Annotated in this window: 95 protein-coding genes and 3 pseudogenes (1 of these 98 running past the window's edge); 45 read left to right on the plus strand and 53 right to left on the minus strand. The window is 70.3% G+C overall.

Going from position 1 to position 115343, the window contains the following annotated elements:
- Window positions 1-122 precede the first annotated feature (122 nt).
- From LRX76_RS04800 to LRX76_RS04840, 9 genes are all read right to left on the minus strand, one after another.
- Window positions 123-3263: a CusA/CzcA family heavy metal efflux RND transporter gene (locus tag LRX76_RS04800; protein ID WP_231802675.1), complete on the minus strand. Its 3141-nt coding sequence runs from the start codon at window positions 3261-3263 to the stop codon at window positions 123-125.
- Window positions 3260-4651 (minus strand): efflux RND transporter periplasmic adaptor subunit, encoded by a 1392-nt coding sequence (locus LRX76_RS04805; RefSeq protein ID WP_231802677.1) that lies wholly within the window; start codon window positions 4649-4651, stop codon window positions 3260-3262. Before LRX76_RS04805 ends, LRX76_RS04800 begins: the two co-directional genes overlap by 4 nt.
- The gene (locus tag LRX76_RS04810) at window positions 4648-5961 is read right to left on the minus strand and encodes a TolC family protein (protein ID WP_231802679.1); all 1314 of its coding nucleotides are present in this window, start codon (window positions 5959-5961) and stop codon (window positions 4648-4650) included. The genes LRX76_RS04805 and LRX76_RS04810 overlap by 4 nt, the downstream gene beginning before the upstream one ends.
- 71 nt (window positions 5962-6032) lie before the next feature.
- Window positions 6033-6413 (minus strand): hypothetical protein, encoded by a 381-nt coding sequence (locus LRX76_RS04815; RefSeq protein WP_231802681.1) that lies wholly within the window; start codon window positions 6411-6413, stop codon window positions 6033-6035.
- A 122-nt stretch (window positions 6414-6535) separates the two neighbouring features.
- Entirely contained in the window at window positions 6536-7315 is a 780-nt protein-coding gene (locus tag LRX76_RS04820) for an HAD family hydrolase (RefSeq protein WP_231802683.1), read from the minus strand.
- Between the two features lie 182 nt (window positions 7316-7497).
- A complete protein-coding gene (locus LRX76_RS04825; protein ID WP_231802685.1) occupies window positions 7498-7833 on the minus strand; it encodes an EF-hand domain-containing protein in 336 nt (111 codons plus the stop codon).
- Window positions 7834-8054: 221 nt separating this feature from the next.
- Window positions 8055-8435, minus strand: a complete 381-nt coding sequence (locus LRX76_RS04830; RefSeq protein WP_231802687.1) for a hypothetical protein — start codon at window positions 8433-8435, stop codon at window positions 8055-8057.
- Between the two features lie 61 nt (window positions 8436-8496).
- Window positions 8497-8694 carry a CPXCG motif-containing cysteine-rich protein gene (locus LRX76_RS04835; RefSeq protein ID WP_231802689.1) on the minus strand — a complete coding sequence of 66 codons (198 nt, stop codon included), beginning with the start codon at window positions 8692-8694 and terminating at the stop codon, window positions 8497-8499.
- Window positions 8695-8698: 4 nt separating this feature from the next.
- On the minus strand, window positions 8699-9418 hold the full coding sequence (locus LRX76_RS04840; protein ID WP_231802691.1) for a M15 family metallopeptidase: 720 nt from the start codon (window positions 9416-9418) through the stop codon (window positions 8699-8701).
- 180 nt (window positions 9419-9598) lie between these two features.
- Between LRX76_RS04840 and LRX76_RS04845 the strand changes: the two genes are divergently transcribed.
- Complete coding sequence (locus LRX76_RS04845) at window positions 9599-10096, plus strand: hypothetical protein (protein ID WP_231802693.1); 498 nt, start codon at window positions 9599-9601, stop codon at window positions 10094-10096.
- A 93-nt stretch (window positions 10097-10189) separates the two neighbouring features.
- On the opposite strand, the gene LRX76_RS04850 is transcribed toward LRX76_RS04845, so the two are convergent.
- From LRX76_RS04850 to LRX76_RS04870, 5 genes are all read right to left on the minus strand, one after another.
- On the minus strand, window positions 10190-10972 hold the full coding sequence (locus LRX76_RS04850) for an N-acetylmuramoyl-L-alanine amidase (RefSeq protein ID WP_231802695.1): 783 nt from the start codon (window positions 10970-10972) through the stop codon (window positions 10190-10192).
- Window positions 10973-11113: 141 nt separating this feature from the next.
- On the minus strand, window positions 11114-12739 hold the full coding sequence (locus tag LRX76_RS04855; protein WP_231802697.1) for a serine hydrolase domain-containing protein: 1626 nt from the start codon (window positions 12737-12739) through the stop codon (window positions 11114-11116).
- A gap of 59 nt (window positions 12740-12798) precedes the next feature.
- Window positions 12799-15501: a TonB-dependent receptor gene (locus LRX76_RS04860; protein WP_231803340.1), complete on the minus strand. Its 2703-nt coding sequence runs from the start codon at window positions 15499-15501 to the stop codon at window positions 12799-12801.
- A 170-nt stretch (window positions 15502-15671) separates the two neighbouring features.
- A complete protein-coding gene (locus LRX76_RS04865) occupies window positions 15672-18668 on the minus strand; it encodes a TonB-dependent receptor (RefSeq protein WP_231802699.1) in 2997 nt (998 codons plus the stop codon).
- Between the two features lie 48 nt (window positions 18669-18716).
- Entirely contained in the window at window positions 18717-20144 is a 1428-nt protein-coding gene (locus LRX76_RS04870; RefSeq protein ID WP_231803342.1) for a transglutaminase domain-containing protein, read from the minus strand.
- Window positions 20145-20369: 225 nt separating this feature from the next.
- Here LRX76_RS04870 and LRX76_RS04875 point away from each other — a divergent pair, with 225 nt between their 5' ends.
- From LRX76_RS04875 to LRX76_RS04895, 5 genes are all read left to right on the plus strand, one after another.
- The gene (locus LRX76_RS04875) at window positions 20370-21791 is read left to right on the plus strand and encodes an SH3 domain-containing protein (RefSeq protein ID WP_231802701.1); all 1422 of its coding nucleotides are present in this window, start codon (window positions 20370-20372) and stop codon (window positions 21789-21791) included.
- 10 nt (window positions 21792-21801) lie between these two features.
- Complete coding sequence (locus tag LRX76_RS04880; RefSeq protein WP_231802703.1) at window positions 21802-22899, plus strand: dipeptide epimerase; 1098 nt, start codon at window positions 21802-21804, stop codon at window positions 22897-22899.
- A 571-nt stretch (window positions 22900-23470) separates the two neighbouring features.
- The gene (locus LRX76_RS04885) at window positions 23471-24322 is read left to right on the plus strand and encodes a MurR/RpiR family transcriptional regulator (RefSeq protein WP_231802705.1); all 852 of its coding nucleotides are present in this window, start codon (window positions 23471-23473) and stop codon (window positions 24320-24322) included.
- A gap of 73 nt (window positions 24323-24395) precedes the next feature.
- The gene (locus LRX76_RS04890; protein WP_231803344.1) at window positions 24396-25193 is read left to right on the plus strand and encodes a L,D-transpeptidase family protein; all 798 of its coding nucleotides are present in this window, start codon (window positions 24396-24398) and stop codon (window positions 25191-25193) included.
- On the plus strand, window positions 25190-26491 hold the full coding sequence (locus tag LRX76_RS04895; protein ID WP_231802707.1) for an APC family permease: 1302 nt from the start codon (window positions 25190-25192) through the stop codon (window positions 26489-26491). The genes LRX76_RS04890 and LRX76_RS04895 overlap by 4 nt, the downstream gene beginning before the upstream one ends.
- A 74-nt stretch (window positions 26492-26565) precedes the next feature.
- Here the strand turns inward: LRX76_RS04895 and LRX76_RS04900 are convergent, their stop codons facing one another.
- Complete coding sequence (locus tag LRX76_RS04900) at window positions 26566-27516, minus strand: LysR family transcriptional regulator (protein WP_231802709.1); 951 nt, start codon at window positions 27514-27516, stop codon at window positions 26566-26568.
- A gap of 172 nt (window positions 27517-27688) precedes the next feature.
- Between LRX76_RS04900 and LRX76_RS04905 the strand changes: the two genes are divergently transcribed.
- The 5 genes from LRX76_RS04905 (at window position 27689) to LRX76_RS04925 (ending at window position 33334) form a co-directional block, all read left to right on the plus strand.
- On the plus strand, window positions 27689-28849 hold the full coding sequence (locus LRX76_RS04905) for an iron-containing alcohol dehydrogenase (protein ID WP_231802711.1): 1161 nt from the start codon (window positions 27689-27691) through the stop codon (window positions 28847-28849).
- 1 nt (window position 28850) lies between these two features.
- Complete coding sequence (locus LRX76_RS04910) at window positions 28851-30491, plus strand: acetolactate synthase large subunit (RefSeq protein ID WP_231803347.1); 1641 nt, start codon at window positions 28851-28853, stop codon at window positions 30489-30491.
- 367 nt (window positions 30492-30858) lie between these two features.
- Window positions 30859-31353, plus strand: coding sequence for a transposase (locus LRX76_RS04915; RefSeq protein ID WP_231802713.1), 495 nt, complete (start codon window positions 30859-30861; stop codon window positions 31351-31353).
- Window positions 31354-31772: 419 nt separating this feature from the next.
- Window positions 31773-32108: a hypothetical protein gene (locus LRX76_RS04920; protein WP_231802715.1), complete on the plus strand. Its 336-nt coding sequence runs from the start codon at window positions 31773-31775 to the stop codon at window positions 32106-32108.
- Window positions 32109-32182: 74 nt separating this feature from the next.
- Window positions 32183-33334, plus strand: coding sequence for a PQQ-dependent sugar dehydrogenase (locus LRX76_RS04925; RefSeq protein ID WP_231802717.1), 1152 nt, complete (start codon window positions 32183-32185; stop codon window positions 33332-33334).
- Window positions 33335-33400: 66 nt separating this feature from the next.
- On the opposite strand, the gene LRX76_RS04930 is transcribed toward LRX76_RS04925, so the two are convergent.
- The 6 genes from LRX76_RS04930 to tsaD all read right to left on the minus strand — a co-directional run bounded on the left by LRX76_RS04930 (window position 33401) and on the right by tsaD (window position 41970).
- A complete protein-coding gene (locus tag LRX76_RS04930; protein WP_231802719.1) occupies window positions 33401-35602 on the minus strand; it encodes a glycoside hydrolase family 3 N-terminal domain-containing protein in 2202 nt (733 codons plus the stop codon).
- Window positions 35603-36132: 530 nt separating this feature from the next.
- Window positions 36133-37074 (minus strand): alpha-E domain-containing protein, encoded by a 942-nt coding sequence (locus LRX76_RS04935; protein WP_231802721.1) that lies wholly within the window; start codon window positions 37072-37074, stop codon window positions 36133-36135.
- A gap of 228 nt (window positions 37075-37302) precedes the next feature.
- Window positions 37303-38748 (minus strand): circularly permuted type 2 ATP-grasp protein, encoded by a 1446-nt coding sequence (locus LRX76_RS04940; RefSeq protein WP_231802723.1) that lies wholly within the window; start codon window positions 38746-38748, stop codon window positions 37303-37305.
- A gap of 104 nt (window positions 38749-38852) precedes the next feature.
- Window positions 38853-40145 (minus strand): mechanosensitive ion channel domain-containing protein, encoded by a 1293-nt coding sequence (locus LRX76_RS04945; RefSeq protein WP_231803349.1) that lies wholly within the window; start codon window positions 40143-40145, stop codon window positions 38853-38855.
- A 32-nt stretch (window positions 40146-40177) separates the two neighbouring features.
- Window positions 40178-40534 carry a dihydroneopterin aldolase gene (folB, locus tag LRX76_RS04950; RefSeq protein ID WP_231802725.1) on the minus strand — a complete coding sequence of 119 codons (357 nt, stop codon included), beginning with the start codon at window positions 40532-40534 and terminating at the stop codon, window positions 40178-40180.
- Window positions 40535-40941: 407 nt separating this feature from the next.
- Complete coding sequence (tsaD, locus tag LRX76_RS04955) at window positions 40942-41970, minus strand: tRNA (adenosine(37)-N6)-threonylcarbamoyltransferase complex transferase subunit TsaD (protein WP_231802727.1); 1029 nt, start codon at window positions 41968-41970, stop codon at window positions 40942-40944.
- Window positions 41971-42151: 181 nt separating this feature from the next.
- Between tsaD and rpsU the strand changes: the two genes are divergently transcribed.
- The 5 genes and pseudogenes from rpsU to LRX76_RS04980 all read left to right on the plus strand — a co-directional run bounded on the left by rpsU (window position 42152) and on the right by LRX76_RS04980 (window position 47254).
- Window positions 42152-42367, plus strand: a complete 216-nt coding sequence (gene rpsU, locus LRX76_RS04960; protein ID WP_002808376.1) for a 30S ribosomal protein S21 — start codon at window positions 42152-42154, stop codon at window positions 42365-42367.
- A gap of 189 nt (window positions 42368-42556) precedes the next feature.
- Window positions 42557-43003 (plus strand): GatB/YqeY domain-containing protein, encoded by a 447-nt coding sequence (locus LRX76_RS04965; RefSeq protein ID WP_231802729.1) that lies wholly within the window; start codon window positions 42557-42559, stop codon window positions 43001-43003.
- A 175-nt stretch (window positions 43004-43178) separates the two neighbouring features.
- A pseudogene (locus LRX76_RS04970) lies at window positions 43179-44015 on the plus strand (YihY/virulence factor BrkB family protein); the annotation flags it as partial.
- A 379-nt stretch (window positions 44016-44394) separates the two neighbouring features.
- On the plus strand, window positions 44395-46122 hold the full coding sequence (gene dnaG, locus LRX76_RS04975; protein WP_231802731.1) for a DNA primase: 1728 nt from the start codon (window positions 44395-44397) through the stop codon (window positions 46120-46122).
- Window positions 46123-46282: 160 nt separating this feature from the next.
- Window positions 46283-47254, plus strand: coding sequence for a bile acid:sodium symporter family protein (locus tag LRX76_RS04980; protein ID WP_231802733.1), 972 nt, complete (start codon window positions 46283-46285; stop codon window positions 47252-47254).
- 52 nt (window positions 47255-47306) lie between these two features.
- Here the strand turns inward: LRX76_RS04980 and cyoE are convergent, their stop codons facing one another.
- From cyoE to LRX76_RS05000, 4 genes are read right to left on the minus strand one after another with little or no spacing between them, the layout of a single operon-like run.
- Window positions 47307-48191: a heme o synthase gene (gene cyoE / locus LRX76_RS04985; RefSeq protein WP_231802735.1), complete on the minus strand. Its 885-nt coding sequence runs from the start codon at window positions 48189-48191 to the stop codon at window positions 47307-47309.
- On the minus strand, window positions 48188-49357 hold the full coding sequence (locus tag LRX76_RS04990) for a COX15/CtaA family protein (RefSeq protein ID WP_231802737.1): 1170 nt from the start codon (window positions 49355-49357) through the stop codon (window positions 48188-48190). The genes cyoE and LRX76_RS04990 overlap by 4 nt, the downstream gene beginning before the upstream one ends.
- A gap of 10 nt (window positions 49358-49367) precedes the next feature.
- Window positions 49368-49943, minus strand: a complete 576-nt coding sequence (locus LRX76_RS04995; protein ID WP_231802739.1) for a hypothetical protein — start codon at window positions 49941-49943, stop codon at window positions 49368-49370.
- A gap of 56 nt (window positions 49944-49999) precedes the next feature.
- The gene (locus LRX76_RS05000) at window positions 50000-50722 is read right to left on the minus strand and encodes an SURF1 family protein (protein ID WP_231802740.1); all 723 of its coding nucleotides are present in this window, start codon (window positions 50720-50722) and stop codon (window positions 50000-50002) included.
- 59 nt (window positions 50723-50781) lie between these two features.
- On the opposite strand from LRX76_RS05000, the gene LRX76_RS05005 reads away from it, so the two are divergent.
- On the plus strand, window positions 50782-50994 hold the full coding sequence (locus LRX76_RS05005) for a twin transmembrane helix small protein (RefSeq protein ID WP_231803351.1): 213 nt from the start codon (window positions 50782-50784) through the stop codon (window positions 50992-50994).
- Window positions 50995-51062: 68 nt separating this feature from the next.
- Here LRX76_RS05005 and LRX76_RS05010 read toward each other — a convergent pair whose 3' ends face one another.
- From LRX76_RS05010 to LRX76_RS05035, 7 genes are all read right to left on the minus strand, one after another.
- On the minus strand, window positions 51063-51938 hold the full coding sequence (locus LRX76_RS05010; protein WP_231802742.1) for a cytochrome c oxidase subunit 3: 876 nt from the start codon (window positions 51936-51938) through the stop codon (window positions 51063-51065).
- 96 nt (window positions 51939-52034) lie between these two features.
- Window positions 52035-52643 carry a cytochrome c oxidase assembly protein gene (locus tag LRX76_RS05015; protein ID WP_231802744.1) on the minus strand — a complete coding sequence of 203 codons (609 nt, stop codon included), beginning with the start codon at window positions 52641-52643 and terminating at the stop codon, window positions 52035-52037.
- A complete protein-coding gene (locus LRX76_RS18745; RefSeq protein WP_269450731.1) occupies window positions 52640-52774 on the minus strand; it encodes a hypothetical protein in 135 nt (44 codons plus the stop codon). The genes LRX76_RS05015 and LRX76_RS18745 overlap by 4 nt, the downstream gene beginning before the upstream one ends.
- A gap of 2 nt (window positions 52775-52776) precedes the next feature.
- Entirely contained in the window at window positions 52777-54387 is a 1611-nt protein-coding gene (ctaD, locus tag LRX76_RS05020) for a cytochrome c oxidase subunit I (RefSeq protein WP_231802746.1), read from the minus strand.
- A gap of 56 nt (window positions 54388-54443) precedes the next feature.
- Complete coding sequence (gene coxB / locus LRX76_RS05025; protein ID WP_231802748.1) at window positions 54444-55364, minus strand: cytochrome c oxidase subunit II; 921 nt, start codon at window positions 55362-55364, stop codon at window positions 54444-54446.
- A gap of 3 nt (window positions 55365-55367) precedes the next feature.
- Window positions 55368-55856 (minus strand): DUF2244 domain-containing protein, encoded by a 489-nt coding sequence (locus LRX76_RS05030; RefSeq protein ID WP_231802750.1) that lies wholly within the window; start codon window positions 55854-55856, stop codon window positions 55368-55370.
- 242 nt (window positions 55857-56098) lie between these two features.
- The gene (locus LRX76_RS05035; protein WP_231802752.1) at window positions 56099-57457 is read right to left on the minus strand and encodes an outer membrane protein transport protein; all 1359 of its coding nucleotides are present in this window, start codon (window positions 57455-57457) and stop codon (window positions 56099-56101) included.
- Between the two features lie 231 nt (window positions 57458-57688).
- On the opposite strand from LRX76_RS05035, the gene LRX76_RS05040 reads away from it, so the two are divergent.
- Genes LRX76_RS05040 through LRX76_RS05050 form a run of 3 tightly spaced genes read left to right on the plus strand, consistent with a single transcriptional unit; the run spans window position 57689 to window position 59742 of the window.
- Window positions 57689-58381 carry a rhomboid family intramembrane serine protease gene (locus tag LRX76_RS05040; protein ID WP_231802754.1) on the plus strand — a complete coding sequence of 231 codons (693 nt, stop codon included), beginning with the start codon at window positions 57689-57691 and terminating at the stop codon, window positions 58379-58381.
- Between the two features lie 47 nt (window positions 58382-58428).
- Complete coding sequence (locus LRX76_RS05045; RefSeq protein ID WP_231802756.1) at window positions 58429-58749, plus strand: DUF1820 family protein; 321 nt, start codon at window positions 58429-58431, stop codon at window positions 58747-58749.
- Window positions 58750-58755: 6 nt separating this feature from the next.
- Window positions 58756-59742: a D-2-hydroxyacid dehydrogenase family protein gene (locus LRX76_RS05050; protein ID WP_231802758.1), complete on the plus strand. Its 987-nt coding sequence runs from the start codon at window positions 58756-58758 to the stop codon at window positions 59740-59742.
- Window positions 59743-60143: 401 nt separating this feature from the next.
- On the opposite strand, the pseudogene LRX76_RS05055 reads toward LRX76_RS05050, so the two are convergent.
- Window positions 60144-61466 (minus strand): annotated as a pseudogene (locus LRX76_RS05055) (S41 family peptidase); the annotation flags it as partial.
- A 123-nt stretch (window positions 61467-61589) separates the two neighbouring features.
- The gene (locus tag LRX76_RS05060; RefSeq protein WP_231803353.1) at window positions 61590-62813 is read right to left on the minus strand and encodes a peptidoglycan DD-metalloendopeptidase family protein; all 1224 of its coding nucleotides are present in this window, start codon (window positions 62811-62813) and stop codon (window positions 61590-61592) included.
- A 192-nt stretch (window positions 62814-63005) separates the two neighbouring features.
- Between LRX76_RS05060 and LRX76_RS05065 the strand changes: the two genes are divergently transcribed.
- A complete protein-coding gene (locus LRX76_RS05065; RefSeq protein ID WP_231802760.1) occupies window positions 63006-63665 on the plus strand; it encodes a hypothetical protein in 660 nt (219 codons plus the stop codon).
- Between the two features lie 267 nt (window positions 63666-63932).
- A complete protein-coding gene (locus LRX76_RS05070; RefSeq protein ID WP_231802762.1) occupies window positions 63933-65657 on the plus strand; it encodes a M28 family metallopeptidase in 1725 nt (574 codons plus the stop codon).
- 184 nt (window positions 65658-65841) lie between these two features.
- On the opposite strand, the gene LRX76_RS05075 is transcribed toward LRX76_RS05070, so the two are convergent.
- A complete protein-coding gene (locus tag LRX76_RS05075; RefSeq protein WP_231802764.1) occupies window positions 65842-66363 on the minus strand; it encodes an FUSC family protein in 522 nt (173 codons plus the stop codon).
- 152 nt (window positions 66364-66515) lie between these two features.
- Here LRX76_RS05075 and LRX76_RS05080 point away from each other — a divergent pair, with 152 nt between their 5' ends.
- Window positions 66516-66977, plus strand: a complete 462-nt coding sequence (locus LRX76_RS05080; protein ID WP_231802766.1) for a hypothetical protein — start codon at window positions 66516-66518, stop codon at window positions 66975-66977.
- A 248-nt stretch (window positions 66978-67225) separates the two neighbouring features.
- On the opposite strand, the gene LRX76_RS05085 is transcribed toward LRX76_RS05080, so the two are convergent.
- The 3 genes from LRX76_RS05085 to LRX76_RS05095 all read right to left on the minus strand — a co-directional run bounded on the left by LRX76_RS05085 (window position 67226) and on the right by LRX76_RS05095 (window position 69573).
- Window positions 67226-67729, minus strand: coding sequence for a DUF6496 domain-containing protein (locus LRX76_RS05085; protein WP_231802768.1), 504 nt, complete (start codon window positions 67727-67729; stop codon window positions 67226-67228).
- Window positions 67730-67831: 102 nt separating this feature from the next.
- Window positions 67832-68743, minus strand: a complete 912-nt coding sequence (locus LRX76_RS05090) for a CorA family divalent cation transporter (RefSeq protein WP_231802770.1) — start codon at window positions 68741-68743, stop codon at window positions 67832-67834.
- A 275-nt stretch (window positions 68744-69018) separates the two neighbouring features.
- Entirely contained in the window at window positions 69019-69573 is a 555-nt protein-coding gene (locus LRX76_RS05095) for a DNA starvation/stationary phase protection protein (RefSeq protein WP_231802772.1), read from the minus strand.
- A gap of 158 nt (window positions 69574-69731) precedes the next feature.
- Here LRX76_RS05095 and LRX76_RS05100 point away from each other — a divergent pair, with 158 nt between their 5' ends.
- Window positions 69732-70031 (plus strand): hypothetical protein, encoded by a 300-nt coding sequence (locus LRX76_RS05100; protein WP_231802774.1) that lies wholly within the window; start codon window positions 69732-69734, stop codon window positions 70029-70031.
- A gap of 79 nt (window positions 70032-70110) precedes the next feature.
- Here the strand turns inward: LRX76_RS05100 and LRX76_RS05105 are convergent, their stop codons facing one another.
- Window positions 70111-71028, minus strand: a complete 918-nt coding sequence (locus tag LRX76_RS05105) for a hypothetical protein (protein ID WP_231802776.1) — start codon at window positions 71026-71028, stop codon at window positions 70111-70113.
- 451 nt (window positions 71029-71479) lie between these two features.
- Between LRX76_RS05105 and LRX76_RS05110 the strand changes: the two genes are divergently transcribed.
- From LRX76_RS05110 to LRX76_RS05130, 5 genes are all read left to right on the plus strand, one after another.
- Window positions 71480-72148, plus strand: coding sequence for a protein N-lysine methyltransferase family protein (locus tag LRX76_RS05110; protein WP_231802778.1), 669 nt, complete (start codon window positions 71480-71482; stop codon window positions 72146-72148).
- Window positions 72149-72402: 254 nt separating this feature from the next.
- Window positions 72403-73245, plus strand: a complete 843-nt coding sequence (locus tag LRX76_RS05115; protein ID WP_231802780.1) for an SAM-dependent methyltransferase — start codon at window positions 72403-72405, stop codon at window positions 73243-73245.
- Between the two features lie 190 nt (window positions 73246-73435).
- Window positions 73436-74890: a glycoside hydrolase family 5 protein gene (locus tag LRX76_RS05120; RefSeq protein ID WP_231802782.1), complete on the plus strand. Its 1455-nt coding sequence runs from the start codon at window positions 73436-73438 to the stop codon at window positions 74888-74890.
- Window positions 74891-74955: 65 nt separating this feature from the next.
- Window positions 74956-75774, plus strand: a complete 819-nt coding sequence (locus tag LRX76_RS05125; protein ID WP_231802784.1) for a DUF4349 domain-containing protein — start codon at window positions 74956-74958, stop codon at window positions 75772-75774.
- Between the two features lie 124 nt (window positions 75775-75898).
- Complete coding sequence (locus tag LRX76_RS05130; protein ID WP_231802785.1) at window positions 75899-76843, plus strand: DUF3829 domain-containing protein; 945 nt, start codon at window positions 75899-75901, stop codon at window positions 76841-76843.
- Window positions 76844-77062: 219 nt separating this feature from the next.
- Here the strand turns inward: LRX76_RS05130 and LRX76_RS05135 are convergent, their stop codons facing one another.
- On the minus strand, window positions 77063-79312 hold the full coding sequence (locus tag LRX76_RS05135; RefSeq protein ID WP_231802786.1) for a TonB-dependent receptor: 2250 nt from the start codon (window positions 79310-79312) through the stop codon (window positions 77063-77065).
- Between the two features lie 784 nt (window positions 79313-80096).
- Window positions 80097-80342, minus strand: coding sequence for a helix-turn-helix transcriptional regulator (locus tag LRX76_RS05140; protein WP_231802788.1), 246 nt, complete (start codon window positions 80340-80342; stop codon window positions 80097-80099).
- A 213-nt stretch (window positions 80343-80555) separates the two neighbouring features.
- On the opposite strand from LRX76_RS05140, the gene LRX76_RS05145 reads away from it, so the two are divergent.
- The 8 genes from LRX76_RS05145 (at window position 80556) to LRX76_RS05180 (ending at window position 92725) form a co-directional block, all read left to right on the plus strand.
- On the plus strand, window positions 80556-81017 hold the full coding sequence (locus LRX76_RS05145; protein ID WP_231802790.1) for a hypothetical protein: 462 nt from the start codon (window positions 80556-80558) through the stop codon (window positions 81015-81017).
- A gap of 252 nt (window positions 81018-81269) precedes the next feature.
- Complete coding sequence (locus LRX76_RS05150) at window positions 81270-82277, plus strand: alpha/beta hydrolase (protein WP_231802792.1); 1008 nt, start codon at window positions 81270-81272, stop codon at window positions 82275-82277.
- Between the two features lie 228 nt (window positions 82278-82505).
- On the plus strand, window positions 82506-84680 hold the full coding sequence (locus tag LRX76_RS05155; protein WP_231802794.1) for a TonB-dependent siderophore receptor: 2175 nt from the start codon (window positions 82506-82508) through the stop codon (window positions 84678-84680).
- Window positions 84681-85050: 370 nt separating this feature from the next.
- A complete protein-coding gene (locus tag LRX76_RS05160; protein WP_231802796.1) occupies window positions 85051-86598 on the plus strand; it encodes an EAL domain-containing protein in 1548 nt (515 codons plus the stop codon).
- A gap of 298 nt (window positions 86599-86896) precedes the next feature.
- Window positions 86897-87919 (plus strand): LLM class flavin-dependent oxidoreductase, encoded by a 1023-nt coding sequence (locus tag LRX76_RS05165; RefSeq protein ID WP_231802798.1) that lies wholly within the window; start codon window positions 86897-86899, stop codon window positions 87917-87919.
- 1518 nt (window positions 87920-89437) lie between these two features.
- A complete protein-coding gene (locus tag LRX76_RS05170; RefSeq protein WP_231802800.1) occupies window positions 89438-89848 on the plus strand; it encodes a DUF2231 domain-containing protein in 411 nt (136 codons plus the stop codon).
- Window positions 89841-91160 (plus strand): sorbosone dehydrogenase family protein, encoded by a 1320-nt coding sequence (locus LRX76_RS05175; RefSeq protein ID WP_231802802.1) that lies wholly within the window; start codon window positions 89841-89843, stop codon window positions 91158-91160. Before LRX76_RS05170 ends, LRX76_RS05175 begins: the two co-directional genes overlap by 8 nt.
- A gap of 272 nt (window positions 91161-91432) precedes the next feature.
- Complete coding sequence (locus LRX76_RS05180; RefSeq protein WP_231802804.1) at window positions 91433-92725, plus strand: MFS transporter; 1293 nt, start codon at window positions 91433-91435, stop codon at window positions 92723-92725.
- Between the two features lie 309 nt (window positions 92726-93034).
- Here the strand turns inward: LRX76_RS05180 and LRX76_RS05185 are convergent, their stop codons facing one another.
- Entirely contained in the window at window positions 93035-94135 is a 1101-nt protein-coding gene (locus tag LRX76_RS05185) for a crosslink repair DNA glycosylase YcaQ family protein (protein ID WP_231802806.1), read from the minus strand.
- Window positions 94136-94408: 273 nt separating this feature from the next.
- On the opposite strand from LRX76_RS05185, the gene LRX76_RS05190 reads away from it, so the two are divergent.
- Both LRX76_RS05190 and dapA read left to right on the plus strand, forming a co-directional pair.
- Window positions 94409-94996: a porin family protein gene (locus LRX76_RS05190; protein WP_231802808.1), complete on the plus strand. Its 588-nt coding sequence runs from the start codon at window positions 94409-94411 to the stop codon at window positions 94994-94996.
- 416 nt (window positions 94997-95412) lie between these two features.
- Window positions 95413-96297, plus strand: coding sequence for a 4-hydroxy-tetrahydrodipicolinate synthase (gene dapA / locus LRX76_RS05195; RefSeq protein ID WP_331716758.1), 885 nt, complete (start codon window positions 95413-95415; stop codon window positions 96295-96297).
- Between the two features lie 176 nt (window positions 96298-96473).
- Here dapA and LRX76_RS05200 read toward each other — a convergent pair whose 3' ends face one another.
- Entirely contained in the window at window positions 96474-96932 is a 459-nt protein-coding gene (locus LRX76_RS05200) for a hypothetical protein (RefSeq protein ID WP_231802812.1), read from the minus strand.
- Between the two features lie 25 nt (window positions 96933-96957).
- Window positions 96958-97425, minus strand: a complete 468-nt coding sequence (locus LRX76_RS05205) for a hypothetical protein (RefSeq protein WP_231802814.1) — start codon at window positions 97423-97425, stop codon at window positions 96958-96960.
- Between the two features lie 469 nt (window positions 97426-97894).
- Between LRX76_RS05205 and LRX76_RS05210 the strand changes: the two genes are divergently transcribed.
- The gene (locus tag LRX76_RS05210) at window positions 97895-98110 is read left to right on the plus strand and encodes a hypothetical protein (protein ID WP_231802816.1); all 216 of its coding nucleotides are present in this window, start codon (window positions 97895-97897) and stop codon (window positions 98108-98110) included.
- Between the two features lie 560 nt (window positions 98111-98670).
- The gene (locus LRX76_RS05215; protein ID WP_231802818.1) at window positions 98671-99051 is read left to right on the plus strand and encodes a hypothetical protein; all 381 of its coding nucleotides are present in this window, start codon (window positions 98671-98673) and stop codon (window positions 99049-99051) included.
- Window positions 99052-99263: 212 nt separating this feature from the next.
- Here LRX76_RS05215 and LRX76_RS05220 read toward each other — a convergent pair.
- The 3 genes and pseudogenes from LRX76_RS05220 to LRX76_RS05230 all read right to left on the minus strand — a co-directional run.
- A pseudogene (locus LRX76_RS05220) lies at window positions 99264-100040 on the minus strand (TIGR03915 family putative DNA repair protein); the annotation flags it as partial.
- Window positions 100037-101293 carry a putative DNA modification/repair radical SAM protein gene (locus LRX76_RS05225; protein ID WP_231802820.1) on the minus strand — a complete coding sequence of 419 codons (1257 nt, stop codon included), beginning with the start codon at window positions 101291-101293 and terminating at the stop codon, window positions 100037-100039. The gene LRX76_RS05225 and the pseudogene LRX76_RS05220, both read right to left, overlap by 4 nt.
- Window positions 101294-101800: 507 nt before the next feature.
- A complete protein-coding gene (locus LRX76_RS05230) occupies window positions 101801-102361 on the minus strand; it encodes a peroxiredoxin (protein WP_231802822.1) in 561 nt (186 codons plus the stop codon).
- A 331-nt stretch (window positions 102362-102692) separates the two neighbouring features.
- Here LRX76_RS05230 and LRX76_RS05235 point away from each other — a divergent pair, with 331 nt between their 5' ends.
- Together LRX76_RS05235 and LRX76_RS05240 are read left to right on the plus strand one after the other, a co-directional pair.
- Entirely contained in the window at window positions 102693-102926 is a 234-nt protein-coding gene (locus tag LRX76_RS05235; RefSeq protein ID WP_231802824.1) for a hypothetical protein, read from the plus strand.
- 163 nt (window positions 102927-103089) lie between these two features.
- Window positions 103090-104109 carry an alpha/beta fold hydrolase gene (locus LRX76_RS05240; protein ID WP_231802826.1) on the plus strand — a complete coding sequence of 340 codons (1020 nt, stop codon included), beginning with the start codon at window positions 103090-103092 and terminating at the stop codon, window positions 104107-104109.
- 615 nt (window positions 104110-104724) lie between these two features.
- Here the strand turns inward: LRX76_RS05240 and LRX76_RS05245 are convergent.
- Window positions 104725-105369 carry a TetR/AcrR family transcriptional regulator gene (locus LRX76_RS05245; protein ID WP_231802828.1) on the minus strand — a complete coding sequence of 215 codons (645 nt, stop codon included), beginning with the start codon at window positions 105367-105369 and terminating at the stop codon, window positions 104725-104727.
- Between the two features lie 127 nt (window positions 105370-105496).
- Here LRX76_RS05245 and LRX76_RS05250 point away from each other — a divergent pair, with 127 nt between their 5' ends.
- Together LRX76_RS05250 and LRX76_RS05255 are read left to right on the plus strand one after the other, a co-directional pair.
- A complete protein-coding gene (locus tag LRX76_RS05250) occupies window positions 105497-107770 on the plus strand; it encodes a TonB-dependent receptor (RefSeq protein WP_231802830.1) in 2274 nt (757 codons plus the stop codon).
- Window positions 107771-107786: 16 nt separating this feature from the next.
- A complete protein-coding gene (locus tag LRX76_RS05255) occupies window positions 107787-108692 on the plus strand; it encodes a tyrosine-protein phosphatase (RefSeq protein ID WP_231802832.1) in 906 nt (301 codons plus the stop codon).
- Between the two features lie 84 nt (window positions 108693-108776).
- On the opposite strand, the gene LRX76_RS05260 is transcribed toward LRX76_RS05255, so the two are convergent.
- From LRX76_RS05260 to LRX76_RS05280, 5 genes are all read right to left on the minus strand, one after another.
- Complete coding sequence (locus tag LRX76_RS05260; RefSeq protein WP_231802834.1) at window positions 108777-110858, minus strand: Atxe2 family lasso peptide isopeptidase; 2082 nt, start codon at window positions 110856-110858, stop codon at window positions 108777-108779.
- A gap of 63 nt (window positions 110859-110921) precedes the next feature.
- Window positions 110922-113534 carry a TonB-dependent receptor gene (locus LRX76_RS05265; protein ID WP_231802836.1) on the minus strand — a complete coding sequence of 871 codons (2613 nt, stop codon included), beginning with the start codon at window positions 113532-113534 and terminating at the stop codon, window positions 110922-110924.
- 123 nt (window positions 113535-113657) lie between these two features.
- Window positions 113658-113987: an STN domain-containing protein gene (locus LRX76_RS05270; RefSeq protein WP_231802838.1), complete on the minus strand. Its 330-nt coding sequence runs from the start codon at window positions 113985-113987 to the stop codon at window positions 113658-113660.
- 131 nt (window positions 113988-114118) lie between these two features.
- The gene (locus tag LRX76_RS05275; protein ID WP_231802840.1) at window positions 114119-115189 is read right to left on the minus strand and encodes a FecR domain-containing protein; all 1071 of its coding nucleotides are present in this window, start codon (window positions 115187-115189) and stop codon (window positions 114119-114121) included.
- Window positions 115186-115343: the 3' end of an RNA polymerase sigma factor gene (locus LRX76_RS05280; protein WP_231802842.1), read on the minus strand. 427 nt of this gene lie beyond the right edge of the window; 158 of the gene's 585 nt are visible here — the last part of the coding sequence; the start codon falls outside the window, past its right edge; the stop codon is at window positions 115186-115188. Before LRX76_RS05280 ends, LRX76_RS05275 begins: the two co-directional genes overlap by 4 nt.

The raw sequence follows: 115343 nt of genomic DNA on the forward strand, positions 1-115343 counted from the left end.
TCTCCTGTAGGAGCGATGTAGGAGCGACTTCAGTCGCGATGGGGCGTTACCGGTAAAGCCCCATCGCGACTGAAGTCGCTCCTACGTCGCTCCGGGCCATCCAACTTGCCGCGGGCCGGCCTTCAGCCCCGCTGCCGGCGCCGCAAAGATCGGCCGCGCAGCAGCTTGTACGCTGCCGGGATCACCAGCATCGACAGCAGCGGCGCGCTGAGCATGCCGCCGACAATCGGCGCGGCGATGCGCTGCATCACCTCGGCGCCGGCGCCATCGCCGACCAGCATCGGCAGCAGGCCTGCCAGGATCGTCGCCACGGTCATCGCCTTGGGCCGCACGCGCTGCACCGCGCCTTCGCGGATGGCCGCATCCAGCGCGTCCTCGCCGGCACCCGGATCGGCCGCCAGCCGCGCATCCCAGGCATGGCGCAGGTACAGCAGCATGATCACGCCGAACTCGGCCGCCACTCCGGCCAGGGCGATGAAGCCGATCAGCGTGGCCACCGACACCGCGTGCCCCAGCAGCCACACCAGCCACAGCCCGCCCAGCAGCGACAGCGGCACGCTGAGCATGATCAGCCCCGCCTCCGAGGCACGCCGGAACACCACCCAGATCAGCGCGAAGATGATCGCCAGGGTCAGCGGCACCACCAGGCGCAGGCGCTCGCCGGCGCGCTGCAGGTACTCGTACTGGCCCGACCAGCCCAGGCTGTAGCCGGCCGGCAGCCGCATCTGCCGCGCCACCGCCGCCTGCAGGTCCGCCACCACCGAGCCCAGGTCGCGCCCGTCCACGTCGACGTAGACGTAGTTGCCGAGCTGGGCGTCGTCGCTGCGCAGCATCGGCGGGCCCTCGCTGTAGGCGATGTCGGCCACCTGCCCCAGGGTCAGCAGCGCCCCGTCCGGCGCCACCAGCGGCAGCGACCGCAGCGCCTGCGCCGAGTCGCGCTGCGCGCGCGGGTAGCGCAGCACCACCGGGTAGCGCTCGCGGCCCTCGATGGTCTGGGCGATCGGGGTGCCGCCGACTACGGTGTCGATCAGCTGCTGCAGCCCGGCCTGGGTGAGGCCGTAGCGGGCGGCGGCCCGCGGGTGGATGCGCACGTCCAGGTAGCGGCCGCCGGCGATGCGCTCGGCCACCGCCGAACTCACCCCCGGCACGCCGCGCGCCACCCGCTCGACCTGCTCGCCCAGGCGCGCCAGTTCGGCGACGTCCGGCCCGGAGACCTTGATGCCGATCGGGCTCTTGATGCCGGTGGCGAGCATGTCGATGCGGTTGCGGATCGGCGGCACCCACAGGTTGGTCAGGCCCGGCACCTGCACCGCGCGGTCCAGCTCCTGGCGCAGCCTGCGCGGGGTCATGCCCGGGCGCCACTGCGCGCGCGGCTTGAAGGTCACGGTGGTCTCGAACATCTCCAGCGGCGCCGGGTCGGTGGCGGTCTCGGCGCGCCCGGCCTTGCCGAACACGTGCGCCACCTCCGGCACGCTCATGATCATGCGGTCGGTCTGCTGCAGCAGCTGCGCCGCCTTGCCTGCCGACAGCCCCGGCAGCGCCGTGGGCATGTACAGCAGCGTGCCCTCGTCCATCGCCGGCATGAACTCGCTGCCCAGCCGCGACAGCGGGATCGCGCCGAGCAGCAGCGCCGCGGCCGCCGCCAGCAGCGTGCCGCGCGGATGCCGCAGCACCCATTCCAGCAGCGGCCGGTAGGCGGCGATCAGCAGGCGGTTGAGCGGGTTGTCGTGCTCGGGGCGGATGCGGCCGCGGATCAGGTAGCCCATCAGCACCGGCACCAGGGTGATCGACAGGATCGCCGCGGCCGCCATCGCGTAGGTCTTGGTGAAGGCCAGCGGCGCGAACAGCCGCCCTTCCTGCTCCTGCAGCGCGAACACCGGCACGAACGACAGCGCGATCACCAGCAGGCTGACGAACAGCGCCGGCCCGACCTCGGTGGCGGCGTCGGACATCAGCCGCCAGCGCCGCGCGCCCTGCGCATCGGCGCCATGGCGCTCGCGGTAGTGCTCCAGGTGCTTGTGCGCGTTCTCGATCAGCACCACCGCCGCATCCACCATCGCGCCGATGGCGATGGCGATGCCGCCCAGCGACAGCAGGTTGGCGCTGATGCCCTGCAGGTGCATGACGATGAACGCGGCCAGCACGCCGAGCGGCAGCGTGACCACCGCCACCAGCGCCGAGCGCACGTGCCACAGGAACAGCGCGCACACCAGCATCACCACCACGAACTCCTCGACCAGCTTGCCGGACAGGTGCCGCACCGCCTCGCGGATCAGCCCGGAGCGGTCGTACACCGGGACGATCTCGACCCCGTCCGGCAGGCTGGCGCGCAGCTCGGCCAGCCGCGCCTTGAGCGCATCGATGGTCGCCAGCGCGTTCTTGCCCGAGCGCAGCACCACCACGCCGCCGGCCACCTCGCCCTGGCCGTCGAGCTCGGCGATGCCGCGCCGCATCGCCGGCCCGCGCCGCACCGTGGCGACATCGCGCAGCAGCACCGGCACGCCGTCCGCGCCGCTGGCCACCGGCACCTGCTCGAAGTCCTCGCGCGTGCGCAGGTAGCCCTCGCTGCGCACCATCACCTCGGCCTCGCCCTGCTCGATCACCGAGCCGCCGGTGGCGCCGTTGGCGTCGCGGATCGCGTCGGCCAGCCGCTCCACGGTGATGCCGCGCGCGGCCAGCGCCTGCGGATCGGCCTCCACCTGCCAGGCCGCGACCATGCCGCCGATGCTGGCGACCTCGGCCACGTCCGGCACGGTCTTGAGCGCGTAGCGCAGGAACCAGGCCTGCAGCGCGCGCAGCTGCCCCAGGTCGTGGCGGCCGCTGCGGTCCACCAGCGCGTATTCGTAGATCCAGCCCAGCCCGGTGGCGTCCGGCCCCAGCGAGGGATTGACCTGCTCCGGCAGGCGCTCGCGCACCTGGCCCAGGTACTCGAGCACGCGCGAGCGCGCCCAGTACAGGTCGGTTTCGTCGTCGAACAGGACGTAGACGAACGAGTCGCCGAAGAACGAATAGCCGCGCACCGCCTTCACCCCGGGCACCGACAGCATGGTGGTGGTGAGCGGATAGGTGACCTGGTCCTCGACGATGCGCGGGGTCTGCCCGGGCCACTCGGTGCGGATGATCACCTGGGTGTCGGACAGGTCCGGCAGTGCGTCCAGCGGGGTGCGCAGCAGCGACCAGACGCCGGCAACGGCCAGCACCAGTGCCGCCAGCAGCACCCAGCGGCGATGGCCGATGCAGGCGCGGATGATGGCGGCGATCATGGCTGCGGCTCCGCGCTGGCGGCATCGGCCGCGTGCGCATGCGCGGCATGCTCGTGTCCGGCCGGCACCGGCTCGGCTGCGGGCGCGTGCCCGCGGTCGTGCCGATGCGGTTGCGCTTGCGGCATGTCCTCCGCGATGCCGGCACCGCCCGTGCCGCCCGCACTCGCGCCGTCCGCGACCACGTCGTCCCCCACCGAACCCAGCCGCTCCAGCGCGCCGGACAGGCTCGCCTCCGAGTCGATCAGGAACTGGCCCGAGGCCACCACCTGTTCGCCTTCGCGCAGGCCGGCGAGGATCTCGGTCATGCCGCCGCCGCTGCGCCCGGCGCGCACCGCGACCGGCCGGAACCGCCCCTCGCCATCGGCTACGATCACCCGCGCCGGCCCCTGCCCCTCGATCAGCGCCTCCGACGGCACCAGCAGCTGCGCCGCGGCAGGCGTCGCCTCCAGCTCGACCTCGGCGAACATGCCCGCCGCCAGCCGGCCGTCGGCGTTGTCGAGGACGATGCGCGCGCGCCGGCTGCGGGTGGCCGCGTCCACCTGCGGCAGCAGCGCCTGCACGCGACCGTCGAACACCTCGCCCGGCCACGCGTCCACGCGCACGCGGGCAACGCTGCCGGGGCCGATGCCGGCGCTGTCGGCCTGCGGCAGCGCGGCCTCCAGCCAGACGCCGGCGTTGCCGTTGATGCGGAACATAAGGGTGCCGGCCGCGGCCAGCTCGCCCTCGCGCACGCCGATCTCGGTGAGCACGCCATCGGCCGGCGCGGCGATGGCGATGCGCCCGCCCCGCACCCGCGCGCCCGGCGGCAGGCCCAGCGCCGCCAGCCGGCGCTGCGCGGCCGCACGCAGCTCCCGCGCCGGCGCCGAGTCGGCCGCCGCCAGCGCCTGCGCCTCGGCCAGCGCGCCGCTCCATTCCGGCGCCAGCAGGCTCGCCAGCGGCTGCCCGGCACGGACCTTGGCGAACGGCGTCCTGGCGTACAGGCGCTCGACCACGGCATCGGTGCGCACGCTGACCACCTGCTCGCGCGTCGGGTCCCAGGCAAGCGTGCCCGGCACCTGCAGCCGCCGCGCCAGCGCACCGCGCCGGACCGCCACGGTGCGCACGCCCAGCGATTGCGACAGCGCCGGCGAGATCCGCACCGCATCGTCGGCGGCGCTCGCCTCGTCGGCGTAGCGCGGCACCAGCTGCATGTCCATGAACGGGGATTTGCCCGGCTTGTCGAAGTGCTGCGCCGGCATCATCGGGTCGTACCAGTACAGCACTTCGCGCTGCGCGCCCGCGGCATCCTTGGCGGGCGCCGGCACGGGATGGTGGCGGCCGAGCAGGAAGCCGGCAGCCAGCGCGGTTAGCACCGCCAGCACGGCGGCGGCGATCGTGGAGGTCTTCATGGGATGCTCTCCGGCAGCAGGTAGGCGAGCGCGGCCCAGGCGCGCCCGAGATCGCCGAGGGTGCGCACCTGCGCCATCTCGGCATCGAGTTCGTCGCGACGTGCGTCCAGCCACGGCTGCAGCGGCGCGCCGGCGCGGTAGCCGGCCAGCGCCGCGGCGCTGCGGTCGCGCGCCAGCGGCAGCAATGCCGACCGGTAGCGCTCGACCTGCCGCTGCAACCCGTGCCAGCGGGCGAGGTCGGCCTGCAGCTGCGCCCGCTGCTGGCGGCGCAGGTCCTCGCGCGCGGCCAGGGTGGCGCGGTAGTCGGCCTCGCGCGCGGCGATGCCGTGGTCCTGGCGGGAACGTGCGAACAGCGGCAGGCCGATGCCGACCTCCAGCGACAGCATGTCGCTGCGCCGACCCTGGCGCAGACCGTAGGCCACGCCGACGTTCCAGTCCGGGCGCTTGTCCGCGCGCGCGGCGTCGATCGCGGCGGCCGCCGCCTCCACCTGCGCCGACGCCGGCAGCAGCGCGCCGCTGCGGTCGATGCCGTCCACCAGCGCGGCTTCCGCCAGCGGCAGGCGGGCGAAATCCACCGCCTCGGCGCTGGCGACCGGCGCGGCATCCCCCAGCCAGCGCGCCAGCCCGGCCTGCGCCGCCTGCTCGCCGGCACGCGCCGCTTCCAGGCGCTCGTCCAGTTCCAGCACCGCCGCCGCAGCCGCCAGCGCCTCGGCCACGCTGCCGGCGCCGCTGGCGGCGCGGGCCCTGGCCAGCCGCTGCGCCAGCCCGGCCTGCTCGCGCTGGGCCTGCAGCGCGAGGTATTCGCGCTGCGCCGCCCACAGCTCGATCCAGGCCTCGGCGCTGGCCCGGCGCACCGCCAGCAGCTCGGCGCTGGACATCGCCTCGGCCAGTTCGGTCTCGCGCGCGGCCAGCGCGGTCTGCGCGCGCCGCTTGGCGGCCGACGGGATCTGCTGCGACAGCGAGATCCGGCGCATGGTCATGTCCTCGGCGCTGCCGTCGAAGGCATCGCCGCCGCTTGCCGGCAGGTTGTCGATGCCGACGCCGAGCATCGGATCGGGCAGCGCGCCGGCGCGCGCGGCTTCCTCGCGCGCGGCCAGCAGCGCGTGCCGGCGGGCCTCGAGCATCGGCGCGCGGGCGCCGGCCAGCGCGACCGCCTGCGACAGCGATACCGGTGCGGAAGCATCGGCCGCGGCCTGCGCCGGCGCGAGCGGGGGAATCAGGGCGAGCAGCAACAGCACCCACGATGGGGGCCTTCCGGCGCCACGCGCCGGCGTCCGCTCGACGGAACGGAAACGGGAAAACGGGAACATGGTTTCTCCAGCCAGGGCAGGAAACGGGCGCGGCGACTACGCCGCGACGGCCAGCAGGAAGGAGAACGGGGCTAGATCAGCAGGGTGCAGTAGCGCAGCCGCGGCGGCGGATCGGCATGCAGCGGCATCGCCGCCGCGAGCGGGGAGGCCGCCGGCGCGGCGGCCTGCAATGCCAGCGGGAACAACGGCGGCGGCAGCGCCTGCATCGGCACCGCCGGCGGCGCGTGGTCGCCCAGCACCGCCTGTCCGGCGGCATCGTGGGTCTGGCACGGCGCCTGCGGGTCGGCATCGCGGTGCATGGCGATGCCGGCCTCGGCGCAGTGCTCGGACATCGCCGGCGCAGGCAGTGGCGGCATCGCGCACGCCGCGGCCATCGCCAGCTGCTGGCACAGCAGGCACAGGATCGCCAGCAGGGCGATCCTCGAACGGCGATGGCGGACCGGGTTCTTCACAGCGCCATGCTAAACCGGCCCCTGCGCGCGGACGCGCCGGAAGGCAGCGCTGCGGCTATCGGTCGCAGTGGCTGGGCGTGGATGCGTGAGATTGGGGTTCCAAAAAAGCCCTGCTTCTGCTTTTACCGAATCCCCAATCCCGAATCCCCAATCCCCGCCTCACCCCCACACGCGACCCGTGCGATCTCGGCCACCGCCTGCGGCCAGCCAGCGGCCTGGTCGACCTCGTAGACGCGGCTGTCGCCGGCCTGCACGCCGTGCTCGGTCTCGTGCGCCCAGGTGACCGCGTACGGGGTATGGATGCCCCAGCCGCCCAGCGTGAGCACCGGCTCGATGTCCGAACGCAGCGAGTTGCCGACCATGACGAAGCGCGCCGGCGGCAGGTCGAACTCGGACAGCACGCGGGCATAGGTCTGCGGATCCTTCTCCGAGACCACCTCGATGCGCGGGAACAGGTCGGACAGGCCGGACTGCTCGATCTTCTGCTCCTGGTGGAACAGATCGCCCTTGGTGATCAGCACGACCTCGAAGTCGCGCGCGATCTGCGCCACCGCCTCGCGCACGCCGTCGATCAGCTCGACCGGATGCTGCAGCGTGCGCCGGCCGATCTCCACGATCGCGCGGATGTCGTGCGCGTCGATGGCCGCGTCGGTCAGTTCCACCGCCGCCTCGATCATCGACAGCGTCATGCCCTTGGCGCCGTAGCCGAACACGCCGAGGTTGCGGCGTTCCACCTCCAGCAGGTGGCGCGCGGTCCCCGCGTCCTGCAGGTCGATGTAGCGGCCGAGGATCTGCTCGAACTCCTCCTCGGCCCTGCGGTAGTAGTCCTCGCTTTTCCAGAGTGTGTCGTCGCCGTCGAAACCGACCAGGGCGATGCCGTCGCGATCGAAAGGTGCAGTCATTTTCATGGCGGCAAGCATATCAGCCGCCGATCAGTTCCCCGGCGGCGGCCGTCTTCCGGCGCGGCTGCGATCATGCGCACGGCCGGATGCCGGAACGGCGAACGGGGTGGCCAGGGCCACCCCGTCGATACCGCGCGATAGGTGTCATGCGACCGCCGCCAAAGGCGGCGGGAAAGCTAGCCTCAGGGCTGCGTCGACCCGGCCTGCTGGCTGGCGACGAAGGCCTTGTACTCGTCGGTGGTCAGCTTGCCGTTCTTGTCGCTGTCTGCCTGGTCGAAGATCTGCGTCAGCCCGGCGTTGACCTGTGCCTCCTGCTTGCTGATGGTGCCGTCGCCGTCGGTGTCCACGCTTTCCCAGGTCTGCCCGCCGCCCGAGGCCGCCGACTGCGGCTGTGCGGCAGCCGGATTGGTGGCGGCCGCATCCTGCTGCGCACTCTGCGCCATTGCCGGCAACGCCACCGCGGCGGCCAGCGCGGCACCCAGGGCAATCAGCTTGGAAGTGTTCTTGCGAGTGTTCATGGGGTCTCCTGTTCGGTGAAGAATGCACGGCCGATCCCGCACGTCGCCCACCCTAACCCGCGCAAATGAACGTGGTTTACTGCTCGGCCGCCCGGCAAACGGGCTTTTAACCACAGGCGTCCGATAGCGCGTTACCGCCGTGGTTAGCATCCTGTGACCTCGACGTAAGGCTTGCATTGGATGCCGCGATTTATGCGACCGATGCCCGCTTTCGGCCGTGCTCAGGCGCCGTCCTCGCTGGCGGCGGAAGCCATACGCGAACTGAACACCCAGAACGAAAGCGCCACGCCCGCCACCGCGGCGACCGCCTCGACCACCACGCGCGCGCCGAGCTGGTCCGGATCGTGGATCGACTGCAGCGCGATGCGCGCGTACAGCGGCGACTCCAGCCGTACGATGCTGGTGTAGAACAGGTTCCAGGCATCCACGCCGGCGCCGATGGCGACGGCGATGACACAGGCCCAGCCCAGCGTCACCCCGCTGGACCAGCCCAGCCACGATGCCAGCCGCGACCACAGCAGGTAGACCAGGAAGCCGATCGCCAACGCGATCAGGCCAGCCTCCAGCGTCCCCAGCAGGCCGAAATGCAGCGACAGGTTCATCGGCGACCCTCGATCAAAGGCGCCAGTCTACGCGAGCGCCGGTACCGTTTCCGCGGCCGGATCAGCCTTCGTTCTCGGCACGGACCGAGACCTCGGCCTGGTCCTGCGCGTCCACCGCCACGATGACCAGCATCGGCCGGCAGCAGACCTGGCAGTCTTCCACGTACTGCTGTGCGCCGGCCGAGGCGTCCACGGCCAGATCGATCCACTCCCCGCAGTACGGGCAGGCGACCTGCTGGAACTGAAGCATCGAGGACATGGAGTCAGCGTACCGGGAAATCGTAGGCGGTGTCCGGCGCGGGCTCCGGGCGCAGGGTGTAGTGCCACCACTCCATCGGGTAGTTGCCGAAGCCGCCGGCCGCCATCGCCTGCAGCAGGCGCCGGCGGTTGCCGGCCTGCGCCGCGCTCAGGCCGGGCGCATCGGTATGCGCGCGCGGATCGAAGTAGTCGAAGCCGGTGCCCATGTCCAGCGGCACGCAGGCGCCGGCGCGGCAGTCGAGCAGCGTGAGGTCGACGGTGGCCCCGCGGCTGTGGCCGGAGGTCCCGGCGATGTAGCCGTCCAGCAGCGCACGCTTGTCCACGTTCGGGTAATGGGCGGCCTTGGCACGCGGATCGTCGGCGGCGGCGACCCAGTCGACGAAGGCCTTCACCGACTGCGCCGGGCGGTAGCAGTCGAACACCTGCAGCGAGTAGCCCTCGCGGCGCAGCGCCGCCTGCACCCGGGCCAGGGCCACCGCGGCCGGCTCCAGCAGGTAGCACTTGGCGGCGTCGTAGCCGGGCACCGGGCGGCCGGTGAAGTTGTCGCTGCCGGCGTAGCGGATGTCCAGCGCGATGTCCGGCGCCAGCTCGCGGATCTCGCGCATGCCGGCCTGGGCCGGCGTGGCTGCGGCCGACACGTCCGGCTCGGCCGCGAGCGCCCCCCACCACGGCAGCGCCAGCACGGCGACGCAGAGACGGACGGTGTGGCGGCGTGGCAAGGACATCGGCGAACTCCCTGAAGCGGCTGCGCACAGCACAAGGCAACCGCGCATCCACTGTCAAGCGCGACGACGCCGCGGCATCGGCGCTCAGGCATCGGTCGCGAGCGCCAGGAGGTGGCTCCGGCCGGCACCATCCCCTACAATCCGCGCCCCTCGATCCTTCCCAAATGGAATGCACCACGCATGGAAACCACGCTCAACATCATCGGCGCGCTGTTCTTCTTGTACGTCATGGCGGCGATACTCATGTTCCTCTCGTACGTCGTGTTCAAGAGGCCACGCCTGAAGACCTCGCTGGTGCATCTGGCGATTTCGCTCGCCCTGTTCTGTTCGGTCGTGGCGATCGAGATGATCCGCGGCGGCCTGCTCAACGCCAAGGCGGACGAAGCCCACGAGGCCAGGGTGGCCGCCGTGGACACCGCCCAGGTCACCCCGCAGATGGCGGACGACCTGGCCCGCCGAGAGCCCGAGGCGGTCGCGCCCGAGCAGGTCAGGCAGATCGCCGAGCTTGCCTCGCGGCCGCTGGACGATGCCGCCAAGCAGTACCTGCCGGCGATCAAGCGCTACTACATCTACTACCACTCCAAGCTCGCCGAGGAGAAGAAGCCCGAGTTCATCCTGGGAACGGAGTTCGAGGCATTGCGCCGCAGCGCCGACCGGGAGCAGCAAACCGGCAATTGACGTCGGTCGCCACGCTACCGGCGTCGTGGGCGGCGCCGGGAGCGTGGCGTGAGTGCGAGCGGCCGGCAATCGCGCCGCAACGGCCTCCATCGCTCATTCCGCGGCCGCGCCCGCGGATGCGTCCGCCGCCGGCCACGCCAGCGCATGCAGGATGCGCAGGTCCTCGGCATCGAGCGCATCGCCTTCCATGCCGCGGAAATGGTTGCGGAACGCGCGCACGGTGGCGGCGCGATCGTCCAGCGGATAGCCGATCAGGCGCAGCGCCAGCCACGGATCGAAGCCGGGCGGCGGCGGCGGTGCGTCGTCCGCCGGCCAGAGGCCGAAGCCGGCCTCGGCCAGCCGCTTCCACGGGAACAGCGGGCCCGGGTCGATCTTGCGCCCGGGGGCGAAGTCCTGGTGGCCGACGATCTGCGTGCGCGGGATGCGCAGCCGCGTGCAAAGGTCCTCCAGCAGCACCAGCAGGCTGTCGATCTGCTCGGGCGGGAACGGCGAACTGCCGTCGTTGTCCAGCTCGATGCCGATGGAGGCGGAGTTGATGTCGGTGATCGTGCCCCAGCGGCCGGGGCCGCCATGCCAGGCGCGGCGCTCGTCGCTGACCAGCTGGTAGCGCGAGCCGTCGCGGCCGACGAGGTAGTGCGCGCTCACCGGGCCGCCGCTGTTGCGGGTGCGCAGCGTGTCCAGGCTCTCCTGCACCGAATCCTGGTCGGTGTAGTGCAGCACGATCAGGATCGGACGGCGCTCGTCCTGGTTGGTCGACGGCACCCAATGCGCCAGCGGGTTGCGCTGGGGAACGTGGCCACAGGCCGACAGCAGGGCCGCGGCGAGCAGCAGCATCGCCAGGCGGGGACGGAGACGGCGCGGGAAGGAATCGTTCATGGCATGTCGGGGCAATGGAGGAAGGGAAGAATGGGGGTGCCTGCGGCAGGCGTAGGAGCGACTTCAGTCGCGATCTGGCTCTACCGGCAAGGCCGCGATCGCGACTGAAGTCGCTCCTACGGTCGATCCGGGAGATCGCGCCTACGAGGGTGGGCAGGGGCCGGTCCAGGCGAAGTCGAGGTCGGGATAGTCGTAGCTGAAGTCGGCATCCGGGTCGACGTGTTCCAGCCGCAGCCGGCGCTGCGCGCCCTGGCCGGAGAACAGCAGCCAGGGCTCGGCATCGACGCTGGCCTCGGCCCAGTCCACCAGCAAGCGCCCGCCCACGCGCATCACCCGGCCATGCAGCATCGGCGAGCGGATGGCGCGGAACTCGACGCTGCCGGCCTGCGGGCACAGCCGGACCTCGCCGAACCACGGATCGCGCCAGGTGCCCTCCCACGCTTTCAGCTCGGCGCTGGCGACGGCGCGCCGCGACGAGGTGTCCGGCTTGCGCGCCGCCGTGGCGGAGGACTGCCGCTCCTGCGCGGCGATCAGCCCGGCGTAGTGGTCCACGTCGAGCCCGGGCCGGTCCGGCCGGGTGAAGCGCTTGGTCAATGCCTCGCCCAGGGTTGTGCGTGCCTGCTCGCCCTCGCCGTTGATCAGGATGATGAAGCCGCTGCGGCGGTCCGGCAGCAGCACCAGCGAGGAATACATGCCCATCAGCGTGCCGGTGTGCGCCACCTTCCACTCACCATCGACGTCGGAGATGCGCCAGCCGTAGCCATAGCCGTACATGCGGGTGCCGTCCCAGTCGCGCATGCGCCGGGAGACCGGCATCGGCGTCTGCAGCGTCCACACCGCCCGCCGCTGCTCGTCCGACAGCCACGGCCTGGCCGGATCGGGCTGCAGCCAGGCCTGCATCCAGGCAAGCATGTCGCTGACGCTGCAGCGGATGCCGCCGGCCGCCATCGACGGCGAATCGGGGATCACCGCGCCGTCCTCGCGCACCGGCACGTTGCGGCCGTCCTGGCGCATGTGCGGCTGGGCGACGTTGCCGACCGCGGCGCGCGACCAGCCGCCGACCTGGCAGCGATCCATCCCCAGCGGCGCGAACACCTGTTCGCGCACCAGTTGCTCGTAGGGCTTGCCGCCCGCGGCCGCGGCGACCTCGCCGGCGACCACGTACAGCAGGTTGTCGTAGGCGTAGTGCGAGCGGAAGCTGTGGGTGGGCCTGAGATGGGCCAGGCCGGCGATGATGTCGGCGCGGGTGAAGTCGTTGGGCTCGGGCCACAGCATCAGGTCGCCGGCGCCCAGCCCCAGGCCGCTGTTGTGGATCAGCAGGTCGCGCACCTGGATGTTGGCGGTGACCCAGGGGTCGTGCATGCGGAACTGCGGCAGGTACTTCGTGACCGGGTCGTCCCAGCGCAGCCTGCCGGCATCGACCAGCCGCGCCAGCACTGCGGTGGTCATCGCCTTGCTGTTGGAGGCGATCTTGAACAGGGTGTCGGCATCGACCGCCTCGCCGCTCCCGGCCGCGAGTTCGCCGGCGGTGCGCACGTAGGCGACCTGGCCGTCCTCGATCACGCCCACCGCCAGGCCCGGGAGCCGGTAGCGGGCCATGGCCTGGTCGAACAGGCGGTCCAGCGCCGGCTGCGCCACCGGGACGGCGGCCGGCGCCGCCCCTCCCGCCTGGGAAGCGGTCGCAAGCGCCAGGAGCAGGCCGGCCGCCATTGCGCGTACGGCGGCCGGGATGTGCGGTCGCAGCGGAGCCTGGGCATCGTGGGTCATGTCATCGCCGTCCTTCCGTGCCGCGCCGCCAGCCGGCCGCCACGGCCGTCGTGGCCAGATCAGAAATCGTAGGTGAAGTTGGCATACACCTGCCGCCCGATCGCGCTGTACACGCGCGGGAAGTACGGCCACGCCGTGTAGCTGTCGTCCTTCGGGTGCAGCTTGTCGAACACGTTGAGCACGCTCAACCCGATCGTCGCCTTGTCGGTGATCCTCTTGGAGATGTCCGCGTTCCAGATCACGTACGGTGCCACCCGGCCGGTCTCGGCGTAGTTCGGGCGCGAGCCGTAGCGATAGCCGTACAGGCTGGTCGACCAGTCGCCGATGTTCCAGTTCACCCGCCAGTTGCTGCGGGTGCGGAACGCCAGGTAGTCGACGTCGTTCATCACGTCCACCGGCTCGGCGTCGGCGAACTGCGCCACCTCCATCTTCAGCACGCGGGTGTACCCGGCCTGCAGGCCGAAGGAGCCCCAGCGGCCGGCATCGAAGCTGTAGCGCAGGTTCGCGTCGATGCCGTCGGTGCGCATCAGCGACTGGTTGATCGGGAAGGTCTCGAACGCGGTGATCTGGCCCTCGGCGGTCAGCTCGGTGCCGGGGCTGCGGGTGACCGAGTCGATGTAGAACCGGCACGCCGCCGAGGCGGTATCGACCGCATTGCCGGCACGGTCGCTGCCGAGCAGGCAGCTGGCGTTGTTCTCCAGCAGGGTCTCGCTGGAGATCGACTCCACCCGGCCCTCCAGCTCGATGCGGTAGTAGTCCGCGCTCAGCGACAGCGCCGGCAGGATGTCCCAGACGAAGCCGAGCGTGGTCGACTTGCCCTTCTCCTCCTCCAGCAGCGGATTGGACGACTGCGTGGAGAAGGTCTGGTACTCGTAGGCGGCCGAGCAGGCGTCGGACAGCGGGTCCAGCCCGGCGCGCCGGCACAGGTACTCGTCGGTGACGGTGGGGTTGTTGGCGCTGGTGCCGGCATAGATCCACAGCAGGTCCGGCGCGCGGAAGCTGGTGGCGTGGCTGCCGCGCAGCAGCAGGTTGTCGAACGGACGCCATTCCAGCCCGGCCTGCCAGGTGGTGGCGGCATCGACCGAGGTGATGTCGTCGTACTTGTCGTAGCGGCCGGCCAGCGTGGCATTGAGGCGGCTGAAGATCGGCACTCGCAGTTCCAGCCCGGCGGCGTAGCGGTCGCGCGAGCCGCCGCCCGGGGTCTGGGTCAGGTTGTAGATGCGCTCGCTGCCGGTGTAGTCCACGGTGGTGCGCGGATCCGGGTCGAGGTCGTACTTCTGCCGCGCCGCCTCCAGCACGGCGGCGACCTGCACCATGCCCGCCGGCAGCTCGAACAGGTCGCCGCTGAACACGAACTGGGCCTGGTCGGTGCTGGATTCGCCGCGGCTGACCACGTCGGTGGTGAGCTGGTCGTACAGCGCCGCGCTGCCGGGCGCGAACAGCCGGTCGGTACGGAACTGGCGGATCTCGACGCCGTCGGCGGTATAGCCCTGGATCGGCCCCAGGTAGTAGTCGCGCACCGCGTTGGTGAGGAAGCGCGGGCGATGCGTGGTGATGTCGTAGCGCGACATCGACACGCTCGCATCCCAGTCGAAGCGGCCGTCGAACAGCTTGCCGCGCACGCCGGCGTTCACGTTCCACGACTTCTCGTCGTACTCGATGTTCTTGATGCCGCCCACTTCCGACGGCAGGAAGATGCGCTGCGCGGTCACCAGCCCCAGGTCGGGGTCGTAGGCGGTGAAGGCGCCTTCGCCGATGTAGTAGTGGGTCTGGCTGGAGCTCTTGTCCCTGGAGCGGTTGCCCAGCAGCTGCGCGTAGCCCTGCACGTCGGCGGTGAAGTCGAAGGTACCGGACAGGTAGGCGGAGGTCTTGCCGTAGCCGTTCTGCACCGAGCGGCCCTCGTAGTAGCCGAACGCGCCGCAGCGGTTGGGCGCGGCCAGGCTGTCGCTGGTCTTGTACGGGGTGAAGCCTGGGTTGGTCGCCGCGCAGGCCTCGGCCAGCGCATCGGCCGAGGTGGACAGCCCGCCGGCGCTCGGCCACAGGTAGGTGCTGCCCTGGCGCAGGTAGACGCCGGAGATCGAGGCGTTGGGGCTGGACGGATCGGCGCGGTTGTCCGGATGGTCGTAGTACGAGTCCATGAAGTCGCGCTGGGTGGCGACGATGGGTTCGCGGTCCAGGCGCTCGAACGCGTAGGTCAGGCTCCAGCGGTCGCCGGTGCGGCCGCCGCTCCATTGCAGCTGGCCGGTGTCGCCGCCGCCACGGGTGGTGGTGCCGCCGCGCAGGCGCACCGTGTCGCCGTTGTAGTCGGTCCTGGTGATGATGTTGACCACGCCGGCCACCGCGTCGGAACCGTAGATCGCCGACGCGCCGCCGCTCATCACCTCGATGCGCTCCACCGCCGCCGCCGGGATGCTGCCCAGGCTGACCGCGGTGCCGTTGGCGCCGTAGGACTGCGGATAGTCGGCGATGCGCTTGCCGTTGAGCAGGATCAGCTGGTAGCCCGGCCCCAGCCCGCGCAGGTTGAGGTACTGCCCGTTGGGCGAGCTGCCGGTCTGGTCGCTCTCGTTGAACGCGCTGCCGCTGAACTGGGTCAGCGTGCCCAGCGACTCCCACACGGTGCTGAAGCCCTGCTTCTGGATTTCCTGCGCGGTGATGACGGTGACCGGCGCCGGCCCCTCCACCTCCGCGCGCGCGATGCGCGAGCCGGTCACCGTGACCTGGTCCAGGTCCTTGGTCTCCTGCGCGGACGCGGCCGACGCCATCGTCCCCAGGCAGGCGCCCAGCGCGACGCACAGCGCCGCCCGTCTCAAACTCTTGCCGTTCATCCTGCTCTCTCCTTCAGGGGAAGTGGTGGTGGCCGATTGTCGGACGTGGCGTCCCGTCCCGGTAGTGATCACGGAGCGCGGCATTGGCCAGCCGGACCGCGCCCGCATCAGAAGTTCCAGGTGACCACCAGGTTGGTGTAGCGCGGTGGCTGCCAGACCGTACCCTCTCCGAAGTAGGGGAGCTTGGTTCCCGGCTGTCCTTCATAGCGGGAATGGACGTTGACGACCGTCTGCCTGTTGAGCAGGTTGTATACGGACAGGCGTGCCTTCAGGTCGATGCCCTCCACCGGCAGCGTCCAGGTCACGCTGGCGCCCAGGTCGACGACCCATGGCATCCGGCCGAAGGCGCCACGCTCGGAATAGACCAGCTCGCGGCTCGCCCAGTCGGAACAGTTGGCCACGCACAGCCAGCCCGATCCGCCGCCGCTGAACTCGCCGGGGCCGCCCGCAGTGCGGCTGTCGTCGGGCCAGACCACGCCGAAGGCGGTGATCGGCCCACCCGAGCGTGCGGAAAGCGTGCTGCCGAACGACCACTGTTCGTTGAGCTTGTAGCTGCCGCGCAGCTTGAACTGGTGGCGGAAGTCGTTGAACAGCACGCCGTAGCGCTCGTTGACCGCCGGATGGTCGTAGTACTGCACCAGGTTGGTGTCGGCGTAGCCCGTATCCGAGTTCACCGGCCCCTCGATGTTGCCCTCGCTCCTGGACCAGATGTAGCTGGCGTTGAAGGCCCACTTGTCGTCCCACGCGCGGTCGAGCTGGACCTCGATCGCCTTGTAGGTGCGCTTGGGCTTCTTGTAGCCCATCACGATGCCGCTGCCGGAGGCCTGGTAGCCGTCCTTGGAGGAATCGAACTCGACCCAGCCATCCGTATCCGGGCACCACAACGTCGCCTTCTCGCCGGGGTTGATGATGGGCCAGTCGCCGGAGTACCAGGGGCATCCTTCCACGTGGTTGATGCGCGCGTCTTCCACGGCGCGGGTCATCCTGCGGTAGGTGGCATTGACGCCGTACGACCACTCCTGGTTGATGGCCTGCTGGAAGCCGACGATGAACTCGTCCTGGAACACCTGCTTCAGGTCGCGGGCGACCGCGGTGCGCACGTCCGTCGGCGCCGGGGCATTGCCCTCGGTGTTGACCGCGCCGATCTGCGCACCGAGGTCCGGCGCGAGATAGGGGGCGCCGGTAAGCGGGTTCTGCCTCTCGGTCCAGCCGTTGAGCACGTAATAGGTATGCTCGTCCGTGGTTCCACCACCGAAATAGTCGGCGAGCTTGTTGGTCAGCGGCAGGTAGTAGCGGCCCGCGTTGCCGAACACCTTGGTCGTGCCATCGCCCTTCACGTCCCAGCTGAAGCCCAGGCGCGGGGAGATCATGTCGTTGAACTTGGTCTTGGCGAAGGTCGCGCCCGATGCGAGCTTGTTGTGGAACTGGTCGAAGCGCACGCCGAGGTTCAACAGCAGGTTGGGCGTGACGCTCCAGTTGTCTTCCAGGTAGAACGCCTGCGCCTTGGTACTGACCGGCGAGCCGGTGACGTAGCGGCGCGCGTCGATGATGCGGGTGACGCCGTCCGGGATCAGCGCGCCGTTCGGCAGCACCCCGCCCGGCGTGGCGGCCTGGGCCTGGTAGCTGACACCGTCGCCCGGGTACACCACCGAGCTGTCCGAATCCATCACTTCCTGGTCGAGGCCGAAGCGCAGCAGGTGGTCGCCGAGCGTCCACTCGAAGTCCAGGCGCGCCGCCTCGCGCTTGTCGTAGCGGCTGCTGATGCTGCCGTTGGTCGGATGGCAGCCTTCGTTGGACCTGGGGCCGTAGATCTGGGTGTAGCTGCTGGCCAGGGTGACGATGCTGCAGGCGCCGTCCAGCGGGCTGCCGCTGGTGGCGCTGCGCTTGTTCACGCCATACATCGCCTTGGCGACGAAGTTGTCGGCGAGATGGCCGGTATAGGTGAGCGACCAGTTGTCGCCGCCCGAGCCCGTGCTGCTTTCGCCCGAGCGCGCGCCGAACTCGCCGGTGTCCCAGTCGTAGTCGTCATAGCTGGTGGTGACAGAATCGGCCTTGTCGGAGAAGGCCAGCAGTTCCAGCAGGTGGTCGTCGGTGATGCGCCAATCGAGCTTTCCGCCCCAGAAGTCGTTGTCGCTCCTGGTTTTCCAGGCCTGGCTGGTGTCGATGTCCCTGGAGTCGTTGTCGCGGTCCTCGTACATGGCGAAGAAGAACAGCCGGTCCTTCACTATGGGACCGGACGCCCATACGTTGGTCTTGAACAGCGGGTTGCGGTCGCGGCTGGTGCGATCGCGCTCGTCGATGGTGCCGTCGCGGTGGAAGTGGTCCTTCTTCGCCGAGGCCCAGGCCGAGGGCTCCAGGGTGACTTCCACGCCGCCCTGGAACTCGTTGCCGCCCGAGCGGGTGATGGCATTGATGACACCGCCGGTGCTGCGGCCGAACTCGGCCGAATAGCCGCCGGTCTTGACCTGGAACTCCTGGTAGAAGTTGAACGGCACCGTCGAGAAGCCCTGGCGGCGATACGGGTCGGTCACGTTGAGGCCATTGATGTAGTAGGCGTTCTCCGCCACCGACGAACCGCCGAAGGTCAGGCCGCCGAAGGTGGCCCCCGAGGCGACCACGCCCGGTGCCAGCAGGGCCACGGACTCGACGCTCTGGTCCACCGGCATGCGCGCCAGTTCCTCGCGGCCGACGTTGAACGAGGTCTCGGTGGAATGCACGTCCACGCGGTTGACGATCCTCGACCCGACCACCTGCACCGAATCCAGTGTCACCGCGTTGCCGCTGCCGCCCAGGTTGACGGTGGTGGTACCGCCCAGCGACACGCTCACGCCCAGCGGCTCCCTGTCGGTTTCTCCATCGCGCCTGACCTGCAGGCTGTAGTTGCCTACCGGCAGCTGCCCCAGGCGGTACGTGCCGTCACTGCCCACGGTGACCGTGCGGGTCAGCCCGGTACTGGGATTGGTGATGGTGATCTGGTCGCCGGCGTTGGCGCGACCGGCGATGGCGCCGGTTGCGCTCTGCGCCATCGCCATCGGCGCCATCGCCCCCAGGCAGGCGCCCAGCGCGGCGCACAGCGCCGCCCTTCTCAAACTCTTGCCGTTCATCCTGCTCTCTCCTTCAGGTGAATGTGGTGGTTGCGTGGCGTCCCGGCCTCAGTGACGGTCCCCTGGCGGCAGCATCCGCCAGTCGAAGTCGTAGTCCCATTGATCGAAGTACAGGTTGCCGCCGCGCCATTCGGCCTCGCCGCGCTGCGAATCCACCGTCTCGGAGCGGAAGAAGCGCTTGGCCGGCACCAGCGGTTGCGTCCAGTCGTCGTTGAAGGCGATGCGGTACGCGTCCAGCCCGCCGAAGTAGAAGTCGCGCAGTGCCGGATCGTCGCTGTCGAGCGCGCCGGTGGTCACGTCCATCGGCACCCAGCCGTACGGCGCCAGGTACATCCAGCCCCAGTCGTGCATGTTGTCGTAGCCGACGGCGTCGTCGGAGAAGGTCCAGCCGGACTGCCAGCGCGCGGGGATGCCGTTCATGCGCAGCAGCGCGATCAGCAGCAGCGTCTGCTGGCCGCAGTCGGCGTGGCCGGCGTGCAGCGCGTAGTCGCTGATGTTGGACAGGGTCGAGTACTCGCGCGCGCCGGCCCAGGGAATGCGGTCGACCGCGGCGAACAGCTTGCGGGCGATGCGGTAGGGATTGGTCTCATCGCCCACCACCTGCCTGGAGAACTCGCGCAGCGCCGGGGTGAACACCACGTGCGGCGGCCGCGGCTGCAGGTACGGCGCCAGTCCGGCGCTGGCCGGTGCCGGCACCACCTTGTCCGGGTCGATGTCGAAGTGGCGCGCGTAGACGGTCAGCTCGTAGCTGATGGAGAACTTCGTCGGCCGGCCTGCCACTGCCGGCGCCTGCAGGTACGCGGTGCGCTGCAGCGCGTCCTCGGCCGCGGGCTCGCCGCCGGCCGGCACGCTGCCGACCCAGCGGATGTCTTCCTGCTGGCCGGGGATGGCGCGCGGATAGGGAATCCAGGCGCGCACGGTCTCGCCGGCCGGCACCGCGTCGGCATGCACGGTGAGCGACTGGGTCACGCGCAGGCGGCGCGGCGCCAGGCTGGTGGAGGCGCTGTCGCGCGCGGCCTCGATCACCTCGCGGTGATGCGGGTTCAAGGTCTCGTAGGGGCCACTGCGCAAGGGCCGCACCGGCGGCGCACGGCGCGCGGCGGCGGCGGGGCTCAGCCGGAACAGGTTGGACGGCGCGCGGTTGAAGTAGCGGCGCTGGCCGTCGATGTCCAGGTGCTCGATCAGGCCGGCCGCGTCCCAGGCGGCGAACTCGTCCTCGCGCAGGTCCGGGATCGCGTTGCGGATCCTGGCCTTGGCCTGCTCGGCGTCCAGCCCGAAATCCAGGCGGATGCGGCGCATGCGCTCGCGCTCGAACTCGAGCCGCTCGCGCTGCGCCTGCGGCAGCCGCCGATCCGCCAGCGCCTGCGCGATGGCGGCCTCGGCCTGCGCGAACTGCCCGCGGTCCACCTGCGCGACCACCTGCTGCAAAGTCGCAACGGCCTGCGCGGCCGCCGCCGGGATCGCCGCCGCCAGCACCGCGGCGAGCAGCGATCGCACGAACCACTGGCGCCGGGCGGCGAGGGCTGCAATAACAGGGGGACGACAGCGGCTTGCCACGGCGGCACTTCCCGGGGGGTCGGGTGGAAGCGGGGGGTGATCGTTGTGTAGCACGCGGCCCAACCACCGTCAATAATTTATTCTTGCAATCGAACATCAAAGGAATAACTATTCAATGACCTCGTACCCGGAGACAGCGCGGCCATGAAAAGCCTGCTTCGTTCCCTCGCGCCGCTGCCGCGCCGCATCGTCGCGGCGGTGTTGCTGCTGGCGTTGCTGGCGCCGGGCGCCAGCGCCCGCCAGCCGCTGGCGGTCGATGCGGACACCGGGGTCGTCGCGCTGTCGCGGCAGCAGCTCACGCCGCAGCACTGGATCGACCTGCAGCCCGATCCGGACAGGCCGATCCTCGACCGCGCCGCGATCGATGCGCAGAACGCACGCATGCGTGCGCTGGATCCGGCGATCCACGACCTGCGCGCGTTGCCGCAGCCGATGCCGGCGGCCTGGGTGCGCGAACGGATCGGCGAGCTGTCGTCCCCGCCCAGCCGCCCGCTCTACGACGCGGCCGGCCAGCGGATCGACGCCGCCACCCTGGCGCGGCTGCAGGCCAACCTGGTGCTGGACGCGATCCCGGCCACGCAGCCGCTGCGGTACGGACTGGTCGTCCATCGCGCCGCGCTGCGCGCATTCCCGACCTCGTTGCGGGTGTTCAGCCGCATCGGCGACACCGACATCGACCGTTTCCAGGAATCGGCGCTGTTCCCCGGCGATGCGGTGGTCGTGCTGCACGAAAGCGGCGACGGCCAATGGGTGTTCGTCGCCAGCGAGCGCTACTACGCCTGGATGGAGAAGGCCTTCGTCGCCACCGGCAGCGCCGAACAGGTGTTCGGCTATGCGCGCAAGACGCCCTACCGCATCGTCACGGGTCCCACCGCCTTCACCGCGTACACGCCCGAGCAGCCGCAGGTCTCGCGGCTGCAGCTGGACATGGGCGTGCGCGTGCCGGTGCTGGCCGACTGGCCGCCGGACGCGCCGGTCAACGGCCAGCAGGCCTACACCTCGTACGTGATCGAACTTCCCATCCGCGACGCCGACGGCCGCCTGCAGCTGGTTCCCGCGCTGCTGCCGCGCACCGCCGACAGCGCCGCCGACTACCTGCCGCTGACCCCGCGCAACCTCATCGCACAGGCCTTCAAGTTCCTCGGCGAGCGCTACGGCTGGGGCCACGACTACGGCACCCGCGACTGCAGCGGCTTCGTCTCGGAGATCTACCGCAGCTTCGGCGTGCTGGTTCCGCGCAACACCAGCGCGCAGGCGGTCAGCCCGGCGCTGGACCGCATCGCCTTCGACACTACCGACGGCAGCGCCAAGCGCATGGCCGCGGTCGAGGCGCTGCAGGTCGGCGACCTGGTCTACATCCCCGGCCACGTGATGGTCACGCTCGGCCACGACCAGGGCCTGACCTACATGATCCACGACACCGCCGGCGGCGGCTGGCGCGGGCCCGACGGCAAGCGCGTGTCCGCACACCTGAACGGGGTGTCAGTGACGCCGCTGGAGCCGATGCTGGCCAGCGACACCGCCAGCTACGTCGACCTCATCACCAACATCCAGCGCATCCGCTGAAAGACCATCAATGAAGATCACCGACATACAGCTCGGCATGCTGCGGGTGCCGCTGAAGACCCCGTTCAAGACCGCGCTGCGCACCGTGGAGACGGTCGAGGACGTGGTGGTGCTGATCCGCACCGACAGCGGCCACACCGGCTACGGCGAGGCGCCGGCCACCGCACCGATCACCGGCGACACCCACGGCTCGATCATCGAGGCCATCGACACGTTCATCAAGCCGCGGCTGATCGGCCAGGAGATCGCCAACCTCAACCACATCGTCGGGCTGATCCAGACGACGATGGAGCGCAACACCAGCGCCAAGGCGGCGGTGGAGATCGCCGTGTACGACCTGTGGGCGCAGCTGTACGGCGCGCCGCTGTACAAGCTGCTCGGCGGCGGCGATCCGGTGATCACCACCGACATCACCATCAGCGTGGACTACATCGACAAGATGGTGGCCGACTCGCTGTCGGCGATCGAGCGCGGCTTCGAGTCGCTGAAGATCAAGGTAGGCAAGGACATCGGCCTGGACATCGAGCGGGTCAAGGCGATCCACGCCGCTGTCGAGGGCCGCGCGCTGCTGCGCCTGGACGCCAACCAGGGCTGGACCGCCAAGCAGGCGGTGCATGCGATGAACACGCTGGAGGAAGCCGGCGTGGTGCTGGAACTGCTGGAGCAGCCGGTCAAGGCGGCCGACATCGACGGGCTCAAGTACGTCACCGAGCGCGTGCACACGCCGGTGATGGCCGACGAGAGCGTGTTCGCCCCGACCCAGGTGTTCGACCTGATCGAGCGCCGCGCCGCGGACATCATCAACATCAAGCTGATGAAGACCGGCGGCATCTCCAACGCGATCCGCATCGCCGACATCGCCTCGCTGTACGGCATGCAATGCATGATCGGCTGCATGATCGAGTCGAGCATCAGCGTGGCCGCGGCGGTGCACGTGGCGGTGGCCAAGTCGGACGTGATCACCAAGGTGGACCTGGACGGCCCGTCGCTGGGCCTGTTCAACCCGGTCGAGGGCGGGGTGAACTTCAACGAGTCGGAGATCACCATCAGCGATGCGCCGGGGCTGGGCATCCGCGAGATCCACGGGCTGGAGATGCTGAAGCCATGATGCCTTCGAGCGCCCCTGCCCTGGTGATGCCGCAGATCGCCGACGTGCTCCCACGCTGCATGCCGACCAGCGGAATTACAGGCAGGAACGCTGCTGTTGCTGTTGCCCTGCTCCCTCCCTTGCGCGAAGCGCAGGGGAGGGCCGGGGAGGGGTGCTCTTGCTTTTGACTTACCGGGTTCCCTTCCGTAGCGGCGGAGCCAGCGGGTAAAACCCCGCAGGGGCGACGTGCATGGATGCACGTCGTTCGCGGCAGGGGCAGGATGCCCCTTCCGCGAATTCCCGCTGGCGGAGCGGACCTGGAGCGCGCAGCGCGGAAGGCGCGCAGGCTGGTCAAGCACGCCCTGTCTGCGCGCCTCCGCGCTCACGCGCTCCGGGTTCGCGGATCCGGCAGGAATTTTCGGAAGGGAACCTGTAAGTCAAAAAACCAAAGCAAGAGCAAGAGCACCCCTCCCCAGCCCTCCCCTGCGCTTCGCGCAAGGGAGGGAGCAGGGCAACAGCAACAGCAACAGCAACAGCAACAGCAACGCAAGGATGATTGCCTGCCATGCCCCGCGGAGACCATGATCGCGCCATGCCACCCCTGGTAAAAATCCGCTCCGAACGCGACAGCATGTCGGCCATCGAACGCCGCATCGCCGACTTCATCCTCGACAACGCCCACCTGCTGCGCGACTACTCCTCCCAGCAACTGGCCAGCGCCCTGGGCATCAGCCAATCCAGCGTGGTCAAGTTCAGCCAGAAACTCGGCTTCCGCGGCTACCCCGACCTCAAATACTCCGTCGGCGAAGCCGTCGCCCGCGCCGGCAACGGCCATTCCGAGCAGGCGGCGCCCACCGATGCGCCGGGCGATGCCTACACCCGCCTGGACGAGAACCTGCGCCAGAGCAAGGCCGCCGCCGAGGAGGAAACCCGCCTGCTCAACCCGCGCCAGACCATCGAGGCCATCGTCGCCCTGCTCGACGGCGCGCCCAAGGTGTTCGTCTGCGGCCTCGGCGACGATGGCCTGTTCGCGCGCGAGTTCGCCATGCGCCTGTCGCTGCTGGGCATGCTCACCGTGCACCACTCCGACCCGATCCTGATGATGTCCAACCTGTCGGCCGCGCGCAGCGGCGACGTGCTGCTGATGTTCTCAGAGTTCGGCAAGCTGGCGCCGATCAGCCAGCTGTCGCGGCAGTTCCAGGCCTGCGGCGGCAAGGTGGTCTCGATCACCCGCCATACCGCCAACCCGCTGCGCGCGCTGGCCGACGCCTCGCTGGCGATCTCGGCCCACGACGACGCCCCGCACGTGGAACAACTGCTGTACCGTTCCTCGCTGCAGTACCTGCTCGATTTCCTGTTCGTCCTGCTGTGCCAGGCCAATCCCGAACGGGATCGCCAGCTGGCGATGAACCTGGAACGCGTCGGCCAGTTGCTCGATGCCTGATCCCTCTGCCACCGGAGCCCCCATGCCCTCCATTGCGCATTCCCTGCCGCCCCGCGTCGCCGCCCCCCGGGCGATGTCGGCGATCCACCGACTGCGCAGCTACGGCGCGGCGCTGCTGGCACTGGTGTCGATGCAGGCCGCGGCCGCGACCACGGCACCGGTGGTCGCGCCGCTGGCGCAGGCGCGGCAACTGGTGGTGGTGACCAGCCCCGACTGGAACGCCACGCACGGGCAGCTGCGGGCCTTCGAGCGCGACGCCTCCGGCCGCTGGCAGGCGCTCGGCGAGGGCTTCGCGGTGGCGCTGGGGCGCAGCGGCAGCGCCTGGGGCGAGGGCCTGCATCCGCAGCCCGCCGACACCGACGCGGGCCCGCGCAAGCGCGAGGGCGACGGCCGCAGCCCGGCCGGGGTCTTCGCCATCGGCGAGGCGTTCGGCTATGCCGAGCGGATCGACAGCTCCCTGCCCTACCGGCCGATGCGCCAGAGCAGCTACTGCATCGACGTGGCGGACTCGCCGCTGTACAACCGCATCGTCGACGCCGAGCAGGTCGGCGCCGAGGCCGTGGCCGGCTCCACCGAGCCGATGCGGCTGGACCTGCACAACGACGGCGACCGCCGCTATCGCGAGGGCTTCGTGATCGAGCACAACCCGCGTGCGCAGCCGGGCCTGGGCAGCTGCATCTTCGCCCACCTGTGGCGCCGCCCCGGCGAGGCCACCGCCGGCTGCACCGCGATGGAACCGGCCAACATGCACCGGCTGCTGGCCTGGCTCAAGCCCGAGGCACGGCCGTTGTTCGTATTGCTGCCGCAGGACGAGTACCGGCGCCTGCAGGCGCCATGGGGCCTGCCCGACATCGCCGGGGCCGCGCCGTGAGCGCGACCGGGAACGACGATCCGCGCCTGGTCCGCGCGGTCAGCCGCTGGCAGATCGTCGGGCTGTCGATCAACGACGTCATCGGCAGCGGCATCTACCTGCTGCCGGCCGCGGCGGCGGCGCTGCTGGGGCCGATGAGCCTGTGGGCGGTGCTGCTGGCGGGGCTGGCGGTGGCGCTGCTGGTGCTGTGCTACGCGCAGGCGGCCAGCTACTTCGACCAGCCCGGCGGCAGCTATCTGTACGCACGCGAGGCGTTCGGCCGCTTCGCCGGCTTCGAGATCGGCTGGATGATCTGGCTGACCCGCATCAGCTCGGCCGCGGCGCTGAGCAACGGCCTGGCCGACGCGGTGGCGCGCTTCTGGCCGGCGGCCGGTGGCGATGGCGCGGCGCGGCTGTTCGTGGTCGCCGGATCGCTGGCGTTCCTGACCGGGATCAACGTGATCGGGGTGAAGTCGGCCGCGCGTACCGGCGTGGCGCTGGTGATCGGCAAGCTGGTGCCGCTGGTGCTGTTCGTCGGCATCGGCATCTTCTATGTCGACTGGTCGTGGGCGTTCTCCGGACAGGCGCCGGACCCGCGCAACCTGCGCAACCTCGGCGAGGCCGCGTTGCTGCTGCTGTTCGCCTACGCCGGCTTCGAGAACATCCCCGCCGCCGCCGGCGAGTACAGGAACCCGCGCCGCGACGTGCCGTTCGCGCTGATCACCATGATCGTCACGGTGACGCTGATCTACGCCGCGGTGCAGGTGGTGGCGCAGGGCACGCTGCCCGGCATCGCCAGCTCGGCCACGCCGCTGGCCGATGCCGCCGCGCGCTTCAGCGGCGAGGGGCTGGCGCTGATCCTCACCGTCGGCGCCACCATCTCGATCCTGGGCACCACCAGCAACACGGTGATGCTGGGCCCGCGCTTCCTGTTCGCGCTGGCCAAGGACGGCTTCGGCCCGGCGTTCCTGGCGCGGGTGCACCCGCGCTTCCACACCCCCGCCGCGGCGATCGTCGTGCAGGGCGTGGTATCGCTGGCGCTGGCGCTGTCGGGCACCTTCGTGCAGCTGGCGCTGCTGTCGATGGTGACGCGGCTGTTCGCCTACATCGGCACCGCCGCGGCGGTGATCGTGCTGGCGCGCAGGTACGGCGGCCGTCCCGGCGCGCTGCGGCTGCCGGGCGGGCCGGCGATCCCGGTCGCCGCGCTGCTGCTGTCGCTGGCGCTGCTGGCCAGCGCCAGCTGGCAGAACCTGGCCGCCGCGGGCGTCGCGCTGCTGGTGGGCGCGGTGATCTACCGCTTTCCGCGCAAGGCCGGCTAGGCAGCACTGTAGGAGCGAGATCGGGCTTTACCGGTAGAGCCTCATCGCGACTGAAGTCGCTCCTACGGTCGCTCCTACACCGGACCTCGAACGGGCTGCGCGCGCGTGACGGTCGCCAGGGCCGGCGACGGCGCCTCCCGCCCGGCGCCTGGGCCGCCCTCGCCGTCGCGCGGGCGGCCCAGGACCTCCAGCAGCGAATCCAGGCTCGGCAGCCGCAGTCCCTTGCGCCAGACCAGGTGGATGGTGACCTGGCGGTACCTGTCCTCCACCTCGTGCGACATGACATCGTGCCTGTGCGGCAGGCACTCGAGCATGCTCCGGGGCAGCAGCGCCAGGCCCGCGCCCGCCGCCACGCAGGCCACCATGCCGTTGTACGACTCCAGCTCGATCAGCTTGCCCCAGGTGGCATCGTCCTGGCGGAACCAGTCCTCGAAACGACGCCGATAGGCGCAGTTGGGGCGGAACGCGTAGATGTTGAAGCCGTTTATGTCCCGGGCCCTGGCGATCGGTTTCAGTCCCAGCGCGGAGATGACCACCAGCTCCTCCTCGTAGAGGGCGACGGCATCGAGCAGCGGATGCGTCACCGGCCCGTCCACGAACGCGGCGGCGAGGCGGCCGTCCAGCACACCGTCGATCAGGTCGCCCGACGGCCCGGTGCTGAGGTCGAGCAGCACGTTCGGGAAGCGCCGGTGGTACTCGGCCAGCACCGGCGAGATCCGGACCGCGACCGTGCTCACCAGCGCCCCGAGCGACAGCACGCCCTTGGGCATGATCCCGGAGACCGAGGATCTGGCCTCGTCGGCCAGGCTCAGCAGCCGGTTCGCGTAGTCGAGGAAGTTGCGCCCCGACGCCGACAGGCGCAGGCGCTGCTTCTCGCGGATGAACAGCTCCGCGCCCAGTTCGTCCTCCAGCTGGCGGATGCGCGTGGTGAGGTTGGACGGCACCCGGTGCAGGCGCCGGGCGGCGGCGTTGATGCTGCCCTCCCGTGCCACCGCGACGAACATGGCCAACTGCGGGAAATCCACGGCATTCTCTTTTCGTGACTGACTTGCTTAGTTTTATTCAGTTTAAAGAAACATGGCAAGGGAGTAACGTCCTTCGCCGTCAAGCGCGACTGGCGCGATGCCGCCTCCCCGATCGATCCCCGGTCCGGAACAGGCGCACACCGGCGCCAAGCCAGATGCAGAGGCCAGGACCATGACACCATTCCAATTCCATACCGTCCCCCACCTGGTGGTGGAGACCGGGGCGGCAGCCAGGCTGGACGCCATCCTGGGCGAGTACTTCCAGCCCTGCCGCGCCTGCATCGTCACCACCCCGCCGCTGCCCGACAACGGCACCCTGGAACCGATAATCCACAGCCTGGCCGCCGCCGGCTGGAGCGTGGACGTCGTCAGCGACGTGCAGTCCGATCCGCCGGAAGCGGTGGTGCTGGACATCGCCGCGCGCGCCCGCACGCTGGGCAGCGAGCTGGTCATCGGCGTCGGCGGCGGATCGGCGATGGACGTGGCCAAGCTGGTCGCGGTCCTGCTCGGCAGCGAGCAGCCGCTGCCGCAGATGTACGGCATCGACAAGGTGCGCGGGACGCGGCTGCCGCTGGTGCAGATCCCCACCACCGCCGGCACCGGCTCGGAAGTGACGCCGATCGCCGTGGTCACCACCGGCGAGACGACCAAGAGCGGCATCGTCGCCAGGCAGCTCTATGCCGACCTGGTCGTGCTCGATGCCGGGCTGACGCTGGGGCTGCCACCGGCGGTCACCGCCGCGACCGGCATCGATGCGATGGTCCACGCGATCGAATCGTTCACCAGCCGCCGCCTCAAGAACCCCATTTCCGACAGCCTGGCGATCAAGGCGCTGAAGCTGCTCGACCGCAGCCTGCTCGCCGCCTGCCGCGACGGGCGGGACCTGGCGGCCCGCGAGGACATGCTGCTCGGCGCCCTGCTCGCCGGCCAGGCCTTCGCCAACGCCCCGGTCGGGGCGGTGCACGCCCTAGCCTATCCGGTCGGCGGGATCTTCCACGTCGCGCACGGCGTGTCCAACGCGCTGGTGCTGCCGCACGTGCTGCGCCACAACTGCAGCCGCGCCGGCGAGGCGTACGCGCAGCTGGCCGACGCCATCCTGCCGCCCGCGCAGGCCAGGGGCAGCATCGCCGAACGCGCCGAGGCCTTCATCGGCCACATGCAGCGGCTGGTCGAGCAGGCCGCCGTCCCCACCCGGCTGCGCGATGTCGGCATCGGCCGGCAGGACATTCCCGCACTGGCGGCGGCGGCCATGCTGCAGACGCGGCTGCTCGCCAACAATCCCTGCGACGTCGATCTCGAAGACGCGACGTCGATCTACGAAAAGGCATGGTGACATCATGAACGCGGCAGAATTACTCGTTGCAGCACTCGAACAGGAAGGCGTGAAGCAGATCTTCGGCGTTCCCGGAGAGGAGAACCTCGACGTCGTCGATGCGCTGCGCCACTCGTCCATCGAGCTGGTGCTGACCCGGCACGAACAGGCGGCCGCCTTCATGGCCGCCACCCATGGCCGCCTCACCGGCCGGCCCGGCGTGTGCCTGGCGACGCTGGGACCGGGCGCGCTCAACCTGACCACGGGGGCGGCCTACGCCCAGCTCGGCGCCATGCCGATGATCATGATCACCGGCCAGAAGGGCGTGCTGCATCGCCGCCAGGCGCGCTTCCAGGTCGTGGACATCGTCTCCACGATGAAGCCGCTGACCAAGATGGCGCACCAGATCGTCAGCGCCGAGACCATCCCGTCGCTGGTGCGCGAGGCCTTCCGCGTCGCCTGCGAGGAACGCCCCGGCCCGGTGCACCTGGAGCTGCCCGAGGACGTCGCCGCCTCGCCGGCCCCCGACATCGCGCTGATCCCGCCGCACGCCATCCGCCTGCCGGTAGCCTGCCCGCAGGCGCTGGACTGCGCCGCCGAGCTGATCCAGCAGGCCGAGCGCCCGCTGCTGATGCTGGGCGCGGCGGCCAGCCGCCCGCACCTGGCCGATGCCCTGTCAGAGTTCGTGCGCCGGGTGAAGATACCGTTCTTCAACACGCAGATGGGCAAGGGCTCGGTCGCCGGCGGCTCCGGCCGCTACATGGGCACCGCCGCGCTGTCCGAGCGCGACTACGTCCACCAGGCGATCGACCGCGCCGACCTGATCGTCTCCATCGGACACGACACGGTCGAGAAGCCGCCGTTCCTGATGGGACGCGGCGGCCCCAAGGTGCTGCACGTGGGCTACATCCCGGCCACGGTCGAGGAGGTCTACTTCCCCGATGCCGAGCTGATCGGCGACGTCGGGCCGACGCTGGCGCTGCTGGCCGACCGCATCGAGGGCAGGCTGCCGAACGCCGAGGCCCTGCTGCCGCTGCGCGAGCAGATCCTCGCCCACATCGGCGAACGCGCCGAGGAACACCGCTTCCCGCTGCCCCCGCAGAGCATCGTCCACGACGTGCGCCAGGTGATCCCCGAGGACGGCATCGTCTGCCTGGACAACGGCATCTACAAGATCTGGTTCGCGCGCAACTACCGCACCCGGGTGGCCAACACGCTGCTGCTCGACAACGCCCTGGCCACGATGGGCGCCGGCCTGCCCTCGGCGATGATGGCCTCGATGCTGTACCCGCGGCGGCGGGTGATGGCCGTCTGCGGCGACGGCGGCTTCATGATGAACTCGCACGAGCTGGAAACCGCGGTACGCCTGCGGCTCGACCTGGTGGTGCTGATCCTGCAGGACAACGCCTACGGCATGATCCGCTGGAAGCAGGAAGCCAAGGGCCTGGCCGACTTCGGCATGACCTTCGGCAATCCCGACTTCGTCGCCTACGCCGCCTCCTTCGGTGCCAAGGGCAGCCGGGTGGAGACGGCCGACGGCCTGGTGCCGGCACTGGAAGCCGCCTTCGCCGAGGGCGGCGTGCATGTCGTCGTCGCCCCGGTCGACTACTCGGAGAACAAGCGCGTGCTGATCGACGAGCTGCGCGACAAGGCGCTGGGCTGAACCCCGGCCCAAGGAATTGACGCAGCAGCGACCTGTAGGAGCGACTTGTAGGAGCGACTTCAGTCGCGATGAGGCTTTACCGGTACGCAGGCCCTTCTGCACGAACCCGCACGCCCCTGTGCAGGGATTCAAATGGGAAGGCCCATCGCGACTGAAGTCGCTCCTACGGCCATTCCAGCAGCCATTCCAGCAGCCGATCCAACAGCCATTCCACCAGCCGCTCCGGCAGGCCGCATTCCTGCCGGATGCATCCAGGCTCGCGGGCAATCTCGGCGGAGCATTCCCACCCGACGACGTGCCTCCTTCTGGCACCACCTCGCGCTGAATTCCTACGGACCGTGCCCGTCCTGCGAATCATCCTGTGGGCATGTCCAGTCCACACCCGCCCTGCGCCCGTCACCACGCCCTGCGCCGCCACCGGCGCGACGAGGATGGCCGTACCTACCTTCTGACCGCCGTCACCCAGGAGCGTCAGCCGCTGTTCGCCGATTGGCGCTGCGCCTGGGCGGCGGCCGCCACGCTGGCGCAACCGGCGAGCTGGCCGGACGCGCAACTGCTGTGCTGGGTGCTGATGCCCGATCACTGGCATGGACTGCTCAGGCTTCGGTCTCGCGGCACGCTGGCGGCAGCCATGCGCCACGCCAAGGGGCGTTCGGCGCATGCAGTCAACCGTGCACGCGGCCGCAGCGGACAGGTATGGGCACCCGCCTACCACGGCCACGCCCTGCGCCGCGACGATGACGTGCTGCACAGCGCCCGCTACATCGTCGCCAACCCGCTTCGCGCCGGACTGGCCCGGCGACTGGGCGATTATCCGTACTGGGACGCGATCTGGCTGGACGCCGGAACGGCCATGCCGTAACCGCCATTCGACGAGCGTACGTATTTCGTAGAAGCAGCTGTAAGAGCGGCCGTAGGAGCGACTTCAGTCGCGATGGGCCTTCCCATTCGAATCCCCGCACAGGGATGTGCGGGCTTTTGCAGAAGGACCTGCATACCGGTAAAGCCCCATCGCGACTGAAGTCGCTCCTACAGTCATGCAGCGATTGGGACACGCGGCGACCGCAGCTTGCTCGTCCATGGCCGCGGCCTGAACAGGTGCCATGAACCGCTGCGGGCGGCCGTGACCGGCTTCGGCCGCTACGCCTTGACTCACGTCCGCACGGCGCGCCCTTCATCCCGCCTACCGGCAGGATTTGACGTTCGCCTCACGTCGCACCGCAGCCGGGTTAACGGCCATCGCGCTAACGTCCGGAATCTCGACCATCGAGGAGCCCGAGCATGAGCGTTCCCTATCAGATTCCCGGCCGCGTGCCGAACGACGACGACGCCACCCAGGCCTCGGTCTACTGGCGCCGGCACTTCGACGGCAAGCCCTACTACGACGAAGGCGAACTGTTCGAGGACTACGAGCCGGCCTATCGCGCCGGCCACAACGCGCGCCTGCGCGAATTCGGCCGTGCCTACGAGGAAGTGGAAAGCGAACTGCAGCGCGAGTGGGAGACCGCCCATCCCCAGGGGCGCTCGCGCACGACGTGGGAGAAGGCCCGCCACGCCGTGCGCAGCGCCTGGGAACTGGCCGCGCGTCCGGGCAAGGACGAGCCGCACGGGACCTGACCCCGCCCCCGCGCGCGCAACGGCCGCTCCATCCTGATATGGTCGGAGGCGCCCGCCCATCCCGGAGAGTCCGCATGAGCCCGCGCCTGCCTTCCCTGCTTGCCTGCGCCCTGGCCTGCCTGGCCGTCAGTTCCTGTGCACTGGCCGACGGCCCGGCCGCCGGCACCGCCGCGGTCGAGCGCGGCCAATGGCCTTTCGCCGCCACCGAGGCCGGACGCTTCGACGAACCGTGGGCGATGAGCTTCCTGCCGGACGGAACGCTGCTGGTCACCGAGAAGCGCGGCCGCCTGCTGCGCTACGACGCGGACAGCCGTCGCAAGAGCGAGATCGCCGGCGTACCCGACGTGGCCTACGGCGGCCAGGGCGGGTTCGGCGACGTGCTGCCGCACCCGCGTTTTGCCGACAACCGCCTGCTCTACCTGAGCTATGCGGAGCCCGGCACCGGCGGTACCCGCGGCGCGGCGGTGGCACGGGCCACGCTGGCCCTCGACGCCGACGGCGGCGGACGGCTGGACGGGCTCGAGGTGATCTGGCGCCAGGAACCCAAGGTCAGCGGACAGGGCCACTACGGACACCGGCTGGCGTTCGGCCCCGACGGCAAGCTGTGGATCACCTCCAGCGAGCGGCAGAAGTTCGACCCGGCGCAGGACATGCAGTCCAACCTGGGCAAGATCGTGCGCCTGAACGACGACGGCAGCGTGCCGGCCGACAACCCGTTCGCCGCCCAGGGCGGCGTGGCCGCGCAGGTGTGGTCGCTCGGCCATCGCAACGCCCTGGGCATCGCCTTCGACGCGCAGGGCCGGCTGTGGGTGCACGAGATGGGCCCGAAGGGCGGCGACGAGCTGAACCTGATCCAGCGCGGCGGCAACTACGGCTACCCGATCGTCTCCAACGGCGACCACTACGACGGCCGCCCGATCCCCGACCACGACACCCGCCCGGAGTTCGTCGCGCCCAAGGTGACCTGGACCCCGGTGATCTCGCCGGCCGGCTTCATCATCTACGACGGCACGCTGTTCCCGCAGTGGCGCGGCAACGGCTTCATCGGCGGCCTGTCGTCCAAGGCGCTGGTGCGGGTGGAACTGGACGGCGAGGACGCGCGCGAGGCCGGCCGCTACGACATGGGCCAGCGCATCCGCGAGATCGAGCAGGGCCCGGACGGCGCGATCTGGCTGCTGGAGGACGGCAGCGATGGACGGCTGCTGAGGCTCACGCCTGCGGCGTGAGCCCGGGATTGGGGATTCGGGATTGGGGATTGGTAAAGGCGGGGACCACGGAGGATCGGGCTCTTACTAATCCCGAATCCCCAATCCCGAATCCCCGCTTCCCAGCAACTCGAACTGCACCGCCTCGCCCGCCAGCGCATCGGCGCACACCCACAGGTCGAACAGGCCCGGCTCGGCGCCGTACTCGCCGCGCGGGTTGGTGAAGGCAAGCGCATGGCGATCGAGGGTGAACGCCACCTGCGCGCTCTCGCCCGGCTGCAGCGCGATCTTGCGGAACGCCTTGAGCTCGCGCACCGGCCGCACCCGGCTGGCGACGCGGTCGTGCACGTACAGCTGCACCACTTCCTCGCCGGCCACGGCACCGGTGTTGGTCACCGTGGTGGTCACGGTCAGGGTCTCGTCCCAGCCCAGCCGCCCGGTGCTCGGCGACGGCACGCCGTACTCGAACGTGGTGTAGCCCAGGCCGTGGCCGAACGGGTACAGCGGCGCGTCCGGGATCTCGCGCCAGCGTGCCTTGAACTCCTTCATCTCCGGCAGTTCCGGCCGTCCGGTGCGCGGGTGGTTGTAGAACAACGGCTGCTGCCCGGAGGCCAGCGGAAAGCTCACCGGCAACCGCGCCGACGGGCTGTAGTCGCCGAACAGCACGTCGGCCACGCCGTGGCCGGTCTGGGTGCCGAGGAACCAGGTCACCGCGATCGCCTGCGCATCGCGCACCGCGCCGTGCAGCGCCAGCGCGCGGCCGTTGCGCAGCAGCACCACCAGCGGCGTGTCGGTGGCCGCCACCGCCTCGGCCAGCGCCTGCTGCGCGGCAGGCAGCACGATCTCGGTGCGCGATTGCGCCTCGCCGCTGTAGCGCTGCGGCTCGCCCAGCGCCAGCACCACCACGTCGGCGGCGCGCGCGGCGGCCACCGCGGCGTCGATGCCGCCGTCCAGCGGCTCCTCCAGGCCGCAGCCCGGCTCGACCGCCAGCAGCGCCTCGTCGGCCAGCGCCGCGCGCAGCCCGGCTTCCAGCGTCACGTAGCGCGACTTGTCGCCGAACAGCGTCCAGCAACCCTCGATGTTCTCGCGGTCGCGCGCGAACGGGCCGACCAGCGCGATCCGCTGCCCGGCCTTGCGCAGCGGCAGCACCGCGCCCTCGTTCTTCAGCAGCACGATCGAGCGCCGCGCCGCATCGCGCGCCAGCGCGTCGTGGGCGGGCAGGTACGAGGCATCGGCCTCGCGCGCCGGGTCGAGCGAACGGTAGGGGTCGTCGAACAGGCCGATGGCTTCCTTCAGCTCCAGCACCCGCCGCACCGCCGCGTCCAGCGCTTCCACCGGCACCTCGCCGTCTTCCACCAGCGCCGGCAGGTGGTCGGCGAAGAAGCCGCTCTGCATGCTCATGTCCATGCCGGCCAGGAACGCCTTCCTGGTCGCGTCGCGCGCATCGCTGGCGTAGCCGTGGGCGATCAGCTCCATGTCGGCGGTGTAGTCGGAGATCACCACGCCGGGGAAGTTCCACTCGCCGCGCAGGATCTCGGTCAGCAGTTCGCGGTTGGCGCTGGCCGGCACCCCGTTGATGTCGTTGAACGATGTCATCACCGACAGCGCGCCGGCGGCGAAGGCGGCCTGGAACGGCGGCAGGTGCACGTCGCGCAGCGTCTGCGGGGCGATGTCCACGGTGTTGTATTCCATGCCGGCGGCCACCGCGCCGTAGGCGGCGAAATGCTTGGGCGTGGCCAGCAGCGCGTCGGCCGCGCGCAGGTCCCCGCCCTGGAAGCCGCGCACGCGCGCGGCGGCGAACGCGCAGCCCAGCACCACGTCCTCGCCGGCGCCCTCGGCGCCGCGGCCCCAGCGCTGGTCGCGGGCGATGTCCACCGCCGGCGCGTAGGTCCAGTGGATGCCGGCGGCGGTGGCCTCGACCGCGGTGGCGCGGGCGGTACGCTCGGCCAGTTCCGGCTCGAAGCTGGCGGCCTCGCCGAGCGGGATCGGGAACACCGTGCGCATGCCGTGGATCACGTCGGCGGCGAGGATCACCGGGATGCCGAGCCGGCTCTCCTCCACCGCGACGCGCTGGATCTGCCGCCCCAGCTCGGCGCCGACGCCGTTGAACAGCGAGCCGACGCGGCCTTCGCGCACCTGCTGCAGCACCTGCTCGGCGTTGCTCACGTTGGCTTCCGGGTTCACCTCGGGCGCGAACGGCCGGACCATGTCGGCGAACACGCCGAGCTGGCCGACCTTTTCCTCCACGGTCATGCGGGCGAGCAGGGATTCGATGCGGGAGGAGGCCATGGAGAGAGTCCGGGAAAACGTTTACATGAACCCGCCATTCTAGCGGTCCGGACGCCCGGCGACACGCACCGGCATGTTCAGCGATGTGCAGTGGCAGCGGCCGCACGGCCTGCGCCGGGAACCCGCGGCCTGCCCACGATCTAGGGCGCGATGCCACGTGGTCCTCCGGGCCATCGGTTGCGCCGGCTTTCAGGCGTGGATGTTCAGGCCCTCTCCGATCGGGAAAGGGGGCTGGGATGAGAGTACCGGCGAAGCCTCCTGCAGCCCGGTATCGCGCGGCTTCGCCGGTGCCCTCATCCGCCCCTTCGGGGCACCTTCCCCGGAAGGAGAAGGGAGGAAGCCGAAGCCGGGTGCCAGCCGGGTCGCGGGAAAGCCTGGTCGCGACCGACGGCCCGGAGGCCACGGCGAGTCGCTTTCATGGGTACCGCTCCTGCGCAACGGCGACCGACCGGCATGTGCGAGCCGGGACCGGGGACACCGCATCTCCCGGTGCACGCGCGGCGGCACGGGATCGCCTGCCGGCCACGATCCTAGGGGTCGAAGTACGCCTCGAAGATCCGTCCATGCAGTTCGCCCAGCGCGACCTGGATCTCGTCCATGAAGCCGGCGGCGTCGTGGGCGGCCAGCCAGGCCGGGTCGGCCTGCCGCACCAGCCCGACCGCGCGCATCATCGCCCGCTCGACCCGCGGCCGCGGCGGCATCGCCGGCAGGATCTGCTGCGCCCGGGTCAGGCAGAACAGCACGCTGCGCGGGAACCCGCCGTTCTGCAGCAGGAAGCGCAGCGCGTGCTCGCCGGTCACGCGCTGGCGCACGTGGCGGCGATACATCTGGAACGCGGCCAGCGAGCGCAGCACGCTCATCCACTGCAGGTTGCTGTAGGCCTCCAGGTCGTCGGCCTGGCGCGGCGTGACCAGGCCGGAGGCGCCGGCGTCGATGATCCGCGTGGTCATGTCGGCCTGCTCGATCGCCGTGCCCAGGCGCAGGAACTGGAAGCCGATGTCGCGGCTGACGTTGGCGATGAGCAGCCCGGACACCTTCAGGCATGCATCGGTGATGCGGCCCACGAAGTCCTGGCGGTAGCGGCGGCCGATGCCGCGTTCGCCCTCGGCGCCGATGTGCAGGTGCAGGTCGTTGACCGCTTCCCACACGTCCTGCGGCAGGGTATCGCGGATGCTGCGCAGGATCTCGCGTGCCTGCTCGACCGAGGAGCGCAGCGAGGACGGGTTGCGTTCGTCCAGCAGCAGGAAGCGCACCACCTCGGTGTCGGCGACGTCGCGCCCGGCCTCGGGGAACAGTTCGTTGAAGATCTCGCCGGTGCCGACGGTATCGACCATCGGCCGCCAGGTGAAGCGCACCGAGCGCGGCAGGTCCAGTTGCAGCAGGCTGCCGGCGCCGACCAGGCGCGCGGTGTTCTCGGCCCGGCGCAGGTAGCGGCTGAACCAGTAGAGGTTGTTGGCGACGCGGGAAAGCATCAGGGCTTGCCGCCGTTGCCGGGGCAGACCACGTTGCCATGTCCGGCCGCCAGGCGGCCGGACACGGCAACCCGCAGAGCCTGCCCCGTACTTGATACGGGGGCCGCGCTCGGGTGCGTGCGGTAGCGTGTCCTCGTTCGATCGATTGTCGGCATAAATCTCCTCGTTGTTCCTCGCCCCACACGCACTCGAGCGCGGCGTGGCCGGTTCCGGCAGCGGCGGCGAGCCCTAAGGCTCCTCGTCCAGGTCCACCACCCAGGTGTCCTTGGCACCGCCGCCCTGGGAGGAATTGACCACCAGCGAGCCCTCCTGCATCGCCACCCGGGTCAGTCCGCCGGTGGTGACGTAGGTGTCCTCGCGCGAGAGGATGAACGGGCGCAGGTCCAGGTGCCGCGGCGACGGGCCGTCCTCGGTGACGATCGGCGCGGTGGACAGGTTCAGCGTCGGCTGCGCCATGTAGTTGCGCGGGTCGGCCTGGATCAGCGCGCGGAACTTCTCGCGCTCGGCGGCGGTGGAGCGCGGGCCGATCATCATGCCGTAGCCGCCGGACTCGTTGGCCGGCTTGACCACCAGTTCCTCCAGGTGCTCGAGCACGTACTGCCGCTCCTTGTCGTCGTGGCACAGGTAGCTGGGCACGTTGGGCAGGATCGGCTCCTCGTCCAGGTAGTAGCGGATCATCTTCGGCACGTAGGCGAACACGACCTTGTCGTCGGCCACGCCGGCGCCGGGCGCGTTGGCCAGCGCCACCTTGCCGGCGCGCCAGCTGCGGATCAGCCCCGGCACGCCCAGCATCGAGTCCGGCAGGAACGTCTCCGGGTCGATGAACAGGTCGTCGATGCGGCGGTAGATCACGTCCACCCGGCGCGGGCCGTAGACGGTGCGCATGTAGGTGCAGTCGTCGTCGGCCACGAACAGGTCGCCGCCCTCCACCAGCTCGATGCCCATCGCCTGCGCCAGGTAGGCGTGCTCGAAGTAGGCGCTGTTGTACACGCCCGGGGTCAGCAGCGCGATCACCGGCTGCTCGCCCGGGCGCGGGGTCAGCGCGGCCAGGGTGTCGTACAGCTGCGAGGGATACTCGTCCACCGGCAGGATCGCGCTGGTGTCGAACAGCTCGGGGAACACGCGCTTGGCGACCATGCGGTTCTCCAGCATGTACGACACCCCGGAGGGAATGCGCAGGTTGTCCTCAAGCGCGTAGAGCGTGCCGTCGGCGTCGCGCACCAGGTCCGAGCCGCACACGTGCGCCCACACCCCCAGCGGCGGCACGATGCCCACGCACTGCGGGCGGAAGTTCACCGAGTCGGCCAGCAGCATCGCCGGGAACACCTTGTCCTTGACGATCTGCTGGCGGCCGTACAGGTCGCCGATGAACAGGTTGAGCGCGCGCATGCGCTGGCGCAGGCCGGCCTCGGTGCGCTGCCACTCCTTGAGCGGGATGACCCGCGGGATCAGGTCGAACGGCAGCGTGCGGTCGACGTTGCGGCCGTCGGAGTACACGGTGAAGGTGATGCCCATGACCCGCGCGGCGAGGTCGGCGGCGAGCTGGCGCTCGCCGAGTTCGCGCGAGGAAAGGCTGGAGAGGTATTCGATGACCCGGCGTGCGGCCGGACGCGGCGCGCCGTCGGCCTGGATCAGTTCGTCGTAGGTGGCGGTGTGGTACCTGCTCCAGTCCATCTTGCCCCTTGTTGCCTGCCACCCGGCAGCAAAGGCCCGCCGGCATGTTTTCCAGCAACATGCATCGGCACGTGAACCGCGTCAAGTTCCGCGTGCGAACTGCGTCAGCCGGCGATCGCCGCCAGGATGCGGTTGCGCGGCGGCTGCCTGGCCTCGGCGTCGCGCATCAGCATCGCGTCGCTCGACACCTGGAACACGTGCAGGTCGAAGGACGGCAGCAGCGCCAGCAGGTGGTCGATCACGTCGGCCTGGATCTGCTCGTAGCCGACGATGCCGGTCTGGTCGGCGAAGCACCAGATCTCCAGCGGCAGGCCGTTGGCGTCGGGCTGCAGCTGGCGCACCATCAGCAGCATGTCCTGGCGTATGTGCGGGTCGAGCCTGAGGTAGCGCTCGACGTAGGCCCGGAACGCGCCCAGGTTGGTCGGCCGCAGCTCGCTGGCCGGCTTGATGCCGCGCTTGGCCATGTCGCTGTTCCAGGCCGCGATCTCCTTGTCCTTGCCGTCCAGGTAGTCGGCCAGGGTGGTGAACTGGCGCAGGTGCGCGATCTCCTCGTCGCTGAGGAAGCGCACGCTGTGCTGGTCCAGCAGGATCGAGCGCTTGATGCGGCGGCCGCCGGAGGCGTACATGCCGCGCCAGTTCTTGAACGACTCGCTGATCAGCTTCTTGGTCGGGATGGTGGTGATGGTCATGTCCCAGTTCTGCACCGTCACCGTGTGCAGCGCGATGTCGGTGACCGTGCCGTCGGCGTTCTGGCTGGGCATCTCGATCCAGTCGCCGATGCGCACGCGCCCGTCGGTGCTGATCTGCACGCTGGCCACCAGCGACAGCAGGGTGTCCTGGAACACCAGGATCAGCACCGCCATGATCGCGCCCAGGCCGGTGACGATGTGGCCGAACGACACCCCCGACAGCGTGGCCACCATCGACAGCCCGGCCAGCACGAAGATGATGATCTTGATGACCTGCAGGAAGCCCTTGATCGGCCGGTTGCGCGCGTCCGGGCGGCGCTCGTAGATCTCGTTGGCGAGGTTGAGCGCATGCGAGATCGCCAGCGCCACGGTCAGCACGATGAACACCTGGCAGCCCGCCTGCACCACCGCCACCAGCTTCGCCGGCAGGTCCGGCACCCAGGCCAGGCCGAGCTGGATCACCAGCGCCGGCACCACGTTGGCCAGGCGCCGGATCACCGACATCCGCAGCGGCTTGCCGTCGCCGTCCTGGCGCGCCCACGGCGCCCTGTCCAGGACCTTCTGCAGCACCCGCAGCAGGATCCGCTTGGTCACCCAGTTCGCCAGCCACGCCACCACCAGCAGCAGCCCGACCGCCGCCAGGTCGTAGGCGCCCGGATACGGCGCCAGCACCTTCTGCAGCGCATTGAGCTGCTGGTCCAGCAGCACCTGGTCGGCGTGCACGTCGGCCTTGAGGTCGGTCACCGGGCCGCCTCCCGCTCGATGATCACGCCCACCGCGACCGCGCCGCGCACCGCGCCGGGCTTGCTCAGCTTCAGCCGCAGCCAGCGCACGCCGAACTCGTCGAGCACGATGCGCGCGCACTGCTCGGCCAGCGTCTCCACCAGGCCGTAGTCCGACTGCGAGACGAACTCGACCAGGCGCTTGCTGACGGCCTTGTAGTTGAGCGTGTCGGCGATGTCGTCGCTGGCGGCCGGGCGGCGGTTGTCGAAGGCCATCTCCAGGTCGAAGCGCAGGGTCTGGCGGATGCGCCGCTCCCAGTCGTAGATGCCGATCAGGGCGTCGATTTCCAGCCCCTCGATGAAAACCTTGTCCATTGCGCTGCCGCCTGGCCTTGCCGAATGCGCGACATGTTAGCCGCCGCCGGCGCAATGCCGCGAGAAACGACGCCAGGCCTGGCGGTCGCTACGCGGCGCTGCCGCGGTGGCATCTGAAGAGAGGCCAGCACGATTTCGCCTGTGCCGTACCCCATCGGGAGCGCGATCCCCAGCGAGAGAGACGAGACCCGCTTCTCCCCTTCTCCCGCTTGCGGGGGAAGGTGGCGCGCAGCGCCGGATGGGGGCGCTTTTGCTGTTGCTTTCCCATGCTCCAGACAGCCCCCATCCGCCCTTCGGGCACCTTCCCCCGCAAGCGGGAGAAGGGAACTTGCCCAATTCACATCTTGCGGTGGAGAGACAGATGCGGAACGCGGCCACCCAGCCGGGCATCGCACCAGCCCTCCCGCCTACACCAGTGCCGGCAGCGTCGCCATGTCCCAGCGCGGGGTCACGCTGACCGCCTCGCCGCTGCGCTGGCCGGCCTGCAGCCGCAGCGCGCCGGCGAAGGCGATCATCGCGCCGTTGTCGGTGCACAGCGCCGGCGGCGGGAAGCAGGCGCGGCCGCCGCGCGCGGCCGCCATCGCCTGCAGCCGCGCGCGCAGGCGGCGGTTGGCGCCGACCCCGCCGGCGACCACCAGGGTGTCGCAGCCGGCCGCGTCCAGCGCGCGCTCGCACTTGATGGCCAGGGTATCGACCACCGCATCCTCGAAGCCGCGGGCGATGTCGGCGCGGGTGCCCTCGGCCTTGTCGCTGCCCTGCCAGGCCAGCAGCACCTGGGTCTTGAGCCCGGAGAAGCTGAAGTCCAGCCCGGGACGGTCGGTCATCGGCCGGGCGAAGCGGAAACGCCCCGGGGTGCCCCGCTCGGCCAGCGCCGCCAGCTGCGGACCGCCCGGGTACGGCAGCCCCATCAGCTTGGCGGTCTTGTCGAAGGCCTCGCCGGCGGCGTCGTCCAGGGTCTCGCCGAGCAGCCGGTAGCGGCCGATCGCCTCCACCGCCACCAGCTGGGTATGCCCGCCGGACACCAGCAGCGCCACGAACGGCGGCCGCGGCGGATCGTCGCCCATCAGCGGCGCCAGCAGGTGGCCTTCCATGTGGTGCACCCCCACCGCCGGCACCTCCAGCGCCCAGGCCAGCGCCCGCGCCACCCCGGCCCCGACCAGCAGCGCGCCGACCAGGCCGGGGCCGGCGGTATAGGCCACCCCGTCGATATCGCGCACCGACAGCCCGGCCTCGGCCAGGGTCTGGCGGATCAGCGGCAGCGCCTTGCGCACGTGGTCGCGGCTGGCCAGTTCCGGCACCACGCCGCCGTATTCGGCGTGCAGCGCGATCTGGCTGTAGATCGCATGGGCGCGCAGCGCCGCAGCGCCGGACAAGGCGGTGTCGTAGACCGCCACGCCGGTTTCGTCGCAGGAAGATTCGATGCCGAGGACTCGCATGGCATCATTGTGGACCCGAATCGGGCCGGCACAAGCCCGCGGCGTGTCCCGGCCGCTTGCAGCCGCCGTTCGAGTCGCTATAATACGCGGCTCACCGGGCCCGGCCCGGCATCCTGTTATGCGAGTCCCTTCGCACCAGCCTGGCCACCCGTGGCCCGACTGCCAAATTCCCGGAGATTCCATGCCCAGCGTCAAAGTCCGCGAAAACGAGCCCTTCGAGTTTGCGCTCCGTCGTTTCAAGCGCACCTGCGAAAAGGCCGGCGTGCTGGCCGAAACCCGCAAGCGCGAGTTCTACGAGAAGCCGACCCAGGAGCGCAAGCGCAAGGCCGCCGCCGCGGTGAAGCGCCAGCTGCGCCGCAGCTCGCGCGACGTCACCAAGCGCCAGCGCCTGTACTGATTCATCCGCGGGTTTCCCGCCGGCAGCCGCCCCGCGGCGCCGGCCGGACGCTTACGAAAGGCCGGCACGCGCAAGCGTTGCCGGCTTTTTGCGTTGGCCGCCGACAGGGTGCGGCGCGCCCGCGCATCCCCCTCTCCCCCGGAATCCGGCCCCGGCCGGTCCCTCCGACAAGCCATGAAAGGTGAAGCCATGAGCCTCAAGCAGCAGCTGACCGACGACATGAAGGCCGCGATGAAGGGCGGCGACAAGCACAGCCTGGGCGTGATCCGGCTGATCAACGCGGCGATCAAGCAGAAGGAAGTGGACGAGCGCATCGAGCTGGACGACGCGGCGGTGATCGCGGTGCTCGACAAGATGGTCAAGCAGCGCAAGGACTCGGTGACCCAGTACGAGGCCGCCAGCCGCGAGGACCTGGCCTCGGTCGAGCGCGAGGAGATCGTGGTGATCGAGCGCTACCTGCCGGCCAAGATGGGCGAGGCCGAGATCGCGGCCGCGGTCCAGGCCGCCATCGCCCAGACCGGCGCCAGCGGCCCGGCCGACATGGGCAAGCTGATGGGCGCCCTGAAGCCCAAGCTGGCCGGCAAGGCCGACATGGGCCAGGTCTCGGCGCTGGTGAAGAAGGCGCTGGCGGGCTGAAGGGGGGGGGCGGGATTCGGGATTGGGGATTCGGGATTGGCAGAAGCCTTGCTCCTCCGCTTTTCCCGAATCCCGAATCCCCAATCCCGAATCCAGCGCCATCAGCGGCCTTTCATGCGGTCTTCGGACGATTCCTGCTAGAACACCCCCTGGCTTCCGACACTTCCGGCTCCGCATGGCCCCACGCCTGTCACCCCGCATGCAGCATCTCAGCGAGCGTATCCAGCGCAGCCTGCCGGTGGCGCTGGTGCAGCGCTTCGTCGAGATCGACCTGATGACCCAGGCGGCCTCGCTGGCGTTCTACGCGCTGCTGTCGATGGCGCCGCTGCTGGTGCTGCTGCTGTGGCTCACCGCCTCGCTGTACCCGCCGGCGCAGCAGTCGCTGATCGACCAGATCGGGCAGATGGCCGGCGAGAACGCCGCGGCGGTGGCCGATACCGTGATCCGCAACGCCACCGACCAGCCCAGCGTCGGTTCGCTGGCCGGGCTGTGGAGCACGCTGCTGCTGTTCGTCGGCGCGACCGTGGTGTTCGCCCAACTGCAGGGGGCGCTCAACCTGATCTTCCGTTCCGACCGCCTGCACCTGAACGGTGCCGTGGCCTGGCTGAAGAAGCGCGTGTTCTCGATGGGCGTGGTGCTGGCGCTGGGCTTCCTGCTGATCATCTCGATGCTGGCGACCACTGCGCTGCAGGTCGCCTTCGCCCGCCTGCCCTCGGTGCTGCCGGCGATCGGCTACGTCACCACCCTGCTGCTGTATGCGGCCGCGTTCGCCTTCCTCTACCACTACCTGCCCGATCGCCGGGTGGAATGGCGCCAGGCCATCCTCGGCGGCGTCATCACCGCGCTGCTGTTCGCGCTGGGCCGCTACCTGATCGGCCTGTACCTGGCGCAGGCCGCCCCGGGCAGCGCCTACGGCTCGATGGGCGCGCTGGTACTGCTGCTGATCTGGCTGTACTACGCGATCCTGGTGTTCTTCGCCGGCGCGCTGATCACCGCGGTGATCGACGAACGGGCCGAGGCGCGGCGCCGGCCCGCGCCGGCCGCAACGCCGGAGCCGGACGGCGGCACGGGCAATCCCCCCGACCCAGTGTAGGCGCGGCCCGTAGGAGCGACTTCAGTCGCGAACGGGCTCTACCGGTAAGGCCTCTCGCGACTGAAGTCGCTCCTACGGGTCGCCCACGGTTTGCCCCTGCGGTTCGCTCCTGCCAGGCAGGCCGGCGCTTGACGGCCATGGCATCCTATCGGTCTGCCATGGCACGCCTTCCTCACGCTCTCACCGACGACCACGCCACAGCCATGCCCGGCTGCGGCGCGGCAGGCCGTGCCGGCGTGCGCCGCATGCCGCCGGCCACCTGTTGCCGCTCCCACCGGCGACGCGGGGGACGCTGAAGATGGCCAGGATCCCGGACGCCTTCATCGACGACCTGCTCGCCCGCACCGACATCGTCGAGGTGATCGGCACCCGCGTGCCGCTCAAGCGCCAGGGCAAGGAGTACGCGGCGCGCTGCCCGTTCCACGACGAGCGTTCGGCCTCGTTCACGGTCTCGCCGACCAAGCAGTTCTACCACTGCTTCGGCTGCGGCGCGCACGGCACCGCGATCAGCTTCCTGATGAACTACGACCGCCTCGAGTTCCTCGACGCGGTCGACGAACTGGCCAAGCACGCCGGCATGGAGGTGCCGCGCGAGGCGCAGCCGCGCAGCGCGCAGCAGCAGGACGACAGCCGCGACCTGTACTCGGCGCTGGACGCGGCCTCTAAGTTCTTCCAGAAGCACCTGGAAGGCAGCGACAAGGCCCGCAGCTACCTGGGCGAGCGCGGCGTCGACGCGGCGACCATCGCCCAGTTCGGCATCGGCTACGCCCCGGACGGCTACAGCGCGCTGAAGGACGCGCTGGGCAAGGACGAGCGGCGGATGAAGCTGCTCGACCGCGCCGGGCTGTTCTCCAAGAACGAGCGCGGCCACGTCTACGACAAGTTCCGCGACCGGGTGATGTTCCCGATCCTCGACCGCCGCGGCCGGGTGATCGCCTTCGGCGGCCGCGTGCTGGCCAAGGACGACGGCCCCAAGTACCTCAACTCGCCCGAGACCGCGCTGTTCCACAAGGGCCGCGAGCTGTACGGGCTGTGGCAGGTGCGCCAGGCCAACCAGAAGATCGAGCGACTGATCGTGGTCGAGGGCTACATGGACGTGGTCAGCCTGTTCCAGTTCGGCGTCACCCAGGCGGTGGCCACGCTGGGCACGGCGACCACGCCGGACCATGCCGAGCTGCTGTTCCGCAACGCCCCCGACGTGTACTTCTGCTTCGACGGCGACAACGCCGGGCGCAAGGCCGGCTGGCGCGCGCTGGAATCGGTGCTGCCGCGGATGAAGGACGGCCGCCAGGCGTTCTTCCTGTTCCTGCCCGACGGCGAGGACCCGGACACCATCGTGCGCAAGGAGGGCAAGGAGGCGTTCGACGCCCGGCTCAAGCAGGCCACGCCGCTGTCGCGGTTCTTCTTCGACGAACTGGCGCGCGAGGTCAACCTGGCCACGCTCGACGGCCGCGCGCGGCTGGCCGAGCGCGCACGGCCGATGCTGGCGCAGATCCCGGACGGCGCCTTCGGCGACCTGATGAGGCAGGAACTGGCGCGCATGACCGGGGTCGGCGGCGCGGCGGCGGCGCCCGCCGCGCCGCGTCCCGGGCCGCGCGGCGCGGCGCCGGTGCAGCGCCGCAGCCTGGTGCGCAGCGCGATCACGCTGATCCTGCAGAAGCCGGCGCTGGCGCTGGCGATGGAGGGCCATGCCCGCTTCGCCGGGCTGCGGCTGCCCGGCATCGAGCTGCTGGTCGAGCTGATCGAGCTGGTGCGCCAGCGCCCGGACATCAGCACCGGCGCGCTGCTGGAGCACTTCGCCGAGCGCGAGGAGCAGGCCGCGCTGCACAAGCTGGCGGCGCTGGAGCTGCCGGGCGACGAGACCATCTGGACCGCCGAGCTGCAGGACGCCGCCATCCAGCTGGAAAGGCAGCTGCTGCAGCAGCGGCTGGAGGAACTGCAGGCCAAGCAGCGCGAGCGCGGCCTGGACGAGATGGACAAGTACGAACTGCGCGAGCTGCTGCGCGCGCGCGCGGCGATGCATTGAAGCGCCGTGCAGCCCTGGGCTCCGGCGCGATGAGAGGATGCAATATGGTAGGAGCACCCGGCAGGAGCGACTTCAGTCGCGATGGGGCTCCACCGGCGGAGCCCCATCGCGACTGAAGTCGCTGCTACGTCCTACGTCCCCACCCCGAACGCCATCACCGATGAAGAACCTGTTCCAGCGCCTGCATATCGATCCCTTCACCCTGGCCCTGCTTGCCACCGTGGTACTGGCCTCGCTGCTGCCGGTCTCCGGCACCGCCGCCGGGGTGATGGACGTGGTCACCGACGTGGCCATCGCCGCGCTGTTCTTCCTGCACGGGGCACGGCTCTCGCGCGAGGCGGTCAAGGCCGGCATGCTGCACTGGCGCCTGCACCTGGTCATCCTGGCGTGCACCTTCGTGCTGTTCCCGCTGCTGGGGCTGCTGTTCAAGCCGCTGGCGCACGCGCTGCTGACGCCGCAGCTGTTCGTCGGCCTGCTGTTCCTGTGCGCGCTGCCGTCCACCGTGCAGTCCTCGATCGCCTTCACCTCGATGGCCGGCGGCAACGTGCCGGCGGCGGTGTGCGCGGCCTCGCTGTCGAGCCTGCTGGGGGTGTTCCTGACGCCGCTGCTGATGGGCCTGCTGGTCGGCACCCAGGGCGCAATGGCCGACCCGCTGGTGGCGATCGGCAAGATCCTGCTGCAGCTGCTGGTGCCGTTCCTGGCCGGACATTTCCTGCGGCCGTGGATCGGCGCCTGGGTCGAGCGGCACCGGCCGGTGCTGCGCTACACCGACCAGGGCACCATCCTGCTGGTGGTCTACACCGCCTTCAGCGCCTCGGTGATCGAGGGCCTGTGGCGCGACACGCCGCTGCCGGCGCTGCTGGGCGTGGCGGTGGCCGCGGCGGTGCTGCTGGCGCTGGCGATGGGCCTGATCACCTTCATCGCACGCCGGTTCGGCTTCAATCGCGCCGACGAGATCGCCATCGTGTTCTGCGGCTCGAAGAAGAGCCTGGCCACCGGCGTGCCGATGGCCAAGGTGATGTTCGCCGGCGGCAGCCTCGGCGCGATCGTGCTGCCGATCATGCTCTACCACCAGATCCAGCTGATCGTCTGCGCCTTCGTCGCCCAGCGCTACGCGCGCGAGCGGAGGTGAGCCCGGCCGCATCCGCGGCACCGATCCGCCTGCGCAGCGACCCGGCCGGGCGCTAAGGCAGCCAGTGGTCCACCAGCAGGAACGCGAACAGCGCCATCAGGTAGACGATCGAGTAGCCGAACATGCGCATCGGGAAGAACTCGTCCGGCGGGTCGAGCATGCGCCAGGCGTACCACAGGAACACCGCGTCCAGCACCAGCGCGCCGCCCAGGTAGAACATCCCGCACATGCCCACCGCCACCGGCAGCAGCGTCACCACGGCGAGCATCACCGTGTACAGCAGGATCTGCCGGCGCGTGTACTCCACGCCGTGGGTCACCGGCAGCATCGGGATCGAGGCCTTGGCGTAGTCGGCGCGGCGGAAGATCGCCAGCGCCCAGAAGTGCGGCGGCGTCCACACGAAGATGATCAGCACCAGCAGCGAGGCGTAGGCCCAGTCCCATTCGCCGCGCATGCCGGTGATCGCCGCCCAGCCCAGCAGCGGCGGGGTGGCGCCGGCCAGCCCGCCGATGACGATGTTCTGCGGCGTGGCGCGCTTGAGGTAGACCGTGTAGATCACCGCGTAGCCGATCAGCGAGCCGAAGGTCAGCACTGCGGTGATCACGTTCACCCACAGCACCAGGATCGCCATCGACAGTGCCGTCAGCACGCTGGCGAACACCAGCACCTGCCACGGCCTGACCTTGCCCACCACCAGCGGCCGCCACGAGGTGCGCGCCATCTGCGCGTCGATCTTGGCATCGAGCAGCTGGTTGATCGCCGCCGCGCCGGCGGCCGACAGCCAGATGCCGACGAAACCGAGCAGCCCGGCGCGCACCTGCTCGGCATCGGGCAGGCCGGGGATGGCCAGGCACATCCCCACCAGCGAGGTGAACACGATCAGTGCCACCACCTTGGGCTTGGTGAGGTCCCAGTAGTCGCGGGCGGTGGCGCTCATGCCGGCTCCGGGGCGCGCATGCGCGCCAGCAGCGACACCAGCACGAACAGCAGCGCCACCGCGCCGGCGTTGTGCAGCACCGAGACCTCCAGTGGCAGCGCCAGCTTGACGTTGAGGATGCCCAGCGCGACCTGCACCACCAGCAGCAGCACCAGCCCGGCGGCCCAGCCGCGCATGCCCGGCTGCCGTCCCAACCGCAGCGCCAGCCACAGCAGGTAGGCCACCGCCACCACGGCCATCATGCGGTGCCCCATCTGGATGGCGATGCGCGCCGCGCCGTCGAGCACGCCGCCCTCGTAGTCCACGCCGATGCCGCGCCACAGGGTGAAGCCCTCGCGGAAGTCGTGCGGCGGCCACCAGCGGCTCACGCACCTGGGGAAGTTGTCGGCCGACCAGCTGCCGCCGCCGCAGGCCAGCGCGGCGTAGTTGGCGCTGACCCAGCCGCCGAGCGCGATCTGCAGGCCGAGCAGCGCCAGGCCCAGCCGCAGCAGCCACTTCCAGCGCGCGGCATCGGCCATCACGATCGGCAGGTGGGTGGCGCGCCAGGCCATCCACACCAGCAAGGAGAAGGTGACCATGCCGCCGAGCAGGTGGCCCATCACCACGATGGGCTTGAGCAGCCAGGTCACCGTCCACATGCCCAGCAGCGCCTGGAACACGATCATCGCCAGCGCCAGCGCGCCCACCCGCGACAGGTCGCTGTTGGACCAGCGCAGCGCGGCCAGCAGCAGGATCGCCTCCCCGCCCAGCGCCAGCACGCTGGCCAGCACGTGCTCGCCGCGCATGTACAGCGGGATGCCCAGCGCCACCAGCACCAGCGCGCCGACCACCTGGGTCACCCCCAACCTGCGCCGGCGCGCCGACAGCACCGCCAGCATCAGGATCTCCAGGCTCAGGAAGCCGGCCAGGAAGCGGTGCACCTGCTCGCGCCAGGCCTTGTGCGTCTCCAGCGGGCGGATCTGCGTGGCGGCGTGGTCGAGCACCTCGTGCGGCGCCTGCGGCCAGGCGATGCGGCCGTAGCAGGTGGGCCAGTCCGGGCAGCTCAGGCCGGCATCGGACAGGCGCACGAACGAGCCGAACACGATGGTGCCGGCGGTGGCCAGCACCGCCAGCCAGGCCATGCGGTGGAAATGCCGGAACAGCGCCGGCCGTGCGAGCAGGGTCATCGGGGGAGGCTCACTTCAGTTTCAGCAGCTTCGCCAGGTCCGCGCGCAGCCCGGCCGGGTCGAAGCCGGGGGCATAGCGCAGGATCACGAAGCCGTTCGGATCGATCACGTACACCGGCGTGCCGGCGGGATCGGCGGCGCGCGGCAGTACGGCCAGCAGCGCGGGATCGGGCTGCAGCGCGTGCAGCGCCGGCAGCGCCGCCAGGTCCGCCGGCGGCGTGCCGATCCACAACAGGTGCACGTGGTCGGCGCGGTGGCCCAGCAGTTGCCGGACCTTGTCCAGGTCGCCGGCCAGGGCCCGGCAATCGGCGGCGCAGTCCGGCGAGGGCGCCAGCGCGATGCGCCAGATGCGCGCCGCCGGCTCCCAGGCGTAGGCGCCACCATCGGCCAGTCGTGGCGCCAGCATGCGCAGGTCGGCCGGCGGCGACAGCAGCTCGCCGTGGTTGCGGTGCCCGGAGGGCTGCCAGCCGGAAAAACGCAGCGCGCCGGCCACCAGCATCGAGCCGAAGAACAGCGCGAACAGGGCGATCAGCATCAGGCGTCCACGTCGGGACGGATGCCCCGGGGCCGGCACGGAGGAAGTCATGGGCACGATTTTCTCATGCTCCGGCGATCAGCGCCCGCTTGTCGCACCTGCGGCAATCACGGCACCGCCCGAGGCACCCGCCGGCGGCGCCATTCCAGCACCAGCGCCAGCACCAGCACCGCCAGTGCCAACGCGAACCACTGCACCGCGTAGCCCAGGTGGCGGGCGGGCGGCAGCATGTTGGGCAGCGGATCCAAGTCGCGGACGTGGCCGATCGGCAGCGCCGGGTCCAGCCGCAGCACCTGCGGCGACAACGCATAACCCAGCGCGCCGGCCGTGGCCGCCATGTCGATGCGGCTGGCCAGCCAGCGCCCCGGCACCGCGGTCGCCGCCAACGGCGGCCCCAGCGCCAGCCCCGGCGAAGGCGGCGGCGCAAGCAGCCCGCGCAGCTGGAACCGGCCCTGCAACGGCTGCAGTACCGGCATGCGCCGGTCGCCCGGCAGCGGCAGCCAGCCCAGGTCCACCAGCACCGGCGACGCCCCGCCCCCGGCCCGGAACGGCTGGTAGACGCGGATGCCGGCCTGGCCGGCATGCAACTGGTTGTCCAGCAGCAGCACCTGCGGCAGGAACGCGCCCTCGCCCTCCACCCAGCGCAGCGCGGGCGGCGCCTGCAGGGCATCGGCCAGCGCCCAGGGCCGGTCGCGCGCCTGCGTCGCCTGCACCAGCAGCGACTGCTTGTAGTGCATGCGCTGCAGCTGCCAGCGCCCGAGCAGGCAGAACGCCACGACGGCGGCAACCGCCAGAACCCAGCCCAGCCGCCGCGTGTGCTGCCGCGTCATGACAAATGCCGCCGGAACGGCTGCAATGCACGCGTCACCCTCATCGGCACGCCCGCATGTTGAACGATTCGCTCAAGACCCTGCTGGTGGTGGCGTTCCTGATCGTCATCGTCTGGAACCTCGGCGCCGGGCTGTACTACCTGCTGGTGGACCGCGGCCAGAGCAAGCGTACCGTCAACGCCCTCACCCGCCGCATCGCGCTCTCGGTGGCGCTGATCGTGCTGGTGATCATCGGCATCTGGACCGGCGCGATCAGGCCGCATGGGGTTTGAGGCGCGGGATTCGGGATTGGGAATTCGGGATTCGTGGGCCCCGCTCTTGCCAATCCCGAATCCCCGCCTCAAAGCACATACACGAACAGGAACAGCGCCAGCCACACCACGTCGACGAAGTGCCAGTACCAGGCCGCCGCCTCGAAGGCGAAATGGTTGTCGCGGGTGAAGTGCCCCTTGGCCGCGCGCGCCCACATCACCGCCAGCATGATCGTGCCCAGCAGCACGTGCGCGCCGTGGAAGCCGGTGAGCATGAAGAAGGTGGAGCCGTAGATGCCCGAGCCCAGGGTCAGGTTGAGCTCGCGGTAGGCGTGCAGGTACTCCTCGCCCTGCAGCAGCAGGAACGCCACGCCCAGCACCACGGTGACCGCCAGCCATGCCAGCAGCGCGCCGCGGCGCCCGGCCTTGAGCGCGTGGTGGGCGATGGTGAGGGTGACGCCGGAGCTGAGCAGGATCAGCGTGTTGAACAGCGGCAGCCCCCACGCCGGGATGGTCTGGAACGGGCCGCCGATGGCGCCGGGCCCGTTGGTCGGCCAGGCCGCCGAGTAGCCCTGCCACAGCAGCTCGTTGGTCATCGCGCCGTCGCCGGCGCCGCCCAGCCACGGCAGGCCGAGGGTACGGGTGTAGAACAGCGCGCCGAAGAAGGCGCCGAAGAACATCACCTCCGAGAAGATGAACCACACCATCCCCATCCGGAACGAGCCGTCCACCTGGCGGTTGTAGCGCCCGGCCACCGACTCGCGCACGACGTCGCCGAACCACATGAACAGGGTCGCCACCAGCATCGCCACGCCGACGAGGAAGGTCCACTTGCCCCAGGCCGCGTCGTTGAGCCAGCTGGCCACGCCGACCATCGTCACCAGCATCGCGATCGAGCCGGCGAACGGCCAGCGGCTCTGGGCCGGGACGTAGTAGACGTTGGCATCGGGAGTGGGTTCGGCCATGTCGTTGCTTCCTGTGGAATTGTTCGCCGACGAGGACCACTCGCAGGCGCGGCTTGTAGGAGCGACTCGTAGGAGCGACTTCAGTCGCGATGGGCCTTACCGGCGAAGCCCGATCGCGCCTGAAGTCGCCCCTGCGGGAACAGCATTCGCCTTCGCCACCGGCAGCTCCGCGGTCAGCGCATCGTTGCGGTAGAAGGTGTAGGACAGCGTCAGCACGTGCACGTCGGCCGGCAGGTTCGGATCGACGATGAAGCGCACCGGCAGCGGCCGCTGCTCGCCCGGCTCCAGCGTCTGCGCGGTGAAGCAGAAGCACTCGGTCTTGTTGAAGTAGCCCGAGGCGCGCGCCGGCGCCACCGACGGCACCGCGCTGCCGACCACCGCGTCCGGTCCCTCGTTGCGGGCGTAGTACTCGGTCTGGTTCAGCTCGCCCGGCACCACGTCCATCGACTGCCGGGCCGGATGGAACGACCACGGCAGGCGCGAGTTCACCCCGCCGTCGAACTCCACCCGCACCGTTCGCCTGCCCGCCGCCGGCGCGGCCTGCGCGGTGCCGGCCGGCCCGCGCTCCAGGCGGATGCCGAACACCTTCTCGCAGGCGATGCGGTACAGCGGCACCAGCGAGAAGGTCAGCACGAACACCGCCACCGCCACGCCGACCAGCCGGCCGATGCCGCTGCCGCGGGCCGGGCGCGCCGGGCCGCTCATCGCCCGATCACCCCGGACAGGATGAAGCCGGCGTACACCGCCAGCGCGATCGCGCCGACGATCCACGCCGTGCGCACGGCGCGGCGCTGGCGCTGCTGCAGTTCCGTGGACGGGCGCGGCGCACGGGCCATCGTCAATGCCCCACGTCGCCGTGCGCCAGGTCGCCCGGGCGGATCACCGGCGGCACGGTGAAGGTATGCGCCGGCGCCGGCGACGGCACCGTCCACTCCAGCCCGCGCGCGTATTCCCAGGCGCGCGCGCCGGCCGGGGCGCCGCTGCGCAGCGAGGCCAGCAGGATGCCGGCCATCAGGAACGGGGTGACGAACATGCCGAACGCGCCGATCGAGCTGACCAGGTTCCAGTCGGCGAACACCACGTTGTAGTCGGGGATGCGCCGCGGCATGCCGGCCAGGCCGAGGAAATGCTGCGGGAAGAACAGCAGGTTGACGAACACCATGGTCCACCAGAAGTGGAACTGCGCCCACTTCTCGCTGTACATGCGCCCGGTCCACTTAGGCCACCAGTAGTACACCGCGGCGATCAGCCCGAACACCGCGCCGGTGACCAGCACGTAGTGGAAGTGCGCGACCACGAAGTAGGTGTCGTGGTACTGGAAGTCGGCCGGCACGATCGCCAGCATCAGCCCGGAGAAACCGCCGATGGTGAACAGGATCACGAACGCCACCGCCCACAGCATCGGCGCCTCGAAGGTCAGCGAGCCCTTCCACATGGTGCTGACCCAGTTGAACACCTTCACCCCGGTCGGCACCGAGATCAGCATGGTGGCGAACATGAAGTAGATCTCCCCGCCCAGCGGCATGCCCACGGTGAACATGTGGTGGGCCCAGACGATGAAGCTGAGGAAGGCGATCGCCGCGGTGGCGTAGACCATCGCCTGGTAGCCGAACAGCGGCTTGCGGCTGAAGGTGGGGATGATCTCGCTGACCACGCCGAACGCCGGCAGGATCATGATGTACACCTCCGGGTGGCCAAAGAACCAGAAGATGTGCTGGTACATCACCGGGTCGCCGCCGCCGGCGGCGTTGAAGAAGCTGGTGCCGAAGAACTTGTCGGTCAGCAGCATGGTCACCGCGCCGGCCAGCACCGGCATCACCGCGATCAGCAGGAACGCGGTGATCAGCCAGGCCCAGCAGAAGATCGGCATCTTCAGCAGGTCGATGCCCGGGGCGCGCATGTTGAGCACGGTGGCGATGATGTTGATCGCGCCCATGATCGAGCTGATGCCGGCGACATGGATGGCGAACACGCTGAAGGCCACGTTGTAGCCGCCCTGCAGCGACAGCGGCGGGTACAGCGTCCAGCCCGAGGCCGGCGCGCCGCCGGGCAGGAACAGCGTCAGCAGCAGCATGGTGAAGGCCACCGGCAGCAGCCAGAACGACCAGTTGTTCATCCGCGGCAGCGCCATGTCCGGGGCGCCGATCTGTAGCGGGATCATCCAGTTGGCCAGGCCGACGAAGGCCGGCATCACCCCGCCGAAGATCATCACCAGCGCGTGCACGGTGGTCATCTGGTTGAAGAACTCGGGCCTGACGAACTGCAGTCCCGGCTGCGCCAGCTCGGCACGGATGACCACGCTCATCGCCGCGCCGATCACGAACATCACGAAGGAGAACAGCAGGTACAGCGTGCCGATGTCCTTGTGGTTGGTGGAGAAGAACCAGCGCGCGAAGAAGCCCTGCGGGTGGCCGTGGTGATCGGAATGGTCGGTGGCGGAGTAGGACATCGCGGGTGGGCCTCTTCGGATCTTGCGGTCGGGACGCGTGCGGGCGCGGAGCGCCGTCAGTCGGCCATGGCGGAGGCGGCATCGGCGCCGGCCGCCTGCGCCGGGTCGGCCGCGGCCGGCTCCGGTTGCGCCGGCGCCGGCTCGGGTTGCGGCGGCGGTGGCTTGCGCGCCGCCAGCCAGCGGCGGAACTCCTCCTTCGGCACCGCCTCGACCACGATCGGCATGAAGCCGTGGTCCTTGCCGCACAGCTCGGCGCACTGGCCGCGATAGACGCCGGGCACCTCGATGTTGGTCCAGGCCTCGTTGACGATGCCGGGGATGGCGTCCTGCTTCCAGCCCAGCGCCGGCACCCACCACGAGTGGATCACGTCGTCGGCGGTGATGACGAAGCGCACCTTGGTGTCCACCGGCAGCACCAGGCGGTTGTCCACCTCCAGCAGGTAGTGCGGATCGCTGGCCAGGGTCGGCCGCGTGCCGTCCTGGCGGATGCGGTCGGAGCGGCGGTCCAGGCGGCTGGTGAAGGCCACGTCCTCGCCCAGGTACTCGTACTTCCACATCCACTGGTAGCCGGTGACCTTGACCGTGAGCTCGGACTGGCGGGTGTCGTACATGGCGATCAGCTTGGCGGTCGCCGGCCACGCCATCGCCACCAGGATCACCACCGGCACCGCCGTCCACACGATCTCGGCGCGGGTGTTGTGGCTGAACTGCGCGGCCACCGCGCCCCTGGAGCGACGGAACTTGAAGATCGCATAGGCCATCGCGCCGAACACTATCGCGCCGATCGCCACGCACACCCACAGCGCCACCATGTGCGCCTCCCAGGCCATGCGCGCGGTGTGGGTCACGCCCTTGCCCATGTTGAGCTGCCACGGCCGGGGATCGGCCGACTGCGCCCACGCCGCCGGCATCCCCCACGCCAGTGCCGGCAGCATCGCCGCCATCCCGGTCACGCCCCGCCCTGCATGCTGCGTCATTGCCTAGACCCCTCGGTGTCGTCGGTCGCGGCCGTCGGCGGCCGCCAGCAAGCTTCTCAACGTATCCAGCAACTGGCGGCGTTCGCCCGGCCCGAGGAAGCTTCCCACCTCGACCTGGCGGCCACTGCAGCCCAGCAGCACCCGGCCCTCGCGCTCCTGCAGCCGCACCCAGTACGGATGCGCGCTGAACGCGGGGGGACGGGCGCCGTCGCGCACCACCTCGACGCGGTCCGGCCGTACCCGGATCTCCTCGCCGTGTTCGCCTTCGTACCACAGCCAGCGCAGCGCCGATGCCACCAGCACGCTGTACAGCAGCGCGAACACCGGTGCGAACACGTTGCCGGCGCTCCAGCCGAGCATGGCCACCAGCCACATCGTCCCGGCCAGCGCCAGGAACAGCCAGGCGAACTGCCGCGCCTGCAGCGCGCGCCGTGGACGCAGCCGCAACTGCGCGCCCGTTCCCTGCGGCGAATACGCAAGCACTTCGATCATCCCGGCATCCGCACTGGCGACCTGAGCCTTTGCACGGATGGTATGCCCGCCGCCAGGATGCGGCAAGCAACTGATTAATCAGGATTTTTGTTGCAGTGCACCCAAGCATCGCGCAAGCGCGGCGATGCGCCGGCGGGATCACACGACGGCGCCGCGCGCGCACCGGCGCCGGTCCCTGCGGGCCGCACAAACGACAGGCCCCGCCGGAGCGGGGCCTGTCGCAAGCGGTTGGCCGGACTGCCTCAGAACTTGTAGTTCACCGAGGCCGCCAGCACGTCGCCGACCACGTCGTAGCTGCCGGCCAGCGTGCTGCCGTAGGCCGAGGTCAGGTCGATGGTCGGATCGCTGGTGAACAGGTGGGTGTAGCCGAAGTTGTACTCGGCCCGTTCCGACGGCGTCCAGCTCATGCCCAGCGACACCCACTTGCGGCTGGCGTCGGGCACGCGCACGTCGCGATGCGCGGAGGTGGTCGGGGTCTGGTCGTAGGCCAGGCCGCCGCGCAGGGTGACCGTGTCGCTCAGGCGGTAGTCGGCGCCGATCGAGGCGAACGTGGTGTCGCGGTAGTGGAACTCCAGCGGCAGCTGCTGCCCCGAATCCAGGTCCACCAGCACGCGGTCGAACTTGCTCCACGCGGTGCGGGTGACGTCGGCCATGATCGACCACTGGTCGTTGATGCGGTGGGTGAAGCTGGCCGAGGCCGAGGCCGGCAGGGTGATCGTGGCGCGGCCCTTGGAATCGACGAACAGGCCCTGCGTGCGCAGTACCGCCAGCGCCTGGGTGCCGGCGGTGCCGTCGGCGGTGAAGCGCGCGGTGCCGTCGCTGATCTTGTGCTCGACTTCCGAGCGGTAGGTGAAGCCGATGTGGGTGTTCTCGTCGATGCTGAACAGGCTGCCCAGGGTGAAGCCCACCTCGGTGTTGTTGCCCTTGATGCGGTTGTAGCCGTCGGCGCCGCCCGGGACGAAGCCCGGCACCACGCCGTACAGGGCCGCGCCCAGGTCCATGGCGCTGGTCAGGTCCACGTCCAGGCGCTCGGCGAACACGCTGGCGCCGAACGACACGTAGGGATTGACGTCGTAGGAGAACGCCAGGCCGACATCGACCGCCTGCAGCTCGGTCTTGACGCCGTGGTAGCGGCCGACCCAGTCGCGGTCGTACTCGGTCTTGAAGCCGAACGGCACGCTCAGCGAAGCGCCCAGGTGCATGTTGTCGTTCTCGCCGAACGGCAGGTGGAAATAGGCCGCCGGGACCGGCGCGATCATGCCGGCGTCGCCGCCGTTGCCGCCGGAAATGGCCGTCCCGGTACCGGGGCCGGTCGGGCCGACGTGGTTGCCGCCCTCGCCGCGGTACTTGGCCGAGAAGCTGATCGCGCTGACATCCACCTGGAACTGGCGGCCGTCGAGCTGGCGCATGCCGGCCGGGTTGTTGACGATGATCGCGGCGTCGTCCGGCGCACTGGCCGCACCGGCGAAGGCGCGGCCCAGGCCCTTGGCACTGTTTTCCTTGAGCTGGAAGGCCGCACCGTGGGCCTGGCCGAAGGCCAGCACTGCGGCGATGCCGGTTGCGACCGCGGTGATGCGGACGAGATGGGGTGAGTTGTGCATGTGTATTGCTCTCCGGTAAGCGTTGAGTGCCTGTGGCGCGTCTGCACGCCCGCGGACCTTGGCAGGCCCACGGACATGCGCCGGAGTCCCCTCCCGACATACGACGCCGTACGCAGTATATCGGGAGGGGTTAACCGAACAATAACGACCTTGGTCGAGTACGCCCGCCAGGATTGGGCGGGCATTCAGGCGTGTGAATTCTATTCACCCCATTTGCGGCAAGCTACCCCGATGTTCGTCTCCATTCCCTCGCGCAAGCGCACCCCGCCGCGGTGGGCGACCCCGCTCATCTTCGCGGCGATGTGGCTGGCGTTCCTGTGGTCGATCAGCCAGCCGGGCGAGGCACGCAACAGCCTTTGGCTGGACTGGGGCGCCCTGTCCAGCGGCGTCGGCCATCCGCAGGACTGGATGGCGGCGCTGCGCGACGGCAGCGTATGGCGGCTGGTCACCGCGCTGTTCCTGCACGCCGACTGGTCGCACCTGCTCGGCAACCTGGTGTTCCTGCTGATCTTCGGCCTGCCGGCCGAGCGCGTGCTCGGCCCGTGGCGCTTCCTGTTGCTGTTCCTGCTCGGCGGGGCCATCTCCAACCTCGCCGCGATCGTGGCGATCGGCACCCCGGACCGGGTGATCATCGGCGCCAGCGGCGCGGTGTCGGCACTGATCGGCGCCTACCTGGCGCTGTTCCCGGGGGCGCGGCTGGGGGTGGTGCTGCCGCTGGGGCTGTTCCTGGAATTCGTGCGCGCGCCGGCGTCGCTGCTGATCGGCATCTGGGCGCTGCTGCAGGTGGTGTTCGCCTACATCGGCCCGGCATTCGGCATGGTCGCCTGGTCGGCGCATATCGCCGGCTTCCTGTTCGGCGTGGCGTACGGGCTGTACGTGCACGCCGAGATCGCGCGCAAGCTGCGCCGCCAGCAGGGCTACTGATTGTCGCGGCCCGCGTGCCCGGACCGCCGCGCCCCTATAATCGCGCCATGGAAAAACCGCTCTACAAGGTCACGTTCCTCAACCACGGCAAGGTCTACGAGCTGTACGCCCGGCGCGTCGGCAGCAGCCACCTGTGGGGCTTCAACGAGGTCGGCGACTTCGTCTTCGACGTGCACGACGGCATGGTGGTCGATCCCACCGAGGAGCGCCTGCGCGACGAATTCGGCAACACCAAGACCCTGCACCTGCCGATGCAGAGCATCGTGCGCATCGAGGAAGTGGACAAGAAGGGCCAGTCCGCGATCCGCGATGCCGCCACCGGCGAGAAGGTCGTCACGCCCTTCCCCCTTCCTTCGCGGCCACGTTGAGACCCCATGCGAATCATCATTCCAGACGACTACCAGGACGCGGTGCGCCACCTGCCCTGCTTCTCGCGGCTGCACGGGCACGACGTCCGCGTGCTGACCCACCACGCCGAAGGCGATGCACTGGCGCGGGATCTGCAGGACGCCGAGGCGCTGGTGCTGATCCGCGAGCGCACCCGCATCGACGCCGCGCTGCTGCAGCGCCTGCCCCACCTGCGCCTGATCAGCCAGACCGGCAAGGTCTCCGGCCATCTCGACCTGGCCGCCTGCAGCGGGCACGGCATCGCCGTGGCCGAGGGCAGCGGCTCGCCGCAGGCGCCGGCCGAACTGACCTGGGCGCTGGTGATGGCGGCACGCCGCCGGCTGCCCGCCTACCTGCAGTCGCTGCACCAGGGCCGCTGGCAGGACGTCGGCGACGCCCGCCTCGGGCACTGCCTGCACGGGCAGACGCTGGGCATCTGGAGCTACGGCAAGATCGGCCGCATGATCGCCGGCTACGGCCGCGCCTTCGGCATGCGGGTGCTGGTGTGGGGCGGCGAGGCGTCCTGCGCGCAGGCGCGCGCCGATGGCTACGACGTCGCCGCCAGCCGCGCCGAACTGTTCGAGCGCAGCGACGTGCTCAGCCTGCACCGTCGGCTCGCCGCCACGACCCGGCACGACATCGGCGTGCAGGACCTGGCGCGGATGAAGCCCGATGCCCTGCTGGTCAACACCAGCCGCGCCGAGCTGATCGCGCCGGGTGCCCTGCTGGCCGCGCTCGACGCCGGCCGCCCGGGCATGGCGGCGGTCGACGTGTTCGAAAGCGAGCCGCTCGTCGATGCCGACGCCCCGCTGCTGCGCCATCCCGCGGTGCTGGCGACGCCGCACCTGGGCTATGTCGAGCAGGACAGCTACGAGCTGTACTTCTCCACCGCCTTCGACAACGTGCTGGCGTTCGCCGAAGGCCGGCCGTGCAACCTGGCCAATCCGGAAGTGCTGGGGCAGCGGTCTTCGTAGCAGGCGCAGCTGCTGCGCGCCTGGTCTGTCGGCCTTGGCCGGATGCCTGGCCTCCCAGCGCGCCCGCCACTTCCCGTCTCCCGCCAATCCTGCTTGTCAGGCCGGCGCCTTGGGGCAGATGGGATTATGGAACCACGGCAAAGGCGCCCTCACCCGGCGCTGCGCGCCACCTTCCCCCGAAAAGGGGACCATGGTCCCGCACGCGGGAGAAGCGACTCGCCGCAACCTGCCGATTCCCTTCCTTGCTCGCCTCGCTTCTCCCGCGTGCGGGAGAAGGTGCCCGAAGGGCGGATGAGGGCGTTTCCCCACCTCCCATCCTTTCGCAAACAGCAAAAGAGGAAGCAACGGGGGTACCGAAAGCCAGGATCAATACTGCGTCCCTACTGCTTCGGCCTCGGCGTAGCCGCCCTGGCCTTCTCCGCCGCCGCGGTCGTGCCGGGACGCTTGAGCTCGGCCAGCGCCGCACTGATCGGGCCATCGCCCGGCAGCACGTCGCCGGCGGAATACCCTTCCGCATTCTCGTCGTCGCCATGCAGGTGGCCCGGCAGCGTGGCCTCGCTGTAGTCGGCGATGCTGGCGGGGACGTCGCCGTCCTCCTCGTCGGGCTTGAGCACGACCTCGGGCACGATGCCGCTGGCCTGGATCGACTTGCCGCTGGGGGTGAAGTAGCGCGCGGTGGTCAGCTTGACCGAGTCGCCGTTGTCCAGCGGCAGCACGGTCTGCACCGAGCCCTTGCCGAAGGTGCGGCTGCCGACGATGCGGGCGCGGCCGTTGTCGCGCAGTGCGCCGGCCAGCACCTCCGAGGCGCTGGCCGAGCCGGCGTCGACCAGCACCACCACCGGCGCGCCGGCGAGCAGGTCGCCCGGGGTGGCGTCGAACTCGGCGTCGCTGATCGCGATGCGGCCGCGGGTGCTGACGATGACGCCCTTGTCGAGCAGGTCGTCGGCCACCTGCACGGCCGCGGTCAGCAGCCCGCCGGGATTGCTGCGCAGGTCCAGCACCAGCCCGCGCAGCGTGCCGCCGGCCTGCGCCTGCAGCTTCTTCACGTTGCCCTGGAAATCGGTGCCGGTATCGGCCTGGAAAGTGCTGATGCGCACGTAGCCGTAGCCGGGCTCGAGCATGCGGCTGCGCACGCTGGCCACGCGGATGGTCTCGCGGGTCAGGGTGACGTCGAACGGCTTGTCGGTCTTTTCGCGGCTGATGGTCAGCACCACCTTGCTGCCCGGCGCGCCGCGCAGCGGCTCCATCGCCTGCACCGCGCTGATCGGCTTGCCGTCGATGGCGATGATGACGTCGCCGGCACGGATGCCGGCGCGCGCGGCCGGGGTGTCGTCGATCGGCGACACCACCTTGAGCGTGTTGTCCTGCTGCTGCAGCAGTTCCACGCCGATGCCGTCGTAGGCACCGCTGGCCTGCTCGTCGAAGGCCTGCGCGTCCTCCTTGTCGAAGTAGGTGCTGTGCGGGTCCAGGTCCAGCAGCAGGCCGCGGATGGCCGACTGCATCAGCTTCCTGTCGTCCACCGGATCGACGTAGGCCTGCTTGACCGCGTTGTAGACGGCGACGTAGCGGCGGATCTCCTCCAGCGGCACCTTGGACGAGGCCGCCTCGCTGGAATCGGGATCGTCGCTGGCCGCGGCCTGGTCGACAGCGGCTTGCGATTGCGACCAGCCGGGCAGCGGCGCGAAGGCGAGCAGCAGGAAGGCGGCGGACAGGGCTACACGCATGGGGTGCTCCGGTGGGGAAAAAGTCCGCACCTGCCGGCGCGGCCTGGCGATTATGCGCGAAGCGCCGCTAAATCCGCGTTGAACCGTGCGCGCGGCACGCCGCCGGCGCTGGCGGCGGCGGCCTCAGCGGCGCTGCAGCCACGCCGACGGATCGACCGGCTGGCCGTTGCGGCGCAGCTCGAAGTACAGCGCGGTGACGCCCTGCCCGCCGGAGTTGCCGACCTTGGCCACCGCATCGCCGCGCTTGACGCGGTCGCCGGCGTCGCGCAGCAGCGAATCGTTGTGCGCGTACAGGCTCATGTAGCCGTTGCCGTGGTCGACGATCAGGATCATGCCGTAGCCGGTCATCCAGTCCGAGAACACCACGGTACCGTCGGCCACGGCGGTGACGGTGCTGCCGGCCGGCGCACCGATCAGCACGCCGTTGGCGGTACGGCCGTCGGGCAGCTTGCCGCCGTAGCGCGCCAGCAGGTTGCCCGACAGCGGCCAGCCCAGGCCACCGACCTTCGGCGCCGGCGCGTTGGCCACCACCTTCGGCGGCGTGCGCGTGCCGCCGCGCGGGGCGCCGGACTTGGCCTGCGCGGCCTGCTCGGCGGCCGCGCGCCTGGCGGCGGCGCGGCGCTCGGCCTCGGCACGCGCGGCGGCCGCACGCAGGTTGGCGAGCAACCGCTCGAGCGAGCGCGCATCCTGGCCCAGCGCCTTCTCGCGCTCGCTGCGATCCTGGTAGCGCTGGTCGAGGTCGGCGACGGTCCTGGCGCGCTGCTGGCGGTCGCGCGCCAGCTCGTCCACCAGCGACTTCTGCTGCGCGTGCGCCTGCTGCAGCGCCTCGCGGCGCGCCACGATCTGCTCTTCCACCTCGCGCAGCTGCTGCAGGTCGCCGGTGAGCGTGTTGATCGAGCGCGCCCGTTCGCGCTGCACGTAGCGGTGGTAGGCCAGCACCCGGTTGGCGTCGGCCACCCTGTCCTGCGACAGCAGCAGCTTCAGCGGTGCGTTGTCGCCGACCGCGTAGGCCGCGCGCAGCAGCGCGGCCAGGGTCCTGCGCTGCTCGTCCAGCCCCTGCTGCAGCCGCTGCCGCCGTTCCTGCAGCTCGGCCAGCGCGCGGTTCTCGCTCTCCAGCGACTGCACGGTCTCGGCCAGCGCGCGGCTGCTGCGGGCGACCTTCTCGTCGGCCTCGCGCAGCCTGCGCGAGGCATCGCCGCGCTGGCCCTCGATGCGCCGCCGCTCCTGGACGATGCCCTTGAGCTCGCCGCGCACCTTCTGCAGCCGCTGCTCGGCCTCGCGCGGGTTCTGGGCGGATGCGCCCTGCACCAGCGCGACCTGTCCCCCGGCCAGCAGCACCAGCGCCATGCCGGTGGCCAGCATCCGCCGCCACCGGCCGGGCCGCGCGGTCGCAGGCGTCGGCGCCCGGCGGTGGAGCGGACCATGAACGGAATGGGACAAGGCGACTTCCAGTGACTTAAGACAGATGCGGATTGTAGCCAAGCATGCTGTCATTCTCGCCGGCCCATCCATCACGCATCCGCGACCGCGAGGCAAGCCATGAAACTCGCCCCTACCACCGTCCTGCTCCTGCTGTGCCTGTCCACGCCGGCGCTGGCCGCGCAGGACATCAGCAAGGTCAACGGCGGCATCACCGCCGAGGCCGGCCGCCAGTACGGCAGCCTGGATACGGTCAACGGCGGCATCAGCGTCGGCGAACGCGCCCAGGTCGGCGGGGTGGAGACCGTCAATGGCGGCATCACCCTCGCCAGCCACGCCAGCGCGCGCAGCCTGTCCACCGTCAACGGCGGCATCCGTGCCGGCCAGCAGGTCACGGTGGCCGGCGACGTGGAGACCGTCAACGGCAGCGTGTTCTTCGACCGCGGCAGCCAGGTGGCCGGCAGCATCGAGACGGTCAACGGCGGCATCGGCCTGGTCGCGACGCGGCTGGACAAGCGCATCGAGACGGTCAACGGCGACATCACCGTGGGCGTGGGCTCGCACGTGGGCGGCGGCATCCGCGTCAACAAGCCCAGCTTCAACCTGTCGATGCGGCCGGCCCGCAAGCCGCGCATCGTCATCGGCCCCAATGCCGTCGTCGACGGGCCGCTGGAGTTCCAGCGCGAGGTGGTGCTCTACGTGCACACCTCGGCCCGGATCGGCCCGGTCTCCGGCGCCACCGCGCAGTCGTTCAGCACCGACACCGCGCCGCAGGACTGATCGCCGGGCGGCCGCGCAGGGCCTGCGCATGCGGTCCGCCGGCACGATCGCGCAAGACCTGTCACCCGCTCCCGGGTAGCCCGCGTCGGGCCTGCGGGTCCAACCCAGGCGCCGTTCCCGTGCGCGTGCGGGACTGCGTCATCGCCGGGGCATGGCTGCACATCCGGGCCGTCCTGCCTGCCCCGGCCACGCGCAGGAACGGCGCGAGCTGCTCGGTTATCGACGACAGGCCCTAGAATCGGGGTTCCGCCGAACCGAGACTCCCCGATGTCCCGCAAGCTGATGCTGTGCCTGACCGTGGTGGTGGCGCTGAGCGCGTGCAAGCGCGAAGCCGCCGGTCCCGAGGTCGAATCCCCGGCGCCTGCCGCCACCCAGGCTCCCGCGGCCCCCGGCCACGCCTTCGCCGACGCCATCAACGAGGCCGACTTCGGCGAGCTGGTGAAGACGCTGTCTTCCGACGCCTTCGAGGGCCGCGGCCCCGGCACGCCCGGCGAGGACAGGACGGTGGAATACATCCGCGACCAGATGCAGCGCATCGGCCTGCAGCCCGGCAACGGCGACAGCTGGTTCCAGGACGTGCCGATGGTGGAGACCACCGCCGACGCGGCCACCGCGCCGCGGCTGGCGCTGGCCGACGGCACCAGCCGCGAGCTGGCGTTCGGCACCGACATCGTGGTCGGCACCCGCAGCGGCCAGCCCGAGGTGAAGCTGGACGGCAGCGAACTGGTGTTCGTCGGCTACGGCGTGGACGCGCCCGAGCAGAAGTGGAACGACTACGCCGGCCAGGACTGGAAGGGCAAGACGGTGGTCATGTTCGTCAACGACCCCGGCTTCCACACCCACGACGAGTCGCTGTTCGAAGGCAAGCGGATGACCTACTACGGCCGCTGGACCTACAAGTTCGAGGAAGCCGCGCGCAAGGGCGCGGCGGCCGCGCTGATCGTCCACGACACCCCCGGCGCCAGCTATGGCTGGGACGTGGTGAAGAATTCCTGGTCGGGCCCGCAGTACGACCTGCCGGCCGCCGACGACCCGGCACCGCGGCTGCCGGTGCAGGGCTGGCTGTCGGCCGACGCCGCGCGCAAGCTGTTCGCCGATGCCGGCCTGGGCCTGGACCAGGCCTACAAGGACGCCAGCCGGCGCGGCTTCAAGCCGGTGCCGCTGAAGGCGCGCTTCTCGGTCGACCTCAAGAGCAGCATCGCCGAGAAGAAGTCGCGCAACGTGGTCGGCGTGCTGCCGGGCAGCGGCCGCGCCGACGAGGCGGTGCTGTACATGGCGCACTGGGACCACCTGGGCAAGCACGAGGGCGAGCCGGGCGACAACATCTACAACGGCGCGGTGGACAACGCCACCGGCGTGGCCGGCATCCTCGAGATCGCCGGTGCCTTCGCCGCACAGGATCCCAGGCCGGAACGCTCGGTGGTGTTCCTGGCGGTGACACTGGAGGAGTCCGGCCTGCTCGGCTCGCAGTACTACGTCGCCCATCCGACCTTCCCGCTGGAGAAGATCGCCGGCGTCATCAACATCGACGCCATGTCGGTGGCCGGGCGCGCCCGCGACTTCACCGTGGTCGGTTACGGCAACTCGGAGCTGGAGGACATCCTCAAGCCGGTCGCGGCGCTGCAGGGGCGCACGCTGCATGGCGAATCGAACCCGCAGAACGGCTCCTACTTCCGCTCGGACCACTTCAACTTCGCCAAGGCCGGCGTGCCGGCGCTGTATGCCGATGGCGGCGAGGACCTGCGCGAGGGCGGCCGCGCCGCCGGCAAGCGCGCCAGCGACGACTACGCCAAGCGCTACCACTCGCCGGCCGACGAGTACGACCCGGCGCGCTGGAAGCTGGACGGCAACGTCGAGGATTTGCAGGCCCTGTACGAGGTGGGCAAGCAACTGGCCGGCGGCGACGCCTGGCCCAACTGGTACGAGGGCAATCCGTTCAAGGCCGCGCGCGACCGCATGCTGGGCAAGGACGGCGCCACGCCGGCGCAGTGATCGCCGCGATCGGCGCATCGATGGTGGGGACGACGGCGCCGCGGGGCGCCGTCGTCCCTTGCGCGGTTCGCGCCGGACCGGAACAGGAGGACGGCCGTGGCCAAGGCCGGCGAAGCGCGCGATCGTCCCGGCTGCGCTTCGCCCTACCCCGGCCAGGTCGCGGCCGGCCGATGGCGGACGCGACCTACTGCCGGTGCGGCTGCAGATGCGGCAGCAGCCGCGTCACCAGGAATTCCGCCAGCAGGTGCACGGCCGCACCGACCAGGCACCCGATCACGATCTCCAGCGCCCGCGACAGCCCCGCCTCCAGCACCGTCTCGCCGAGCATCTGGCCGCTGAGCAGGACGATGGGGCAGGTCCACATGCATACGCGCAGGCCATGGCTGGCGCGCGCGATCGCCGCGCAGATCGCCACCGACAGCATCAGCTGCATGGACAGGGAAAGCGAGAACGGCGTCGTCGCCAGGCTGACCGCCAGCGAAATCGCCACGCCCAGCAGCGTCCCGCGGATGCGGTCGTAGAGCGAGATGCGGGTCTCGTGCAGGCGTTCCTGCGACACGATCAGCGCCGAGATCGAGGCCCACACCGGGAAGGCCAGGCCGATGGCGCGCGCCGCCTCGTAGGCCAGTGCCGCGGCGATGGCGCAACGCGCCACGAATACGACGGAGCGGATGGCCTGCTCCCTGTCCGACGGTACTGCGCTCATGACTAGACTCTTGCTGTTCCTGGCTGCGACCCGGAGCAGTTTGCTCCCCCGCGACAATCTGTCCATTGATGCAGCTCAAACCTCATGACGAATATCCCACCCGCAGCCCCGCATCGACATCGGGCATCCGGCCCACCGGTTAGCATCGGCGCATGAGCGTGAACCTGCACATCGGTGCCGAGGACACCCGCTTCTCGGCACCTCAGATACCGGGGGCGGCGGTGACGGTGCCGCTGGGGCTGCACCGGCTTGGCGGCGAGCTTGCGGGCTTCCCGCCGCGCGAGTCCGCACTGGAGCATGCCATCGCCTGCGTCGAGGACGCGTTGATGCCGCATGTCGCGCGGATCCGCCAGCTGGGGGCATCCTCGCTGGCCAGCGGCGATGCCGCGTGCCAGGCCATCGCCGAGGCCGCGGGCGCGCTCCCGGATCGGCCGGTCGTGATCGACATCGACGCCGTGGAGCGCGTGTTCGAGCGCCTGGCGCGCGTGGCCGCCGGCCGGCCGGCGCGCTGGGAAGGCTTGCCGGAGGACCAGGACTTCGCCGCCGCGCTGGTGTTGCTGCGGGAGATCATGCATCACGCCGGCTTCTTCTCGTTGCGGGTGGAAGCGCGCTGAAATCCGGCGCTACGTTTCCTGCAAGGCTCATCTCATGGCTCGGCAGGGCGACTCCCGCGCCGCTGCTCGCAGCAGCCCTCGGGGCGCTCGCGTCGACGTCGCGACAAGGCCGGGAACCCGTGGCTCCGGGACAAGGCAGCGACCGCATCGGAATGACCGGCGCCCGGCCATGCCGCGCTTGCCCGGGCCCCGCGGTCGTCGCCCAGGTCGCGGCCGCGGGGCGATGACGGCCGTTTCCCCGTTCCCGCTCAGTCCTTCCCGCGGGCCCGCGTCCGCGCGGCCTTCTTCGCGGCCTGCGAGCGTCCCTCCGGGCCCTTGGTGGCCGCGGCCTTGCGCGCGGCCGCGCTGCGCTGCGCGGGCGTGCGCTTGGCGGCCGCGGACCTGGCCTGCCGCGACAGCGCCTGCCCGGTGATCGCCGCATTGCCTTCGCGCTCGAGCGCCTTGCGGGTGGCGGCGGAGCGCTTGGGCGACGGTTTGGCGGCGGGCTTCTCCTTGCCGGCCTCCAGGTCCTTGCGCGCCTTGACGCGGGTGGCGGGCGAGGCGGCGCCCTTGCGCGGCGGCGGCAGGTCCACGCCGGCCCGGCGCGCCTCCGACAGGCCGATGGCGATCGCCTGCTTCACCGAGCGCGCACCGCTCTTGCCGGCACGGACGTTGTCGATTTCCTCGCGGACGAACTCGCCGGCCTGGGTGCTGGCCGACTTGCCTTCGCGTTCGTCCTTGCGCGCGCGTTCGAGAGCCTTCTGCAATGGCATGACTGCATCTCCTGACGGATCCGGCGACTACGGATGCGTTCTACGCCGCCCCCGGCACCGATGCAATCGCGCGGCGGGCACGACCGGGCAACCGGCTCTTCGCTAGATCCAGTGCCGCCGCCGGAACCACAGCAGCGGCAGCGCCATGCTCAGCGCGACCGCTCCCAGCGCCACGAAGTAACCCGGGTGCCAGGCCAGTTCCGGCATGTAGGCGAAGTTCATGCCCCAGATCCCGACCAGCACCGTGGGCGGCACCCCCACCACCGAGGCCACCGCCATCACCTTCATCACCTCGTTCTGGTCGGTGTTGATCAGGCCCAGCACGCTGTCGAGCAGGAACTCCAGGCGATCGCCCAGCTGCTGCTCGAACTCGCTCAGCGACAACAGGTCCTTGTGGATCAGCTTCAACCGCTGCGGCGCGGCTTCGCCGAACCAGGCCGGCGCGGCCTCGGTCAGGTAGGTGACGATGCGCAGCAGGCCAAGCACGGTGTTGTGGATCGCCCCCAGCCGGCGGCCGATGTTGCCCACCCGCCGCAGCGCGTTCTCGCGATCGCGCAGTCGCTGCCTGTCGTCGAAGCTGTCGCGGGTGGTGTCGGTGACCTCGGCTTCCAATGATTCCAGGCGGTCGGCGAGGCGGTCGACGATGTGCTCGACGATGCGCAGGAACAGGTCCACCGAACCCTGGCACGGGTGATGGCCGATGTCGTGCTCGATGGTCTCCAGCGATGCCAGCGGATGCTCGCGCTGCGTCACCAGCGCGGTGGGCGACAGCGCGAAGCCGAGCGGCGCCACCGAGGTCTCGCCCTCCTGGAAGCGCGGCAGGTTCAGGAACAGCACGTCGCCGACGCTGCGCACGCGGCTGCTGAACTCGATCTCGCTGATCCTGGCGCGGTCGGGAATCTCGAAGCCGACCTCGTGGGCGGCCTTCTCGAGGTCCTCGGGATTGGGCTGGCACAGGTCCACCCAGCTGCCCCCCGGCTGGGTGGCGGTCGACAGCGAATGGATAGTGATCATCGCGGTAGCGTGCCCGGCTCGAAGGAGGACGAGCATCCGACGACCGCGGGGACGCCGTCAACCGGACGCGTCGCCCGCCGTTTGCGTCGTCCGCCGCTCATCGGCGAGGCCCCATCGGCACCGCTTCGGCCGCACCCGGCGGCAATCCGTCGGCGAACCGCGCGCAGGTGCACCACGGCGCCGCCCACCCCGCCCAACGCAGAGGGGCCGGCGCCGGATGTTCCCGGCACCGGCCCCTCGTCGCCGCTAGGTTGATCGGCGGAACCGTCAACGGGTCAATGGCCGCTGGCGTCGGAACGACGGCTGGACTCGAACAGGAACCAGGTCCTGCGCTCGGTCTCGTCGATCCAGTTCTCGATCAGGCTGGCGGTGGCGATGTCGCGATGGTCGTCGCACACGCCGTGCGCCTCGCGCAGGCGTTCGGCCAATGCCTTGTTGTCCTCGCGCAGCTCGGCCAGCATGTCCGACGGCTCGACATAGTCGGCATCGTTGTCCAGCACGCGCTGCAGGCGCGAGATCTCGCCGATCGAGCGCAGCGTCTGCCCGCCTACCTTGCGCACGCGCTCGGCGATCGCATCGGTCATGGCGAACAGCTGGTCGCCGTGCTCGTCCAGCATCAGGTGGTAGTCGCGGAAATGCGGACCGCTGAGATGCCAGTGGAAATTCTTGGTCTTCAGGTACAGCGCGAACACGTCCGCCAGGATCGGGTTCATCGCGGCGGCAATGTCGCGGGTGGCGTCCGGGTGCAGATCGGTGGGCGTGGCCAGCGGCGAATCCTGCAGCCGGCGCGCGTCCTTCTCGGCCTTGGTGGAAAGCTTGGTCATGTTCATGACGGTGGTGCCTCTTGTAGAAACGGTCCCCCTCCCCTCGACCCGGTGAATTTTCGCAGGAACACCGTGAAAGACAGGTAGAAGACACGGCCGGCGTGGTACGTTGCGCAGGCCGGCCTGCGCAACGCCGACCCCTGTACCCACCGCTGGAGACGACCATGAAGAAACGCCACGTTTTGTCCCTGGGACTGTCCGCCCTGGCCGCGCTTGCCGCATCGCCGGCAATGGCCGACAACGAAGCCTGCTACGACGAGTGCATGGTCAAGGCGCACGCCTGCCTGGATGCCGGCCGCGGCATAACCCTCTGCGGAACCCTGCTGACGCAATGCATGAACATCTGCGACGGCAATGTCATCACGCCGATCCCGCGCCCCTCGGTGAGCCTGAAGCCCGGCTCCGTGGCGGAAAGGCTCTACCAGATCGCCCGCAGCGACGTGCCGGAAGAAAAGCGCTCGTAACGCCCCGCCGCTTCATTCCGTTGCGACCCGCTCTCACGAGGTCCGGTCCGGTGGCCGGCCACTGCATTGCCTGCGCCCCTCATTGCCGCGAGGCGCAGGCGGCGAGTTCTTGCTCGGCATGCCACAGCGCGCGCCGGGCCTGGTCGTAGGCGCTGTCGGCCATGCGCGGCAGCAGGTGCTCGGCCTGCACCGGGTCGGGACCGCTGGCCATCGCCGCTTCCACCCGCTCCAGGTCGGCCAGGTGCACCAGTACCGGCCCGGCCAGGCGCTGCAGCAGCGCCCTGTCGCAGCGCGCATGGCGCCGCTCCAGCTCCCGGGTGGCGGTACGGATGCGCCTGCTGGCCTCGCCCTGCAGGCCCGGCGCCGGTTCCCACGCAATCGGCGCGGCCTTGTAGGCATCGCCGGTGGATTCGCGGCCCAGGTCGGCATCGCGGCCATGCCGTGACGGGTCGAAGGCGACATCCGGCGGCGGCCGCGCCTCGGCCGGCTGGATGTCCCTGCCGTAGAGCCACTGCTCCTTCCTGCTCTGGCCTCGCGGGCGCTTCCTGTCGAAGACGGTTTCGCGGTACTCCACCGGGTTGGGCCGTTCCAGCAGTGCTCCTGCCCGGCCTTGCGAACCCGGCTCGCCGGCGGCGGCCCCACCCGCGGCAGCGCCTGGCGCAGCCGCAGTGGAGGGCAACGCCCCCAGCTCCAGCCGCAGGCGGCCGGGCGCGGGCTGCGCCGCCGCTGCCGGTGAGGCGCTGCCGGCCGGGTCGGGCAACGGCGGAAGCGATGCGCGGGCGGAACGCGCCTGTGCGCCGGCAACCGGCGGCGGCTCCCGTTCGCCGGGAGGCGGCGCCTGCCGCTCGAGGAACGAGAGCCGCATCCGGTCGGCGGCATGCAAGGCCGAGCGGTCCGGCCGCTGCACCAGCACCTTCCACGTCAGCAGCAGGATCGCCGCCGCGACGGCAAGCGCCACTACGCGCGGGATGACGTCCTCCCGGAAAACCTGCTTCACGATCCTTGTCGCTCCTGGTCTCTTGGCGGCCGCCTGTACGCCATTCGCCGCACGGCCCGCAGTGCACAGACCATGGAAGCGTACCCGGGTTCCCCGGCGGCGGAACGCCGGCGTTCCTTCCCGCTTTCGCGGTTTCCGCGAACGCGCCTTCGACAACGCCGCGGACTCACGCGCCAGGCTGCACCGGGCTCGATGGGCTCGACGTGCCCCCATCCCGGCGCAAGCGCGGGCATTGCAGCCCTGGCCCGGCGAGGCCGGCTTGCGGCCGGGCCTGCCACCGGTCCGCCGCCACGCCGCCGGCCACCGCGACCACGACGATGGCTTGCTCGGCTTTCCCGTAGCATGCACGGGCTCCACGATCCTTCGTGCGTCTCGTCCGGCCGCCCCCGTCGCCGTTTCGCTTGCCTTTCTCCTGCCGCCGGCATCGTCCCGGCGCATTCCGGAAGCGACCATGCCGGGCTACCGCACCCAGATCCACCAACTCACCTTCGGCTCGCGTACCTACGCCATCCGCGCCCTGGCCGACACCCAGCAGTACGCCGACCCGGACCTGACCGCGGCCGACGCCGGCATCTCCTCGGCGCAATGGAGCCTGTTCGGCCAGGTATGGCCGGCGGGCCAGCGGCTGGCCGAGGCCATGGCCGGCTACGACATCGCCGGCAAGCGCATCCTCGAGTTGGGCTGCGGCCTGGGCCTGGCCAGCCTGGTGCTGCGCGGGCGCGGCGCCGACATCGTGGCCAGCGACCATCATCCGCTGGCCGAAGTGTTCCTGGCCTACAACGCCGCGCTCAACGCGCTCGACTCGGTCCCGTATCGCCAGCTGGACTGGGAGGCGGCCCCGCGCGAAATGGGCCGGTTCGACATGATCATCGCCTCCGACGTGCTGTACGAGAGCCGCCACGCCGCGATGCTCGCCACGCTGGTGCCGCTGCTGGCGGCGCCGGCCTGCGAGATCGTGATCAGCGACCCCGGCCGCGGCAACGGCAACGCGCTGTCGCGCCTGCTGGGCGGCATCGGCTTCGTGCTGGAGACCGACGGCCGCTCGGCCGCACAAGGCGGCAACAAGTCGCCGCGGCTGCTGGTGTACCGCCGCACGGCGGCCGGCGATGCACGCACCTGAAGCCGGCGACGCCGGCTAACGCGGCACATCGCTTCCTGCAGTGCGCACGGGCGATTCGCCGGCACCGGGCGGCAGGCAATGCCGGCGCATGCGAGGCGGCGGATCGGGCCGGCGAGATACCGCGACACGCGGACGGCGGCGACGCCCGCTGCCCGGACGATCCTGGGGAAATCCACTGCAACTCCACGCGCGCGGCACACCGACGGATCGCACAGGTGCCGACAGCGGCACGATGAAAGACAATACGCATCGACATGAGCCATTACACCGGTCCGCTGCTGATACTGCCCGTCGCCGAGGCCCTGCTCGCCGCCCGCAAGGCGGGGGCTGGGCAATGGACGGTCTCGTTCGATCTCGGGCGATCGAGCGCCACCGCCCGCCTCGCCGCCGACAGCTGGCACCTGGACGGCCATGACTATCCGTATCCGCACAAGCTCAAGCCGCGCACGATCTACCACTGGGACGGCGAGGCGTTCGCGCCGGCATCGCGCTTCTCCGGCGCGCTGATCAAGCTGGTGCCGACCGAATGGGGTGCGCCGACCTTCGAGATCGACGGCATCAAGATGCTGCCGACCGCGCGGGTGTCGCCGCTGGAGGACGCGCGCCGCAAGGTCGCGCTGGTGGAACCGCGCGGCAAGGCCTTGCTCGATACCTGTGGCGGCCTGGGCTACTTCGCCGCCTGCTGCCTGGAAGCCGGCGTGGCGCGCATCCATTCGTTCGAGAAGAATGCCGACGTGCTGTGGCTGCGCACGCTCAACCCCTGGTCGCCGGACCCGGACGACGACGATGCCGACGGCCGCCTGCAGCTCGAGCACGACGACGTGTCGCAGGCGATCGCGCGGATCGCCGACGCCTCGGTCGATGCGATCCTGCATGACCCGCCGCGCTTCGGCATCGCCGGCGAGCTGTACTCGCAGGCGTTCTACGACCAGCTCGCGCGCGTCCTGCGCCGCGGCGGCCGCCTGTTCCACTACACCGGCAGCCCCAACAAGCTGACCAGCGGCCGCAACGTTCCGCGCGAAGTGGAGAAGCGGCTGGAGAAGGCAGGATTCAAGGCGCAACCGGCACTGGACGGGGTGCTGGCGACGCGCCGCTGACGCCGGCATGCAGGCCGCAGGTGCGGCGCGAGGTCGCATGGTCGCGGTTCCCCGCACGCCTTCGCCCATCCATGTCCGGCGACATCGCTCCCGCGCCGCGATTTCTGCGGCCGCGGTCACGACAATGCCGCAATCGGTCGCCGAAGATGTCCTTCGCTGCACATCCACCGACCGATAAGGAGAGTCTGTCATGTCGATTCGCAAGCATCTGCGCCCGTTGGCGCTCGGCCTCGCCCTGGCCCTCACCTCGTCCACCGCCTTCGGCTACGCGATCAGCGACGGCCAGGTCGTCGACGACCAGGGCAACGCCGTGCAACTGCGCGGGGTGAACTGGTTCGGCTTCGAGACCGGCAACCATGTCGTGCACGGCCTGTGGGCGCGCAACTGGAAGGACATGATCACGCAGATGCAGCAGCTCGGCTTCAATGCCGTACGCCTGCCGTTCTGCCCGGCCAGCCTGAGCGACGGCACCGTGCCCGACAGCATCGACTACTACCGCAACCCCGACCTGCAGGGCTTGAGCGCGCTGCAGATCCTGGACAAGGTGGTCGGCGAACTGAGCGACCGCGGCATGTACGTGCTGCTCGACCACCACACCCCCGACTGCGCGTCGATATCCGAGCTCTGGTACACCGATGCCTACAGCGAGAGCCAGTGGATCGCCGACCTGCGCTTCGTCGCCCGCCGTTACGCGGGCGTGCCGGGCGTGGTCGGGCTGGACCTGAAGAACGAGCCGCACGGCGCCGCCACCTGGGGCACCGGCAATCCCGCCACCGACTGGAACACGGCCGCCGAGCGCGCCGCCGCCGCGGTGCTGCAGGAAGCGCCGGACTGGCTGATCGCGGTGGAAGGCATCGCCGAGAACCCGGTCTGCTCCAGCAGCGGCGGGCACTTCTGGGGCAGCAACCTGGAGCCGCTGGCCTGCACGCCGCTGGACATCCCCGCCGACCGCCTGCTGCTGGCGCCGCACACCTACGGCCCGGACGTCTACGTGCAGTCCTACTTCAACGACCCCGGCTTCCCGGCCAACATGCCGGCGATCTGGGAGCGCCACTTCGGCCAGTTCGTGCAGGCCGGCCACGCGGTGCTGCTGGGCGAGTTCGGCGGCAAGTACGGCGAGGGCGATCCGCGCGACGTGCAATGGCAGGAATCGCTGGTGGACTACCTGATCGGCAAGGGCATCCGCGGCGGCTTCTACTGGTCCTGGAATCCCAACAGCGGCGACACCGGCGGCATCCTGATGGACGACTGGAACCAGGTGCGCGAGGACAAGGTGTACCTGCTGAAGACGCTGTGGGGCGACGAGGACGGCAGCGCCCCGGAACCCGAACCCGAACCCGAACCCGAGCCGGAACCGGAGCCGGAGCCGGAACCCGAGCAGCCCGCACCCGGCGGCGACTTCGCCACCCAGGTGGTCACCGACAGCGACTGGGGCGCCGGCTACTGCAACCGCGTCCGGGTCACCAACGCCGGCAGCGCCGCCGCGGCATGGTCGGTCACGCTGTCGATCAGCGGCACGGTCAGCAACCTGTGGAACGCGACCTGGTCGCAGAGCGGCAGCACGCTCAGCGCTTCGGGCGTGGACTGGAACCGCACGCTGGCGCCGGGTGCGACCGCCGAGTTCGGCTTCTGCGCGGCGCGTTGAAGCGGCGGCGGATCCGCTACCTGCGACAGTCGGCCGGACGCAGGCGCGCCCGGCCCGATGCTACGATGCGCGCCGAATCCCTGCCGAGTCCCCGCGTGCGCGTCGCCTTGATCCTTTCGGCCCTGTTGGCCGTCGCCGGCTGCAGCCGGCACGGCAGCGGAGAGGATGCCGCCGCTGCCGCACCGCCGGCGGCACCCGCTGCATTGCAGGCGCCGGAAGGCAGCTTCCTCGCCTACGAGACCGAGGTGCAGGTGCGCATGCCCGGCGACGCCATTCCCGCGCGCATCGCGGCGGTACAGCAGGCCTGCCTGCAGGGCCGTTTCGGCGACTGCGCGGTGCTGTCGGCGTCGCAGCAGGCAGGCCGCTACGCCGGCGGTGGCATCGTCGTGCGCATAGCTCCGGCCGGCGTGGAGCCGATCCTGGGGCTGGCCGGCGAGGGCGGAGAAATCGCCGCGCGCAGCACCCACGCGGAGGACCTCGCGCAGGAGGTCGCCGACACCCGCATTACCCAGGAACGCCTGCAGAAGGAACACGCGCGGCTGCTGGAATACCAGCAGCGCCAAGGCCTGGCGGTGGCCGACCTGCTGGCGATCTCGCAACGCCTGGCCGAGATCGAGGCGGCTGCCGAGCAGGCCCGGCGCGACTCCGCGCAGCAGCACCGCCGCATCGACACGCAGAAGGTGGCCATCGACTACCGAGCGACCGACGGCGAACGCGGGCGTGGCGAGATCGGCCAGGCCTTCGCCGAGAGCGGCAGGATCTTCGCCGGCAGCGTCGCCATGGTGATCCGCGCCGTCGCCTGGCTGGTGCCGGTGGCGATCGTGCTGGCGGCCGCACTGGCGCTGCTGCGCGCGCTGTGGCGGCGGCGCCGCTCAAGCCGCTGAGGACAGGCGGCCGGCCGCGATCGCCCGCGCCCCGGTGCGTGCCGGATTAGTCCCGGCACGCGCGCCCGCTGCCGTCCGCACGGCCGCGGCCTGCCTCCCGCTCACTACCTTGGAACATCCTGAAATGGAACATCGACGCAACACCCTACGAAGCACCACCGTCCTGCTGGCCCTGTCCGCGCTGCTGGGCCTGGCAGCCTGCGGCAAGACCGCCGGCAACGGCCACGACGGCGCTGCCGTACCGGCGCAGCAGGCGCAGGACGACGCACACCGCAAGGCCGACGAGAAGCTCAGCCTCTACGTGCAGGGCTACAACGGGCTGGCGCAGGAGCACAGCCTGGTCAGCAACGCCCACCAGTACCTGCAGTTGGACCTCGCCTCGGCCGGCCGCGATTCCACCGTCTATTTCCCGTGGGCGAACATGGACAGGCCGCTGCAGGACCTGGTCGAGGCGCGCGCGATTGAATCGGACGCCTACCGGCAGCTCGATGACGCGGCCGACCCGTTGATCGCCTCGCTGCAGACACTGGCGCAGCTGCATGGCGAGCACGAGAACTACTACGGCACCAAGGCCTACCGCGACGACGACCTCGCCCTGGCCAGGAAGCTGGACCCGCAGATCCGCGCCGCCTTCACCGATGCGATGCACCGGTTCGAGGCATTGAACGCGGCCCTGAGCGAAGCCGAGCGTGCACGCAACGAGCAGCAGCTGGCCGAGCTGAGGGCGCTGCCCGACCCGCTCCCCTACGCCACCCGGCACGTGCTGATGCTGTCCCAGGACCTGCTGGAAGCATCGATCGCCGCGGTCCACGCGGACACGGGCGAGGCCTTCGCGGAGGCCGATGCGGTCAAGCCGCAGCTGCTTGAAGCCATCGCGGCGCTGGACCGGGAGATCGAGAAGAAACGGGCGTCGGAGAAGGCTTCCTACGGCACCCACGGGCAGATCCTGTTCAACGCCCGCAGCCTGCTGAGCAACTACAGCGACCTGCGCAGCTCCGGCGAACCCGAAAAGATCGGCTCGATGGTGAACGACTACAACGCCATGATCGACTCGAACAACCGGCTGTAGGCATCCTGCGTTTCAGTGCCTTGCCGTTGCCGGCGGCCTTGCCTGGCCGCTAGGCCCGGCTGTCGGCCGAACAGCCGCGTGTACGAGCGACCGCAGAAGCGACTGTAGGAGCGACTGTAGGAGCGACTTCAGTCGCGATGAAGCTCTACCGGTAAGGCCTCATCGCGACTGAAGTCGCTCCTACGACGGGCATCCGGGCTCCCCCGGTCCCTGGCCGGGTCAGAAGTAGGCGCGGATTCCGAAGGCGATGCCGCGGCCCGGCAGCGGCGCGTAGTCGCGCAGAAGCGAGGTGTGCGGCCGCGCCTCGCGGTCGGTCAGGTTGCGGCCATCGAGGAACACCTCGTAGCTGTTGCTGGCACTGCGATCCCAGCGATAGGCAAAGTGGGCATCGACCAGGGTGTAGCCCGGGCTCGGCGCCTCGTTCTGGGCGACGTCCTTCTGGCGGCCGTAGCGCACCGCGCCGAGCGAGGCGCGCCAGCCGTCGCGCGACCAGCGCAGGTCCGCGCCCACCCGCGCCGGCGCGGTCCGCGGCAGGTAGCCGCCGTTGGCCAGGGCGACGCTGTAGTGGTGGGCGTGGTTGCCGTGCGGCACCGCGATATCGACCTGGCGGCTGCCGTTGCCGTCCAGTTCCGCCTTGACGTAGTCGCCGAACACGCGCAGGTCCCAGTCGCCACTCGCGCCCTCGAACAGGTGCACCAGGGCCTCGGCCTCGGCGCCCTTGAAGGTGGCATCGTGCTGGGTCCAGGCGCGCACCGGCAGGCCGTCCTCGACCACGCCGGTGTCGGCCAGGTAGATGAAGTCCTTGAACCGGGTGTAGTAGACCGAGGCCGAGAAATCCAGGTGTTCGCCGTGGGTGTGGATGCCCAGTTCGGCGCGCTGGCCACGCTCGGTCTTCAGGTTGGCATCGCCGATCTCCAGCGAGCGGGTGGCGATGTGCGCGCCGCCGGCGTACAGCTCCTCGTTGGTCGGCGCGCGCTCGGAACTGTCCAGGCCGAAGCGCAGGTCGACGCTCTCGTTGAGCGTCCAGATGCCGGCCGCCGACAGGTTGGTGGCGCCGAAGTCGCGGCGCCGGTAGTCGCCGCTCGGGTCCAGCTTCACCCGGTCGTGGCGGCCGCCGAGTTCCAGCTTGAACGGGCCGAACTGCTTCTGCTGCAGCACGAACAGCCCCAGGGTCTCGGTGCCGGTATCGGGCACGAAGGCTTCCTCGCCGCTGGCGCCGAAGTCGGTGCTGCCGAACTGCAGGCCGAAGGCGCCGTTCCAGCCGGCCAGTTCCTGCTGCACGGCCTCAAGACGGCCCTCGATGCCGCGGTTGCTGAAGCGGGTCGATGGCATGCCGTCTTCCAGCTCGGTGTGCTCGTAGTCGGTATAGGCCGCACGCAGGTTGACGTTCTTCAGGAACGACAGCGGATCGTGGATGCCGGCCTGCAGGTCGAAGCGGTTCTGCACCATGTCGATGCGGACCTGGTGCTCCTCGCCCTCCTCCTCGGCGTGGTCATGGTCGTGATCGTCGTGGTCGTCCTCGGCGTGCACATGGGCGCCGTTGGGGATGCCGTAGTTGCTGCGGTAGGTGCTGGCGGACAGTCCGAAGTAGCCGCCCTCGCCCAGCCAGGTGGCGCCCACGGCGCCGGCACGGGTACGGGTGGAGCTGTTGTCCAGGCGGCCGCGCCGCGCGACTTCTTCGCCGCCTTCCTCGTCGTGGTCATGATCATGATCATGATCGTGGTCATGGTCGTGGTCCTCTTCGTCCACTCCCGCGGCCAGGGCATAGCCGGGGATCCGGTAGTCGTCGCCATTGCGGACCAGGCCGTCGACATGCAGCACCCAGTCGCCGCTGACGCCATCGAGGCGGAACATGCCGCTGCGCTCGTCGTCGACCGTGTTGCCGCGCAGTTCGGCGCGGCCGCTGAGCGGGCGCTCGGGCAGTTCGCGGGCGATGCGGCCGTCGACCACGTTGACCGCGCCGCCGATGGCACCGCTGCCGAACAGCAGCGTGGCCGGCCCCTTGAGCACCTCGATCTGGTCGGCCAGGAACGGTTCGATGCCGGGCGCATGGTCGGCGCTGACGGTGGAGGCGTCCAGGTTGCCGATGCCGTTGGCCAGCACCGCCACGCGCGGGCCTTCCTGGCCGCGGATGATCGGACGGCCGACGCCGGGGCCGAAGTAGGTGCTCTGCACGCCGGGCAGCCGGGCGACGGTGTCGCCCAGGGTGCCGGACTTCTGTTCGTCCAGCTGCTCGCCGGCCAGCACCTCGACCGGGCGGCCCAGTTCCTCGGCGGTTCCGCGCAGCGGGTTCGCGGTGACGATGACGGCGTCGAGGTCCTTGACGTGGCGGCCGGTGGCGCCGACCTGGTGACGGGAATCGTGCTGGCCGCTGGCCGCGTCCGCGGCGAGTGCGAGCGAGGGGGCGGAAAGGGCGGCCACCAGGGCCAGGCAGAGAGGGGTGCGCGGCAGGGAACGGAAGGCTGGCATGGGATGGGTACCGAGGCGTTATTGTTACTGTGTATCAATCGACGGCCGATCCCGGATGTCGCGGCAAGCGCGGGCATTCGGGACACGGATGGGGAAGTGCCGGAAGAGCCGGCCGACGGGATGTTATATTATTTCAGTGATACTTTGCCAACCCTGCAACAATCGGTCGCCCCGCCCCGCCCCGGCAAGGCCCGGACGACGACGTGGCGGGCATCGCCGGTGCGCCGCCATGCGCCGCGGGGACGACGACGCGCTTCACCTCGGCGCAGAGATTCTTCGAACCATGCGTGAGGATCGGCACGGCCCGGGCCGCGAGCCCGGTCGATGACGAGAGGGATGCCGGATCCATCCAAGACCGCCCGGCACTGCGGTCCAGCCGCGCCTGCCGGGCACGCCGGCCGAGCCGTCGTCGCCACTGGTCGGCAAGCCACCGCAGGAAAGGGAGGCTCGTGTTCCCGGCCTTCGCCATCGATCGGCGAAGACCCGCGCGCCGCGCGTCGGCACCGTTCCAGGCCCTCGATCCGGGCATCCGCCATGCGGATCCCGAACCGGCGCACGCCCGCACCCGCATCCACGTCGGCCGCCGCCATCGACGCCGGTCCCCTCCGCCTTCGTCAACGCGAAGACCGCCCCTGTGCGTCCCGCTCTGCGGCGGGCGCACAGCGCGTGACGGCAGCAGCTGCAGCGCCGGCCGCAGCCATGACCCGGCGCCGGTCCCGGCGCTGCGCATCGGCTGCACGCGTGCTCGCCGGGGAAGCGGACGCGCTCGCCGCTGCCAGGGGTATCAGCGCAGCTCCGCCTCGAATCCGCGCACGAACTCGGTCAGGTCCTGGCCGCAGGCACGGCAGAACTCGCGCAGCTGCAGCAGGTCCATCCGCCGCGAGCCGCGCTCCACGTCGCTGACGTAGGACTGCGGGCGGTCCAGGGCAACGCTCAGCTGGGCCTGGGTCAGGCCCGCCCGTTTGCGGATCCCACGCAGCAGCCGCTGCAGCACTTGATACTCGGCCTTGTGGATCGACTTGGCGGACATGACGGCATGGATCTCAGGATGCCGCAGCGACCCTATATCTGCTTTTCATATATCTATAAATCAGATAAATTGCCCCGTGGCGGATCCGCATCCACACACGCCAGCACCTTGCTCCCCCAAGGTCGTCCGCGTCTCCCCAGCTGCGGCAGGCTCTGGGTGCGGGTCCGCCGCTGTCGTCCCGACCAAAGCCGTTCCCAGCCCCGAGGAAGAGCCGTGAGCCAGCCAGAGTTGCGCCAGTTCGTCGCGCGAACGCTGTCCGAACTGGGGAACGCACCTGCTCCGGAGCAGGAGAACGGGGCGCTGGACACACTCATCGGCCTGCTGCTGGACAACTTGAAGGACCAGGACGCAGACAGCGGCATCGCCGGATTCGCGCAGGAGCGGCTGCACATGCTGGAACGGGCGGCCAGGCGCGAATCCGAGGATTGCCTGGAACGCCTGCGCTGCCTGCTGGAGCTGCTGGACGGCAGCGTGGCGGTGGGCGGCCCGCCACCGTCGCGCGAGCTGCTGCAGCGGCTGTGCCATCACCTGCTGCGCGCGCTGGTCGATCACGAGCGCTGGCAATCGCTGGCCGACAACGCCGGCTACTACCGCGATCATCGCGAAGTGGCGGCGCGGGTGGCGCAGGCCTGGCAGCGCACGACGCCGTCGCAGGCGGTAGCCGAGCCGCGCTGACGGTTCGCGCGGCCGGCTGCCAGCCGGAACGCCGAACGGACCACCACCGCCGCCGCGCATGGACACGAAGGCCCGGAGCCTGCACGTCCGCCCCGTCGCGGCGACACGCATGCAAGGCCGGCGCCCTCGTTTTCACGGCGCGATGGTCCCGGCTTTCCTATGCTGAATGCACGCACGGCCGGCACGGCACCTGAGGCAACCCGCCAGGTCCGCCGCGCCGTGCACGCCATGCAACGTCCTGGAGGAATCGCCATGTCCCGCATGAAGACCGGCACGATCCTGGCCCTGGCGGCCGCGGCGGGGGCGTGGGCCTACTTGAATCGCACCCGTGCCCGCGACCGCATCGCGCCCGAGTTGCGGGTGGCCGCCACCCGGATCCGCACCCCGGACGTCGGACCGATCATGCTGCACGCGGTGCGTGCGCTTTCGAGAAGGCAAGCAAGGTGCGTGGAAGGAGTGTCCGTCGAAACCCGCAGCATCGCCACGCCCGACGGCGCCCAGATCACGCTCCACGTCTACCGCCCGGCAGCGGCCCGGCGCGGCGGCCCGGTCATGCTGCACACGCATGGCGGCGGGATGATCGGCGGCTCCGTGCCCGGCTCGCAGGAGTGGATCTCCGGCTATGCCCGCGACCTCGGCATGGTCGTCGTGTCGACCGAGTACCGGCTGGCTCCCGAGCATCCGTTCCCCACGCCGCTGGACGATGTCCACACCGGCTATCGCTGGCTGCTGGAGAACGCGGGCGAACTGGACGTCGACCCGCAGCGGATCGTCGTCGCCGGCGAGAGCGCCGGTGGCGGGCTGACCGCCGGCCTGTGCCAGCGCCTGCTCGACGAGGGCGAACGGCTGCCTGTCCTGCAGATCCTCATCTACCCCATGCTCGACGACCGCACCGCCCTGCGCCCGGCGGCGCACGATCGCGGGCAGATCGGCTGGACACCGGGGTCCAACCTGTTCGCCTGGACCAGCTACCTGGGCCGCGCGCCCCGCGTGGAGGAGGCACCGGACTACGCGGCGCCGGCGCGGCGCGAGGACCTGAGCGGCCTGCCGCCGGCATGGATCGGCGTGGGCACGCTGGACTTGTTCTACGAGGAAGACATCACCTATGCCGCCCGCCTGCGCGCGGCGGATGTCCCATGCGAACTGGTCGAGGTGCAGGGCGCGTACCACGCGTTCGACCTGCTCATCCCGTGCGCGCTGTCGCGCGACTTCCGGCAGCGTTTCCTGCGGGCGGCGCGCCGCGCGACGGCCACGGAGTAGGTCGCAACGCCGGCCGGATCTCCGCTGTACCGCCCACGGCCTTGCATCGCGCAGGCCGGACGGCAGCAATCCGGCCGGTGTCCCCTGCCTGCGAGGCAGCGCGCCCTGGCGCGGAGTCCGGCCATTTCCGGCCCGGCGTCACCCAGCGGTGCGGCCGGTGCGCCAACTGATGCAATCGATATTCATTCTCAATAGAATGGCGCGCTTTCGCCCGCATCGGTCCGCTTCATGCCCCGCACCCTGCTTTTCTGCTGCTGCCTCGCCTGCCTGACCTCCCCCGCCTTCGCCGCAGAGACCGGATACGCTTCGGCGGCCGATCCCGCCGCCGACGCCCTCCCCCCGCACCGCCACGGCCATGCCAGGGACCACGCCCGCGGCCCGGCCACCACCGGCGCGAACGCGGTCACCGATCTTTCGGCCGTGCAGGTCCATGCCGACAACGACCCACGGGCATTCCAGGCCGCCGGCCCGGCCGCCGTCAGCAAGTCCGACGTACCGCTGGCGCTGACCCCGATGTCGATCGACGTGCTGACCCGCGGCCTGCTCGACAGCCAGCAGGTGCGCAGCGTCAACGAGGCACTGCAGAACTCGGCCGGCGTGGTCGGCGGCACCTTCGGCCGGCGCGGCTGGGACGACCTGATCATCCGCGGCCAGACCGCCTCCGACTCGCTGTTCCTGGACGGGCTGCGCACCGCCGCCTCCAACCGCGTCGCCGAGCAGGTGTCCGGCCTGCAGCAGATGGAGGTGTTCAAGGGCCCGGCCTCGCTGCTGTACGGGCAGGTGCTGCCGGGCGGGCTGGTCAACATGGTCAGCAAGCGCCCGCAGGCCGCGGCGTTCGTGCGCGGCGAACTCGGCGCCGGCAGCTACGGCCTGCGCCAGGGCACGCTGGACGTCAACCAGCCGCTGGCCGGCGGCAAGGCGGCGCTGCGCGTCAACGCGCTGGCGATGAACAGCGACGACGCCACCGACCACGTGTGGTCGCGCGAACGCTGGATCGCGCCATCGCTCTCGCTGGAGTTCGGCCCGGACACCGATTTCGTCGTGCTCGCCAGCCACCAGCAGCGCCGCTACATCCGCCAGCAGGGGCTGCCGCTGGAAGGCTCGATCTATCCCAACGCCAACGGCAGGCTGCGCCGCAGCCTGTTCACCGGCGAGCTCGACCAGCAGCCCTACGACGCCGAGCAGACCCGCGTCGGCTACCAGCTCGACCATCGCTTCGGCAACGGCTGGAACCTGCACCACGGCCTGCGCTGGCAGGAGTACGACGTCGAGGGCGAACTGGTCGCCAACAACGGCGTCGGCAGCGACGGCACCACGGTGAGCCGCACCGCCCAGCACCAGCACTGGCGCGGCGGCACCTGGGTGCAGGACACCTACCTGAGCCGGCACTTCGACAACGGCGCGTTACAGCACAGCCTGACCGTGGGCGTGGACGCGTTCAGGACCCGCGAGTCGACCCAGACCAACCGCTGCAGCGTCGGCGCACTGAACCTGTACGCGCCGGTCTACGGCGGCGTCAGCTGCTCGGACGTCCGCAGCACCGACAGCCGCAGCGTGGTGCGCTCGGCGGGGCTGTACGCCCGCGACCAGATCCGCATCGCCGGCGACTGGCAGCTGCTGCTCGGCCTGCGCCACGACCGCAGCGAGGTCACCTCGCGCAACAACCTGACCGCGGTCGGGACCCGTACCAAGGACAGCGCCACCACCGGCTCGGCGGCGCTGATGTACGAGATCGTCCCCTCGGTCCGCCCCTACCTCAGCTACGCGAGCTCGTTCTACCCCAACACCGGCACCGACGTGCAGGGCCGTCCGTTCGATCCGGAACAGGGCCGGCAGTGGGAACTGGGGGTGAAGTTCGACCTGCTCGGCGGCGCCGCGACCCTCACCGCGGCCGCCTACGACCTGCGCCGGCGCAACGTGCTGGAGGACGACCCGGACAACGACGGCTACAGCATCGCGATCGGCGAGCAGCGCAGCCGCGGCGGCGAACTGAGCCTGAGCGCGGACCTGGGCAACGGCCTCAGCGTCAACGCCGGCTATGCCTACACCGAGGCGACGATCACCGACGACGGCGGCCAGCCCAGCTCGACGGTCGGCCAGCGCCTGAACAACGTGCCGCGCAACAGCGGCTCGCTGTGGCTGCGCTACGACCCGCACGCAGGCAGCGACGGCTGGTATGCCGGCGCCGGCCTGCGCACCGCCGACGCCCGCTACGCCTATGGCTACACCCTGGCCGGCTACACCGTGTTCGACGCCGGCGTCGGCTACCGCCACGGCCGCTGGGACTACGCGCTGAACGTGCGCAACCTGTTCGACCGCGACTACTACGCCGGCGGCCTGGCCCGCGCCGTGGCGCTGGGCGATCCGCGCACATTGAGCTTCAGGCTGGGCTTCGCGTACTGAACGCAGGCCGGGGCGATGCCGGCGGACCGGCACTTCGGTTTCGAACAACGGCGGCGTGCCGGCACGACCGCCCCGAGGAGGCCGGCGCGATCATTCCGACCTGCAGCCGTACCGCAATAGCCGGGTGAAGCAGGAGCGCAGCCCGGCCGGCCCCGTGTTGCCCTCACCCGCCGCCGCCGGTGATCGTGCTAGATAGGTCGCTGGCGCCATCCCTGCCGGCCCGCGGGACGCGTCGTCGCCGATACCGCCACTGCGCCGTGATCCGCCGATGCCGATACCCCACCCAACGCCGACAGACGATCCCGGCATGCCGACGGCGGCGCAGGCCACCAGCGCGCCGCCTTCCCACGGACCTCTCTGGAGCTTCCTCGTGCGACACCGCACCAGCCTGACCGATCTGGGCATCATCGCCGCCGTCGTGGCCGTGCTGGCCTACCTGGTGTTCGCCTACGACGTCTTCGTCAGCGAAGGCCGGGTCAGCGCGGCGCAGCAGACGGTCGAGCTGGACGAGGCGCTGCTGCTCGGCGCGATCCTGCTGCTGGGCCTGCTGGTCTTCTCGATCCGCCGCTACCGCGAGCAGAAGCGCGAGGCGCACTGGCGGCAGCAGGCTGAGCGCCATGCCCGCGAACTGGCCTACCAGGATCCGCTGACCGGCCTGCCCAACCGGCGCGAGTTCGAGGAGGCGCTGCACGTCGCGGCGGCCTCGCCGCCGCGCGCCGGCTCGGTGCACGCGGTGCTGATGATCGACCTCAACGGCTTCAAGCAGGTCAACGACGTCTATGGGCACGACGCCGGCGACGGCGTGCTGCTGGTCGTCGCGCAGCGGCTGCGGCGGGCGCTGCGCGACGACGAGTCGATCGCGCGACTGGGCGGCGACGAGTTCGTCGTGCTCGCCCGCCACCTGCTGGGCCCGGAAGCGGCGTCGAACATCGCGCTGCGGCTGTTGCAGAGCCTGAGCGATCCGGTCCAGGTCAACGGCGTCGCCCACAGCCTCAGCGCCGGCATCGGCATCGCGCTGCTGCCGCTGGACGCGGACAGCGCCGAGGAAGCGCTGCGCAAGGCCGACGTGGCGCTGTACCGCGCCAAGGCCGAGCGGCGCGCGGCGTTCCGCTTCTTCGAGGAGGAGATGGACCAGTTGATCCGCGAGCGCGAGCAGGTGGAACAGGAGTTGAAGCAGGCGCTCGCGCACGACCGCATCCAGCCGTGCTTCCTGCCCTCGCGCGACCTGCGCAGCGGCGTGGTGGTCGGCTTCGATGCCAGGCCGCAGTGGATCCGCGAGGACGGCGAGCAGATGCCGCCGGAGCGCTTCCTGCCGATCGCCGCCGAGACCGGGCTGATCCATGCGCTGGCGCTGCGGCTGTGGCAGCAGGCCTGCACCATCGCGCTGCAGTGGCCCGACACGGTGATCCTGGCCATCGACGTCCTGCCGGGCCAGCTGCACAACCCGCAGCTGGCCGCCGACATCCTGCAGGTGCTGGACCGCACCGGGCTGGCGCCGCGGCGACTGCAGATGAACGTCGCCGAGGACATGGTGGTGCAGGACCTGGCCGCGGCCAAGGCGCTGATCGCGCCATTGCAGGCGCGCGGCGTGGCCATCGCGCTGAACCACTTCGGCACCGGCTACTCCAACCTCTATCACCTGAGCGAGTTCCACTTCGACAAGGTCAAGATCGATCGCCGCCTGGTCGAGCACATGGACCAGGAGTCCAGCGCCAAGGTGGTGCGCGCGCTGGTCGGCCTGAGCCAGGGCCTGGGACTGAAGGTCAGCGCCGATGGCATCGCCCGCCGCGACCACGATTTCCTGCTCGACGTCGGCGTGCATGAGGGCCAGGGCGCCGATACGCTGGTCAGCGGCCCGAACACGCTGGAAATGCTGCGCATCGGCCCGGTAGGCGCCGGGCGACGCGACGCGACATAAGGCAGGCCTCCCCAGGCATGGCGGCTCCCTTCGCCCGCTTGCGGGGGAAGAGCCTGCCCCCGCGAAGGCGGGGGTGCCCGAAGGGCGGATGGGGGCTGTCTGGAGCATGGGAATGCCACCGCAAAAGCGCCCTCATCCGGCGCTGCGCGCCACCTTCTCCCGCAAGCGGGCGAAGGGAGCCGGGGTTGGAATGCGGTGACGAGACTGCCCCGCCCCGCCCGGCACTACAATCGTGCGGCAGCCCGCCCGCCGTCGCTCGATGGCCACGTGCCTACGCTCCCCACTCCAAGGGTCACGCATGAAGAAGATCGGTTTCCTTTCCTTCGGCCACTGGGCCCCGTCGCCGCACTCGCAGACGCGATCGGCCGCCGATGCGCTGCTGCAGTCGATCGACCTGGCCGTCGCCGCCGAGGCGCTCGGCGCCGACGGCGCGTACTTCCGGGTGCACCACTTCGCCCGCCAGCTGGGTTCTCCCTTTCCGCTGCTGGCGGCGGTCGGCGCCAGGACCCGGCGCATCGAGATCGGCACCGCCGTCATCGACATGCGCTACGAGAACCCGATGTACATGGCCGAGGACGCCGGCGCGGCCGACCTGATCGCCGGCGGCCGCCTGCAGCTGGGCATCAGCCGCGGCTCGCCCGAGCAGGTGATCGACGGCTGGCGCTACTTCGGCTACGCCCCGGCCGAAGGCGAGAGCGATGCCAACATGGCCCGGCGCCACGCCGAGGTCTTCCTCAACGTGCTGCAGGGCAAGGGATTCGCCAAGCCCAACCCGCAGCCGATGTTCCCGAACCCGCCCGGCCTGCTGCGCCTGGAGCCGCACGCGCCGGGCCTGCGCGAGCGCATCTGGTGGGGCGCCGGCTCCAACGCGACCGCCGCCTGGGCCGCCAAGCTGGGCATGCACCTGCAGAGCTCCACCCTCAAGGACGACGAGGACGGGCGCCCGTTCCACGTCCAGCAGGCCGAGCAGATCCGCGGCTACCGCGAGGCCTGGAAGCAGGCCGGCCACGCCCACGCACCGCGGGTGTCGGTGAGCCGCAGCATCTTCGCCCTGGTCAACGACGAGGACCGCCGCTACTTCGGCCAGGGCGGCCAGGACGAGGACCAGATCGGCTACCTGGGCGGCGGCACCCGCGCGATCTTCGGCCGCAACTACGCAGCCGAGCCCGACGTCCTCATCAAGGAGCTGGCCGCGGACGAGGCCATCGCCGAGGCCGACACGCTGCTGCTGACCGTGCCCAACCAACTGGGCGTGGACTACTGCACGCACGTGATCGAGTCGATCCTGACCCACGTCGCGCCCGGGCTGGGGTGGCGCTAGCGCATTTCCCTGGCGCGGCTCGACGGGCTTTCACGGCGATGGCCTGCTCCGACGGTCGAAAGCAACGACCGAAGCAACGATAGAGCCGTCCGGTCGGCCTGCGAACATCGATACGCCTGCGCGTGGCATCCCACGGGAAGCCTGTCGCCGGCTCCGCGTTCGCGCAGCGTTTTCCGGGAAACGGCATCGACGCGTCGCCGGATGACTGCAGCGCAGACGTCGATGCCGCGGATGTCGTCGGGACTCGAAGCGGGGCTTGTCCGCCGAACCTTCTTCACGTCGTCTCCCTGAAGCCCCATCTCTTGATCACAAATCAGGAATAGCCATCTCCCTTCTCCCGCTTGCGGGGCTGGGCACCCTCGGGGTGGAAGGTGCCCGAAGGGCGGATGGGGGCCGGTTGAGGCATGGGAAAGCCACAGCAAAAGCACCCTCATCCGGCGCTGCGCGCCACCTTCTCCCGTGAACGGGAGAAGGGAGACTCCGCGGCGATTCCGGATGAGCGAGCGCTGTCCCCTTCTCCCGCGTGCGGGGGAAGGTGCCCGGAGGGCGGATGGGGGCTGGCTGGAGCATGGGAAAGCAACAGCAGAAGCGCCCTCATCCGGCGCTACGCGCCACCTTCTCCCGTGAACGGGAGAAGGGAGGTTCCGCGGTGATTGCGGATGAGCGAGCGCCGTTCCCTTCTCCCGCTTGCGGGAAGGGGCCCGAAGGGCGGATGGGGGCTGTCTGGAGCATCGGGAAGCCACAGCAAAAGCACCCTCATCCGGCGCTGCGCGCCACCTTCCCCCATGAACGGGAGAAGGGAGACTCCGCGGCGATTCCGGATGCGCGAGCGCCGTTTCCTTCTCCCGCTTGCGGGAGAAGGGAGAGCCTGGGATTTCGGAATGCGATGAAGAGACAGGGGTGCGGGAGAACTCGGCGCCTGTGCTTTGAAGGATGCGGCTACAGGGAGATTCCGCAGCCGGCAGCTCAACGCGAAAGTCCCGGAGTTCCTGCCTGCGCTGGGACGACTTCGATCTTTCCGGGCATGAGCCGCGCCACTCCGGCTGAGAGCTGCACGATCCTGCTTTTTCTCCAGGCGGTATCGCGCCGAAGCAGGAAATGCTTTTCAGTGGCCGAAACGCCTCATCACAGCCGGCTGGTCATCGCTGGTCATCCAGTGGCTTTCGTGCAGATCATGCAATGCCCACTCCGCTTGCCCCGGAGCGACGCCCGAGGCTTTCCCGGGCAGTGCACTTGCACGGGCCGATGGGCGCAAGGCCATCGCAAACCTCGGACACCGGACATCCGCTCATTGCGTATCGGACCCGCCGCCGCACCCGCAGCGATACGGCGTGGACCGATCGACATGCCACGCCGCGTCGTGACACGACATGAACACCCCATGCGCGACGGTACGCGGGTCGACCACGGGCGCGCACGAGGTTCGCGGGCTCCCGGGCCGGCCACGGAAGCACGCCTCCCGTCCCCTTCAAGGACACGCCGCCCATGAATGCCCTCGCCGTACCGCATCGCTCCGCCGTGGCTGTCGCCCTCTACGGCCTGCTCAACCCGATCCCGTTCGGCTGCTTCGTCGCCGCGCTGATCTTCGACATCGTCTACGCCCGCAGCGCGGAGATGCTGTGGATGAAGGGCGCCGCCTGGCTGATCGCCTTCGGACTGCTGTTCGCGGTGATCCCGCGCCTGGTCAACCTGGTGCAGGTGTGGATCACCGGCCGGCACGGCAGCACGGGCGTGGACCGGCTCGACTTCTGGCTCAACCTGCTCGCCATCGTCGCGGCGATCCTCAATGCCTTCGTGCACAGCCGCGACGCCTACGGGGTGGTGCCCGCCGCGGTCTGGCTCTCGGTGGTCACGGTGGTGCTGCTGTCGATCGCCCACGTCGCCGTCGCCTTGCGCTACCGCGCCACCGGGAGCTACGTCCATGAATAGGATCGTGCATCGCGGCACGCTGGCGCTGGCCTGCATCGCCCTGCTGGGCGGATGCAGCGAGAAGGCGTCGCTGGATCCGGCGCAGCAGTCCGGCAGCGCCCCGCCGCTGCCCGAGGCCCGGCACTTCATGGTGCCGCCGATGCAGGTTCCCGAGGGAGTGGGCTGGAAGCAGGGCCAGGCGCCGACGGTGCCGGCCGGCCTGCGGATCGAGAAGATCGCCGGCGACCTGGCGCATCCGCGCCAGCTCCTCGTCCTGCCCAACGGCGACGTGCTGGTGGTGGAGGCCAACGGTCCCGGCAGCGAGCCGGTGACCACGCCCAAGCAGCTGGTCGCCGGCATGATCAAGAGCCGCTCCGGCAAGGCCGCCAAGGGCGGCAACCAGATCACCCTGCTGCGCCGCGCGCCCGGCGCCGACGGCGAGTGGGAGAAACACGTGTTCATCGAGCACCTGCACTCGCCGTTCGGCGTGCAGCTGATCGGCGACACGCTCTACGTCGCCAACACCGACAGCCTGGTCAAGTTCCCCTACCGCAGCGGCGAGACCCGCATCGAGGTGTCGGGCGAGGAACTGGCCGACCTGCCGGGCAGCATCGAGCACCACTGGACCAAGGCGCTGCTGGCCAGCCCGGACGGCAGCAAGCTCTACGTCGGTGTCGGTTCCAACAGCAACATCACCGAGAACGGCCTGGCGGTGGAGTACCGCCGCGCGACCGTGCTCGAGGTCGATGTCGCCAGCGGCGCCAGCCGCGTCTACGCCTCCGGCCTGCGCAATCCGACCGGCCTGCAGTGGGAGCCGCAGAGCGGCAGGCTCTGGGCGATCGTCAACGAGCGCGACGAGATCGGCGCCGACCTGGTGCCGGACTACCTGACCTCGGTGCAGGAAGGCGGCTTCTACGGCTGGCCGTACAGCTACTTCGGCAAGCACGTGGACTCCCGGGTCAAGCCGGAACGGCCGGACCTGGTGGAGAAGGCCATCGTGCCCGACTACGCCATCGGCTCGCACGTGGCACCGCTGGGGCTGTGGTTCTACACCGGCGACGCGCTGCCGGCGAAGTACCGGGGCGGCGCCTTCATCGGCGAGCACGGCAGCTGGGACCGCTCGCCGCTGAGCGGCTACCGCGTCTCCTACGTCGCGTTCCGCGACGGCAAGCCGGTCGGCACGCCGGAGGCGGTCGTCACCGGCTTCCACTCCAGCGACGAGAAGCAGCTGTACGGCGCGCCGGTCGGGCTGGCGCAGGACAACGAGGGCGCGCTGCTGATCGCCGACGACGTCGGCAACGCGGTGTGGCGGGTGACGGCGGATGCGCGCTGAATCCAGGGCACGCCGGGCCGCGCGGTGTCACTGAGGCAACGGCAGGACCGGCGCCGGGCCGGGCGCGTGCGATGCTTCGGAACCCGGCGTGGCGAAGATCGCATCGCCGCCATCGACGCCCTGGGCGACGCCCCGGCGCGCAGCTTGCGTCCGCGACCGGGCCGCGCCGCGCGCGCGCGCGTCCGGGGGCGGACGACAGCGCCTTGCGGCGGCCGGCAACCGGGCTGACTTCCCGCATCCTCTCCCCCGCCACCGACAGACAACACCCCACGATGAACGAATCCCGCGCACCCCACGGTGCGGCCGCCGTCTTCCGCGTCGTCACCGGCAACTTCCTCGAGATGTACGACTTCATGGTGTATGGCTTCTACGCCACCGCCATCGGCCACGCCTTCTTCCCGTCCGACAACGCCTTCGCCTCGCTGATGCTGTCGCTGGCCACCTTCGGCGCCGGCTTCCTGATGCGGCCGATCGGCGCCCTGGTGCTGGGCGGCTACATCGACCGGCACGGCCGCCGCAAGGGGCTGATCCTCACCCTGGGCCTGATGTCGGCGGGCGTGCTGCTGATCGCCTTCGTGCCAGGCTACGCCGCCATCGGCGTGTTGGCTCCGGTGCTGGTGCTGGTCGGCCGGCTGCTGCAGGGATTCTCCGCCGGAGCCGAACTGGGCGGCGTGTCGGTCTACCTGGCCGAGATCGCCAGGCCCGGCCAGCGCGGTTTCTACGTGGCCTGGCAATCGGCCAGCCAGCAGGTGGCGGTGGTGTTCGCCGCGGCCCTGGGCGTGGTCCTGCACAGCCTGTTCGCCGACGCGCTGATGGACCGCTGGGGCTGGCGCATCCCGTTCTTCGTCGGCAGCCTGATCGTGCCGCTGATCTTCATGATCCGCCGCTCGCTCGAGGAAACCGCGCAGTTCGGCGCACGCAAGGCGCCGGACACCCGGCAGATCCTGCGATCGCTGCGGGCCAACGCCGGGCTGATCCTGGCCGGCGTCGGCATGGTGATGATGACCACCGTGTCGTTCTACCTCATCACCGCCTACATGCCGACCTATGGCTGCGCGGTTTTGCAGCTGGGCGAGCTGGAAAGCCTGCTGGTCACCGGCTGCATCGGCCTTTCGAACTTCGTCTGGCTGCCGGTGATGGGCGCGCTCAGCGACCGGGTCGGGCGCAAGCCGCTCCTGGTCGTCGCCTCGCTGGCCACGCTGCTGACCGTATGGCCCGCCCTGCAGTGGCTGGTGGCCGCGCCGTCGTTCGCGCGCCTGCTGCTGGTGGGCGAATGGCTGTCGCTGCTGTACGGCACGTACAACGGCGCGATGGTGGTGGCGCTGACCGAGCTGATGCCCACCGACGTGCGCACCACCGGCTTCTCGCTGGCCTACAGCGTGGCCACCGCGACGATGGGCGGCTTCACTCCGGCGATGTGCACCTGGCTGATCCACGCCACCGGCAGCCGCGCCGCGCCCGCGCTGTGGCTGGGCGTGGCCGCGCTGATCGGCCTGGGCTGCACGCTGGCGCTGTTCCGGCGTGGCGACCCGGCGAGCACGTTCGGGCCGCAGCAGCCCTCATAGGACCTGTCCACGATCCCAACAGCGATGCCGCCTGCTGATCGCAGGCCGTGACGCCGCCATTGCCTGCATCGCGGTCCCCCCTGCAGGAGCGACCTGCAGGAACGACCTGTAGGGGCGACCTGTAGGAGCGACTTCAGTCGCGATGGGGCTCTACCGGTAAAGCCCCATCGCGACTGAAGCCGCTCCTACGGGAGATCGTGAACAGGTTCTTGGAGCAGCCCTTTCCTCGCCAGGAAAATGCGGATTCGCTTGCCGCCGCCAGGCGAACCTGCTCCCCGGTTTCGATTTCCCGGGGCGATCCACTCCCGTTCAGTCCGCCAGCCCCAGGAACGCCCGCATCCGTGCCAGTTCTTCCTCCAGCGCCGCGGCAAATCCCGCATCGGCCGGAGGGTCGCCATCGACGTAGTGCAGCTGCGCCCGCAGCACGCCGGAGGTCAGCGACAGGTTGCCCCAGCCCACCACCCGGTCGCGCCACAGCAGCGGCAGCGCGTAGTACCCGAGCTTGCGCCTGGGCGCCGGCGTGTAGGCCTCGAAGCGGTAGGCCCAGCCCCAGAACAGCTCGAAGCGGCGGCGGTCCCACACCACCGGGTCGAACGGGGTCAGCAGGTGCACCCGCTCCGGCGCCTTCCAGCGGCGGCTGTCCGGCCGCTCGTCGGCCGGCCACAGCCAGTCGATGCCGTCCACCCGTGCCCGCTGCAGGCGCCCGCGCGCACGCTCCAGTGCCGGGGCGCGCGCGGCCTCCCACTGCGGCACGCCGTAGCGCAGGTAGCCCACCAGCTGCCGCAGGCTGGCCACGGGCAGCGGCGCGTACTTGGCCACGATCAGGTCGATCAGGGCGTCCATGCGCGCATCGATCGCGGCCGGGTCCACCGGCGCCAGCGCGTCGCGCAGCGCGTACAGGCGGGTGCCGCCCTCGCGCCGCGCCACCCGCAGCAGCCCGCGGTAGTGCATGCCATCGAGCAGCTGCGTGCTGGCGTTGCTGGAGCCGCCGAACCAGTTGGTGGTCTTGCCATGGGCGAAGCGGGCATCGACCTCGCGCGGGTGCACCACGCCGCGCTCGGCGATGAACGCGCGCACCTGCTCGGCCTGCTTCCAGCGCGCCGGCGTCCATGCCTGGCGCTCGCTGCGCGGATGCATCAGGGCATGGTGCGCGCGCGGCAGGTAGCCGTAGTTGACGAAGAAATCCTCTTCCAGCGGCAGCCGCGGATAGCGCCGCTCCAGGTCACCCGCGCGGTAGCCGACGACGCGGTGGCGCAGGGTCAGGTCCTGCGCGCGCGCCGGCGCGCGGATCGGATCGGCCTGGACGAAGCCCAGCCGCTCGATCGCCCGCATCAGCGTGGTCGGCCTGAACAGCGAACGGGCCACCGCGTAGCGGCGCAGATGATCGAGGGTGAGCGGCATGGCGCCCATCATGCAGCGATGGCCGGGCGATGGCCATGCGCGACGGCGGGCGGACCTGGCGGCCTTCGCGCACGGCGTGATCGTGCAACTGCGCTCTAACGACCGGCGGGACCGCAGCGAAGGCGGCCAGGGCCGAGGACAGCGCGCCGCGCCCGCATCCGGCCTGTTCGGTATCCCCTTAGAAAAAACTAACTCTTGCCGGGTATCCCTAGGCCGCCGCTTCCGGACCCATTGCCAGGCAACGGCCGGATCGGAACCTCTACCCAAGCCAAGGAAATTCTTATGCGCAAACCGGCGCTCGTATTGATCGTATCCGCGTTGGGCCTGACGGCCGCCACGCAACTCCACGCACAGGATGCCGGCAGCGCCGGCTGGTTCGTCAACGGCAGTGCCGGCCGCACCTCGATCAAGGAGGGCCCGTACGATGGCCGCGACACCGGCTACAGCGTCAACGGCGGCTATCGCTGGGGACTGTTCCCGTGGCTGTCGCTGGGCCTGGAGGTCGGTTACAACGACCTGGGCAACATCGAGGCCAGGAACCTGTTCGACGGCGACCAGGTGATCGACGACGGCAAGAGCCAGCTGCATGGATGGACGGCCGGCGTGAACCAGCGCTTCGACTTCGGCCCGAAGTGGTACGCCAGCGTGCGCGGCGGCGTCTACGGCTGGAAGGGTCGGGGCCTGAGCAACGACGAGGTGTCCAGGCGCCAGGACCTGGACAAGCTGTCCTGGTACGCCGGCGTCGGCGCCGGCTACGACTTCACCGATCACCTCAGCGCCGGCGTGAACTACGACTACTACGCCGCCAAGAAGTTCGACGTCGACCTGAGCACCGACATGGCGTCCTTGAGCGTGGAATACCGCTTCTGAGGCAAGCGCCGCCACGGCGGCATCGCAAGCAGGACGCGAAGGCGCCGGCAAGCCCCGCTTCCAGTCCTCTCGGTCCGCCCCGCGGATCAGCGCGATCGTCTCGCGCTGATCCGCGGGCACGGCGGGATGGCGCCGCGGACGCCGGCCCACCGTCCTCGCGAACGAGGGCGCGGCGATGCGGATTCACCGGCGGCCGGCAATCGCCGCGGCCGGCATGCCGGCCGGCAAGGCATCGCGCCGGCGCGTACCCGGTCGCCGTGCCGGGTGCGGCGGCCGGTCCCACCGGCCGGCGAAGGCGCGCGTTCCGTACAGACGGTTCCCGGCGCGATCCTCCGCATCCTCACCCGTGCCGCGACGTTCTAGAATCGAAGGCTCACTTCACCTTCGATACCGGCACCATGACCTCCTCCAGCCCCCTGCTCCGCGGCAGCATCGTCGCTCTTGTCACTCCCATGCACGAGGACGGCAGCGTCGATTACGCCTCGCTGCGGCGACTGGTGGACTGGCACGTGGCCGAGGGCACGGACTGCATCGGCGTGGTCGGCACCACCGGCGAGTCGCCCACCGTGGACGTGGAAGAACACTGCGAGATCATCCGCGTGGCGGTCGAGCAGGCGGCCGGCCGGGTGCCGGTGATGGCCGGGTGCGGCGGCAACTCGACCGCCGAGGCGATCGCGCTGGCGCAGTTCGCGCGCCAGGTGGGCGCCAGCAGCCAGCTGCAGGTGGTGCCCTACTACAACAAGCCCGGGCAGGAGGGGCAGTACCGCCACTTCAAGGCCATCGCCGAGGCGACCGGCGAGCTGCCGGTCGTGCTCTACAACGTGCCCGGACGCACCGTCGCCGACCTGCAGCACGCCACCGTGCTGCGGCTGGCGCAGATCCCGGGCATCGTCGGCATCAAGGAGGCCACCGGCAACCTCGAGCGCGCGCAGTGGCTGATCCGCGAGGTGCCGGAGCATTTCGGCGTGTACTCGGGCGACGACGCCACCGCCGTGGCGCTGATGCTGCTCGGCGGCCACGGCAACGTCAGCGTCACCGCCAACGTCGCCCCGCGCCTGATGCACGAGCTGTGCGCGGCCGCACTGCGCGGCGACGTGCGCGATGCGACGCGGATCCAGCAGCGACTGCTGCCACTGCACCGCAGCCTGTTCGTGGAAGCCAACCCGATCCCGGTCAAGTGGGCCGTGCAGCGCCTGGGCCTGTGCGGCGGCACCCTGCGCCTGCCGATGACCGAGCTGGAGCCGGGCAACCAGCCGCTGGTGGAGGCCGCGCTCCGCGAGGTGGGACTGCTGTCGCAGTGAAGCCCATGCGCGCAGGCTGGCCTGCCCGGCAGGGAGTGGACGGCGCCTGCTCGCCGAGGGATGCATGCGCGGGCGCGAACGGGCGAACGCAAGCGGCACGTTGGCGTCAGGCTGTGAACGCCGGGACCGGATCGGTTCGACCTGCTTGCACCAAGGCGGTCGACCCGCCTGCTGCGTTACCCCTGCGGGGCCGGCATGGCCACGCCGGGCACCTGGTTGCCCCGGGAATACATGCACTGCGCGTAGGCGTTGTCGTACGCCTGCTGGATGCCGTACTGCGAATTGCCGGGCCCGGCGCTGCCGTTGCTGGCGCCGATCGCACCGCCGGTGACCGCGCCCACCGCCACCAGCCCGCCGTCATGGTGGGGACCGGGACCGCCCCCCAGGGCCGCGCCCACCGCGGCACCCAGGACCGTGCCCAGCGCAGCCGACCCCACCGCCCTGTTGTTGGCCTGGTCGGTCATGCCCCTGACCGAACCGGCGGCGTACTGGCGGCAGGTCGCGTCATCGGCCTGGAACGCCTGGAATGGCTGGTTGGGGGCCGGCATCACCCGCACGCTGGGCACCATCGGCGTGGTCGCGCACCCGGCCAGCGCCAGCACGATGCCGCAGGCACCCCATGCTCGTATGTTCATGTTTCGTGTCTTCTCGAAGAATGGCTCAAGGGATCGGTTGCCTGACGAAATCGGTCGGGCACGCCTGGACCTCGGGGTAGTACCCCTGGCCGGGGCAGAAGTAGCGGAAGCGCGGCGGCGGGGCGACCGGCGCGGCGGGCTCGGTCGGCACGTAGGCCACCGCCGGGGGCGGCGCATAGGTCACCACCGACACCGCCGTGGGATAGGGATAGACGGGCCGGTCGTACCAGTACCACATGCCATCGACCAGCCACCACCAGCCCCAGCGACCATCGCGGTACTCGTGCCGCCATCCGCCCCGCGCCCACAGCGCGCGGTCGTCCGGCCCGAAGCGGCGGTAGTCCCCCGGGAAGCGGTGGTGTTGCCCGGGCCCGGGCCCGGCAGCCGGCCCCGCCCTTCCGGGTCCCCCGTCCCGCGAAGGACCATCGTGGGCCTGCACCGTCGTCACGGCACACAGCACGGACAGCATCGACGCATAGAGGACGGCTTTCATCTGCGGGTTCCAGGGCACAAGTTCCGACGAAGGGAAATATAGGCTTCGAACCTATCTGCAACTTGAGCACGCGGGCCCTTCCCGGAACCGGGACAGTGGCCATTCAATTTGCGTGGGGTCTGGTGCCAGGGCGCGGAAAATATTGCGTTTTCTGCCGTCGATTGACAGGCATGACAGCAAGTATCGGGAGCGGATCCACGCACCTGCACTCATGATCGGCACCTGCCGTTCCAAGACTGCGTCCACGCCAAAAGGCGGCACGCGGCGTCGCGGCGCGGCTGCCGGCGGGACCGGATACCTGTCGCGTCCATGCCCGGATTGCGCGAGTACTGCCCGCTCCCCGCGATCAGGCGGATCGGACTTCGACCGCACCCTGCCCAGTTGGGAACTCACGCCCCGTTGATGCGCGGGCACGCCTGGATAACGCCACCGGCGCCATCCTGGTGCCCATTCGAACGAGGAGACGGCAATGGGAATCCTTAGACTGTTGGCAATCGGTGCGGCGGGCGTGGTGGCATACAAGGCGTGGCAGAAGCGCCGGGCCGGCACGGATGCGGTGGCCGAACCCGACACCGGCGACGCGACAGCCCCGCATGGCGACCAGACGTTCGCCGAGTCCCCGCCCGATGTGCTTGCCGAGCCGAGCGCGCCCGGGACGCAATCGAGCAGAGGGTTCGGCGAATAGTGGTCGTTGCAGGCAGGGGCTGATCGCCCCACGCACCGCGTCCCCCGATGCATGACATTGGGGGTTTCGGCGGTTGTCCTGGAGCGGTTGTCCTGGAAGGGTGGGGGGTTCCACACACCGTCCGTTGCCGACACTGTCCCAGCGACTGCGAGCGAGACGACCCATCTCGCCGTCGCTGGCAGTTCGCCCTGGATGCCATGGGATGTCATCCCTGCATCCCGGGCAAATCGCCCCACGTCAGCCATGGGAAGACGTCTGCGCGCAACACGCGGCGAGTCACGAGCGGGGATCGCCTGCGACAGCAGCATGCTCCTGCCACCCGTGCGCGTTCGAACCCTGATCGAAGCCAGAAGCCCGGTGATCCACAGCGGGTTCGACCGCATGCCGCCTGCCTGCCTCGCAGGCTGCCAACATCGCGTGCACGGTACCGGCCCCGCAAGGATCGAGCCGGAGAGCGGACCTGCCCCTGCCCCCCGACGAGCAAGAACCTTGACTCGACCGAACAGGCAAGCCGACCCTGTCGCCCCTTTCGAAAGAACGCACTCTGCCCTGCTCGCGCCATGCTCCTGTCGCTCCTCGCCGTCGTCCCCTTCGCGTTTTGTCTCTACATGGTCCACCTGGCGGTGCGCCGCAGGCATGGAAATGCACTGCAAAGCAGTTTCGCCGCACACAGGTTCGACACCCCGGATGGACCGGTGGGCGGGGCGAGCCTGCGGGTGGTGAAGGCGAGCAACCAGGTTTCGCGCCACACCAGCAACGTGCCCGCCGAGGTGTTCTGGTACTGCGTCGGACCGGGGCCGAGCTATTTCCTGGCCATCGCGCAGGTCAGGATGAAAGGGCGCAGGTTCGAGGTGGACTGGACCGTGCGCCCGCTCACCGAGGAACGCATGCGCGCGGCGCTGGCCGGGGATCGCAAGGCGACCGCACTGGCGTTCGGCTAGAAGTAGCGGAACGGCGATCGGGCCGACCGGCTCGCAACAGGACTCCTCCGTGCTGCGCCTGCTCGTCTGCGCGTCCACGCCTCGCAAGCCTTCGCTTCGCCGATGGCAAGCCAGCGTATCGACAGCACGAGCATCCCCTGGGAAAGCGGGTCATCAGATCCCGGTCCTTCGCCCCATTCCCCCGCTCACTGCCGCGGCGGCCGCTCGCGCCGGGGCGCGAGTTCTGCCATGTCGCGCACGCGCCTACCCGCCTCGCGCACCAGCTGCGGCAGCACCCGGGTCTCCGGCAGCAGGCGCCAGAACTTCTGCGGCATCTCCTGGCGCATCATCCGGGTATTGAGCCGCGCCGGATTGAAGATGCTGGCGTAGTAGGTCTGCCACAGCGCCTCGCCGGCCTCGTCGGCGGGCACCTCGTCGCTGCGGCCGCCCGGGCCCAGCCAGAGCGACTCGCCGTCCCAGGTGGCGCTGCGGCTTGGGGTGAGGATCGACCAGCGCATGCCGGCGAAGCGGCGCAGGAAGAACGGCGCGACGCGATCGACGATGCCGTGCTCCGGCTCATACCAGGCCACGAACGTGTCGTCCTGTCCCGGCACGGCGCGGAAGCGCACGAAGGCCTTCATCTTGTGCACGTCGCGGCGCACCGCCTTCTCCATCCGCGCCAGCTGGTGGATGTCGCGGTCGACGGCGCGCTCCAGCAGGCCGCGCTCGCCCTCGCCGATGCGCCACAGCACGCGGTACAGCAGGCCATGCCGGGCCGGATCGCGATGGCACAGCACGCGCCCGGCCAGGTCCAGGAAAGCCGCCGGCACCTGCAGCCCGCCGCGGATCACCGGCGCCTGCTGCAGCGGCTGCGCGGGCAGCAGGGCGACCTGCGCGCCGTCTTCCCATTCGATCGACTCCGGCGCGATGCCCGCTTCCCAGCCATGCCGCGCCAGCGCGCGCCAGCACGGCAGCGACCAGCCCGGATCGACCACGGCCCGCCAGCTCATGCGAACAGGTCGGCCTGCCGCGGTGCCGGCGCCAGTTCCGCGCGCAGCCGCGCCGGATCGTCCAGCCGGCGGCGCGGATGGTGGTCGAGCACGCTGACGAACGGCAGCATCCTCGCCAGCGGCGCGCGCAGGCGCCCCAGGTCGTCCAGCCGCAGCCGTCCGTGCCGGCGCGATGCCAGGATCTTCTGCACGTTGCGGGTGCCCAGCCCGGGCACCCGCAGCAGCATTTCCCGCGAGGCGGAATTCAGGTCCACCGGGAAGCACTCGGGATGGCGCAGCGCCCAGGCCAGCTTCGGGTCGATGTCCAGGGCCAGCATGTCGCCGCCCCCGTTGCTGCCGACGATGTCCTCCACCCGGAACTCGTAGAAGCGCAGCAGCCAGTCGGCCTGGTACAGGCGATGCTCGCGCAGCAATGGCGGCGGCCTCGGCGGCAGCTGCGCCGAGGCATCCGGGATCGGCGAGAACGCCGAGTAGTACACCCGGCGCATGCGGTAGTCTCCGTACAGCGCGTCGCTGGCGCGCAGGATGGTCGCGTCGCTGGCGCCGTCCGCGCCCACGATCATCTGCGTGCTCTGCCCGGCCGGCGCGAAGCGCGGCGGACGCGCGCGCAGCAGCGGCTTGTTGGCCTGCTCGCGGCGCTCGCCGCGGTTCACGGCGATGCGCTCGTGCACCTGCCCCATCGCCGCGCGGATGCCGTCGGCGCGCTTCTGCGGCGCCAGCTGCCTCAGGCCCTCCTCGGTCGGCAGCTCGACGTTGATGCTGAGCCGGTCGGCATAGCGGCCCGCGCGCTCGATCAGCTCCGGCGAGGCCTCGGGGATGGTCTTGAGGTGGATGTAGCCCGCGAAGCGGTGATCCTCGCGCAGGCTGCGCGCCACCTCGACCAGCTGCTCCATGGTGTAGTCGCCGTCGCGGATGATGCCGCTGGAAAGGAACAGGCCCTCGATGTAGTTGCGCTTGTAGAAATCCAGCGTCAGCTTCACCACCTCGGCGGTGGCGAAGCGCGCCCGGCGCACGTTGCTGCTGGCGCGGTTCACGCAGTAGACGCAGTCGTAGATGCAGAAGTTGGTCAGCAGGATCTTCAGCAGCGACACGCAGCGGCCGTCGGGCGTGTACGAATGGCAGATGCCCATGCCCTCGGTACTGCCGATGCCGCCCTTGCCCAGCGAATGCCGCCGCCCGCCGCCGCTCGAGGCGCAGGACGCATCGTACTTGGCGGCATCGGCCAGGATGTTCAGCTTCTGCGCCAGTTCCATGCGTAGACGGTGCCACGCCCCAGTCTCAGATTCCGAGACTGCAAGGCGGAACGGGACAGACTCGTCAACGATTCGATGCGCTTCCAGCGAAGCCGACGACCATGCCGGGGATGATTGATTCGTCGTCCCCGCGCAGGCGGGGACCCAGCGACTTGCGCGGTGGATCCGCCAGCTACGGAACCTTGCGGCAATTCATCTTCCAAGCCACAGGGACTGGCACCCCGCCTGCGCGCAGCAGTGGGGAAACCCCGATCGTCGCTCCCGCGCAAGCGGGAGCCCGTGGACATCGCCCCGATCTGCACGAACGTCCCTGGATGATCGGCCCTCCGGGCCGCTGTAAAGCGCTTCCCGCCTGCGCGGGGATGACGAGAAGCCAAGGTTGTGCGCGCAAGCTTCGAGCCGGGTTCCGAAAGCCCGCAGGTATACCAAGAGCCCTGAATTCATTCGGCGCCCCATTCGCCCCGGCGGCAGTCCGGGAAAAAGCGCGCCGCTCCCCCGCCCGGACCGCTACCTGCCGGCCGTGTACGCCTTCACCGCATCCATCGCCATCTGCACGTGCTTCTCGGGGCTGCGGTCGGTGTAGCTGAGCAGGATCTTGCCGTCCGGCGCGATCACGAACGAGGTGCGGTTGGACAGGGTCTTGCCGTCGGCCTGCATGGTGGCATCGAACTTCGCCGCGACCTTGGCACCCGGGTCGGCGGCGACGGCGAACTTGTCCCGGCACTCGGCGCTGGAGAACTCCTCCACCCGCTCGATGTTGCCGGCGGTGACGCCGACCACGGTCGCCCCCAGCTTCTCGAACTTCGGGGTCGCCTCGGCGAACCGGTGGGCCTCGATGGTGCAGCCGGCGGTGAAGGCGGCCGGGAAGAAGTACAGCACCACCGGCCCGCGCCTGAGCGCCTGGCCGAGGTCGAAGGTCGTCGGCTTGCCGGCCAGGGCCGCCGTCAGGGTGAACTGGGGCGCGGTGGCGCCCTGCGGCAATGCGGCGAAGGCCGTCATGACCGGCAGCATGGCACCCGCCGCCAGCAACAGCGCCAGGCGCCTGACGAACTTGTTCGTGGTCTTCATACGAGACTCCATGAAATGAGGGATATGGCCCGTGGACAGGGTGGCACAGGACAGGGCCAGGCGATCATGGCCAACCGCCTCCGACGAGGCGATTCAGGCGTGCCCGTCACCCGTCCCGGATGTGGCCGGGCCAATATGCAGCCGCGCCTGTTATGCCCGCTTGACGGCTCCCGCTCCTCCGGGCGGCGGCGTGCATCCCGCCGATCCGGAACTAACGGATGCGGAAACCCAGCCCCCGCAGACCGTCGCACGAGCACGACCGACGCCTGGACTATTGACCGCCGTACCGGACATCGCCACACGCCCGCACTTGCGCAGGGAGGACGGCAGCATGCTGCAGATCGCGCTGCAACCAGGCTTCCCGGACGCCCCGGACTTCACCCGGCGGTTGCGCGCCGCGATCGGCACGACGCAGGAGAGCTTGCGTAGCCAGTGCGCGCACCTGATTGGCGCCAACTGCCAGTTGTCTTGCCCAATCGACCGCCGGCAGGGGCCGACACTCGACGCCAATCAGGTGCGCGCATGGCGACGATACTCGAGGCTCACCGGCCAAGGGCATCCCTGATGGAGGCCGCGCAACGCATGACACAATCCAGCACGATCGACCGACGCAGGCCAGCACCCCGATGAAGCCCCTGATCCCAGCCGTTCTTTGCCTCATGATCGCCAGTTCGTCCCTGGCTGCGCACGCCTCCGAAGCACCTGTCCCGAGGAATCGCCAGGAGGCCGTGGCGATCGTCGAGGACATGCGCCGGGTGGTGGCCGACGACGGCATCGAGCGCCTGGAGAAGATCCGCATCGGCGGCATCGACCAGTGGGTCTCGATCCGCGGCAACGACCGCCGCAACCCGGTGCTCCTCATGCTGCATGGCGGGCCCGGATGGGTGGCGATGCCGACCAGCTGGTACTTCCAGCGCGGCTGGGAGGAGTACTTCACCGTGGTGCAGTGGGACCAGCGCGGCGCGGGCAAGACCTACTCGGCCAACGACCCGGCGCAGGTCGCCCCCACGATGACGCGCGAACGCATGACCGCCGACACCGAGGAGATGGTGGCCTGGCTGCGCCAGGAGTTCGGCAAGGACAAGATCTTCGTGCTCGGCCACTCCTGGGGCAGCTACCTGGGACTGGAGCTCGCACGGCGGCGGCCGGAATGGCTGCATGCCTACATCGGCGTCGGGCAGATATCGAACGCGCCCGAGAGCGAGCGCCGCGGCTGGGCGTGGACGCTGCGGCAGGCACGGCAGGACGGCAATGCGCAGGCGGTGGAGGAACTGCAGGCGATCGCCCCGTATGCCCAGGGCAATGACCCGGTGCCGCTGGACAGCCTGTTCAAGCAGCGCAAGTGGCTGAACCACTACGGCGGCATGGTCCACAACCGCCAGGGCGGCGATGCGGAAGCGGCCGCGATCAAGCTCTCGCCGGAATACACCGACGCCGACCTGTCCGGCGTATGGAAAGGCAACGAGTTCTCGATGGAGCACCTGCTTGCGGAAGTACTGACGCTGGACATGAGCCAGGTCCGCGAACTGGAGACGCCCGTGTTCCTGTTCCTGGGGCGCCACGACCGGAACGTGTCTTCCGAAGTGGCGGCCGAATGGTTCGCCACGGTGAAGGCCCCGCGCAAGCGGCTGGTGTGGTTCGAGCAGTCCGCCCACGAAGTCATGAACGAAGAGCCCGGCAAGACGCTGGTCACGCTGGTGCAGGAAGTCCGCCCGATCGCCGAAGCGGCCGGCGACAGCGGACGTTGAGCCGTGGAGGACGGCGCTCGTGGCCGCATCGCGGCCACGGCACCGGGGACTACCCCGAAGTCCAGCCGTTGTGGGCCAAGGTTCCTGGCCGGTCCGCTCCGGAACGCCCGCTCCCGGCCAGGAGGCGGACACGAGCGCTGAATCTTCATCGCAGACGTCTTGCCGCCGAGCAAGACATTGGCATGGCGATAGCCCGCTTGCGTGGCCCCGGCGGCCATTGCCTGCCCGGCAAGGCCGGCACCGAAGACCGGGCCCCACACGCTCCCGCAGGTAGCCATGCATGGTCTTCGTTTGCGATCGGATTCTTCCAGGCCTTGCCGCGCGCGCTTCCTGCCGCCCCCATGTTGGATGCAAGCGACTTGGCCTGCGCACTCGCCGTTTCGCCCAGCATCGGCGACGCCATGACGTCCCATGAAAAGGTCATGCCGCCGCGTCCTGTAGAGACGGCGCGCAGGCTGGAGCCAGGCACCGGACAGCCACTCTCGGCTTACCAGGCGAAGGGTTGACCGGAACCTTCTCGGGCCCGGCCGCGATGCGTCGCCCGCGCCTGCGGTGCGCTGGTATCGGGAGCATCGACCTCGACCTGGATCGAGGCGGCAATCGACCGGCCCGGCCTCACCCGGCCAGCACCGTCGAGATCATATCCGCCAGCAGTTGCCGCACGGTGTCCGGCGCGAGGCCGGGATCGCGCACGGCGCGCATCGCCAGGCCCTCCACCAGCAGGCGCAGCAGCAGGGTGCGCCGTTCGAGGTCGCCCTCGTCCGCCGCGCGCCCCCGCCCGATGTCGTGCTGGCGCAACCAGCCGGCGATGGCAGCGCTGGTCTGCTTGTCGTGCCGGCGCAGGACCTCGGCCACCACCGGATCCCGGTGCGCCTCGGCGGTGATTTCCGCAAACAACGCGACGCTGGCGATGCCGTTGCCGCGGATATCCAATGTCTCCCCGCGCGCCCATTGCTGGTAGCAGCGCAGCAGGCCTTCGACCAGGTCCGACGATGCCGGCATGTGGTCGATCGCGTCCTGGTCGTGCACGAGCTGGCGTTCGATCAGCGCCAGGATCAGTGCCCGCTTGTTCTCGAAGTAGCGATACATCAGCCCCTGGCTGATGTCCGCCTCTGCCGCGATCTCGCTGACGGACCCGGCGTGGAACCCGCGGGTGATGAAGCAGCGCTGCGCGGCATCGAGGATACGTTGGCGCTGGGCCTCCGCGCGGGCGGCGGCGGCGTCTTCGGCAGGAGGGGCATCGGGGGTGTTCAGCGTCATTGCTTGTCTTACGGGGCATCCAGCGTATCCGGATGGTACGCCACCCGGCCGGTGAATGAACGGTCATTCATCTGTCATTGTGCACGCACAGACTGCGCCGGCCCCTCACTCCCCGCGAACGAGACCGATGCGCCACGCCCTGCTGCACCGCCAACTGCTGGCCCTTGCCGTCGCCACCGCCCTGCCGGCCCTCGCCATGGCCGACGACGCCGATACCGCCGACACCGCCGCCCGCGACGTGGTCGCGCTCGACCAGGTCGTCGTCACCGCGCAGAAACGCGCGACGAACCTGCAGGAGACGCCGATCTCGGTCTCCGTCGTGGATGCCGAGGCGCTGAAGGATCGCAGCGCGATCTCGATCGGCAGCCTGTCCGACGGTTCGATCCCGTCGCTGCGGGTGACGCCGTTCGCCACCCGCAGCTCCGCGCTGAACATCGGCATACGCGGTATCGGGGCCTCCGGCGACGCCAACCAGCCCGCGCGCGACGCCGGCGTGGGCGTATACGTCGATGGCGTGTTCATGGGCCGCGCGCAGGGCCTGGGCAGCATGCTCTACGACGTGGAGCGCATCGAGGTGCTGAAGGGGCCGCAGGGCACGCTGTTCGGCCGCAACACCGAGGGCGGCGCGATCAGCATCGTCACCCGGCAGCCCACCGGCGAGTTCGGCGGCAGCGTCAGTGCCGGCGTGTCCAACTACAGCGGCTACAACAGCGGCCTGCACCTGGACCTGCCCAAGGTGGGCGACGTCAGCTTCAAGATCGATGCGGTGCAGGCCAGGCGCGGCGGCACCACCGACAACCCGATGCGCGGCGAACGCGACTTCAACAGCTACGACAAGCGCGGCGCACGGCTGAGCGCGCTGTGGCAGCCCAGCGACGACTTCTCCGCGCTGTACGCGTTCGACCGCTCCTACGACGCCACCACCCCGTACCACACGCAGGTGCTGGTGGCAGGCCCGTACCTGAGCCCGCTGCAGCAGGCCGGCGCCAGCGAGGACCGGCGCGGCGCGTCCATCCTGGGCGGCCCGCAGGAAGACAACATCGGCCGCACCAGCGGCCACCTGCTCAACCTCGGCTGGACGCTCAGCGACAACCTGGAGCTGAAGTCCATCAGTTCCTACCGCGAGCTCACCCAGGGCCAGTTCGACATGGGCCTGGTCGATGCGATTTCCGCCTATGGCGGCCCGGGCACCGCCTTCGGCCGCTACAGCCTGGCGCAGGTGTACCAGCACCAGTACAGCCAGGAATTCCAGCTGATCGGCAACACCTCGCAGGTGCAGTTCCTGGCCGGCGCCTTCTACTACCACGAGACCGCGGGCGACAACGCGCAGACGCCGAACATGCTGCTGTGGGGCCAGGACGGCAACAGCTATACGCTGAACCCGGCGACCAATCCGCTGGACCTGGCCAACGTGCGCATCGATCGCGCCAGCAAGGCGTGGACCGACAGCCTGGGCATCTTCGGGCAGGCCACCTGGACGCCGGCCTCGCTCGATCGCCTGCACCTGACCGTCGGCGGCCGCTACACCCGCGACGACAAGAAGGGCAGCCTCTACATGGTCAACGGCGTGGCCACCGATCTCGCCTTCGACGATGCCTGGGGACGCTTCGACCCGATGGTGAACATCGCCTACGACCTGGGCGACAGCGCGATGGTGTATGCCAAGTACAGCACCGGCTTCAAGGCCGGCGGCGCCAACTCGCGCTCCACCACCTACACCTCCTTCGCGCCGGAGGAAGTGACCGCGTTCGAGCTCGGCTTCAAGTCGCAGTTCTGGGACAACCGTGCGCGCCTGAACCTGGCCCTGTTCGACTCGAAGATCGAGCACAAGCAGATGGACTTCTCGCTGCCGTTCGATCCGGACAGCGGCGAAACCCGCACCACGATGGTCACCACCAACGCGCCCGGCAACGGCACCTCGCGCGGCGCGGAGCTGGAGTTCAGCGTGATGCCGCTGGACAACCTGACCGTCGGCCTGAACTACGCCTACACCAGGATCGATGCGCAGACCGCCGTCGATCCGTTCGGCGCCGGCGTGGAAGTCACCGTGCAGCCGCTGCTGGCCCCGAAGAATGCCGGCAGCGTGTCGCTGGACTACCTGGTGCCGTTCGCCGACTTCTCCGCGCTCAAGTTCCATCTCGACGGCAACTGGTCCGACGGCTTCTACACCAGCGAGTACGACCAGATGCTCACCGACAGTTCGTTCGTGGTGAACGCCCGCGTGGCGCTGATCGACGTGCCGCTGAACGACACCGGTTCGACCATCGCCTTCTCGCTGTGGGCGCGCAACCTGCTGGACGAGGAACACCTGTTCTACAAGCTCAACAGCGCCGCCCTCGGCCAGGCCGGCATCTTCAACGACCCGCGTACCTACGGCCTGGACGTGACCGTCAACTTCTGACCCCCTGGAGGCTCCGATGAAGAACCGAAGCACCGCAATCGCACTCGCCTTGTTCCTGGGCCTGCCGATACTGGCCGGCAGCGGCATTGCCCGCGCAGATCTCCCCGCTAACGATGCCACGACCGCAGCGGCCCGCAGCGGCAACGTGCGGCCGGTGGCCGCCGACGCGCAGCGCCTGGTTCCGCTGCAGGGCGCATGGAACACGCGCAGCTTCGCCGGGCTGCAGGGCAGCCATGGGCCGATCCCGGCCAGCGCGTTCGTCCGCACCTCGGACCTGGGACGCCTGACCGACGCCGACCGCGACGCGCTGGCAGCCGCCGGGGTGACGCTGGATATCGACCTGCGTACCGCCGACGAGCAGGCGCAGTCGCCGGACCGGCTGGCCGACGACGATCGCTTCGACTACCAGCGCATCTCGCTCATGGGTACCGAGAAGATGGACCTGCAGAAGATGATGACGTCCTTCCCGGATTCGCTGGGCGCGGCCTATGTGCAATGGCTCGGCCACAGCCAGCCGCAATTCAAGCAGGTGTTCCAGCGCATCGCCGCCCAGCGCGACGGCACCGTGCTGTTCCACTGCACCGCGGGCAAGGACCGCACCGGCATCGTCGCCGGGCTGCTGCTGGACCTGGCGGGCGTGTCCCGCGCGGACATCGTGCACAACTACGCGATCTCCGCGCACTACCTGGAGGACCAGCCCAAGGACAGCGCAATGAACGCGCAGATCATGGAGCTGGTCAGGCAGAACCCGCAGATCGGGAAGAAGATGGCCGGCATGGCCGGCACCGCGCCGGAGAACATGGAGATGTTCCTGGACGCGCTGCACCGGCAGTACGGCGGCGCGGAGGGCTACCTCAAGTCCATCGGCATCGACGAGGCCGAAATCCAGCAGCTCAAGGCGCGGCTGGGACAGGCCGGCTGAGCGGCGAGCGCGGCCAAGCAGAGCGCGTCCCGCTCCGGCGATGGGACCGGTCGGGCCATGAGATCGCAAGCGATCCGGCCGTTGTCAGCGGGCGGCCGCCGCAATGCTCGACTTCATCTGCCGCCAGCGCATGTACTGCGCCTTCTTCGCGGGCGCGGCATCCTCGTGGCCCTGCAGCCAGAACCGGAACCAGTCGAGGTTGCGCTCGTACACCGCCAGCTTGTGCCTGGGCTGGAACTTCTGGTGCGGCTCGTTGGGGAACACGTACAGATCCGCACGCTGCGAGCGCAGCAGCGGAATCTCGTAGTCCAGCGCGTACAGGTACTCCTGCTCGGAATGCTGGAAGAGGATCGGCGCCCGGATCCTGTCCAGCTTGAATGCCGGCGAGAGCGCCTTCCAGCGCTCCGGGGTCTCGTCCGGCGCCCCGAGTCCCCACATGTCCCGCAGGCCCTGCACGAAGGCGTCGCCCTTCATGCTGCCGTACAGGTAGTAGGACGGCGACACGACCGGATTGGCGACCGATGCGGCGGCCAGCAGGCTGGATTCGGTGGCGGTCCACAGCGTCACCGCGCCGCCGAAGCTCAGCCCGCCCATGCCCACGCGGGCCCGGTCGATCTCGCCCTCCGAGGACAGCAGGTCGACCACGCTCTGCACCGCCGCCAGTCCCTGTCCATGCCGCTCGACCGCATCCAGGGTGTATCCGGGCAACTGGTTGATGCATAGCGCGGCGATGCCGGCCTGCGCCAGCGAGGCCAGCGGCCATTCGTCGCCCACCCCGCCGCGCAGGAAGCCCGGGCAGCTGTAGTAGGTGACGAACAGGGGGGCCGCCGTGCCTGCCTGCCGCCGCGCCGCGTAGAACTGGCCGGTGAACCGCCGCCCCCGGGCGTCGGTCCAGCGCAGCAGCCGCGCCGGCGCCGCATGCGCCATGTCCAGGGCCAGCGCCGCGTTGGGATCGAACAGCACATGGCGCGCTCCGCCGTCCAGGTCGATCCGCTCCAGCCGCGGCGGCCGGTCGGCCTCCGCCGTCACGCACACCAGCGCCTGCTCGGAGACGCCGCACCCGGCCGAGGCATCGCGCCCGCCGTTGACCAGCCCCCTGCCCTGCACGACCGTGCGCACCTCGCCGGTCTCGACGTTCCAGCGATGGATCGACTGCGCCAGCCCCAGCGCGGGATCGGTGACTGTGAACAGCACCTCGGCGTGGCCGGGGCGCCACTGGATCGCGGTGATGGGCCGGCCGGTGCACAGTGCCGAGGTGCAGTGCAGCGGCCGCCGCGCACCCGCGCCCGGCAGCACCGACAGCAGCACATCCGGCCGGTACAGTTGCCCGCTGCCGTCGCCGATGCGCGTCAGCACGGCGACCCTGGCGCCGTTCGGTTCGCGCACGGACTTCCAGGGATCGCCCTCGACGCCGGCTGCGGGAGCGGCCGGCGACGCCCCGGGAGCGGCCTCGCCCGCGGCCAGCGCCCGCTGCGTCCCCGTCGCCAGGTCCAGCGCCGTCCAGCGGTCCGGCACGTCGGCCAGCAGCGCGGCGCGATCGAACCACACCGCGCCGAAGCGCTGCGTGGCCAGGCGCCCTTCGGTACTGCCGGAGCGGAACAGGCCCTGGCCGATCGGCACCGTCGCATCGATGCGGATGCCCTGGTCGTACTCGGCCTGCTCGGCGGCGAGGACCTGCTCGCGGGTGGCACCGACGCTGTACCTGAGCTCCCGCCCGTCGCGGTCCAGGGCGAAGTCGCGCACGTCCGCGGCGTCGCGCGTCACCGCGGCGGCGCCCGACCCGTCCGCCGCCGCGCGCCACACGGCTATCTCGCCGTCGACCAGCGCGCGGTAGTAGATCCAGCGACCGTCGGGCGACCACAGCGCGGTCGCGGGCAAGGCGCCGCCGGCCGAGTCGCGCAGCGGCACGCCGCCCTCGGCGACCCGCCTGGGCAGGGGCTCGCCCAGCCCCTGCACGTACCAGACGCTGTCGTAGGTGTTGCGCTCCAGCGACGCCTGCTCGACGCGGAACGCCACGCTGCGGCCGTCCGGCGAGACGGTCGGAGTGCCGAGATCGACCACTTCCAGCAGCCGTCGCGGCGTGACGTCCTGTGCCTGGCAGACGCTCGTCCAGCTCGCCGCCAGCGCGCCTGCCGCCAGCAGGCCCCGCACGATGCACTCAGACATGGGACAGGCACACCTCTCTGCGACGGTCAGGGAACACGGACGACGCCGTGCGCGCGGCGGGCATCACCAGTGCTTGGACACGGAAAGGCTGACGAAGCGGCCGATCGCCGAATAGTTGGTCGAGTCGTAGGGCGCCACGTACAGCGGCGAGGTGACCGCGTACGACGGCGGGTCGCGATCCAGCGCGTTGTCGATGGACAGGCCGAACTCCAGCCCGGACCAGGCATCGCCGCGCGTACCGGTGGCATAGCGCAGCGCCGCGTCGAAGGTGGTGAACGAGGCCGACTCGACGCCGTCGACCCGGTTGCTCACCCCGCCGCGGTAGTTGCCGAACAGCGAGCCGGTGAACCCGCCCTGCCTCCACACGGCGCCGGCGCGGCCGCTCACCCTGGGCGGGTTGAACAGCGTGCCCGCCAGGGCATGGTCCGGCTGGCCCGGGAGGGTCCGCTGCGTGCTGTCCAGCCAGTTCGCCGCGCCGCGCAGGGTCAGCGAGCCGCCCGCCACCTCGATCCGGTACGACCCGGACAGGTCCACGCCCTGGACGTCCTGCCGCGCCACGTTGGCGTACTGCGTGTAGATGATCGCCGCCACCTTGGCCGGGTCGTAGGGCGCGCCGGCGAAGTTGTGGAACGTGCCCGCCGCGGCGATGACGTCCGCCTGCGCCTGCGTCGTCGGCGCGAGATCGACGAAGGGCGCGTAGATCGCGTTGTTCAGCGCCTGGCTGGAATTGGCGATCGGCTGGATCACCCGGTCGCGGTAGTCGATGTGGAACCAGCTCAGCTCGGCCTCCAGGCCGCGCACGGCCTCGGGGTGGTAGGCCAGCGACAGCGAGCGGGTGTCCGCCCGCTCCGGCTCCAGGTTGCCGTTGCCGCCGTCGAGCACCAGCACGGTCGCATCGGCCGGATAGCCGCTGCCGCCGAAGCTGGCCGGGCCGAACAGCCACGCATTGGCCGCGTAGTTGCGCTCGAACAGCGTGGGCGCCTTGAACGACTTGCCCCAGGAGGCCTTCAGGGTGACGTCGGCGTTCGGGCCATAGACCACGCCGAACTTGGGCGTGGTCACGCCGCCGAAGCTGCTGTAGTCCTCGCCGCGCATCGCGGCGGTGAGCTCCAGGCGCTGCACGCCACGGACCTGCTGCGCGGGACCGACCAGCGGCAGGTTGAACTCCGCATACGCGAACCGGGCGCTCTCGCTGCCGTCGATCGTCTCGGCGCCGGTGACGTGGTCGACGTTGCGGAACTCGTTCTTGCGGTAGCCCACGCCGGCCGCCAGCCGCGCATCGCCCGCAGGCAGCGCCAGCAGCGGCCCCTCGGCACCCAGCTCGTAGCTACGGCTGTCGTTGCAGTAGCACACGTCGGTGACGGCCGCCGCGCCGGTGGCCGTCACCGTCTCCAGCCGGTACTGGTCGTGCTCGCTCCGGCCGGACGTCGCGCCGAGCGACAGCGTCCAGCCGTGCGGCAGCCAGGCCTCCAGGCTGGGCGAGACCAGCGTGGTCGTGGTCTGCGGCGTGACCCGGCTGTTGCGGCCGCCGATGTTGTACAGGTGCAGCTGGTCGCGCTCGCTGCGCAGGGCGTCCAGGCGCAGCTCGGCAACCTCGCCCAGCGACTGGTGCGCGCTGATCAGGCCGCTGCGCAGGTCGCTGCCCGGATACAGCGTCGAGGGATCGACAAGTTGCTCGGCGTAGCGGCGCTGGCGGCTGTAGATGGGATCGACCGAGACGTCCTGGTAGGTGGCGATCAGGCCGCCGCTGCGCCAGGTGGTGCCGGCGGTGACGGCGTACTCGCGGCTGGCCAGCCCGCCCTGGGTGGCTCGCCCGAAGCGGGTGCCGACGGTCACGCCGTCGTACTCGCGCTTGAGGATCACGTTGCCGACGCCGCCCACCGCATCGGAGCCGTAGATCGCCGAGGCGCCGTCGGCGACGATCTCGATGCGCTCCACCGCCTCCACCGGGATCGCACTGATGTCCACCGACTGGGTGAAGCCACCGTAGGCCATGCGGCGCCCGTTGAGCAGGGTCAGGCTGGCATCGGCTCCCAACCCCCGCAGGTTCAGCCCCGACCCGCCGGTGATGTTCTGGTTGGCGTTGCCGGCACCGGCCAGGTTGCCGCTGAGCACGCCCGGATTCTGTCCGCCGGAGAAGTTCTGCGGAATGCTGCGCACGACTTCGCCCAGATCGGCGAATCCCTCCTCGCGGATCCGCTCGGCGCCGAGCGCGACCACCGGCGATGGCGTCGAGCCGCCGCGGATGCGGGTGCCGGTCACGGTGATGGTATCGAGCGTGCTGCTGTCGCCGGCGTTCGCCGCCGCGCCGGGACCGGCCTCGCCCGCCGCCGCGCCATCGCCGACCGAGATCGTGCTGCCGTTGACCTGGCGAACCGCCAGCCCGCTGCCGGCCAGCATCGCCTGCAAGCCGTCGAGCGTGCCGTAGCTGCCCTGCAACGGATGCGTGACGATGCCGGCCACCCGGTCCTGCGAGAACACCAGGGTGATGTCGGCCTGCTCGGCGAAGGCGTTCAGGGCCGCGGCGGCGGGCTGGGCCGGAACGTCGAAGCGCCTTGCGGCGCCGGCCTCCTGCGCCTGCGCGCCGGGCATCGCGGCAGCGACACCGAGGGCGACGGCCAGGGCATTGCGGAGGATGTCGTGCCGGACGTTCTTCATCACGGGATGGCCTTGCATGGTGGCGTTGTCTCCGCGGAGCTGGATTCGGGTTCCCGGCATCGCACCGGTTCAGTCATGGAGACGGGCCATGCGTGCGTTTCCGCCACTCCCACCCGCAGCTTGCTCCGGGCCAGACTGCGGCTACGGCATGCAGCTCGCGCGCGGACAGATCAGGTAGGTCCCGTCGCGCGCCCGCCGGTAGCCGAGCCGGGTTCCAGCGAGCAGCAGCGTCAACCCGCGATCCACCGTGTAGCGTCCCCTCAGCGCGTGCGTGCGGTCGTCGGCGACCAGGTCGTAGGAGAAGATCAGCGTGATGTCCGCCTGCCGGGCGAACGCGTTCAATGCCGGCCCCGCCGCCTGCGCGGGAATGTCGAACCGCACGTCGGCCGCGGCGGTGGGCGCGCACGCCGCCAGCAACAGGGGCAGCGCCAGCCGCGAGAATACGCGCGAGAGTGCAACGGCGGTTTCCATCCGGCCAGCTCATCCAGGGAGGCGGCGCCAAGGCGCCGGTCACTGGTAGACGGGAGCCGGGGCGTTTTCCGCCATTGCGCCGCCGCGCCGGTGCCGGCCCGTGCGTGCCCGCCCGCGCCACGACAGGCGGGTCACTGGCGTGTCGATGACGTGGAGGCCCGCGCCTGCAGGTAGACCAGGTGATCGGACGTGCGATGCACGGTGATCGGGAACGCGTTGGTCAGCGCCTCCAGGAAGCCGTCCACGTCGCCGGTGCGGAAGCGCCCGCCCACGCGCAGGTCCTGGATGCTGGCGTCGGCCACGACCAGCCGCGTATCCGTGTAGCGGTTCAGTTCGGCGATGGCCCGCACCAGCGGCTCGCCCTCGAAGACGATGGCGCCCTCGCGCCAAGCCAGCGCATTGGAGACGCTCGCCGGGGCGATCGTGGCCACCGGCGAAGCGGCGGCCGCCTCGAAGCGCTGCCCGGCGCCCAGCTCGCTCGGCGCAACGGCGCCGGACCCGGGCCCGGCGGCGGTCTTGGCCGGCGAGCCCGCCTGCGATGTGACCTCCACCCTGCCCTCGGTGACGATGACTTCCACGTCGCGGCTGTCGCGCAGGCGCACGTTGAACTCGGTGCCGACCGCGCGCACCACGGTATCGCCGGCCTGCACGAAGAACGGGCGTTCGCCGTCGTGTGCCACCTTGAACAAGGCTTCGCCCTTCTCCAGCTGGATGACGCGCCTGCCACGGCTGAAATGCGTCTCCAGGATGGTGTTGGTATTGAGCTGGACCACCGAGCCATCGGCCAGCGCGACGCTGCGCTGCTGCCCCACCGCCGTGGCCAGCGTCTGCGACTCGCTGCCGTGCTGGTACCAGGACAGGCTGCCGGCCACCACCGCCACCGAGGCGGCCATCGCCCACGGCACCAGCTTGCGCAGCCTGCTGCGCATCGGCTTCGGCGCGGCCCTGGCGTACAGGCGACGTTCCTCGGCCACGAAGGTGGCGACCTTTTCCTCGCGCTTGGCCTCGGCCAGTTCGTCCAGCGACTGCCACACGCCGCCCAGTTCCTCGAACGCGCGGCGATGGCGCGGATCGCGCCGCAGCCATTGCTCGAATTCGACCCGCACCTCGGGGGCCACGTCCTCGTCGTCCAGCCGCCACACCCAGGCCGCGGCTTCCTCTTCCAGCTCGGCCAGGCTGCGGAACTTCAGCACGTCGCTCATCGGCCGTCTCCTTCGTCCCTGCGCCGGCGCGCCGGGCGGCCCTCGCCCATCGATGCGACATCGCCCGACAGGCCATGGTCGCGCAGGTGGTCCCGGCACCGCACCAGGCCCTTGGCGACATGCTTCTCGATGGTGCTCTGCGAGATGCCCAGCA

This window comes from Stenotrophomonas sp. MMGLT7 (assembly GCF_021168555.1).
Lineage (GTDB): Bacteria > Pseudomonadota > Gammaproteobacteria > Xanthomonadales > Xanthomonadaceae > MMGLT7.

Excerpts from the sequence above, each read along its gene's own strand:
- LRX76_RS04800 (WP_231802675.1), bottom strand. The coding sequence starts at position 3,263 with ATGATCGCCGCCATCATCCGCGCCTGCATCGGCCATCGCCGCTGGGTG.
- LRX76_RS04805 (WP_231802677.1), bottom strand. The coding sequence starts at position 4,651 with ATGAAGACCTCCACGATCGCCGCCGCCGTGCTGGCGGTGCTAACCGCG.
- LRX76_RS04810 (WP_231802679.1), bottom strand. The coding sequence starts at position 5,961 with ATGTTCCCGTTTTCCCGTTTCCGTTCCGTCGAGCGGACGCCGGCGCGT.
- LRX76_RS04820 (WP_231802683.1), bottom strand. The coding sequence starts at position 7,315 with ATGACTGCACCTTTCGATCGCGACGGCATCGCCCTGGTCGGTTTCGAC.
- LRX76_RS04825 (WP_231802685.1), bottom strand. The coding sequence starts at position 7,833 with ATGAACACTCGCAAGAACACTTCCAAGCTGATTGCCCTGGGTGCCGCG.
- LRX76_RS04830 (WP_231802687.1), bottom strand. The coding sequence starts at position 8,435 with ATGAACCTGTCGCTGCATTTCGGCCTGCTGGGGACGCTGGAGGCTGGC.
- LRX76_RS04835 (WP_231802689.1), bottom strand. The coding sequence starts at position 8,694 with ATGTCCTCGATGCTTCAGTTCCAGCAGGTCGCCTGCCCGTACTGCGGG.
- LRX76_RS04840 (WP_231802691.1), bottom strand. The coding sequence starts at position 9,418 with ATGTCCTTGCCACGCCGCCACACCGTCCGTCTCTGCGTCGCCGTGCTG.
- LRX76_RS04845 (WP_231802693.1), top strand. The coding sequence starts at position 9,599 with ATGGAAACCACGCTCAACATCATCGGCGCGCTGTTCTTCTTGTACGTC.
- LRX76_RS04850 (WP_231802695.1), bottom strand. The coding sequence starts at position 10,972 with ATGAACGATTCCTTCCCGCGCCGTCTCCGTCCCCGCCTGGCGATGCTG.
- LRX76_RS04855 (WP_231802697.1), bottom strand. The coding sequence starts at position 12,739 with ATGACCCACGATGCCCAGGCTCCGCTGCGACCGCACATCCCGGCCGCC.
- LRX76_RS04860 (WP_231803340.1), bottom strand. The coding sequence starts at position 15,501 with ATGGCGTCGGCCGCGTCCGCGCAGGAGACCAAGGACCTGGACCAGGTC.
- LRX76_RS04865 (WP_231802699.1), bottom strand. The coding sequence starts at position 18,668 with ATGAACGGCAAGAGTTTGAGAAGGGCGGCGCTGTGCGCCGCGCTGGGC.
- LRX76_RS04875 (WP_231802701.1), top strand. The coding sequence starts at position 20,370 with ATGAAAAGCCTGCTTCGTTCCCTCGCGCCGCTGCCGCGCCGCATCGTC.
- LRX76_RS04880 (WP_231802703.1), top strand. The coding sequence starts at position 21,802 with ATGAAGATCACCGACATACAGCTCGGCATGCTGCGGGTGCCGCTGAAG.
- LRX76_RS04885 (WP_231802705.1), top strand. The coding sequence starts at position 23,471 with ATGCCACCCCTGGTAAAAATCCGCTCCGAACGCGACAGCATGTCGGCC.
- LRX76_RS04890 (WP_231803344.1), top strand. The coding sequence starts at position 24,396 with ATGTCGGCGATCCACCGACTGCGCAGCTACGGCGCGGCGCTGCTGGCA.
- LRX76_RS04905 (WP_231802711.1), top strand. The coding sequence starts at position 27,689 with ATGACACCATTCCAATTCCATACCGTCCCCCACCTGGTGGTGGAGACC.
- LRX76_RS04915 (WP_231802713.1), top strand. The coding sequence starts at position 30,859 with ATGTCCAGTCCACACCCGCCCTGCGCCCGTCACCACGCCCTGCGCCGC.
- LRX76_RS04920 (WP_231802715.1), top strand. The coding sequence starts at position 31,773 with ATGAGCGTTCCCTATCAGATTCCCGGCCGCGTGCCGAACGACGACGAC.
- LRX76_RS04925 (WP_231802717.1), top strand. The coding sequence starts at position 32,183 with ATGAGCCCGCGCCTGCCTTCCCTGCTTGCCTGCGCCCTGGCCTGCCTG.
- LRX76_RS04930 (WP_231802719.1), bottom strand. The coding sequence starts at position 35,602 with ATGGCCTCCTCCCGCATCGAATCCCTGCTCGCCCGCATGACCGTGGAG.
- LRX76_RS04935 (WP_231802721.1), bottom strand. The coding sequence starts at position 37,074 with ATGCTTTCCCGCGTCGCCAACAACCTCTACTGGTTCAGCCGCTACCTG.
- LRX76_RS04940 (WP_231802723.1), bottom strand. The coding sequence starts at position 38,748 with ATGGACTGGAGCAGGTACCACACCGCCACCTACGACGAACTGATCCAG.
- folB (WP_231802725.1), bottom strand. The coding sequence starts at position 40,534 with ATGGACAAGGTTTTCATCGAGGGGCTGGAAATCGACGCCCTGATCGGC.
- tsaD (WP_231802727.1), bottom strand. The coding sequence starts at position 41,970 with ATGCGAGTCCTCGGCATCGAATCTTCCTGCGACGAAACCGGCGTGGCG.
- rpsU (WP_002808376.1), top strand. The coding sequence starts at position 42,152 with ATGCCCAGCGTCAAAGTCCGCGAAAACGAGCCCTTCGAGTTTGCGCTC.
- LRX76_RS04965 (WP_231802729.1), top strand. The coding sequence starts at position 42,557 with ATGAGCCTCAAGCAGCAGCTGACCGACGACATGAAGGCCGCGATGAAG.
- dnaG (WP_231802731.1), top strand. The coding sequence starts at position 44,395 with ATGGCCAGGATCCCGGACGCCTTCATCGACGACCTGCTCGCCCGCACC.
- LRX76_RS04980 (WP_231802733.1), top strand. The coding sequence starts at position 46,283 with ATGAAGAACCTGTTCCAGCGCCTGCATATCGATCCCTTCACCCTGGCC.
- cyoE (WP_231802735.1), bottom strand. The coding sequence starts at position 48,191 with ATGAGCGCCACCGCCCGCGACTACTGGGACCTCACCAAGCCCAAGGTG.
- LRX76_RS04990 (WP_231802737.1), bottom strand. The coding sequence starts at position 49,357 with ATGACCCTGCTCGCACGGCCGGCGCTGTTCCGGCATTTCCACCGCATG.
- LRX76_RS04995 (WP_231802739.1), bottom strand. The coding sequence starts at position 49,943 with ATGACTTCCTCCGTGCCGGCCCCGGGGCATCCGTCCCGACGTGGACGC.
- LRX76_RS05000 (WP_231802740.1), bottom strand. The coding sequence starts at position 50,722 with ATGACGCGGCAGCACACGCGGCGGCTGGGCTGGGTTCTGGCGGTTGCC.
- LRX76_RS05010 (WP_231802742.1), bottom strand. The coding sequence starts at position 51,938 with ATGGCCGAACCCACTCCCGATGCCAACGTCTACTACGTCCCGGCCCAG.
- LRX76_RS05015 (WP_231802744.1), bottom strand. The coding sequence starts at position 52,643 with ATGAGCGGCCCGGCGCGCCCGGCCCGCGGCAGCGGCATCGGCCGGCTG.
- LRX76_RS18745 (WP_269450731.1), bottom strand. The coding sequence starts at position 52,774 with ATGGCCCGTGCGCCGCGCCCGTCCACGGAACTGCAGCAGCGCCAGCGC.
- ctaD (WP_231802746.1), bottom strand. The coding sequence starts at position 54,387 with ATGTCCTACTCCGCCACCGACCATTCCGATCACCACGGCCACCCGCAG.
- coxB (WP_231802748.1), bottom strand. The coding sequence starts at position 55,364 with ATGACGCAGCATGCAGGGCGGGGCGTGACCGGGATGGCGGCGATGCTG.
- LRX76_RS05030 (WP_231802750.1), bottom strand. The coding sequence starts at position 55,856 with ATGATCGAAGTGCTTGCGTATTCGCCGCAGGGAACGGGCGCGCAGTTG.
- LRX76_RS05035 (WP_231802752.1), bottom strand. The coding sequence starts at position 57,457 with ATGCACAACTCACCCCATCTCGTCCGCATCACCGCGGTCGCAACCGGC.
- LRX76_RS05040 (WP_231802754.1), top strand. The coding sequence starts at position 57,689 with ATGTTCGTCTCCATTCCCTCGCGCAAGCGCACCCCGCCGCGGTGGGCG.
- LRX76_RS05045 (WP_231802756.1), top strand. The coding sequence starts at position 58,429 with ATGGAAAAACCGCTCTACAAGGTCACGTTCCTCAACCACGGCAAGGTC.
- LRX76_RS05050 (WP_231802758.1), top strand. The coding sequence starts at position 58,756 with ATGCGAATCATCATTCCAGACGACTACCAGGACGCGGTGCGCCACCTG.
- LRX76_RS05060 (WP_231803353.1), bottom strand. The coding sequence starts at position 62,813 with ATGGCGCTGGTGCTGCTGGCCGGGGGACAGGTCGCGCTGGTGCAGGGC.
- LRX76_RS05065 (WP_231802760.1), top strand. The coding sequence starts at position 63,006 with ATGAAACTCGCCCCTACCACCGTCCTGCTCCTGCTGTGCCTGTCCACG.
- LRX76_RS05070 (WP_231802762.1), top strand. The coding sequence starts at position 63,933 with ATGTCCCGCAAGCTGATGCTGTGCCTGACCGTGGTGGTGGCGCTGAGC.
- LRX76_RS05075 (WP_231802764.1), bottom strand. The coding sequence starts at position 66,363 with ATGAGCGCAGTACCGTCGGACAGGGAGCAGGCCATCCGCTCCGTCGTA.
- LRX76_RS05080 (WP_231802766.1), top strand. The coding sequence starts at position 66,516 with ATGAGCGTGAACCTGCACATCGGTGCCGAGGACACCCGCTTCTCGGCA.
- LRX76_RS05085 (WP_231802768.1), bottom strand. The coding sequence starts at position 67,729 with ATGCCATTGCAGAAGGCTCTCGAACGCGCGCGCAAGGACGAACGCGAA.
- LRX76_RS05090 (WP_231802770.1), bottom strand. The coding sequence starts at position 68,743 with ATGATCACTATCCATTCGCTGTCGACCGCCACCCAGCCGGGGGGCAGC.
- LRX76_RS05095 (WP_231802772.1), bottom strand. The coding sequence starts at position 69,573 with ATGAACATGACCAAGCTTTCCACCAAGGCCGAGAAGGACGCGCGCCGG.
- LRX76_RS05100 (WP_231802774.1), top strand. The coding sequence starts at position 69,732 with ATGAAGAAACGCCACGTTTTGTCCCTGGGACTGTCCGCCCTGGCCGCG.
- LRX76_RS05110 (WP_231802778.1), top strand. The coding sequence starts at position 71,480 with ATGCCGGGCTACCGCACCCAGATCCACCAACTCACCTTCGGCTCGCGT.
- LRX76_RS05115 (WP_231802780.1), top strand. The coding sequence starts at position 72,403 with ATGAGCCATTACACCGGTCCGCTGCTGATACTGCCCGTCGCCGAGGCC.
- LRX76_RS05120 (WP_231802782.1), top strand. The coding sequence starts at position 73,436 with ATGTCGATTCGCAAGCATCTGCGCCCGTTGGCGCTCGGCCTCGCCCTG.
- LRX76_RS05125 (WP_231802784.1), top strand. The coding sequence starts at position 74,956 with ATGCGCGCCGAATCCCTGCCGAGTCCCCGCGTGCGCGTCGCCTTGATC.
- LRX76_RS05130 (WP_231802785.1), top strand. The coding sequence starts at position 75,899 with ATGGAACATCGACGCAACACCCTACGAAGCACCACCGTCCTGCTGGCC.
- LRX76_RS05135 (WP_231802786.1), bottom strand. The coding sequence starts at position 79,312 with ATGCCAGCCTTCCGTTCCCTGCCGCGCACCCCTCTCTGCCTGGCCCTG.
- LRX76_RS05140 (WP_231802788.1), bottom strand. The coding sequence starts at position 80,342 with ATGTCCGCCAAGTCGATCCACAAGGCCGAGTATCAAGTGCTGCAGCGG.
- LRX76_RS05150 (WP_231802792.1), top strand. The coding sequence starts at position 81,270 with ATGTCCCGCATGAAGACCGGCACGATCCTGGCCCTGGCGGCCGCGGCG.
- LRX76_RS05155 (WP_231802794.1), top strand. The coding sequence starts at position 82,506 with ATGCCCCGCACCCTGCTTTTCTGCTGCTGCCTCGCCTGCCTGACCTCC.
- LRX76_RS05165 (WP_231802798.1), top strand. The coding sequence starts at position 86,897 with ATGAAGAAGATCGGTTTCCTTTCCTTCGGCCACTGGGCCCCGTCGCCG.
- LRX76_RS05175 (WP_231802802.1), top strand. The coding sequence starts at position 89,841 with ATGAATAGGATCGTGCATCGCGGCACGCTGGCGCTGGCCTGCATCGCC.
- LRX76_RS05180 (WP_231802804.1), top strand. The coding sequence starts at position 91,433 with ATGAACGAATCCCGCGCACCCCACGGTGCGGCCGCCGTCTTCCGCGTC.
- LRX76_RS05185 (WP_231802806.1), bottom strand. The coding sequence starts at position 94,135 with ATGGGCGCCATGCCGCTCACCCTCGATCATCTGCGCCGCTACGCGGTG.
- LRX76_RS05190 (WP_231802808.1), top strand. The coding sequence starts at position 94,409 with ATGCGCAAACCGGCGCTCGTATTGATCGTATCCGCGTTGGGCCTGACG.
- LRX76_RS05200 (WP_231802812.1), bottom strand. The coding sequence starts at position 96,932 with ATGAACATACGAGCATGGGGTGCCTGCGGCATCGTGCTGGCGCTGGCC.
- LRX76_RS05205 (WP_231802814.1), bottom strand. The coding sequence starts at position 97,425 with ATGAAAGCCGTCCTCTATGCGTCGATGCTGTCCGTGCTGTGTGCCGTG.
- LRX76_RS05210 (WP_231802816.1), top strand. The coding sequence starts at position 97,895 with ATGGGAATCCTTAGACTGTTGGCAATCGGTGCGGCGGGCGTGGTGGCA.
- LRX76_RS05215 (WP_231802818.1), top strand. The coding sequence starts at position 98,671 with ATGCTCCTGTCGCTCCTCGCCGTCGTCCCCTTCGCGTTTTGTCTCTAC.
- LRX76_RS05225 (WP_231802820.1), bottom strand. The coding sequence starts at position 101,293 with ATGGAACTGGCGCAGAAGCTGAACATCCTGGCCGATGCCGCCAAGTAC.
- LRX76_RS05230 (WP_231802822.1), bottom strand. The coding sequence starts at position 102,361 with ATGAAGACCACGAACAAGTTCGTCAGGCGCCTGGCGCTGTTGCTGGCG.
- LRX76_RS05235 (WP_231802824.1), top strand. The coding sequence starts at position 102,693 with ATGCTGCAGATCGCGCTGCAACCAGGCTTCCCGGACGCCCCGGACTTC.
- LRX76_RS05245 (WP_231802828.1), bottom strand. The coding sequence starts at position 105,369 with ATGACGCTGAACACCCCCGATGCCCCTCCTGCCGAAGACGCCGCCGCC.
- LRX76_RS05250 (WP_231802830.1), top strand. The coding sequence starts at position 105,497 with ATGCGCCACGCCCTGCTGCACCGCCAACTGCTGGCCCTTGCCGTCGCC.
- LRX76_RS05255 (WP_231802832.1), top strand. The coding sequence starts at position 107,787 with ATGAAGAACCGAAGCACCGCAATCGCACTCGCCTTGTTCCTGGGCCTG.
- LRX76_RS05260 (WP_231802834.1), bottom strand. The coding sequence starts at position 110,858 with ATGTCTGAGTGCATCGTGCGGGGCCTGCTGGCGGCAGGCGCGCTGGCG.
- LRX76_RS05265 (WP_231802836.1), bottom strand. The coding sequence starts at position 113,534 with ATGCAAGGCCATCCCGTGATGAAGAACGTCCGGCACGACATCCTCCGC.
- LRX76_RS05270 (WP_231802838.1), bottom strand. The coding sequence starts at position 113,987 with ATGGAAACCGCCGTTGCACTCTCGCGCGTATTCTCGCGGCTGGCGCTG.
- LRX76_RS05275 (WP_231802840.1), bottom strand. The coding sequence starts at position 115,189 with ATGAGCGACGTGCTGAAGTTCCGCAGCCTGGCCGAGCTGGAAGAGGAA.